The organism is Rhodococcus sp. RCBS9 (genome assembly GCF_029457415.1).
In the GTDB taxonomy this organism is placed as follows: Bacteria; Actinomycetota; Actinomycetes; order Mycobacteriales; family Mycobacteriaceae; genus Rhodococcus_F; species Rhodococcus_F qingshengii.
The window spans coordinates 1,316,815-1,429,946 of sequence record NZ_CP120422.1 but is presented as its reverse complement, the minus strand read 5'-3'; the positions used below and the strand labels follow the sequence as shown (position 1 = coordinate 1,429,946).

The window sequence follows — 113,132 nt, the reverse complement described above, 5'->3', positions numbered from 1 at the left end:
TTTTGTGTGTTAATGACTATGGAAATGTGCGGTTTGCTCTCTTCGGCGTGCTCGGGTGTGTAGGTGTGCTCCGAGCGGGTGCGTCCGGATGGTGCATCGGCATCGGTACCAGGCGGGTATCGATGCCGGCCGCGCACGATCCACGTGAGTACGTGGTCAGTCGAGCGAAGGTAGTGACATGGGCAGCAAAAAGGGTCGTCGGACGTCACGGGTTGCCGTGGCAATCGTCGGAGCAGTGGCCGCCGGCCTCGCTCTGGCCGGACCCTCCGCGGCTGTTCCGCTCTTTCCCGGTGGACCCGACATTCCGTTGCCCGTCATTCCCGGCGTTCCGTACCTCGATCCGGCAATTCCGGTTCCGGGCATCCCGGGTACGCCGATCCAGGCGCCCATCGGCGTCCCCAACTTCTCCGCGCCGTCGCTCAACCCGTCCGCGGGTGAGACCGTCGGTATCGCGCAGCCGATCATCATTCGTTTCAACGAGGCAGTCGGCGACCGTGCCACGGCCGAGCGCGCGATTCGCGTGACCACCGATCCTCCGGTCGAGGGCAGCTTCTACTGGATCAACGACAGTCAGGTCCGTTGGAAGCCGGCACAGTTCTGGCCGGCGAACATCTCCGTGACCGTCGACGCCGGTGATTCGCACTCCACGTTCAACATCGGTGACGCACTCGTCACCGTCGCGGACGACAACACCAAGCAGGTCACGGTCACCCGCAACGGCGAGGTCGTGCGCACCATGCCGACGTCGTTCGGCAAGCCGGGCCACGAAACACCGAACGGCACGTACATCGTCGGCGAGCAGTTGCGCGACATGTACATGGATTCGTCCACGTACGGCGTTCCGATCGATTCTCCCGAGGGGTACCGCACCTACGTCGAGTACGCGACGCGAATTTCCTACAGTGGCATCTTCGTCCATGCAGCTCCGTGGTCGGTTGCGCAACAGGGTTTCACCAACGTCAGCCACGGCTGCCTCAATGTCAGCACCGAGGATGCCAAGTGGTTCTTCGAGAACGCTGGCAAGGGCGACCCGGTGATCGTGCAGAACACCGCAGGTGGAGTCCTCAGCGGCGCCGACGGATTGGGTGACTGGAACCGCTAGACATCGACGAGGAAGGCCCTGCGCGAGAAGTATTCGCGCAGGGCCTTTTTCGTGTCGCGTTCAGCTCGAGTGTCTTGTACGTTCACCATTCATTCGTTGCGGGCGGTCAGACTGCCTCAGTGAGATCGAGTCCGGAAAGAACGCTGCCCACTTCAGGCAAGCCAGGTCTGTGGGGCAGACCATGGCGTGATTACGCGCTGTTCGCGCTCTTGGTAGGTCCCAATCTCGCGTTGCTGATCTTGTTCACCTATCGCCCGCTGGTGGACAACATCCGACTTTCGTTCTTCGACTGGAACATTGCGGACCCGAAGGCGACGTTCATCGGGCTGAGCAATTACCGCGAGTGGTTCGGACGAAGCGACACCTGGCAGATCGTCACCAACACAGTGGTATTCACATTGGTCACAGTGGTGGGTTCGATGGTCATCGGTTTGGCGTTGGCCATGCTGCTCGATCGCAAGCTCGTCGGGCGAAACCTGGTCCGGTCGGCCATCTTCGCTCCGTTTGTCATCTCCGGTGCAGCGATCGGTGTCGCGTTTCAGTTCGTCTTCGACCCCAACTTCGGTCTGATCCAGGATCTCCTGCACCGCGTCGGACTCCAATCGCCCGACTTCTATCAGGACCCCCACTGGGCGCTGTTCATGGTGACGGTGACATACATGTGGAAGAACCTCGGCTACACGTTTGTCATCTATCTCGCTGCGCTGCAAGGAGTTCGGCAAGAGTTGAACGAAGCCGCCGAAATCGACGGTGCCAAGCCGTGGACCAAGTTCCGCCGGGTTCTCCTACCTCAGTTGCGCCCGACGACGTTCTTCCTCTCCATCACCGTCATGCTCAACTCGCTCCAGGTCTTCGACATCATCAACGTCATGACCCGTGGTGGCCCGCTGGGTACGGGGACGACGACGATGGTCTACCAGGTGTACAACGAGACGTTCCGAAACTTCCGGGCGGGCTACGGTGCGACGGTTGCCACCATCATGTTCCTGATCCTGCTGATCATCACCGTCTACCAGGTTCGTGCCATGGATCGGGGAGAAGAGAAATGACAGCGGTAGAGGAAAAGAAAAGCGCTGCTCCGACTTCCGTCGTTCGGCCCGGCCCGGACCGCAAGAACGTGGACCGGCGTGAGGTCGGGGTGAAGATCCTCGGCTATGCGGCAATGGTGATCGCGTTGGTCATCATCGTCCTGCCGCTCTACTGGATCGTGATGACCTCGTTCAAGGAGCGCCCGGAGATCTACACGCAGCCGGCAACGTGGTGGCCGTCGTCGCTGCATCCCGAAAACTATTCGGAAGCAACCACATCGGTCCCGTTCTGGATGTTCTTGCGGAACTCGATAGTGATCACGACGATTCTGTCGGCGGCGAAGTTCGTTCTGGGGACTCTCAGCGCCTATGGGCTTGTTTTCCTGCGCTTCCCGGGGAAGAACTTCGTCTTTCTCGGAATCATCGCCGCATTGATGGTTCCGAACCAGATCACCGTGATCTCGAACTACGCGCTCGTGGCAGAGTGGGGCTGGCGTAACACGTTCCAGGGCATCATAGTTCCGCTCGCGGGTGTAGCCTTCGGTACGTTCCTCATGCGCAACCACTTCCTCTCGATCCCTTCGGAGATCGTCGAGGCGGCGCGGATGGACGGAGCCGGCCACTGGCGGTTGCTCTGGCGCGTGGTGCTCCCCGTTTCCGGACCCACGATGGTGGCGTTCGGCATCATCACGGTGGTCAACGAATGGAACGAGTACCTGTGGCCGTTCCTCATGTCCGACGATTCCTCGGTAGCACCGCTGCCGATCGGATTGACCCAACTGCAGAACAACGACGGACTTACCAACTGGGGTCCGGTCATGGCAGGAACGGTGCTGACGATGCTACCGATCCTGGTGATTTTCCTTCTGCTGCAACGACACATGATCAAGGGCCTCACCTCCGGTGCGGTCAAGGGCTGACAGCTTTCCCGTCACATTTCTTTCTCGAGGAGCAGTAATGGCAAACATGAACAGGCGCGGATTCTTGAGCCTCGGCGGTGCAATCGCCGCCGGCGCCGCACTGACCGCGTGCGCGGGATCCGGCGGGTCGAGCGCTGATGCTGCGGGAACATCCGGTGCGTCGGGTGATTCCAACACCATCACCTTCTGGTCGAACCATCCGGGTAAGTCCACCGACGTGGAGAAGGAACTGATCAACCGCTTCCAGACCAAGTACCCGGACCTGAAGGTCAACTTGGTGGACGGCGGCAAGAACTACGAAGAGGTGGCACAGAAGTTCAACGCTGCCCTCTCCGGTGGAGATGTGCCCGATGTGGTTGTGCTGTCGGATGTCTGGTGGTTCAACTATGCACTGGCCGGGGCAATCGAGCCGCTCGACGGACTCTTCTCCGAGGTGGGGGTCGACTCGGCCGACTACGTCGATTCACTGCTCGCCGACTACCTGTTCCAGGGCAAGCACTATGCGCTTCCCTACGCGCGGTCGACGCCGTTGTTCTACTACAACAAGGCGGTCTGGTCGCAGGCAGGTCTTCCCGACCGTGGGCCGGCGACATGGCAGGAGTTCGACGAGTGGGGACCCGAGCTGCAGACGGTCGTGGGCAACGGCAAGTTGGCACACGGGTGGGGCAACGCGAAGGATTACCTCGGCTGGACCTACGAAGGCCCAATCTGGACGTTCGGCGGCTCGTACTCCGACCAGTGGAATCTGCAGCTCGACAACGAGAAGACCATTGCCGCAGGGCAGTTCCTCTCCAGCATGATTCACGACAAGAAGTACGCCGCGGTCTCCACTGACATCGCGAACGAATTCGGTACCGGCATTCTGGCGTCGACCATCGCGTCGACGGGCGATCTGTCCGGCATCAAGAAGACTGCCAACTTCGACTTCGGCACCGCTTTCCTCCCGGCAGTGGACGGAACTCCCGGTTGCCCCACCGGCGGTGCCGGGCTTGCCATCCCGTCCAAGATCTCCGATCAGCGTAAGAAGAACGCGCTCAAGTTCATCGACTTCATCACCAATGGTGAGAACACGGCGTACTTCTCGCAGAACGTCGGCTACATGCCGGTCCGCAAGTCGGCAACCTCGGAGCCGAGCATGAAGGCGTTCCTCGACGCGAACCCCAACTCCCGTACCGCTGTGGATCAGCTCTCGCGTACGCGCTCGCAGGACTACGCACGCGTGTTCGTCCCGGGTGGGGATCAGATCATCGGCACCGGACTCGAGCAGATCGCTCTCCAGAAGGCCGACGTCGCATCGACATTCGCCGGCGTTGCCACGCAGTTGCAGCAGATCATCGACCGGCAGATCACCCCCAAGCTGCCGAAGTAGTAGGAGAGAACACTCATGGCCAACGTGCAATTCGCGGGAGTCACGCACCGCTACGAAGGAACTGATCGACCGGCAGTCGACCGTCTCGACCTCGACATCGCCGACGGTGAGTTCCTGGTACTCGTAGGACCTTCCGGTTGCGGTAAGTCCACCAGCCTGCGAATGCTCGCCGGTCTCGAGTCCGCGTCGGACGGTCGGATCGAGATCGGCGGCACGGACGTCACGCACCTCGCTCCGCGAGCACGTGACGTCGCCATGGTGTTTCAGAGTTACGCGCTGTACCCGAACATGACCGTCGAGCAGAACATGGGCTTCGCGCTCCAGAATGCCGGAGTGGGAAAGACGGAGCGCCGGGAGCGGGTACTCGAGGCCGCGCGGATGCTCGAACTCGAACCCTTGCTCGGACGGAAACCGGCAAAGCTGTCGGGCGGGCAACGTCAGCGAGTTGCCATGGGTAGAGCCATCGTTCGCCATCCCAAGGTGTTCTGCATGGACGAACCACTCAGTAATCTGGACGCCAAACTGCGCGTCAGCACACGGTCGCAGATCGCCGCCCTACAGCGTCGACTCGGCACCACGACGGTCTACGTCACCCACGATCAGGTCGAGGCGATGACGATGGGGGACCGAGTGGCGGTGATGCTGGACGGTCGCTTGCAGCAGGTGGCGAAGCCGCGCGAACTCTACGACAACCCCGTCAACACCTTTGTGGCCGCCTTCATCGGATCGCCCGGCATGAACCTGATCGAAGCGCCGGTCGAGGGAACCGTCGCAGTGCTCGGTGATCTGCGGATTCCGCTGCCCACCGGGGCGTCTGAGCGGGAGCGGGTCGTCGTGGGAGTGCGCCCGGAATCGTGGGATCTGGTGGGAGCGTGGCGAAAGGGCTCGCTGGCCGTGGATGCCGATCTGCTCGAAGAGTTGGGAGCCGAATCGTTCGTCTATGCAAAGGGTGCCCCGGATTCGCAGTGGCAGAGCCGATCCGGTCGAATCGTCATTCGCGTCGACCGGAAGATGTCGGTGGCACCGGGGGAGTCGCTTCATCTGCTGCCCAAGGCCGGCGAGGTGTACTTCTTTTCCGCGGAGACCGGAGTACGTCTGTAGCGATACTGTGTGCGGCATGACCGTCGCACGTTCGCTGTTGCTGTTCGTACTCGCCGCGCTGCTCGAAATCGGGGGCGCGTGGTTGGTGTGGCAGGGAATTCGCGAGCACAAGGGATGGATCTGGGTGGGGCTCGGCGTCATCTCGCTCGGCCTCTACGGTCTGGTCGCCACCATGCAACCCGATGCGAACTTCGGGCGCATCCTCGCCGCGTACGGCGGGATCTTCGTCGCAGGTTCACTGCTGTGGGCGGTGGTGATGGACGGATTCCGCCCGGATCGTTTCGACATCGCCGGTGCGCTGATCTGTCTGGTCGGCGTCGGGGTGATCATGTACGCCCGGTAGGCCTTCGGCCCCGTGCGCGCTCAGGGAGTCCAGGGGGTCCCTAAGCGCGCACAGGGGCTTGCCCCTGCTACCAGATCTTCACACGCTTCTCCGGCTCCAAATACAGTGCGTCACCGGGCTTGACGTCGAACTCCTCGTGGAACGTGTCGAGGTTGCGGACGACGCCGTTGCACCGGAACTCCGGCGGCGAGTGCGGGTCGACGGCCAGACGGCGAAGCGCTTCGGCCTCACGGGCCTTCGTGCGCCATACCTGCGCCCACCCGAAGAACACGCGCTGCAAGCCGGTGAGTCCGTCGATGACCGGAGGTTCGGTACCTTCGGTCGCGATCTTGTACGCCGCGATCGCGATCGACAGCCCGCCGAGGTCGCCGATGTTCTCGCCGATCGTGAACTCGCCGTTGACGTGGTGGCCCGGCAGTTCCTTGGGCTCGAACTCGTTGTACTGCTCGATGAGAGCCTTTGTGCGCTTGCCGAATTCGCTGCGGTCCTCGTCGGTCCACCAGTCGACCATGTTGCCGTCGCCGTCGTACTTGGCGCCCTGATCGTCGAATCCGTGACCGATCTCGTGGCCGATGACGGCGCCGATGCCGCCGTAGTTGGCAGCGTCGTCGGCTGCCGCGTCGAAGAACGGCGGCTGGAGAATGGCTGCGGGGAAGACGATTTCGTTCATGCCCGGGTTGTAGTAGGCGTTGACGGTCTGCGGCGTCATGAACCACTCGTCACGGTCGACGGGGCCGCCCAGCTTGGCCAGGTCACGGTCGTACTCGGCGGCGTATCCGCGACGGTAGTTGCCCACCAGGTCGGTTGCCGAGATCTCGAGTCCGGCGTAGTCGCGCCACTTGTCGGGGTAACCGATCTTCGGGGTGAACTTCTCGAGCTTGGCCAATGCAGCCTCACGAGTCTGCGGGCTCATCCACTCGAGGTCGGAGATGTTGCGGCGGTACGCCTCCTGCAGGTTTGCGACCAGTTCCAGCATGCGGGTCTTCGCCTCTGCGGGGAAGTGTCGATCGACGTAGAGCTTGCCGACGGCCTCGCCGAGCAGATCCTGGACCAGGCTTACCCCGCGCTTCCAGCGCTCACGGTTCTCTTCGGTCCCGGACAGTGTGGTGCCGTAGAAAGCGAAGGTCTCGTCGACCAGGGCCGAATGCAGGTAAGGGGAGCGGGCATGAAGCACCTTCCACGCCGCCCATGCCTTCCAGTCGTCCAGTGACTCCGACGCCCAGAGTGCGGTGAAGGTGTGCAGGAATTCGGGCTGGCGGACCACGATCTCGGCGAACTTCTCCGAATCGGCGCCGAGACCGGACAGCCATGCCGCCCAGTCCAAACCGGGGTTCTGCTCGGTCAGTTCCTCGAAGCCCACCAGGTTGTAACTCAGATCTGCGTCACGACGCTTGACGACGTCCCAATGCCCGGCCGCGATCTTCTTCTCGAGCTCGAACACACGCTGGGCGTCGTAGCCGACGCCGGCGAGGGTGAACATCTTGTCGATGTGCGCGACGTACTTCTCGCGGATCTCCGCGTAGTTGTCCTCGCGGTAGTACGACTCGTCGGGGAGGCTGATTCCCGACTGGCTGAAGTGGATCAGGTACCGCTCGGAGTTCTTGGCATCGGTGTCGACGTAATGCGAGATGGCACCGCCGACGCCGACGCGCTGGTGGCGTCCGATCACGGTGGCCAGCGACGACCGGTCCGGCGCATCGGCGACGGCGTCGAGCTCGTCGTCGATGGGGCCGAGGCCTGCGGCCTCCACGGCGTCGGCGTCCATGAAGCTCGAGTACAGGTCGCCGATGCGCTGTGCATCGGTACCGGCGGCCGAGTTGGACTCCGCGGCTTCGGTGATGATGGTCTGTACGTCTTCTTCGGCCTTGTCGTAGAGCGTCCGGAAGGCCCCGTCGACTGCGCGGTCTGCCGGAATCTCGTATTCGGCGAGCCATTTTCCGTTGACGTGGACGAACAGATCGTCCTGCGCCCGTGTGTCGCCGTCGAGGTGGGTGAGGTCGATGCCTGAGCGATGAGCCGTGGTCATTTCTCCATCCTTACACGATCATGACGAACTGCTCGGTGTGTGCGCGATCGCTCCACGCCGAGTTCATCTCTTGTGCTGGGCAACGTCGGTATGGCATGGCACGATCGAATACGTGACCAGCAGACCTGCCGCAGATCCGCACCTGCAGGACCTCGCGCGACTACGACGTGTGCGAGACCGTATCGACCGGGAGTACGCGCGGCCTCTGGACGTGGAGGCGCTCGCGCGGGGAGTGAACATGTCTGCGGGGCATCTCAGTCGCCAATTCCGTCAGGCATACGGAGAACCGCCGTACGCCTACCTGATGACCAGGCGAATCGAGCGAGCGATGGCGTTACTGCGGCGCGGAGACCTCAGTGTCACGGACGTCTGCTTCGAAGTCGGTTGCAGCTCTCTCGGCACTTTCAGCAGCAAGTTCACCGAATTGGTGGGGGTTCCGCCCAGTGTCTATCGGCGCGAGGCCGAGCAGTCGACGGCAGGAATGCCGTCCTGCGTGTCCAAACAAGTCACCAGACCGATCAGGAATCGAGAAGCGCAGACCGCGCAGCCGCAATTAACGTGATCGCCATGGACATCACCATTCACTCGAGTTTCCTTCCGCAGGACGACCCTGAAGCCGCCCTGAACTTCTATCGCGACACGCTCGGCTTCGAGGTTCGCAACGACGTCGGCTACGACGGGATGCGTTGGATCACGGTGGGGCCGCCCGGCCAGCCCGGCACCTCCATCGTGCTGCATCCGCCGGCCGTCGATCCCGGAATCACCGACGAGGAGCGCCGCACCATCATCGAGATGATGGCCAAGGGCACCTACGGCGGACTTCTCCTGGCCACCAAAGATCTGGACGACACGTTCGAGCGGCTTCAGGCCGGCGACATCGACGTCGTCCAGGAACCGACCGAGCAGCCGTACGGCGTTCGCGATTGCGCCGTCCGGGACCCAGCGGGAAACCTGATCCGTATTCAAGAACTGCGCTGAGCCCGTCAACTGCGCTGAGACCGTCGGCGATCGACTGACAGATGGAGACACGATGACTGCCTTGCACACCGCAGACAGCCACGATTTGATCCGCGTGCAAGGCGCGCGGGTGAACAACCTCGAAGACATCAGTGTCGAGATCCCGAAGCGGAGGCTGACGGTATTCACCGGCGTCTCCGGTTCGGGGAAGAGTTCGCTGGTGTTCAGTACGATCGCCGCGGAATCGCAGCGGATGATCAACGAGACCTACAGCGCTTTCGTTCAAGGATTCATGCCGACGCTCGCGCGGCCGGACGTCGATGTTCTCGACGGCCTGACCACCGCGATCATCGTCGATCAGCAGCGGATGGGAGTCGACCCGCGCTCGACCGTCGGAACCGCCACCGACGCCAACGCGATGCTCCGCATCCTGTTCAGCCGTCTCGGAAAGCCTCACATCGGTTCGCCTCAGGCGTTTTCGTTCAACGTGGCCTCGATCTCCGGAGCAGGCGCGGTCACGATGGAACGCGGCGGACGTCAGACGAAAGAGCGTCGCAGCTTCAAGATCACCGGCGGCATGTGTCCGCGGTGTGAGGGACGAGGGGCGGTCAACGATTTCGATCTGACCGCGTTGTACGACGACACCAAGTCGCTCAACGAGAGTGCGATCACGGTGCCCGGTTACAGCATGGAGGGTTGGTACGGCCGGATCTATCGCGGCTGCGGTTTCTTCGATCCCGACAAGCCGATCAAGAAGTACACCAAGAAGGAACTGAACGATCTGCTCTACAAAGAGCCGACCAAGATCAAGGTCGAAGGCATCAACCTGACGTACACGGGTCTGATTCCGCAGATTCAGAAGTCGTTCCTGGCCAAGGACGTCGACGCGATGCAGCCCCACATCCGGGCTTTCGTCGAGCGGGCGATCACGTTCACCACCTGCCCCGAATGCGACGGGACGCGACTGAGCGAGGGGGCGCGGTCGTCGAAGATCAAGGGCGTCAACATCGCCGACGCCTGCTCGATGCAGATCAGCGATCTCGCGGAATGGGTCAGCGGACTGAAGGAACCGTCGGTCGCGCCGTTGCTCACGACGCTCGGTGAAACGCTCGACTCGTTCGTGGAGATCGGACTCGGCTACCTCAGTCTCGATCGGCCGTCGGGAACCCTCTCCGGCGGTGAAGCTCAGCGCATCAAGATGATTCGTCACCTGGGTTCCTCGCTCACCGACATCACGTATGTTTTCGACGAGCCCACCACCGGCCTGCATCCGCACGACATCGCGAGGATGAACGACCTACTGCTGCGCCTGCGCGACAAGGGCAACACCGTGCTCGTGGTCGAGCACAAGCCGGAGACGATCGTGATCGCCGACCACATCGTCGACCTCGGTCCGGGTGCGGGTAGCGCCGGCGGAAACGTCTGCTTCGAGGGCACCGTCGAGGGCCTTCGTGCCAGCGACACCGTAACCGGCCGTCACTTCGACGATCGGGCCGCAATCAAAGAGACCGTGCGGGAGTCCACCGGAGCAATCGAGATTCGTGGAGCGAACTCACACAACCTCCAAGATGTAGACGTCGACGTACCGCTCGGCGTACTGGTCGTGGTGACCGGTGTGGCAGGGTCGGGCAAGAGTTCGCTGATCCACGGCTCACTCGCGAAACGCGAAGACGTGGTGTCGGTCGATCAGAGTGCGATCCGCGGCTCGCGTCGGAGCAACCCGGCGACGTACACGGGGCTGCTCGACCCGATCCGCAAGGCATTCGCGAAGGCCAACGGCGTGAAGCCGGCGCTGTTCAGTGCCAACTCCGAGGGCGCCTGCCCGACGTGCAACGGCAACGGCGTCATCTACAGCGACCTGGCGATGATGGCCGGCGTTGCCACTCTCTGCGAGGAGTGCGAGGGCAAGCGCTTCCAAGCCGAGGTACTCGAATACAAATTCGGTGGCAAGGACATCAACGAGGTTCTCACGATGTCGGTGGCCGAGGCCGAGGAGTTCTTCGGCGACGGTGAGGCCAAGACCCTCGCTGCGCACAAGATCCTCGTCCGACTGGTCGACGTGGGGCTCGGATACCTCACGATCGGCCAGCCATTGACGACGCTGTCGGGCGGTGAGCGTCAGCGCATCAAGCTGGCAACCCACCTGGGTGAGAAGGGCGGCGTGTACGTCCTCGACGAGCCGACCACCGGACTGCACCTGGCCGACGTCGAGCAGTTGCTCGGCCTGCTCGATCGACTCGTCGATTCCGGTAAGTCCGTTATCGTCATCGAGCACCACCAGGCCGTGATGGCGCACGCCGACTGGATCATCGACCTCGGCCCTGGAGCCGGTCACGACGGCGGTCGGATCGTCTTCGAAGGCACTCCCGAGGAGCTCGTCGCCGACGGCTCCACACTCACCGGAAAGCACCTCGCGGCATACGTCGGCAGCTGACCGGGCTCCTACCTCAGGCGTCGATACCCAGGTTGATGACGGCGAGGTAGGACCCGTCCGATTGCTTTTCGACGGTCATGAGGCCGGTGTCGTCGTAGATGCCGTCACTGGCGTTGTTCGTGTTGTTCTCACGACCGGTGTGCTCGCTGTACGGGGACTGCGAGTACACCTCGTCGAGAAGGGTCTCGTCGAAGAAGGTCTGCGACGTGAGGACCGTCTTCTTGTCGATGTGAACCTTGACGTGGATGTGGGTGGTGCGGCCCATGTACCAGCCGGGGAAGATCGTGGTGAACTGTGCGATGCCGTTTGCATCGGTGGTCTGCGCCCCGCGCAGATAGGTGCCGTCGTCGGTGGTGGTGGCTTCGGTGTCGCCGACGCTGTACGAACCGTCGGAGGTCTCACCGGACCCTCCCATGCCACCGCCCATTCCGCCGGGTGCGCCTGACGGTGGTTCGCCCATTCCGCCTCCGGGTGCACCTGACGGAGGTTCACCCATCCCGCCGGCCGGGGGAGTTCCGCCGCCACCGCCGCCGCCGCCGTTGGCGCTCAGCGAACCGGATTCGAAGCCGGAGTACACGCCGCCGGCGTCGCAGTGCCAGATCTCGACGACGGCGTTACCGACCGCGCCGATGCTGCCGTCGACGTTGCACTGGCTGTTGTCCTGCACGCGCATCGCAACCTGCAGCGTGGTGCCCGGACGGTCCTCGCGGATGTCGCCGCGAATGGAGTCGACGTCGAACCAGTAGGGACCCTGCGTCTCTTCCTTGCTCATGACACACTGCGGTGCTTTGGCCAGAAGTGCGGTGACAGCGTCGCCGGACGTGGCCGCGGCGGAAGTGCCGGAAGTGGTTGTCGTCGACGCAGCCGCAGCCGAAGTCGTCGTGGCGGTGCCACTGTTGCCGGAGCACGCTGCGATGAGCCCGCCGAGACTGATGGTTCCGCCGAGGGCGAGAGCCCGCCGACGGCTCACGCGCAGCCTGCTCGCTTCGATGTCTTTGTTCACGCCGCTGTACCTCCATTGTGTGGGCTGTTGTCTCAATGGTGGACGGGCGACCTGGTGCGGAACTGGTTATCCGCTGTGAACTTGCTGGGAGAGCATCTGAATGCTCGAAGTGGCCCGCACATAGACCTGTCCGCCGGCGTCGACGATGCGAGTTTCGATCAGCGCGAGCCTGCGCCCGGCACGAATCACGGAGGCCTCGGCGCGCAAGACCGGCCCGCCGATGTCGGGTGAGCGCAGGAAGTCGATCTTGTGGTCGAGGACGCGATAGTCCTGGTCGACGCGGGTCAGGGTCTGGGCAGACAGGCCAGTGATGGCGTCGACTGCCGAGATGAGGACACCGCCCTGAACGGCGCCCAACGGGTTGGCCATCCAGGCCACGGGTGCGAACTCACCGACGACGGAACCCGGGGTCACGTCGACGACAGCAAGATCGAGGAGACCGGCGAGTGGACCGCGTTCGAGTTTGCCGTCGCGGATTCCTTCGACGACGTCGGACCCGGACAACCCGCTCAGGTTGCTTGTCTTCTCCGGCGTCGGGACGGGCAGCGGCTCGCCCTCTACGTAGTCGTCGATTCCCACGACGGGGGGACGCGAGACCACCATGGCGCGACCAGCCATCACTGCCAGAAGGGTGCCGTTCTCGTCGCGAAGTTGCCCGGATGCGAGTCCGACGCCGTCGTCGAGATGCACGAGTGTTCCGGTGGCACCGACGTCCGCGATGTCGGGGATGTCGGCGCCCGCACTGACCGTGACCTGCGCGAGCACGGACTGATGGCCCGAGGTCAGTCCCGAGTACACCGCGCCACCCATGGCACCGTCGATCATGACTCCGATGGAACCGAGCACGGTCTTGCCACGGTGATCGTGGAATCGCTCGCCGACGGCCTGCGCGAAGGCCAGGTCCCCGGGCTCGACCGAAACGGCGCGCACACCCATCAATGTGTTGAGTGGGTCAAGCTTCTTGACGGGCGCGGCGGAGTTGTCGATGCTCATCCGTCGAGTATCTCCAGCGCGCCGAGTCCTGCCGAGACCGGGTCTCAACCACCGATACGTGAATGCATCTCCCAGACGAGGACTTCGGCCCCGGCGTCGGAGGTCAGCTGCTGGCCACCCGAATCGCTCAACCGGACAGCATCGCCCTCGTACAGTGTGCCGACGCCCTCCATCTCGGCAGTGCCCTGCGCGACGAAGACGTGCAGGAACCGTGCGCCCGGAAGATTCACGGAGGTGCCCGGCAGAATGCGTGCGACATGCATGGCGGCGTTCTTGTTGTTGATGCGAATCGCCGAATGATCCTTGTAGCGCTCCATCCCGGAGGCAACCGGGATCAGACCGCCGCGCAGCAGTTCGTCGTCGATCTCGAGCTGTTCGTAACCGGGGGTCAGTCCACCTTCGTCCGGTACCACCCACATCTGAATGAAATGCACGGGGTCGGAATGCTGTTCGCCGCCGATACGCCACGAATCGTTCTTCTCACTGTGCATGATTCCGGTACCGGCGCTCATGCGCTGGGCGAGTCCCGGATAGATGACGCCGGTGTGGCCGATGGAATCCTGGTGCACGAGCGAACCGCGAAGCACCCAGGTCACGATTTCCATGTCCTTGTGCGGATGGGTGTCGAAACCGGTTCCCGCCAGTACGGTGTCGTCGTTGTTGACGAGCAGCAATCCGTGATGAGTGTTGTCCGGATCGTAGTGCTGTCCGAACGAGAACGAATGTTTCGAATCCAGCCAGGAGACGCGGGATTTCAAGCGATCGCCGGAGCGGTGCACATCGATGTGCGGTGTCGTCCGTGGGGCCTGTGCTCGACCAGATGCCATGGCTCCTCCTTCTGTACCGCCGGGATCCACCACAATCGGGATCCGCCACTACCGGCATCCACCCTACGACGAACCTGCTGTGTAGTCCGAACATTGGGCGTACTCGGTGGTGTCGTCAGTTCGTCGACGCGTGCATCTCCCACACGAGTATCTCCGCATCGCCGATTCCCTCGACTCGTTGACCGCCAGTATCCTTGAGTCGCAACGAATCTCCCGGACCGAGCAATCCGACTCCCTCGACGTCGACAGTGCCACCGGCGATGAAGCCGTGCACGTACGGCGCATCCGGGAGAGATACCGACCCACCGGTCTCGAGGCGAGCAACATGCAGTGCCGCATGTTTGTTGTGCAAGCTGATCGCGCTGTGGTCGCGATGCGCGGGCATCCCCGACGCCAGGGTGATCAGGCCACCGCCGTCGAGTTCGGAGTTGATGTCGAGTTCCTGATAGCTCGGAGTCACTCCGGATTCGTCCGGGGGTATCCACATCTGGACGAGGTGAACGGGCTCGGTGACACGCGAGCCGTCGGCCCGGAAGCGATCGTTGCGCTCGGAGTGCAGGATTCCGGTACCGGCGCTCATTCTCTGCGCGAGTCCGCGATGGATGACCCCGGAGTGCCCAGCGGAATCCTGGTGAACCAGAGATCCGCTGAGCACCCACGTCACGATCTCGGTGTCGCGGTGCTGATGAGTGTCGAAACCGTAGTCGGCTTCGATGATGTCGTCGTTGTTCACCAACAGAAGTCCATGCGCGTACGCGGCGTGATCGAAGTTTCCAGCGAAGGGGAAACTGTGACGCGCCGTGAGCCAGCCGTAGTTGAGATGCGCACGTTCGTCAGCTCGCTGGACGACTACCGACGACATGTCAGCTCAGCGTCTCGTGTGCCGCCGGGATGGATCCCAGGCGTCCGGCCTGGAAGTCCTCGAAGGCCTGCATGACCTCGGACTTGGTGTTCATGACGAACGGCCCGGCCATCGCGATGGGCTCACGAATCGGTTTGCCGCCGAGGATGAATACCTCGAGAGATTCGGTCCGTGAATCCTGGCGATCGGAGGCGGCGACGGTGATGGAGTCACCGCGTCCGAAGACAGCTGTCTGTCCGACACGAATGGGCCGACGCTCTGCCCCGACCGTGCCTTCGCCGGCGAGCACGTAGACGATCGCGTTGAACTCGGGGTTCCACGGAAGCGTCAGGCTCGCACCCGGGGCCACAGTCGTGTGGGAGAGCGCGATCGGTGTGTACGTCGAACCAGGTCCGGCGTGGCCGGCGATGTCTCCGGCGATGACGCGTACCAAGGCTCCGCCGTCCGGCGAGGAAAGCAGGGCCACCTTGTTACCGGTGATGTCCTGGTACCGCGGAGATGCCATCTTGTTGTCGCGAGGCAGGTTGACCCACAGTTGGACGCCGTGGAAAAGGCCGCCGCTGAGGACGAGGTGCTCCGGCGGAGTTTCGATGTGGAGGATGCCGCCACCCGCGGTCATCCACTGGGTGTCGCCGCCGCCGATAATGCCACCGCCACCGTTGGAGTCCTGGTGCTCCATGATGCCGTCGATCATGTAGGTCACGGTTTCGAAGCCGCGGTGCGGGTGCCACGGTGTGCCTTTGGGTTCTCCGGGTGCGTAGTTGACCTCGCCCATCTGGTCCATGTGGATGAAGGGATCGAGGGCGGAGAGGTCGATGCCGGCGAAGGCGCGGTGAACGGGAAAGCCTTCACCTTCGTATCCGACCGGTGCGGTGGTGATGCTCTTGACGGGGCGGTCGACTGCTGACTCTGCCGGCTCGTCGAGACGGGGCAGGGCCAAGATGTTCTCGACTGTCACAGCAGGCATGTCGTACTCCTTGTATCCGTGAAGCTGATGTCAGGTAGTTGATTGTTCAACTATCTCATTCGGAGTCAACAAAGTCGAGCCCCGGGTATTCCCGGGGCTCGACTGGTGTTCGGATCAGCGCAACATGCTGCCGAGGGTTTTTGCCGCTGCCATGACCTCGGCGCCCAGCGCTGCTTGGTCCTCGGAGTCGAACACGGAAATTCCGAGGCTGGAGATGGCGTCGCGGCGTCTGCCGGGGATGACTGCCGAGATTCCGAGGACGGACGGGATGACCTCGCCGACGGTCACTGCGTAGCCGCGTGCGCGTGCCGCCGTCACTTCCTCTCGTTCCCCGCTCGTCGGCGGGAGTGAGGCAAGGATGGAAAGCCCGGCGGAGCCGCGGTCGATCGGATCGACCTGCCCTGGATGAAACGCGACGTGAACCTTGGCGCTGCGTGGTTCGACCACCATCAGCGCGCGCACTTCGGTATCGCTCTCGCGGACCACCAGGTGCGCTGTCGCCTCGGTGGCCTCGGCAAGTTCTTGAAGTATCGGGCGAGCGAGAGTGCGCAAATCTTGCTCCACCGGTTCGGCGAGGGTGACCAGGCCGGCGCCGAGAGTGACGCGCTTGAAGGAGTCCTTGCGGCACAGGTGATGAGCCTCGAGCGTGCGGATCAACCGATGTGCGACGGTTCGGTGGACTCCCACTCCGTCGGCGATGTCGGTGACCGACAAGCCGTGCGGATAAGACGTCAGGAGTTCCAGGATCTCGAGTCCGTGGTGCAGCGTTTTCGACATGCTGGAGTCCACTTGAACTGCACTTTTGCGCGGTCGGTGTTCCTCGCTCAGCTCTGACATCAAATCCCTTTCTTGACGTTTGTGAGGTATGCCACCTACGCTTTGAACATATCGCACAGTGTGTGCGATTATCGCACACTTTACGAAGCTGCACAACCTTCGGGTGGATGCAGCGCAGCGTGTTCGGAGAGAACCTTCATGAGCAACTACAGCGTCGTGGCAACGGAGGACGTTGCCGCAATCCACCAGCTGTACGGCCACCAGAGTCATTGCATAGACTCTGGGCGCCAGCAGGATTGGGCGCAGACATTCACCGATGGCGGTGAGTTTCATTCCCCCAGTTATCCGGAACCCGTGGTCGGTTTCGACGACCTTGCGGCTTTTGCTGCTCGCTTCTTCGCTGCGGCGGAAGCTGCCGACGAGGTGCATCGCCACGTTCTGACCAATCTCGTCGTCGAGGCGGTGGACGAGAGTGCTCTCACAGTGCACGGGTACCTGCAGATCGTTGCCACCGCTCGCGGCGGAGACTCGCGACTGGTGCGGATGACAACTGTCACAGATCACGTGGTTCGGGTCGGTGAGGAGTGGAAGATCGCCCGCCGCACCGTTTCTCGCGACGACGCGCCCCGAGCGTCCGAACAAGCTTGAAGTACCGAAATGTTTCTTGCACAACAATATTCAGTAGGAGAAGTACATCATGACCGAAAGCTCTGACCAGACGAACCCGGGCCGTACCGTTGTGACGCAGATGTCGGCGGTGTACCCGGAGTTGGCAGGCAAGGTCGCAGTGGTGACCGGCGCGGCTCAGGGTATGGGTGCGACGTTCGCCGAAGGACTGGCAACGCGCGGCGTACATGTCGTCGGCGCCGACATCAACGAAGAGCAGATGCTCGCCACGGCCGCACGAATCAACACGGACCTCGAATCGAATGCACTGGCGGACAAGCCGGGTCGCGTCGTCGGAGCTCGGGTCGACGTCACCAAGCCCGACGAGCATGAATTGCTTGCGCAGTTGGCGTTGAAGGAGTTCGGCCGGGTCGATTTCTGGATCAACAATGCGGGTATCTTCCCGTTCGCGCTGGCCGAGGAGATCACCCCGGAGCAGATCGGCGCAACGCTGAGTGTCAATGTCGAAGGAGTGCTCTACGGTGCTCAGGCGGCGGCACGTCACCTCGGCCCCGGCGGCGCCATCGTCAACATGTCTTCGGTGTCTGCGCTGCGTGTGCGGAAGGGGAGGGGCGCATACTGCACGTCGAAAGCTGCCGTTGCGCACCTCACGGAGTCTCTCGCAGTGGAGTTCGGCGACAAGGGTATTCGGGTCAACTCCATTGCACCCGGCTACATCGACACGGCGATGACGAAGTGGGTTCAGGAAGATCCGATCGCGCTCGCGAACGCACTCGACGCGGTACCGCTGCATCGTCTGGGCTCGCCCGAAGAGGTCTTCGGCCCGCTGCTGTTCCTGCTCTCGGACAGCGCGCGCTACGTCACCGGGCACAGCATTGCGGTGGACGGTGGTTCGCGGCATGTCTGAGTCCACGACATATCCCGGCGTCGTTCTCGTTACCGGCGGTGCTGCCGGGATGGGGGCGCATCACGCGCACACTCTCGCCGCGCGCGGTTCGCATGTCTGCATTGCCGATGTTTCGGATTCATCCGGCGTGGTCGACGACATCGTCGCCGCAGGCGGATCGGCATCCGCTCATATTCTCGACGTCACCGATGCCGAGGCCTGGGACCGGGTTGTCGACGAAATTCGCACCACCCGTGGGGAACTCGGCGGACTGGTCAACAATGCCGGTATCTCGCGTCGGCTCGAATTCATGGACACCCCGAACGACATCTGGGAGCTGACCATGAAGATCAACCTCTTCGGCCCGTTCTACGGTATGAAGGCGGTGGCGCCGATGATGCGCGAGAGTGGTGGCGGATCTATCGTCAACATCTCGTCCATCGCCGGTCAGATCGGATACTTCTCTCCGGCTTACTCGTCGAGCAAGTGGGGTCTGACCGGTCTGTCGAAGTCGGCCGCAGGCAACTTCGCGCAGTGGGGGATTCGCGTCAACTCGGTGCACCCGGGACTGGTCGGTACGGCGCTGCTCGGCGGCGCGAACGACTTCGTCGCCGCGTCACTGAAGTCGGTTCCCTTCGGACGCATGGGAACTCTCGACGAGATCACCGAAGCAGTGCTGTTCCTGCTCTCGAACAGTTCCACCTACACCACCGGTACGGAACTCACTGTCGACGGCGGGTTGGTGTCGAACGGTCTTTACCACCGCATCATCGCGGAGACTGGAGAACTTTCATGACCGAACACTGGGACGTCGTTGTCATCGGTGGCGGCGGAGCAGGTCTCGCCGCTGCGGTGTCGGCAGCTGAAGAAGGCGCATCCGTTCTGCTGTTCGAATCCGAAACCGAACTCGGTGGATCCACCGCGCTGTCGGCCGGTATCTTCACGGCCGCCGGAACGAGCGTGCAGGCCGGCCTCGGAGTCGACGACTCGGCAGAGAAGTTCTTCCAGCACTACATGGACCTCAACCAGTGGATGCTCTCACCCGGATTGATTCGTGCATTCTGCGAAAACGCCGGTCCGACACTGGAATGGCTCATCGGACTCGGCGTCGAGATTCCCGCGGCGATCTCAGGTAACGCTCACCAGCCGGGACTCGCCCAAGCCGGCGTCGAGGACGTCTGGCGCGGCCACGTGCCCAAGGATCAGGGATACGGACTGATTCAGGTGCTGGACAAGGCTCGTCGTAAGCACGGGATCGAGGTCATCTTCGGAACACGGGTGCAGAAGCTGATCGAGGAAGACGGTCGGGTTGTCGGTGTTGTCGCCGACGACATCGAGGTGCCTGCGGGCGCCGTCGTTGTTGCCTCCGGTGGATTCGCGCAAGATCCGGGTTTGGTGGAACGCCACTTCCCGGACGCGAACAAGGCCGGAGAGGCCTTGTTCGTCGTCGCAGCCGAGGGGAGCCGCGGAGACCATCTTCGTTTTGCCGAAGACCTCGGTGCTTCCCTGGCGGGCGACGGCTGGGGTCTGATGCTGCCCACCGTCTACTTCCAGCGATTCCACCACTGGCAGGCCGGCTTTCCGCCGAAGTCGCGGATCTACGTCAACCAGGACGGCCGTCGTTTCATGGACGAGGACAGCTCGTACGCGGTCTCGACCGGCATCATCGACCATCAGGGTGGATACGGTTGGATGATCTTCGACGAGGATGCTCGCGTGAATCTGGCTCCAGGATATGCGGATTGGAATCCCGAACGCATCGAGGAAGAAGTTGCCGCCGGTGGCACGATTCGTGCGGACACGATCGAAGACCTCGCAGTGGCTACGGGTGTTCCGGTTGCGACGTTGGCGCAAACCCTGCGTCGATGGAACGACCAACTGCCCAGCGGTCACGACGACGACTTCCTCCGCCATCGCACGTTGCGGAACAAGGGTGCCGTCGGCAATCCGGATCCTATTGCGACAGCTCCGTTCTATGCCGCGAAAATCCTTCCGGCAGAGCTCGTCTGTACGCATGCGGGAATGGAGATCAACACCGATGCGGCCGTCCTCGGCAGCACCGGAGTACCTATCGAGGGTCTGTACGCCGCAGGTGAGGCCGGCGCCGGAATCCTCGGACTGAGATACGTGGGCGGCGGCAATGCGGTTGCCAACGCTTTGACCATGGGCCGCGTAGCGGGACGTAATGCGGCGAATTACACCAGGACCAGCGCTGAGAGCGCACCGGTCCATTCCATCGCGCACTCCTGACGTCCGACGTCTGCGCGGCACCGAATCCAGTCAGTATCCAATCCAGGCAGGGAACAACATGTCAGAGAATGAGACCATGGCGAGAGCCGAATCCACCGAGGGCAGCAGCGTGGCAACCGAACGACAGTCGACGACGAAGGTAATTCGCGCGGCCATCGTCGGTACCGTCGTCGAGTACTACGACTTCGGTATCTACGGATACATGGCCACGACGATCGCCGCGCTGTTCTTCGTTTCCCATGACCCGAACGCAGCACTGCTCGGTACCTTTGCAGCATTCGCCGTGGCCTTCTTCCTACGCGTGCCCGGCGGCATCTTCTTCGGCCACATCGGCGACAAGTACGGCCGCAAGAACGCGCTGTCCTGGACCATCCTCCTGATGGTTCTCGCGACAGCCGGAATGGGCCTGCTGCCGACTTACGCCACGTTGGGTGTGTGGGCGACGTCCATCCTGGTTCTGGCTCGTTGCCTGCAGGGCTTCGCGGCCGGCGGTGAACTCGGCGGCGCCAACGCGTTCGTCTCCGAGTCCGCTCCCAAACGGTGGCGTGCGACGCAGACCTCGATGGTCAATACCGGCACCTACCTGGGTTCGCTGGCAGCTTCGCTCATGGCCCTCGGCTTGACGTCGGTGTTCTCGCAAGAGCAGATCCTCGAATGGGCTTGGCGTATCCCGTTCCTGCTCAGCCTGCTGATCGGTGGCATCGGTATCTGGATCCGCAGCCAGATGGAAGACACTCCTCAGTTCGAAGAACTGCAGGACAAGGGTGAGACCAAGAAGCTTCCCATCCGTGAGTTGCTCAGCACCTCCGGTGGCAGCGTCGTCAAGATCATCCTGCTGGGCGCACTCATCACCGGCGGTTACTACATCGCCTCGGTGTATGCCGCGACGTACCTGCAGACCACCGGCGGTCATTCGTCGCGCGTTGCTTTCCTTTCCACTTCTCTTGCACTGGTTCTCGGCGTCATCACGTTGCCGATCTCGGGATACATGGCAGACAAGTACGGGCGTCGGCCGGTGCTGTTCGCCGGTAGTGCCGCCGCAGTGGTTCTCGGAATCCCGATGTTCATGATGATGGCCGGTTCTGGCATCTGGCAGGCGGTTGTCGGTCAGTCAGTGCTCTTCATCTGCGTTTCCGTTGTCAACGGTGCTTCGTACGTGACCTATGTCGAAATGCTGAAAGCATCTGTGCGGTACAGCGGTCTGGCATTGGGTAACAACGTCACCAACATGTTCCTCGGTGGCACCGCGCCTTTCATCGCCACCTATCTCATCAGCTTGACCGGTAACTCTCTCGCTCCGGCTGGATACTTCGTCTTCTGTGCGGTGATCACCCTCGTCACGGTCTTCTTCATCAAGGAGACCAAGGGTGTTGAACTGCAGGTTGATTGATCATCGGGTAGAACAGGAGCCTGACCGTGTCCCTCGCTGACAAGCAAGAAATCACCGAAGTTCTGTATCGCTACGCTCGGGCCGTCGATCGGAAGGATTTCGACAGCGTGGCCCTCTGCTACTTCGACGACGCGATAGACAACCACGGCGGTTACATCGGAACCGTCGACGGGCTGATCGAAGACATGAAGCTCAGACACAAGACGATCGACTCGTCGATTCACTGCATTTCCAACATACTGATCGACGTCAACGGCGATGTCGCTCAGTGCGAGTCGTACTGTTTGTGCTTTCTGCGGCAAGAGCGTTCCGGTACGGATACGGTGCAGACGCTTGCGACGATCAAATGCCGTTACGTCGACAGGTTCGAAAGGCGCCACGGTGAATGGCGAATCGCCGATCGGATTGTCGTGTTCGACGAATCCCGTGAAGACGTGATCGAGAACATCCTGTCCACGGACTGGGTGACGCAACGTCGATCCTTCGACGATCCGGTGTACACCAGGACGCCTTGACCAGTAGTGCAGACGAAGGCCTTCACACACATCGTGTGTGAAGGCCTTTCGCCTGTTCACTTCTCGTGTCAGCTCACTGCGCCCGGTGCGGCGACCTCGGTCAAACGGCCGTCCGAGAGCCTGAGCCAGCGTTCGACTTTGACCTCGGCCAGGAATCTCTCGTCGTGGCTGACCACCACGAACGCCCCCTGATATGCATTCAGGGCACTTTCGAGTTGAGCAACGCTCACCAAGTCGAGGTTGTTGGTCGGCTCGTCGAGAAGAAGCAGCTGCGGGGCCGGATCGGCGAAGAGAACGCACGCCAATGTAGCCCGCAGTCGTTCACCGCCCGAGAGTGCAGCGACGGGAAGATGAGCACCCGCACCCCGAAAGAGGAAGCGCGCCAAGATGTTCATGCGTTCCGGTGCCGGTAGGCCTGGAGCAGACAAGGCAAAGTTCTCTGCGACGGTGCGTGCGGGGTCGAGTAGGTCGAGCCTCTGCGACAGGTATGCCACTCGACCGTCGGCTCGCGTGATCTCACCGGAAGTCGGCGCCACATCCCCGTTGACGATGCGTAGCAACGTCGACTTTCCGACGCCGTTCGGCCCGGTCAACGCGATACGCTCCGGTCCTCGAATGGCCAGGTCGATTCCGGAGTCGGCGAAGATCGCATGATCACCGAACGCGAATTGCATTCGCTCACCGAGGAACACCGTCCGGCCGGCGGGTACATGTGTGCCAGGCAATTCGAGTGAAATCGTCTGGTCGTCTCGAAGAGCGCGGCCCGCTTTGTCGAGTCGGTCCTTCGCCGCGTCGACCCGGGCGAGGTGTGTCTCGTTGGCCTTGCCTGCCGACTCCTGAGCATTGCGCTTCATGGTCCCCGCAAAGATCTTGGGCAAGCCCGCGTTCCCGAGATTGCGGGCAGCGTTACTTGCGCGTCGCGAAGCACGTTCTCGGGCCTGCTGCAGTTCGCGCTTCTCGCGCTTGACCTCTTGCTCGGCGTTGCGGATGTTCTTCTCCACCACTTCGCGAGCCGAGCGTGCCGCGGCTTCGTAGTCGGTGAAATTGCCACCGTAGAAGCTGATCTCGCCGCTGTGAAGTTCGGCGATGCGGTCCATGCGGTCGAGTAGTCCTCGATCGTGACTGACCACCAACAGACAACCACTCCAGTCGTCGAGAACGTCGTAAAGTCTGCGGCGCGCGTCCAGGTCGAGGTTGTTGGTGGGTTCGTCGAGGAGAAGGACATCGGGGCGTCGCAGGAGTTGCGCCGCCAGTCCGAGCGAGACGACCTGCCCGCCGCTCAGAGTGTCGAGGCGACGATCGAACGTCATGTCGGCCAAACCGAGTCGACCGAGTTGGGCTCGCGTTCGTTCCTCGATATCCCAGTCGGACCCGATTGTCGTGAAGTGTTCTTCTCGTGTGTCCCCGGATTCGACTGCGTCCAACGCAGCGAGCGTCGGGGCGATGCCCAAGACCTCGGCAATGGTCAGATCGGCTGTCAGTGGCAGGTCCTGCGGAAGGTATCCGAGAACGCCGTCGACGGACACACTGCCGGCGCGCGGCCGCAACTGGCCGGCGATCAATCTGAGCAGAGTGCTTTTCCCGACGCCGTTCTGGGCCACCAGCCCGGTTCGGCCGCCGGGCACGGTGAATGACAATTCGTCGAAGACCGGAGTGTCGTCCGGCCAGGCAAAAGACAGATTCGAGCAAACGATGTAGGTATCGGACATGAATAGACCTCAGGTGTTGTGCGGGCGCGGCAACGCTGCTCCGCGAAGAGTCGGGTAAGTGAACGACAACATGGCCACGACGGCAGCGCTCCGAGGCGTCTGCCGGTGGCCGTCATGCCCGGTTTTATCCGGAGATGTCGAGTTCACCAACCATGTCTGATCCTTTTTGGTCTGTGTTGTTTCATCCGACGATAACAGGAGCCGGTATCTACATACGAGCAATACCGGCGCAGAGAAGTTCGACCAGTCGTCGATACACCCGATCCGGGTCGGTGCCGGCCGGTTGTCCCTCTACCGATTCGAGGATGCAGAAGCCGTGCAGCGCACTGCGAAGAGACCACGCCGCCTGCTCCGAATCATCCGGGCTCAGACCGTATCCCGCGATCACCTTGTTGATGACGTCGACCACCTCGCCGACGGCGGAGACCAGATCGGGATGCGGAGCAGTGGGGTAGCGGTCGGTGATGGCGTAGAGCCCGGGGTGTACTCGGACGAACGCACGCCATGCGTCCGCGAGCGCCATGACGGCGTCGTCGCGCGAGAGACCGACCGCGGCGGCACGCAGTTGTTCGGCGAGAAGGCTGCGTGCGAGGAGGCTGAGTTGATGGTGGACGTCGTCGACCCCGTCGACGTGTTTGTACAGCGCTGACTGCCGGACGTCGAGGGTCTCGGCGAGTTGACTCAGTACCAGAGCGTCGGCGCCTTTGCTGTCGACCAGATCGGCTGCGGCAGCGATCACGCGTTCACGGGTAACCGGAGTTCTCATGCACGCATCTTCCCTGTATGACAGGCTTCACGTCGGTGATACATTATCACCATGAGTGATGAAGTATCGCCACGCGAGCTGTCCGGCGATCAACTACGCCGTCGTGACCTGCGCGTAGTCGTCACCGGTGCATGCATCCTCGGGTTGACCTCGGTGCTCTACGAACTCTCAGGAGTGTCTCCGTCGACGGGTGCATTCTTTCGGTGTCTCTATGCGCTCATCCCTCTCGGCATGCTCGTGCTCGTTCAGCGTCGTCGGTCACCCCGGCCTTCGGTCTCGGCGCCCTGGATCGTGAAGTCTCTACTTGCCGGCGCGTTCCTCGGAATCGATCTGGTGCTCTGGCACGAGTCGATTCATTCGATCGGGGCAGGTCTTTCGACTGTGATCCTGAATTTGCAGGTGCTGTTCGTCGCAATCCTCGGCTACGTTGTCCTGCGCCAACGGATCGGCCGGGAACTGGTCGCCAGCCTTCCGTTGCTCTTTGTCGGAGTTGCTCTGGTAGCCGGGACGAGCACAACGCTCACCGGGTCGAATCCTGCTGTCGGAGTGTCGTTTGCCGTGATCGCCGCAGGCGCGTACGCGGTCTACATCTTCCTCATGGGTCTGGCTACTCGGGCGGCGGGCAGAACGGCGTTGCCGATGTTCGTCTCGACGGGAGCCACTGCCCTCACGGCAGGTGCATACGGCCTCGTGAGTGGAACTTTGGATCTGACCCCTTCGCTCGTAGCTCAAGGCTGGCTTGTGCTGCTCGCGTTGGTATCTCAGGTGATCGGGTGGCTGCTGGTAGCCAGCGCCAGTCAGCGTCTGCCTGCAAGTGCAGTCGCCGCCAGCCTCGTGTTGCAATCGGCGTCAGCACTGTTGTTCGGCGCAGTGCTGCTTGCACAGACCCCAACTCTCGTCCAACTTGCAGGTGCCGGAATGATTTTGGCCGGAGTGGTTGTGGCGACGCGGATACCCGCGAAGAAATCCTCGACGACTGTTGTCGGAAAACGAATGGAGACAAGCGTATGACCACGGCGGCTGACCACATCTACATCAACGGCGACATCAGGGCCATGGACGGTGCGGTCGGCGATAACGCCACCGCTGTGGCAGTCAAGGACGGCAGATTTGTCGCCCTCGGAACTGACGCCGAGATCTCGGCGCTGACCGATTCCGAAACCTCCGTTGTCGATCTCGCCGGAGCGGTGGTTGTGCCGGGGTTCATCGAGACGCACCTTCATCCGATGATGTGGGGTTTGATGCTCAGTGGGGTCGACGCAACGACGAATACGTGCCCGACCATCGAGAAGTTGATCACGGCGTTGGCCGCGCGGGCCGCGATCACACCACTTGGCGAGCCCATCGAAGCGTGGGGCTTCGACGACAGCCTCGTGGCGGAAGATCGAGGCCTGACCGCGGTTGATCTGGACAAGGCTTCCACCGATCATCCGATTCTGGTGCGGCACTTGTCTGCTCACGGAATCTATGTCAACTCGGTCGCGCTGGAGAAGGCCGGGATCGATGCCACCACGGTCGATCCGGAGGGTGGTGTCATCGTTCGAGACAGCGACGGTGTACCCACCGGTGAACTGTGCGAGGTTCCGGCAATGTCTCTGGTGCACGGACTTGTTCCGGATATGAACCCGGATGCGTCCAAGATCGCGATGCTGCGGGCGCAGGAAGTCATGGCGTCGGTGGGCGTGACGAGTTTCCACGACATGTACGTCACGGCCGAGATGTACGAGGCGTACCGGCAACTCGACGCCGATGGTGACTTGAGGCTGCGTGCGCGCCTCTATCTCGGCCACGGGGTTCACGATCAGTTGGGTGAACTCGCCGATCCGACCGAGCGAGTTCGTGTGGGCGGCGTCAAACTCATTTCGGACGGGTCGATTCAGTTGCACACCGCTGCGCTGACCGCGCCGTACCACGATCTGGGCGGATGCCACTGCGGCGGAATGGCAATCCCGGCAGGTGCGCTCGGGGCACTCGTCGAGGAACATCACGCTGTCGGCCGACACGTTGCGATTCATACCAACGGTGATCAGGCCATCGATTTTGCATTGGACGCAATTGCAGCGGCACGGACGGCGCACCCGGACATCGAAGTTTCGCATCGACTCGAGCACGTTCAGACGTTGCGGGAAGATCAGATCGCGCGGATGGTCGAACTCGGGGTGGTGGCGTCGATCTTCGTGAACCACGTCTACTACTGGGGTGACCGGCACCGCGATCGTTTTCTCGGACCGGGTCGCGGCGAGCGGATCAGCCCCGTGGCGTCGGTCGTGGCGGCGGGGCTTGCCTACGCGCTGCATTGCGACTGCCCTGTCACTCCAGTGAACCCGCTCTTCACGATGAACACCGCCGTACATCGTGTGACGCGAGAAGGTCACGTTCTGGGTGCGGAGCAACGGGTTTCCGCGTCCGAGGCGCTGGCCGGCTACACAAGCGCAGCCGCTCGTCTCACCGGTGAGTCATCGGACAAAGGTCGGATAGCGGTGGGACTTTTGGCGGATTTTGTTGTGCTCGACGGAGATCCGCTGCGCAGCGATTCGACAGACTTGAATGAACTGTCGGTCCTGCGCACGGTTGTCGGCGGTGAGACCGTCTTCGAGGTGTAGGGCCTCCGCCTTAGTTTGTTGCTCGATTGTCGCTGCTTTCAAAGCGGAGGCAATCGAGCGATCCCCAAAACAAACCAAAAGTTTGTAGAACTTGTTTCAGTTGGACTTCCGACTGTATGGACCATCCGGGCGAAGGTTACTTCAGCAAACGGGTTGCAACAAAGTGCTGCGTCTTTTAAATGATCCAGGTGAGAGGCGATTCTGTAGTCAAGTTCAGGTTTCAACAAGGTTCTGGACATTCGACCAGCTTTTCGCCAAAAATTCCTGATACGTGTGGTAAAAATCTAAACGACGCAAGCGGACGTCGACAGCACGAGAGAGGAATGACCCGTTCGCGAGAACGGCTCGCAATCTTTCCGCAACATGCTCTCGCTCTGCACTTACCGCTACGACCCCTCACTGACCACGGATGAACGAAACCCTCTGCCCGTACCAGGGCGCACATGACTGGATCCGACCAGCTTTCTCACCCTGCAAGCTCCCCGCCACGGGGACCAGACGAAAAGAGTGTTCTCCATGAACAAGGCAACCAAGGGCGCAGTCGCGGCCGGTGCAGCAGCACTTCTCCTCGCCGGTGGCGCGGGAACCATGGCGGCGTGGAACGCAAACGCACCGATGACCGGCGGAACGATCAACTCAGGTCATTTGACGCTGACAGCGTCGGGAACTCCCACCTGGTCAGTGAATGGCACGGCCCTCGCGCCTGGCGCAATCGACACCTACAAGGTAGTTCCAGGCGACAAGGTTGTGTACTCGGGCAAGGTCACCATCGGCGCTGTGGGTAACAACCTGAGCGCGACGTTGAAGGCCGACCTGTCCTCAATCGGAGGAACCTCCACCTTGCCGACCGAGATGGCGCCTGTTGTGACCGCCAGCGTCGGTGCCGCCACCCTCCCGACCAACGGAACCGGTGTTGCGATCACGTCCGCTAACAACGGTGATCTCGTCGATGTGAATGTCTCGTTCGACTTCACCAAGGCTGCTGCAACCAATGGTTCGCAGGATGGTTCGATCAGCTTGGCGAACTTCAACGTCACTCTCGATCAGGCATAAGTCTTGCGTAAGCACTACCGTTGGTGGGCAACCGCCGCCGCGCTGGTCATCGGACTGATCTTCGTATCGGTGCAGCAGACCAGCGCGCGGTGGACGGCCGCTGAAACACTGTCCGGTGGCACGATCCAGTCCGGGATCCTCGACCTGACGGTGGGCAGTGCCGGGAGCGGCCAGAGCAGTTACGACTTCACTGCTCTGGGCGCCACCGGTATGTTCCCCAACGCATATGCACAGGCTCCGTTGACAGTTCACAACTCCGGTAGTGTTCCACTCAATTACCGGATCCAGAACGTCACGCAGTCTTCCGCTGATGTTCCGCTCGCGTTGGTAGTGACGCCAGTGGCTACCGAAGCCGGTTGCCCTGCCCAGGGCGCAGCTGCCGGCACCGCGATCTACGACGGTCCCATGGTCGGCGCTCAGGTACCGACAGCTTCGGGATGGCGCACGGTTGCTGCCGGCAGTACCGAAATCTTGTGCCTGCGTGGCACTGTCGGTCCTGACGTCGCATCGGGTGTTTCCACGAGCGTGCATTTCTCGTTCGAAGCGGAGTCGGTATGACGCACGCAGTGAAGGGTTCTGATCAGAGAACCGGCGCCTGGTGGTGGATCCGCAATATTGTCTCGTGGGCTCTGCTGCTGGGTGTTCTGGCGATTCTGTTGTCGACGGTCGTTGTTCCACGTTTGACGGGGTCGACGCCCTTCACTGTGTTGACCGGTTCGATGCAGCCCACCTATCCACCCGGCACCCTTATCGTGGTGAAACCGCAGGACGCTGCCCAATTGCAGGCAGGTGATGCGATCACCTACCAAATCGAGTCGGGGAAGCCCGATGTGGTTACGCACCGAATCACGATGGTGCGACTCAACTCCGCCGGTGATCTCACCTTCGTCACACAAGGCGATGCAAATCCGATAGCGGATCAGAATCCCGTTGTACCGGAGCAGATTCGCGGCAAGGTGTGGTACAGCGTGCCGTACATCGGGTACGTATACAACGCCATCACGGGGCAGATGCGCTCGGTGATGCTGACGGTTGTCGTCGGCGCACTGTCGATCTATGCCGTGTTCATGTTCGTCGGATCGGTCCGTGACCGTACCCGGCGACGTTCTGCGTCTGCAGACCCCCAACCTTCCGAACCGAGTGCGCCGGCGCCTCGAGTTGAGCAGCAAGAAAGGCACAGCCATGTCTAAGCACGAGGAGCAGCAGGCGCCCGCCTCGCTCGGTACACGTCTGGTCGGGGGCGCAACCAGCGGCCGCGCACGCGCGATCATGTCGGTGGGAATTGTTCTGGGCCTCGGTGCCGTTGGCACTCTTGCTGCGTGGACTGACAACGCTACAGCGACTTCCGGCGTATTCAGCACCGGTTCGATCGAGATGAAGCTCAACGGTGACCCGGGAGATCCGACTGCTTACGGCTTCACCGCGTTGACCAAGACGGGCATGATGCCCGGCGACAGTGTCACGGCAACTCTGCCTGTACAGAACACTGGCGCGGCACAGTTCAAATACACCATGGCAGCAACCGCAACAGGCGAGGCCGCGCTTGCCCCGTTTATGAAGGTGACTGTTCTCGATCAGAGTTGCACAACCCCGATTGCCGGCCCGGTCGGCTTGTCGACGACTGCCGCGACTCCGATCATCACAACAGGACGTCAGTTGGCTGCGAATACAGGTTCTGAGACGCTGTGCTTCAAGGTTGCGCTCGATACGGGAGTGCTTTCGGCACAACAGAACAAGTCGATCAATGTTTCATTCCAGTTCGCGGCGACGACAGCCTGAGGTGACCATGTCTGATCACACAACTCCCGGCAGTTCGAGATCGGCACGTGCCGGTCGCGAACTCGCGCTGACAATAGGGGCGGTGGCTGGACTCATCTGTGTTCTCGCCGCCGCGGCATCGATGCTGTTCGGCATCAAGCCGCTCGTCTTTCGCTCGGGTTCGATGTCTCCCGAAATCACCACTGGCTCCCTGGCATTGGCCCGAACCGTGCCCGCCACCGACCTCTCAGTGGGCGACATCGTAAGCGTCGTCAACGGACAGGGCACGCGCATCACACACCGCGTGTACGAACTTGACCAGCAGGCTGGTAACTCCGTCACGGTGACTCTCAAGGGTGACGCAAATGCCAAGCCAGACGTGGAGCCCTACTTCGTCACCGAAGCCGACCGCATTTTCTTCAGCGTCGGGGGCATGGGCTACGCAATTGCTTGGCTCTCCAGCCCACTCGCGATCTTCCTCGGCGGAGCGTTGGTCGGCGGATTGGTGATCATTGCCTTCCGGCCCAACTCTCGCCGCAAGGATTCGGATGACGGTCCGAGTGGAGGAGTTGGCAGTGTGGACACGGAAGCCGCTGCAACGACGGAGTTTCCGATGGTTTCTTCGAACAGCGGGACAGGCGGACATCGCTCGGCGTTCTCGCTCCGAAAGCTTGCGGTTCTCGGTGTTTCGGCATTTGCACTGATCGGTGTTACGCAGGTGAGCGGCACCGCAGCGGCCTTCACAGACACTGCCGTCGCAACGAGTGGTGCCATTACCGTGAGCGGGAAGATCAATCCCGCAACGAGCAGCGTCAGTTGCACGACAAACGGCATAGGTGGCTCTCAGTCGTCCACTGTTAAGTGGAGTCACATAGGTCCCCAATATCGCTACGAGGCGCGGTACTACAACGGAAACTCGTTGATGAAAACATGGGGATACGATCCCGGTGTTGGTGCCGCAGTAGGAACCCAGGTCTCATCCACTATCTACTACACAGATGCTGGTTACAGCGTTTTCAACTCATACACGTACACGCTTCGCATCTACACGATCAACCGAATCACGGGCGAATCGTCAACGGACTGGCGAGGGTGGAACCTACGCCAACCTGCGTCTCAGACAAGCATCTATTGCCAAGGTGAGGCAGGCTCGATCGCCGGCGCGGCTGTCGCTGAAACTGAGCAGCTTGCTCGCGGAGTTGCTCCGACAACCGCGACGGCTGCCGAGACCACCACGTCCAGTACACCGACAACGACAGGCACGTCGACGACGACTCCCACTACGGCTGACGTGACAACCACGACCGGTCCCACCACAACAACGGAGACCTCGACCAGCACTACGACTCAGTCGACAACTCCGACAACGACAACGGATGCAACGACGACAACGGATGCAACCACGACAACCAGCACGACCACGAGGGAAGCGCCGATGGCATTGGGTGCGGCCGAGACGTCGCTGACTGGCTACGACGCAACGTTGATGCAGGACGGTGCCAGCGTCGCGGTGGTGGTCACCGACAGTTCGGGTGCAGAAGTGTCGAGCATACCGGTGAGCGCCACTGCAACCGTGATGTGGCAGTCCGATGCAGACGAGCTGTGGATCGTGGACGGCGCCAACGTCTATCGCGTCAACGCCGAAACAGGGGTCTCGGAAAAGAACCCCTCCGGCGAAGCTCCCGCAGAGATCGCTGCCTGGATCGACGGGCAGAAGTGATGAATATAGAAGAGACGGAATTCGGGAACGGGAGAGTTCGAATGAATAATCGCATCGTTCCCGCAAGTCGATGGAATACGCGACGTACCAAAATGATCGGCACATCGCTGGTCATGCTCGGAGGGGCGGCATTCCTGACTGGCTGTGCTGATACCGGCTCATTGGGTTCGTCCGGCGGCGGTAAGCCCACCACGACCACGTCCGTTCCGGCCACAACTACGCCTGTGGTGACTACTCCGGTCGAATCCGGTTCGTTGGCGCTGAAAACCGTCACCGCACCTACCTGGACGGATCAGAACGGTCCGATCGATCTGTCGACGATGGTTGTCGTGCCGGGCGACGTTCTGACCTACCACGCCAGTTTCGCGTTGGAGATCAAGGGAACTGGAATGAAGGCAAAGCTGTCGACCAGTGATCTGGGTGTCTCCGGTGGAGCTGCGCTGGTTGCCCAGCTGAAGCCGGTCACCGAAGTCAAGCTCGACGGGGTGCCAGTGCCTGTCGGTGCCGACGGAACTGTGGTCAGTACGGCGAAGGACGGCAAGATAGTCGACGTGGCAATACGTTTCACCTTCGACAAGGATTCCGCGACAGCGTTGTCGATGGATCAGTCGTTGAACTTGGCGCGATTCGACGTGAATCTGGTGCAGATTCCCGCATGATGTCGGTGCGGACAACACGAGCGCTGTAGCTGTTCAGAAGTGAGGCCGGGTAGCAAATCTGCTATCCGGCCTCACTTTGTGAATTGTTGTAGGGGAGGCTATCCGATGAATGTGACCGGCTTGCCGAGCGATCCGACATCAAGCGATCCGGAGCTGGTAGATCCGGTCTTCACTGATCCGGTGTCGAGTGAACCGAAGCTCGCCGACCCCAAATTCAGGGAACCGAAATCGAGTGATCCGGTTCCGCCGGGCGTGACGGGTGTATCGGTGGAATCGAGTGTGAGGTCCACACTCCAGTTCGGCGTAATACTGCCGTTCTGCGAAGAATTCCCTGCCTCGACGGGCATTCCGATCACGAAGGCAACCTTGGCACTTTGGCCCGGTGCGAGGCGGACCGAGTTCAACTGGGTCCCTGGTGTGGCGGCATTGCCGGTGGCGGTGAGCGGATTGCCGGTGACGCCGTTTACGTCGACACGAAGGAAGGCTTCCATGCCGTCGCTGATTTCGTAGTCTCCGACGTAGAAGTGTGCCTCACCTGCGAGGTCCGATGCGTTTCGGACGTAGAATGTGGTTGTGTTGGTCCCACCCGGGATGAGTATGTCTGTGCTCCAGACGATTTTGGAAGTATCTCCCCAGGTCGAGTTGTCTGCGGAGTACTCGATGATTCCACTCTCACCGTCCGCTGCGTGAGCGAGCGACGGCATCAGTGCTCCGCCCACCAGTGCAAGTACGAGGGCCGTGAGTATCCCTATGACTGTGCTCCATAGCGCGCCAGGCTTTCGAGATGAGTAACTGGTAGTTTTCATAACCCGAATTCTAGTCGGACAAACGTCCAAGGGTGAGGAGTTGTGAGAGTTAACTGTCTGTTGTGCAACCATTTTCGGAAGTTTGATCAATAATCTGCGAGGGAGCTGAAAATGAACTGTAATCGGAGTGGATGCGACACGTAGATTGGGGCGCGGATAGCTGGACGATCGCTTGTCGAGTGGGTTTCGATGCCGACTATTCGGGGTAAAAGATTCTCATCTGCAATGGCTTCAGTCGCTGCAGAGATGTTGATTCGGAATTTGGATTTTCTCCCAGATTCAGTTATCTTACTGCAAAGTAGGTAGGATTCGGCAATCGATCGGGGCGGTGCCGACCTGAGTACAGGGATCGATATGCGGATGAACCTGGGGGCAGGTGTTCGGCGACGTCGTTGGGCGCGCGACGTATTCGCAGCCGCGACGGCATGCGCGCTGGCGATGTCCGCGTTGCTCTCGGTACAGATTTCAGCGTCGGCGTCCGAGCTGGACGAGTACGTGAATTTGCCTTTGGTGAATCGGAATGCCGAACACGGTCCGGGCGGTGTCCATCCCGCGTTGCCGACTGATCTCGGCACCTTGCAAGCCCTTGTGGAAGAAGCCCGCGCCAGTGGTCGCAGTCCGGAATCCTATGCGGCCTTGCTGTTTCAGTATCGATTGGTCGCTGCCACGGAAGCCGCCGGAATCGATCTCTCATCGTGGAATCCGCGCGCCGGAGTGTCGGCTAATCGCACGAACCTGGTGAAGTCGTACCGCTACTACGAGGATCTGCAACTCGGTCACCCGGAATTGCAGTGGGCGGGCATGGGTGGACAGGTTGGTGCGGACTTCGGCGGGGGACTGATCGACTTCGAACTGATGGCGGACATGTACTCGTTTCCGAATCTGCAATATGTTGCCAATTCGATAGTTTCTCAGGTCACGGATCAGGTTGGCGTGCAAGCGCTGAACCAATTGCCGGCAGGGCTGCGCGCACTCGCCGCGGTGGGCAGGAACGTCACAGCGGACGACTTGGATTATGTGCTGGGGATGATCCTGGTGATGCAGAAGAACATCTTCTCGGATCTGATGCCGATGCATCAGGCATACGTGGATGAAGGACTTCCCGCGCTGGAAGAAATGCAGAGTGCCGGAATGTTCGGTCAGGATGTCATGGACGCCTGGCGTGATGTAGCTTCCGGCGATTCGAATCGGATTGCACGTGGGAACGTAGCACTGCTCCAACGTGAGCAAGGGATGATCATCCGTGACCAGTGGGATACCGTGCGCGCCTACAAAGGTGATGTGGGAGAGGCGATCACTTACGCATCGACTGTCGCCGGTTCACCTTCGGTCGCCGGCGTCGTACCGCCTCGCTCGTTTCGGTCTCTCGAGTTCGCGACGACACTGGCGGACGGACGCACCGCGACAGTGACACTGCCCCTCCCGGATTGGAACTGGTCGGTGTACGAGGACCGCTGGGACTACATCACCTCACAGCTCTTGCCGAAGTACCGAGCGATGGTCGAAGAAGATTGGCCACGGCTCGTAGCCACATTGAGTGTTCCCTACGAAATTCAATTGGAGAGTCACCGCCCGATGGTGACCCTCCCACAAACTCTCGAATCGGCCCTCTCCAGTTTGAAAGTGACGGTTCAGTGATGTCGTCGGCGACATTCCGAAGGTTGGCGCCGCTGGTAGCGCTGACCGTTGCGCTGGTCCTGCCAGCAACGGCTGGAGCTGAGGTGCCGGACAGTGATGCCCCGAAAGACGTGCAAACTCCTGTATCCGAGGAGTTTCGAACCGACACCCCAACTCTGGGAGAGGTGTTCAACGGGTTCACCGTCGGTGCTCTCAGTTCGGGGGAGTTCGCATCCGAAGAGGAGATCTTCACTGCACTCACGCCCGATGATCCGTTTTACGACGAGCCGGTGTTGACCGGCGCCGAGCGTCCCGGTGATCTCCTGAAGTCGAAGAAGGTGGATGTACTGTTCACCGGATACAAACCGGGACAGCTCGACGCCTACAAGATCATGTACGTCACAACCGGAATCGACGGTTCGACGCCGGTGGTGAGCACCGGGATCATGATGATCCCGATCGACGGAACACCGGCATCGGAGAAGAAAGTCATCAGCTACCAGGAGGCCAACGACAGCGTCGGCGGCTACTGTCATCCGAGTTCACACTGGACCGGCGGCGATCCGCTGGACGGCGCCTCCTGGTCGGCCTTGGGTCCGCTGGCGCTGATGTTCGGAAAAGGCTATGCCGTAGTGATATCCGACGTCGGGAACAACGGAGACCGTGATCCTCACGGCGTCTTCGCGGGCAAGTTCGCGGGGCACGCGCAGTTGGATGCTGTGCGCGCAGCATTTCAGCTGCAGGATTCCGAGCTGAATCCGGATGCGGAGATTGCGTTGTTCGGAATCGCTGGTGGTGGAGTCGGTTCGGCATTCGCCGCAGAATCTGCGCAGTCCTACGCGCCGGAACTCGATATCGTCTCGACAGTCCTCGAGGGAATGGTGATCAAGCCCCGAACATTCATGGAGACAACAGATTCCTCGGTCGGTGCCGGCTTCGGATTTGCGACGCTCCTTGGCCTCGAACCCTGGTACCCCGAGATGAAGTTGAACGACAAGCTCAATCCCGTGGGCCGAGCGATTGCCGACGTGTACCGGGATGAGTGCCAGATGCCGGCGTACTTCACGCTTCCGTTCGTACCGCTGGCGAGCCTTTTCGAGCCGGGAATCGATCCGACCACAGAACCCAGCTTCCAGCGCGCGTACGACGACAACGTATTGGGTCACGGTGCTCCGGCGTCGAAGGTATTGATAGCTTCGTGCGCAAAGGACGACTCCCCGATGTCACTTGTGCCGGCAGCTGATGCGCGAGAACTGGCGGACACGTACAGAAGCCGAGGGACGGACGTGAGCTATCAGCCCACGGACTGCAGTATGGATCGCGCATTCACGGATCCATACGGTTGGGGAACTGATCTGTTCGGAATGCAGACGATCGACTGGATAGCCCACAATTTCGACAACTGAGTGAAACTATCCGGTGACAGCGAGACGCAAACTCTGATGGCGGCGTACGAACATGCTGGGGACCCAACGGGGTGGGGATTCGGAATCGATTGTGAAGTGCGCACTGTTTTCGAGAAGGACTGCGATCGCGATCTTTGCTTCCAGACGAGCCAGCGCGGCCCCGACACAGAAATGTGCTCCTTTGCCGAAGGCGAAATGTGCTCGGGGATTGACTCTGTCGAGGTTCATCACCTGTGGTTCGACGAACGACTCGGGGTCGCGGTTCGCCGAACCCCACAGCAGTATGAGATGACTGCCGGCGGGCAGTGTCATGCCACCGAGTGTCGTGTCCGCGTTGACATGTCGGTGATGTCCGCGAAAGGGTGACTCGAGCCTGAGCGTTTCTTCCAGGAACGCGCCCACGAGTAGAGGGTCCTCGCGCAGCTGCGTCTGAATCTCAGGGCGCTCGGCGAGCAACCGTGCAGAGTTGGCGATCAGTCCGGCGGTCGATTCGCCACCCGCACCGACGAGTTGCACCAACATCAGCACGGCCACGTCTTCGCTGAGTTCGCCTGCGTCACAGCAACGGACGAGGTCTCCGAGTAGATCATCCACCGGGTGAGCCCGTGCCTCACGAAACTTGCTGTAGAGGTACCCGGTGAGTTCGGCCGCCGAGGTGACGACGCCTGTCAACCGTTCAGCGGTCACGATGCCGCTGAGAAGTTCGGTGCTGTCGTACGACCACGCCAGCAATTGGGGGACGTCGTGTGCCGGCAAGCCGATCAGCGTGGCAACCATCTGCAGCGGCAGCGTGTCCGCTACCGACGTGACCCATTCGATCCGTCGACCGTCGAAGCCGTTGTCCCACAACTGCTGCGTGTACTCGGTCATCACCGGCTCGAGTGCTCGTATACGTTTGGCGACCAGTGTCGGCAAGACAAGTTTGCGCTGGTGTTGATGGTCGGGCTCGTCGGCAGTCGCGAGAACGTGAACAGCTTGGCCGCCGCCGTTCATGTCGAATGTCATTGCCGAACCGTCCGGTGTACGAACCAGCACGCCGGTGAGGTTGTTGGAGAAGTCGTCGGTACGGGAAACGGCTTCGGTGACCAATTCCCACGTGGACACCAGATAGAAGTCGGTATCAGGAATGCGGTACACGGGGTGCTCGCGCCGGAGTACGTCGTATAGCGGGTACGGGTCGTCGATGTTCGACGGCAGGAAAGGGTTGATGTCGAGCGTCGATGGTGTCACGAAGGGAAGATGTCACGGCCGTCGAGGAGAAGTCAACAGGTGGAAAATGCCTCTGAACTGGCATTTTGAGAAAATCTCACGCACTTCAACCCCCTCGTACTTCTCCCAGGTCAGAGGCTCGCGGCCTTCCGTAGCCTTGAGATTTCTGATTGAATCTGTCTCAGAGTGAGACGAGGTGACGGAGAGTGACCGGTGCAAACGAGCGCCGCGCCGCCGACTGGTTGGCCGGCGGTAACCGCCGTGAACTCGCAACCGAGCGCATCTTCGCGGCTGCGGCAGAGTTGATTCGAGAACAGGGATTCGATCGGTTCAACGCCGACGACGTCGCTGCCCGCGCAGGCTGTTCGAGGGCAACGCTCTACCGCTACGTAGGTGGCAAGTCCGCGATCCGCGAGGGGTTGTTGTCACGAGGCGCGGCATCCGTGGCGAGCAAGGTCGCGACTGCCGTCGAATCACTGCACGGCGACGAGCGCATCGTGGAGTCGATCCTCGTCGCCGTCGACGCGATCAGATCCGACGCTGCCATGAGCCACGGCCTTGCGGCAGCGCGGGCCAACGGAATCGACGAGTATCTCGTGTCCTCGCCGTTGCTCCCGCGTACTGCACTGGAACTTGCAGGATTGGATCCTGAAGGTCAAGAGTCGCAGTGGGTGGTTCGGATCGTGTTGATGCTGTTGGCATGGCCTCTTGCAGACAGGGCCGCCGAACGAGGGATGGTCGAGTCGTTCATCTACTCCTGAGCGGGATTCCGTGTTCGTGAACGGTGCATCGGATCGTCGCTGCTGTAGACGGTTCGGTTCATTGCTTCATTCCTCGGCTCGGTACTCTGAGCTTGTCCGCTGCCGCGAAGGAGAGAGTCACGATGGTCGTACGCAGGCCCCGCGACCGTAAGCAGCAGATTCTTGCGGCTGCAGGTGAGCTTTTCCGTGAGCACGGTTATCACAACGTGTCTGTCGCTCAGGTGGCTGCTGCAGTGGGAATCACGGCACCTGCGCTCTATCGGCACTTCAAGAACAAGCCGGATCTCCTTTACGCCGCAGTCAACGCAGGCATCGAATCGCTCTACGATCGGGTCGCAGGTGCCGAGGATCTGAAAACACTGATCACCGAACTTGCGGCATCGGTGTCCAAACGTCGGGGTCTGTCGCTCCTGTGGCAGCGAGAGGCACGCTATCTGCCTGACGAGCAACGCGAGGAAATGCGTTCGACCCTCAAGAGTGCAGCTTCGCGCGATGCAGTGCTGATCCGAATTGAGCGTCCCGACCTCGACGAGGAAGACAGCTATCTGCTCGCCTGGGCTGTCATCGCAGTCTTCAACAGTGTGTCTTCGCATCGAGTGTCCTTGCCGAGGCGTCAGATGGAACTGCTGCTTGTCGAGTTGGCAGACCGCGCTGCATACGCGGAACTGGGTCGCTCAGAAGTGAAAGTCGTGGCGGCAACGGGTCACCTGCCCGTTGTGATACCCAGACGTGAACTCTTGTTGACCGAAGCAATTCGGCTGTTCGACGAGCGTGGATATCAAGCAGTCAATACCGAGGACATCGGTGAGGCTGCAGGAACGACAGGCCCGAATGTGTACAACCACTTCGATGCCAAGATCGACCTGCTGATCTCCGCGGTCTCGAGGGGCGGCGAGCGTCGCCGGCTCGGCGTTGCACAGGCTCTCGGCGCCGCAACCGGCCCGGAGGACGCGCTGTCCGGATTGCTTGCCGCACATATCGATTTCGCGATCAACGAGCGTCATTTGATCGGGTTGTTGATCAGCGAACTCGACCAATTACCGGACAAGTTCCGCCGCACGTGTGAACAGAATCAACGTGAGTACGTCGCGCTATGGGTCAAGATGCTCGAAGAAGTCCGTCCGGGCCTCGAGTCCGCCACCGCCAGGATCACCGTCAATGCCACTTTGACAGTTGTGGAGAACGCCGTCCGAATCGGCCGGCTTCGCCGTCGCGACGACCTGTCGGACAGACTCTTCGAGATCGGCTGTGCCCTGCTGCTGGGCGCATGAAAAATTCGGGTAAGCGCCACGGGCGGCGGATCGACTCACGAAACTGATCGGAGACGTCATGCGTTTCGACGCAACAGAACTGACGATCGAGGAGCTTGCTCTTCAGGCTGAAGTGCGGGAGTACCTCGACAAGCGACTCACCCCCGGTACCTACTCGCTCGGACTCGGGATGGCCGGGGCGGTGGATCCGGTGTTCTCGCGAGATCTGGGTCGACGTGGGTGGCTCGGCATGTCGCTGCCGAAGGAATACGGCGGGGGCGGACGGTCAGCAGTGGATCGATTGGTCGTCGTCGAAGAACTTCTCGCGCGGGGAGCGCCGGTCGGCTATCACTGGATCGGAGACAGACAGTCGGGTCCGAGCATCGCCGCCAACGGCACGGAAGAACAGAAGCGGTACTTCCTTCCCGGTATCGCGAGCGGTGAGTTCTCGTTCTCGATCGGGATGAGTGAGCCCGACTCGGGTTCGGACCTGGCATCGGTGCGCACTCGCGCCGAACGTGTCGATGGTGGCTGGAAAGTCAACGGCACCAAGATCTGGACCACCGGCGCCTTCCATGCCACACACATACTCGCCCTGCTTCGAACCTCGGCAGACAAGCACAACGGACTCACTCAGCTGATCGTCGATCGCGACAGCGAGGGTCTGACCGTCTCACCCATTCCGTTCATCGACGGTAGTGAGGACTTCTGCGAGGTGTCGTTCCAGGATGTTTTCGTGCCGGATTCGCGTCGCCTCGGAGACGTCGGAGCGGGCTGGGGACAAAACACCGGTGAACTCGCACTCGAGCGAGGTGGCGTCGACCGTTGGATGTCGCTGATGCCGGTCCTCGAGAACTTCGCGGCCAACCAAGCAGCGCAAGGCGGTCCAGCTGCCCTCGCCGATCTGGGCTCGATTACCGCACGCTGCTGGGCTTTTCGCGGGATGTCGCTGTCCATCGCACGGATGGTCGACGCCGGTCGCTCGCCGGTCACGGAGGCCGCGCTGATCAAGGAGATGGCAACACGCTTCGAACAGGACTGTGTTGCGACCGTCGCGCGGCACCTCGGCCGGGCTCCGGACCTTGCATCCGACGATCCGTACGAGTCGCTGCTCGCCCGGGCCGTGCTGGTGGCGCCGTCGTGGTCGATTCGCGGCGGTACAAACGAAATTCTCCGCACCGTAATCATGAAAGGGTTGGACCGATGAATTCGGGGTCACAGATCAACGCGTACACATTCGACGCCGACCTCGAATCGATGGTCGAGCAATTTTTCGCCGAGAAGTCCGGCACCGAGGTGGTAGCGCAGGCGGAGATCGGCGGTCTGCCCGCCGGATTATGGAGCGCGGCAGTCGAACTAGGGTTACCTCTGGTCGGTCTTCCCGAATCGGTTGGTGGTTCCGGTGGCTCGCTCCTCGACGCCGTGACTGTCCAGCGCGCGGCGGCGAGGCACGCTGCGCCGCTGCCGCTCGCCGAGACGTACCTCGCGGGCAGGCTGGCAACAGCGGGCGGGTTACCCGTGCCCTCCGGAATCGCAACGGTCGCCCCGGGTTCGCCGCGCGACGATGTGCGCCGGACCGACGACGGTTTCCTGTCGGGAACCTTTCACGACGTGCCGTGGGGTAGTGCCGCATCAGTGCTGGCAGCAGTTCTCGGTGATCGCGTCGTACTCCTTGACATCTCCGACGCCGAGATCGGTGGCGGGACGGATCTTGCGGGGCAACCGCGTGAGAGCCTGACGTTCTCCGAAGCGCGGACCATTGACGGCGACAACCCGGTCGATGCCCGGATTCTCAGCAAGCTCGGCGCGTTCTTGCGCTCGGTGCAGATGTCGGGAGCGATGGAGTCGGCGTCGACGTTGACCCGGCGCTATGTGTCCGACCGGGTGCAATTCGGTAGGCCCGTCGCGCAGTTTCAAGCAGTCCAGCAGCATATCGTGACGCTTGCTCAGATGGCTTCGATGTCCACGCTGGCCGTCGATCGCACTGCACATGCACTCATCAGAGGCGACGCCGACTTCGAAGTGAGCGCAACCAAATTGGTGGTTTCGCAGAATGCGCTCGTGAGCGTCCGCGCCGCCCACCAGGCACACGGTGCAATCGGCATGACCCGCGAATACCGATTGCAACAACTGACGCGTCGACTGCACGCCTGGCGATCGGAGTTCGGCGACGAAATCGCGAGTGCGACGCAACTAGGAGAGGCCGTAGCGGCGTCGCCGTCACTGCACCGCTTGATCACCGACCCAGAACCGACATTGAAGCTGTAATCCTGACCGTCGTAAAGGATTACGTTGCGTTGCAACGAAGATCGCGCTTCAGCACCTTGCCTGCTGCCGACAGCGGCAATGCATCGACGAATTGGAAAGTGCGCGGAGATTTGTATCCGGCTATCAGCGTTTTCACGTGAGCGCGCAGTTCGTCGGCGTCGGCGTCGAAACCATGCCGAAGGACGACCACGGCATGGACACGCTCGCCCCACTGGGCATCGGGCAGACCGATCACGGAACAGGCCGCGACGGATTCGTGTTGTGCCAGAGCATTTTCGACCTCGGTGGAGTAGACGTTCTCGCCACCGGTGACGATCATGTCCTTGATGCGATCGACGATGAACAGGTAACCGCGGGCGTCGAGGTATCCGGCGTCGCCGGTATGCATCCACCCGTCGCGGAGCACTTCTGCGGTCTCCTTCGGTTTGTTCCAGTATCCGAGCATGACGTGGCTGCCGAACGTGACGATTTCGCCCACCTTGCCGGGTGGGAGTTCCGAGCCGGCCGGATCGACGATTTTCACCTCGCAATGAGGGAGCGCGCGACCAGCGCTGCGGAGGAGATCACCACCTTCGAGGTGATCGGCTGGACTCAGCATGCTGATGTGCGCGGTTTCAGTCATCCCATAGCCCTGAGCGAAGGAACTGTTGGGGAACATTTGCATGACCTGCCCGAGAAGCGTCGGAGATATGGGCGAGGCGCCGTATCTCAGGATCCTGACGCTGGACAGATCGTAGGTGGTTGCGTCTTCGCCCGTTTCGTTTTTGTGGGCGACCAACATCTGGAGCATTGTCGGCACCAGACCCACGGTTGTCGGGCGATAGCGGTCCACGGCCTCGAGGAACGTCCGTGGGCTGAAGTTCGCTACGAAGACCTGGGTTCCACCCATCAGCGACTGAGCCAACCATCCGACGATCCCGGCAATGTGAAACAGAGGGTTCACCGCGAGGTTCGTTCCGTTGCTGATTGCCACGCCGCCTGCCGCGAGAGTGCCCAGCGCCGAGGTCATCAGCGCTTGATGGCTGATCATCACGCCCTTCGGCACTCCGGTGGTCCCGCCGGTGTAGAGGAGTAGTGCAAGCGTGTCGCCGCCGACGCGCAGATCGTCGACCGGAATCGCCTCCGCGATCACCTGTTCGTAGTCGAGCATTCCGTCCGGAACTCGGTCGTTGCCGCAGTAGACGACAGTGGTCAGGCCTGGACACGCCTCGCGAAGGGTAGATCCGACGGAAGCAAAATTCTCGTCCACGAGTAATACCGTCGACCCTGAATCTTCCAGGGCGTACCTGATTTCCGCCGTGCTCCAGCGAGAATTGACCGGACTGGCCACTGCTCCGAACCACCAGCAGGCCAGGAGCGCCTCGTGGTAGTAGTCGGAGTTCGATGCCAAGATCGCGACTCTGTCACCGGTGTGCAGGCCTAACGTCTGCAGCCCGCCCGCGAGCCTCTTGATCCGGTCGACCGATTCGCGAGACGTGCGCACTCGGCCATCGGAGATCGTCATCACCGCTTCGGGCGACGCTCGTAGGGATCGGTGAACGAATTGAGTCAGCTGCATGCGATTCCTCCTGCGAGTGTGCGGCGAGTGCTCTGACTCGGATCAGTTCCGGCACTGATGCTATTGGCCTGACAATTGCCCTCACCCACCGCCTGAAATCATGCCCCACTCCGGTGCAATCTAGACGATTGTCCAGTTAACTCTGACGATTCCATCCTGCCGTGGGGTGATTTCTGCGAGAGTGTCGAACATGCGAGCAATCCTGGTAGCCGGTATGAGTGCGTTCGTGGCGGTCGTCTCGGCGCCCTCTGCCGGCGCCGAAACGACTACGAACCAAGTGCGCTCGTTTTCCGAGACCACGTCAGTCGGGGTCCACAATTCCTACGAGAAGGCGACGTTTCCGTACTTCGCCGACGCTTTGGATTCCGGGGCGTCGTTGCTCGAGCTGGACCTGTGGACCAACGGGGGCGGTCCGGACTGGCGTGTGTCGCACATGAATCCGGTGGCGAGCGAGAGCAACTGCGTCGGCGCTCAGGACGCATCCGGGTTGCGAAGCGGTCTACGAGATCAGGGATTCCGTGGATGCCTGGCAGATATGCGGGCGTGGCACGAGGCCAATCCCGAGCACCCGCCGGTGATGATCAAGTTGGAAATCAAGGACGGGTTCACTGCCGGGTACGGACGTGGGCCCGCGGATCTCGACGCCCTGATTCTCGGGACACTCGGAGACGCGGTTTTCACGCCGGCCGATTTGATGGGGGAGTCCTACTCCACCCCGGATGCCGCCGTCACCGAGCGTGGATGGCCGAGTAATTCCGAAATGACCGGGAAATTTCTGTTCGAGCTGATACCGGGAACGATCGAGGAGGGAAACCCTCTCGATACGGAGTGGACGGACCGGCAGTATGCGACGCACCTGCGAGATCTGTCCTCCGCCGGGCTCGTCGAACTCAGCGCCGCCTTTCCCGCTGTTCACCGTGCATCACCGGGAGACCCACGTCTCGACCGCTATACCGACCCGGGGATCCGTCCGTGGTTCGTGATTTTCGACGGCGACGCTCTCGACTACACCGCCGGAGTCGTGGATCCGAGTTGGTACCACGATCGCGGCTACCTGCTCGTCATGACCGACGCGCACAAGGTCGCTCCGCAGATCGACGGAACCCATGCCACCGAAACCGAGGCGAGCGAGCGTCTCGACCTGTTGGCCGGGCAGCACGCAAGTTACATCACCGCGGACTGGTCGAGGTTGCCGAACGTACTGTCCACCGTGGTGCCGCGTCGGTGATTTTCGAAAGGCCGGATCGTGAAGAGCGAGATCTGACGGGCGGCAATTCTCAGGAACAGGGTGCAGGATGGGTTCATGCGCACTGTCACGTGGAATCCCGAAGTCTACGGCCGCTATTCGGGTGAGCGGTCACGCCCGTTCGTGGACCTGGTGTCACGGGTGGCCACCGAAGACCCGACGCGGGTAGCCGACCTCGGCTGCGGATCAGGCACCCTGACCGCGATGCTCGGGGAAAGATGGCCGGACGCCTCGGTATCCGGATTCGACTCGTCTCCCGAAATGGTCGCGCAGGCCCCTACAGACCTACCGGGAAACGTCACCGTCGAGTTGGGGGACATCATGTCCTTCGACGCCACCGGTTACGACGTGGTCGTCAGTAACGCTGCATTGCAGTGGGTTCCGAGCCATCGCGAGCTGATCGACCAGTGGGCGGACACCCTGGAATCCGGATCGTGGCTGGCGTGGCAGGTGCCGGGTAACTTCGATGCTCCGTCCCATGCGCTCATGCGAGATCTCGCGGAATCAGCGGAATGGAGTGAGCGACTGGGTGGCGTCCTACGCGGCCCGGAAGGCGTCGACAGTCCAGTTCAGTACGCGCAGCGTCTCCAAGAACACGGATTCGACGTCGACGCCTGGGAGACGACGTACGTACACGTGCTGGCAGGTGCCGACCCGGTGCTCGGATGGGTACGGGGGACGGGGTTACGGCCCGTGCTCGACGTTCTCGGCGAAGCTGACGCTCCGGAGTTCGAGCGTCAGTATTCCGATCTGCTGCGGGAGGCCTACCCCGCAACAGCCGCCGGAACGCTCTTTCCGTTCCGGCGAGTGTTCTGCGTCGGACGCAAACGGTAACTACTCGGCTGGGTTGCGGTCAGCCGATCACTGCGCCGTGACAAAGCCTTCCGAGACCAGCCAGTCGCGGGCCACGTCCGCCGGCTCCTTGCCGTCGACGTCGACCTGCCGGTTGAGCTCGGTCATCACCTCGTTGGTCAGTCGCTCCGAGATCGGTGCCATGACTTCTGCTACCTGCGGATGTGCTTCCGCGAAGTCCTTTTTCATCACCAGTGCCGGATTGTATTTCGGGAAGAACTGGAGATCGTCGTCGAGCAGAACGAGATCGAGTGCGATGATGCGACCGTCGGTGGTGAACACCTCGCCGAACTTGCACTGATCGCCATCGGCTGTCGCCTGGTAGATGATGCCGGTCTGCAGGATCTGGCGTTGGGCACGAGAGGCGTCGAAACCGTATTTCGCTGCCAGGCCGGGATATCCGTCCTGGCGGACGTTGAACTCGGTCTCGACGCACGTCACCGCAGCTCCGGGATCGGATTCGACCAACTTCGCGTAGTCGGAAACGGTCTTGACACCGGTCTTCTCAGCGGTCTCCTTGCTCATCGCCAATGCATACGTATTGTTCATCGGCGCCGGATCGGTCCACACCATGTCGTTCGCAGCAAGGTCCGCGTCGCGGACGGCCTCGAACTGCGCCTGCGAATCGGGAAGCGGTGTCTCGTTGCCGAGGTAGTTGATCCAGCCGGTTCCGGTGTATTCGTACGCAAGATCGATCTGGCCGTTCAACTGTGCGTCACGGGTGCTGTTCGAGCCCTGGATGTTCGTGAGGTCTCGAACATCCGCGCCCGCAGCGGCCATCGCGAATTCGATGACGTACCCGAGCACGATCTGCTCGGTGAAGTCCTTGGAGCCGACGGTCATCTTCACACCCTCGAGCTCCGGAACCGGCGCGATGCTGCCGGGGCCGACGGCCAGGGGCAGTGCGCCACCGGACTCGAGACCACACGAAGCGACAAGTGTGAGGCCGATCGTGGCAACCGCGAGTTTCCAGCCCCACGTTCTGGTGATCGAAGTCTTGGTCATCGCAATCCCTTGGGCCCGAGATAAGTTTCGGCGAGCGCGCCGAGCCAGTCGATCAGCAAGGCCAGCGACACCGCCAGTACGGCACCGACAACGAGGGTGACGTTGTCGCGGAGCTTGTATCCGGTGTCGATCAGAATGCCGAGTCCGCCGGCACTGACCAGGAAGCACAGCGTCGCGGTACCGACGGCCAGAACGAGCGAAGTGCGCAGTCCTGCAAGGATGTACGGGACGGCCATCGGGAATTCGAGTTGACGCAGGACCGTGAGCGAAGACATTCCCTGCCCGCGCCCCGCATCGATCAAGGTCTTGTCCACTTGCTGGTAGCCGAGGATGGTGTTGCGCAGCACCGGGAGCAACGAATAGAACGCGATGGGAAATACGCCGATCCAGAAGCCGGTCGTTCTTGTCGCGAGATAGAACAGCACGAGCAGGCCGATGGCAGGCGCTGCGGCTCCGATGTTGGCTATTCCCACGAAGAACGGTGCCAGGCGGGTGAATTTCGGCCTGGTCAGCAGGGTTCCGAGCGGAACCGCGATGGCGACGACGATGATGACCACGGCGGCGGTGATCAGTACGTGCTGCCAGGTCAGAGTGACGATGTTGTCGAGGTTGATGCTCGCCTTCTGCGTCGCGTTGAGATCTCGGCTGAATGCCCAGATCAACACGCCCGCAACCAGGATCAGGACGATGACCGGCTGGACATACAGTCGCATCCGTTCCGCACGGCGCGTGGCGGCGTTCTCGGCCGCACCCAGATCGGGGGCGTCCGGTTCCATCTCAGGCGCGGAGACGCGCTCCTCTGTCGTGGCAGTCATGTTCAACCCTCGACGTTCTCGGTGTCTGGCTCTTCGTCGTGGTCGTGCGCATGCTCCTCGCGCATTTCGGAGAGATGGCTGACCAGTGTGTCGATGGTGATGAGACCGACGTACTCGCCACGCCGTCCGGTGACCACGGTGGACGCATTGCTCTCTGCGAGAAGAGCTTCCAAAGCATCCTGCAGGGTGGACTGGATGGACACGGCTTCGCCGATCTCGTTACCGACACCTCGAAGAGTCGACGCATGGGCGAGGTGGCCGGGAGAGACCCATCGAAGCGGCCGTCCGCGCTGATCGAGAATCAGGGCCCACTTCCACTTACGCGCTGCGAGTGCGGTTCTCAAATCATCGACCGAATCGGTTTCGCGGGCGGTGAGGCACTGCTTGAGTTTGATCTGGCGCACGCGAGTCAGGGTCAGCTGCTTGAGCGAGGCGTCCGCCCCGACAAATCCCGCGACCATGTCGTTTGCGGGATTGGCGAGAATCGCTTCCGGAGTGTCGTACTGCATGATGCTGGACTGATTGCCCAGCACGGCAATACGGTCACCGAGTTTGACTGCCTCGTTGAAATCGTGCGTGACGAAGACGATGGTCTTACCCAACTCCGACTGCAGACGCATCAGTTCGTCCTGGAGCAGGCCGCGGGTGATCGGATCGACGGCACCGAAAGGTTCGTCCATCAACAGCACCGGAGGATCGGCAGCCAGCGCCCGGGCCACGCCCACACGCTGTTGCTGCCCGCCGGACAATTGGCGAGGGTAGCGGTCGCGATAGGTATCGGGATCGAGGCCTACGAGGTCGAGCATCTCGTCGGTGCGCGCTGCGATACGTTTCTTGTCCCAACCGATCAGACCCGGGACAGTCGCGACGTTCTTCGCAATCGTGAAGTGCGGGAACAAGCCTGCCTGCTGGATCGAGTACCCGATGCCACGGCGGAGCTTGTCCGGGTCGATCGACAGCGCGTCCTTGCCGTCGATGGTGATCTTGCCGGAGGTAGGTTCGATCAGGCGGTTGATCATGCGCATCGTCGTTGTTTTGCCGCAACCCGAAGGTCCGACGAAGACCACGATTTCACCGGCCGGAACAGTCAGCGAAACATTGTCCACCGCTGCAGCTTTCTGGCCCGGGTACCGCTTGGTGACGGACTCCAGGACGATCTCGACCCCGGATACCTTCTGATCTGTGGATACGTCAGACGGAATGGTTTCAGTCATTGCAGCCCCTTCGAAGTAGTGAGACGACCGATGACGACGTAGATTCCGTCGAGAATCAGAGCGAGAATGACGATCAGTACGGTGCCGACCAGCGCTTGCGGAACAGCATTCGGGCTACCGACACGCGAGAGTCCGGAGAAGATCAGGTTTCCCAGACCAGGACCTTTGGCGTACGCCGCGATGGCGAGGATGCCCATGAGCATCTGTGTACTGACCCGCATGCCGGTGAGGATCGACGGCCACGCGATCGGTAGCTCGATTCGACTCAGTACGTGCATGCGATTCATTCCGACACCGCGGGCTGCGTCCGTGATCGCCGGGTTGACTGCATCCAGACCGATGATCGTGTTCCGAATGATCGGGAGCAGGGCATACAAGATCAACGCGGTGATCGTGGGAGCGACGCCGAGACCGAGAATCGGAATGAGCAGTCCGAGGAGGGCGAATGAAGGAACCGTCAGGATCGTGCTGGCCAACGCCGTAGCGATGGAGGATCCCGCCGGGCTCCGGTAGACGAGAATGCCGATGATCACGGCGGCAATCGTCGCGATGATCACGGACTGGATAACTGCTGAAACATGTAGGTACGAGTCGGTCATCAATTGTTGTCGTCGTGCAACGACAAAATCCCATAGGGCGCCCATATTTCCGAACCCACTTTCTTCGGACTTCTGCTCGCTCGAACGTCTTCCCTCGACACCGACCGGCGCACAAGGGCTTTCCCCGCAGCCTCCGTAGGCCGAGGGGTTTCCCTCGACTGTCGTCCAAAAACTGAGATACTGCAACTAATTCCGATTGCAGCGTGTCGGATGTTGTTCTGGACGTGAGATTTTGCGAGACGCGGGTATGTACCCACTGCGAGCAGAGTTGAAACGCGCTGGAGATGGCAAAGCGGGAGAGTTCCGCAGAACTCTCCCGCATTGCTTGATTTGTCCGAATTGGCCTCAGGCCCAGCTGAGCGCATCCTCATCGGAGAGGCGCGGCAGACGATCGAACCAGGGGTTCTCACCGGGATGGCCGATGTTCACCACGAGGATCGTCTTGAAACGTCCGTCTGCGAAGAATTCGCCGTCGATGCCGTCGGCGTTGAACCCGGCCATCGGGCCGGCGACCAGACCCTGTGCGCGAATCGCGAGGATCACATAGCCGGCCTGAAGTGCGGCATTGAACCGACTCGTCGAACTGGCGGCAGCCTCGTCGGATTCGAAGTAGTCCTTCATCTCCGGGCGAATGGGGAACAGGTTGGGGATGTGCTTGTAGAACTCGGTGTCCACCGCCAGTACGGCAACTGCAGGAGCGGCCTCGGTCTTGGCTTTGTTGCCGTCTGCCATGTGCTCGACGAGGCGTGCTTTGCCTTCCTCGGTACGGACGAACAGCACACGTAGCGGATTGGTGTTGGCCGCGGTCGGTGCCCACTTCGCGAGCTCCCAGATCGCAGTCAGTTCGTCGTCGGTCACAGGTTCGTTCGAGAAGGAGTTGGCGGTGCGAGCAGCAGTGAAGAGGAGCTCGCGGCCGGCTTCGTCGAGTTGCTGGGCGGTGAATGGGGTGGCTGCGTCGAGAGACATCGGGGGTTTCCGTTCCGTGGTAGCTCGACCGAGCATCACCCGGTAAAGCTAGTTGCTAGTAAAAAAATAGTGCCTACGGATACGTTAGCACTGTGGCTAGGATGGTGGGGTGGCAAGCAAGAGCGAAGCGGGACACGAGCCCCGCGCATGTGACGGGGCTCTGGCCCGCGCGTTCGGCTTCCTGGGCAAACGGTGGAACGGCGTCATTCTCGGCACGCTGCTGAACGGGCCGGCGGGATTCTCCGAACTCAAGCGCGCGGTGGGCGGGATCAGTGATTCGGTGCTCTCGGAACGCCTGACGGAGTTGGCAGGGGCAGGCCTGGTGACGAGGAGCGTCGATGCAGGTCCGCCCATCGCCGTGGAGTACGAACTCACAGCGTCGGGGCAGGCGCTGCTCCCCGCTCTCAGTGAACTGACAACGTGGGCCGCCGAAAATCTGCCACCCGAGAGTTGCTCGAACTGAGCGCTAGCTCGAACGGCAGTTCAGCGACTGCGCGGGTCCTGTTTCTGCCAGTTGTTATTTCCTTACCGTTTTTCCCGGGCGATACTGGCCGAACATTTGTCGGTTCGGGGCTGCCTGGGACGCCGGGTATGGCTCTTTTTGTGCTGCTGTTCACATGGCTGAAGGAGAACGGCCGCCCGGTGTTCTCGACGACTCGACCTATCAATCGCCTGACGGACTTCGAAAATTCGGCCGGACGAAGTCGGAAGTGTGGTTCCGGAACAAGAAGGCATACAACGCCTCTCGGATTGACGACGCCGCGGTCGAGGCCGCAAACGGGTAGTTGGTGCGGGTGGCTGGGCAGATGTCGCCGCCACGGGGTGGTGACGTGTCTGCGTTCGGAAGCGCAGACAGATTGGCCGGCATCTCAGGGTCTAGCGCCTGTGCCGCGAGATTCGGGCCGAGTCAGTGGAAATCTGCGCCGGCCGCGCAGGTACGACCGCAGGCTGTTGCGGGCCTTCTATCTGTCCGCGCAGCACAGTATCCGGCACAACGCTCAGTCGTAGGCTTTTTGTACCCGCAAACGGGCCGAGGGGCAGTGTCATACGCAGGCGGTTCTTGCGTTGGGAGGCGGAGACTGAACGTGTGGTGGGCGCTCCTCCGCGATAACGCGATCTATCAACTTGGACCGACTACCGCCGCGGCTGCGTGAGCGCCCTAGCGACTAACGCAGTGCGGTAGATGTATGTGCGCCGGGGGGAGTGTGGCTCGTAGCGCTGAGAATCCACGGTGTTGAGACATGTCCGAGCCCGCTATGGTTTCCGGTGATGGACCGGCCGTCGATGCTGCCTGCACCCGAGGCCACCGCCGGCTGAAGGAGACAATACTGTGCTGCATCTGCGTGTCATCTCGCCGAGTGAGCGGACCGGAGATGTGCTGAACATGTTGGCCGCCGAACCTGGGGCTACTCATGTGACACTCGCACTCAGAGCCGCTGTCGATCCGCCGGGAGATGTGATCGAGGCCGATGTAGCCCGCGCATGCGCGAACGACGTGCTTGCCGCGTTGACTGCTCTGGACCTGGTGAGGGCTGGCGGTATTTCGTTCGAGCCGGCGGGAACCATGCTGTCCTTCTCCGCAGAACGGGCGGACACTGCGGCCCCGAGAAGACCCGACGAGACAGTGGTGTGGGAGCAGTTGCTCGGTCAGGTGCGCGAAGGTGCCCGACTGACTCCGGCGTTCCTGGCCTTCCTGGTGATCGCGTTTTTGCTCTCGGCAGTCGGTGTTGCCACGGCGTCGCCGCTGACCCTGGTCGGTGCAATGGTGGTGGGGCCGGAGTTCCGGCCGCTGGCAGCGCTTTCAGTGGGTCTGGTACGTCGAGACAAAGATCTCGTGCGAAATTCGATTCGTACCCTCGCGATCTCGTTTCCGGCCGCGATGGCCCTCACCGGCCTGGCTACCATGCTGTGGATTCGTCTGGGCTGGGTCGGAATCGGCGATGTCGAGAACGCCCGCGCATTCGACTTCATCTACGAGGTGGGGCCGTTCTCACTGGTGGTAGCACTGCTGGCGGGAGCGGCTGGCATGCTGGCAACGGTCACCTCTACCTCTACGGTCCTGGTGGGGGTGTTCATCTCGGTGACGACGGTGCCAGCTGCGGGATTGGCGGTCGTTGCGGTCTTCGCAGGTAAGTGGAATGTCGTGCTGAGTTCGCTGGCTCAGCTCGGTGTCAATCTGATCGGTATCGTGCTCGCTGGAGTAGTTGTGCTGCTGCTGTTCTCATTGCCCCGATCCGGTCGCCAATGGAAATCAGTCACGCGCCGGGACGCCAGGCCTGGCACATCGCCGTAGGCGCCTGACCCACTGCCGGAACTGGACTTTCGAGGCTTCAGGCTGACAGCTGTCTTGCGGATCGGTGGGAATGTCTGCGCCGACAAACGTCGCGACAAACAGATCCGGCATGCGAACTGTCGGATCTGGGTACCGCTGTCTGTACCGATCATGGCTTCCAGGCTGGTTGCAGCGACTGGAAAAGGGGATCAATCGAGCCGCAACCGATTGGCAGCGTGACTTCACTCAGACCCTTCGGACCTGCAGCTCCGACGGCTCTGCCGGAGGAAACGGCCTGCCGCAGTGCTTGACAAGACCTGTCGAGATTCTCCTTGGTAGCGACGAAACATCTACGCAACGTAGATGCAACGTAACCAAAACTAGTGTTCTGGATCACACAGTGTTCGTGTGGTCGAGAGGCCTTTGGTCACGAATCTGTGGGCAGAACGGGTCCTGGTTCGCTACCGGTGGTGGATGAGGACAAGGTTCCGCGGGTTGAGCACACAGCTCGCGGAACCGCCCCACCACACGCCCCGACGAGGGCACCGGCCGACAGGAGTTCAGGTGTCCGTAGTTGCGGAAGTCCCGGCGATCGATTTCGCGGAGACCGAATTCGATTGGGCGCAGCGATCGACGCTGATTCGTGAAGTCGACCCACTTGTTCCGGGGCCACCATCCTTGGCGATGTGTCTGAGCGAGCCGACGCGCGGACTGGTCGACATCGCTTCACTGCTTCTCGCGGCTCCTTGGTTGCTTCGATCGCCGCGTGGGGACGGGCATCCGGTCCTCGTTCTCCCCGGATTGCTGACTTCGGACGTTTCGACTCTCGCCTTGAGGACATACTTGAGCTTTCTCGGATACCGGGTTCACGGTTGGAATCTGGGTCTCAACACCGGTCCGACGGCGACGGTGGTCGACGGACTGCCTGCCGCATTGGCCGAGGTAGCAGATCGATACGAGCAGAAGGTGTCGGTGATCGGCTGGAGTCTGGGCGGTATCTACGCTCGAAAGCTGGCGAGGGACCTGCCGGATTCGGTGCGTCAGGTAGTGACACTCGGAAGTCCTTTCGGTCTCACCAGTCTGGAGCAGACGAGAGTCGGATCTGTCTACGCTCGTTTGTCCGGCAATCACGCGATACTGCCTCCGGTAGACGGCATCGAATCCGAACAGGGATCGCCTATTTCTGTTCCCGCCACGTCGGTCTACTCCAGGCACGACGGTATCGTTCCATGGCAAGCGTGCTGTGAAACCTCGGCAGGCCTGTCGGAAAGCATTGCGGTGCAAGGCAGTCACATGGGGTTGACCCACAACCCGTCGGCGTTGTGGACCGTTGCCGATCGTCTGGCACAGGACGTCGACAACTGGCAACCTTTTGCGGCTCCGAAACGGCTTCGACGCATGTTTCCCTGCTGAGGTGCGAGGCTGAGGTCCGAGGCCGGGGTGTGGGGGAGAACCCTGAGTCCGACGCGGGGACAGACTCGTACCTGAGGACATACCGCGTCGGAAAAGATGGGTCCATGGCCTGATGCGCACAGGTGGATCGGCAGCGGATAGTGGAGGTCGACGCGGATGAACCGCGAGTTCCGTTGAAAGGAAACAACACATGACCTCCCCGATGAATACCCGCAAGCTCACCCGCGCCCGCTCGGGAGCAATGTTCGGTGGGGTGTGCGCCGGAATCGCTCGGTACTTCGGTTGGAAGTCGTCGACTGTCCGCTTGCTGTTCGTACTCTCGTGCCTGCTGCCCGGCCCGCAGTTTCTGATCTACATCGTGATGTGGATTTTCATTCCTCGTGAGCAGATCTGACCGAACCGCTCAACGGCGGCGGTCTTTCAGGCATTGCTTGGCCTCGTGCAATTCCTCCGAACTCAGTGGAGGAAGGGGCAGTGCGTCACGGTGCAAGCCCTCCGTGCGTAGGCCGTCGAGCATTACCGAGAGGTATCGACGCCACACGGTCGGGTTGACGGGCTGAGCAAATTCGGTGACTGCGCCCACCATGAAGATGAGGCCGAACAGGTCCGTCGGTACGGCGTCGGTGCGCAGCATCCCGGCCTCCTGGGCCCGGTAGAAGATCCTCTCGACCGACGGTTCGATGATGGATCGTTGGCATGCGACTTGCTCGCATCCCTCGTCGGTTCCGTTCAGGACGTCTTTGAGTCCGCGGTTGACCGACATACGGCTGCAGGCGAATTCGGCAAAGGTGACAAGTCCGTCCCACGGATCCGGATTGGCAAGTGACGCGTCCGCGGCCGCTGCCATGTCGGCGAAGTTCTGCTGGAAGACTCCGTCGATCAATTCTTCCTTGCTGGCGAACCGCCGATAGACCGTTCCGACGCCGACCCCCGCGCGCCGGGCGACGTCGTCGAGTGTGACGTCGATCCCTTCTTCGGCGAACAATTCACGTGCGGCGTCGATGATCAACTGCCGATTACGTGCAGCATCGGCGCGAAGGGGGCGCTCCATTGCGGTACTCATGTCCCCACTCTACCCGCCAAGTGGAGACAGCCTCTCCGTTTTCGTGTAGCGTTTTTGCTAACCGGAGAAGCCATCTCCGCATAGGTTGGGCGAGGGACTATGTCAGACATTGCTGAACGGACTGAATTCGAGCAGTCCTCAGCGCCTTCAGGGGACAACCACGCAAAGCGGTGGCTGGTTCTCGCGGTTCTGGGAATTGCGCAGCTGATGGTGGTCTTGGATGCCACCATCGTCAACATCGCGCTGCCTGCTGCGCAGCGCTCACTGGAGTTCGGTGATTCGGACCGCCAGTGGATCATCACGGCATACGCATTGGCGTTCGGCAGTTTGCTGCTACTCGGCGGTCGATTGAGCGACTTGTTCGGGCGCAGGCGAACTTTCATCGTCGGCCTGATCGGCTTCGCAGTCGCTTCCGCCATCGGTGGCGCAGCCGTCAACTTCGAAATGCTTGTTGCCGCTCGTGCCGGCCAAGGCGTATTCGGTGCGCTCCTTGCCCCGGCAGCCCTGTCGCTGCTGTCCGTGACATTCACGGATCCAGGTGAGCGTGCCAAGGCGTTCGGTATCTTCGGTGCCGTTGCCGGCGGTGGTGGCGCCATCGGACTGCTGCTCGGCGGCGCACTCACCGAGTGGGTCGACTGGCGCTGGTGCCTCTTCGTGAATCTCTTCTTCGCGGCGATCGCTCTGGTCGGAGCAGTCCTGTTGCTCGCGCCGCACACCAGTGACTCGCGACCCAAGCTCGACATCCCCGGAACGATCCTGGTGTCGATCAGCTTGTTCAGCATCGTCTTCGGATTCTCGAAGGCCGAGTCGGACGGGTGGAGTGCAACTCCCACTATCTCGTGGCTCGTTGCCGGCGTCGTGTTCATGGCGGCGTTCATCTACTGGCAGACCAAGTCCGAGCACCCACTTCTTCCGCTGCGGGTGGTCCTCGACCGAATCCGGGCTGGCTCGTACCTGGCGATCTTCCTTTCCGGCGCAGGCATGTTCGCAGTCTTCCTGTTCCTGACGTACTACATGCAGCTGATCCTCGGGTACAGCCCGATCATGACCGGCCTCGCATTCATGCCGATGGTGTTCGGAATCGTGACAGCGGCAACGCTTTCGACAGCGGTTTTGCTGCCGCGCGTCGGTCCGCGAGTGCTGATCGTGAGCGGAATGGTCATCGCGGCGATCGGAATGACTCTGCTGGCCCAGATCTCGGTGGACAGCACCTATGCAGTCCACATTCTGCCGGGGCTCGTCGTCACCGGACTCGGCATGGGCAGCATTTTCGCCCCGTCGATGCAGGGAGCAACTTCAGGCGTGCATCACGAAGATGCCGGCGTCGCATCTGCCACGGTCAACACGATGCAGCAGGTGGGCGGCTCGATCGGAACTGCACTGCTCAGCACGATTGCCGCCTCGGCTTCCACCAACTACCTGGTGGGCCGCGAGATGAATCCGCTGACTCAGGCGCAGGCCGCCGTCGAGAGTTACACCACGACGTTCTATTGGGCCGCAGGCATATTCGCGGTCGGTGCGGTCTTGACCGGACTGGTTCTTCGGAGTGGACTGCTTCCGGATTCGCCGGAAGGTGAACCGGTAATCGCCCACTGACAGCAAATTTCGGGGTCGACGCCGCAATGGCGTCGACCCCGAAATCGACTCAGCAGTTCTTCCCGGGCGTTGCCTGAAACCGATGAAGGACGTGATCGAGTTGCTCGGAGGACAGCGCCGGCACGGGCAGTTCCCGATGGTCGGTGCGGGACGCGCAGAGTCCGTCGATCATGAACCCGAGTGCGCGGCGGTAAGCCTGAGGGGCCTCGTCGCCACCGAACTTCTGGGCCATCTTGACGACCTGCATGAGAAGCGGAATGTCGTTGACTTCGAAGTCGCTGCGCAGGGTGCCCTGTTCCTTGGCTCGATTGACAAGTACCGCAGTGTGTCGAGCGATCCCGGCGCGCGCGCGAGCGAAGGTGTCGGACGTGAAGCGTCCGTCCATCAGGAGATCGCCGAATCCGCGGTTGTCTGCCATGCGCAGAGAGATCACGTCGAGAAAGTAGACAAGACCTTCCCAGGCGTCGGGCATCTCTCGGGCGGTGGCGGCGATCGTTTCGATCTCGGAACACCGCGTGTCGAACAGTGCCTGGATCAGTTCGTCCTTGCTGGCGAACCGGCGATAGACGGTGCCGACGCCGACGCCGGCGTGCTTCGCGACGTCCGCCAGCGTGGCGTCGAGTCCTTGGGCAGCGAACACCTCGCGAGCGGAGTTGAGGATGCGCTCGAGGTTGGCCTTGGCGTCGGACCGAAGGCGCGGCTGTGAGCAGTCGGCCGAGGTCCCCGCATGAGAAGCGTCGGGGTGTGTTGTCGGCATCCTCACAGTCTACGGCACTAAGCGGAATGATCGATTCCGTTAGTGCTATATTACTAAGCGGAACGTGTGGTTCCGATTGTCCGTATGAGAGAAGCCGATATGAGCACGTCTGACATCTGGGTCGGGAGCAATCCGATCTCGATGGTGGGTACGCGGAGTGCAGGTTTCGCGGCAACGAGGCTTCGCGCCCTTGCCGGCGACGGCGCCTTTGCTCAGCTCGTTCGTTTTGCCCTCGTCGGCGGAGCCAGCAACATCTTGTACTTTGCCGCTTTTCTGGCGCTGCGCGGTGACGGAGCGCTGGTCGCCAACGCAGTTGGTGCGGTCTTGAGCACCATTCTGGCCAATGAGCTGCATCGCCGGCTCACCTTCCACGCCGCGGATCGCGTCAACTGGTTCACCGCGCAGTGGGAAGGCGGTGGACTCGCACTGGTCGGGTTGATCGCCAGTTCTGCCGCCATCAGTGCGCTCGGCTTCCTTCTCCCAGGCGCCGACGGGCTTCTTCAAGCCGGGCTTGTGATCGCCGTGAGCGGAATTGTCGGTGGCCTGCGATTCGTCGCCCTTCGCGGTTGGGTGTTCTGAGCGGTTCTCGAATTCGGATCGGACTCGGCTCGTAGGGAACACTGAGACCCATGAGCCTTTCGATAGCCGACTCCGGCATCCGTCTGGCTGTGCTCTGCATCGTCATGGCACTTGTCGCCACGCTCGTCTACCGATTCACCTATCTCGGTAGCGTTCGGGTGGTCCCCGGTGCCCTCGCTCGTGGCGCTCTTCAACTGGCTGCGATTTCGTTGATCCTTGCCGCCGCCTTGGCCCACATCTGGTCGGCGCTCCTCGTGCTCGCCGGCATGTTCGTTGCGGCGTCTTTCACCGCGGCACGACGCTCGAACGCGGGGACGTCCGGAGTTTGGCTGACCATCGCGTTGGCGTCGGGAATCGGTGTGGTTCTGCCACTGATGCTGCTGTCCGGAGTGGTTCCGCTGCAAGGCGTCGCTCTGGTGCCGATCGGCGGCATTGTTCTGGGTGGCGCGATGACTGCAACATCGATGGCAGCCAAACGCGGACTCGACGCCGTCGACGACCGGTACGGGGAAGTGGAAGCAGCACTGAGCCTTGGATTTTCCCAACGCGATGCGCGGTGGGAGGTAGCCCGCACCGCTGCCTCCGATGCTCTGCTGCCTGGAGTCGACCAGACACGCACGGTCGGCCTCGTGACATTGCCCGGAGCCTTTGTCGGTGTGTTGCTCGCGACGGGATCGGCCGTTCAGGCCGGTGCTGTGCAAATTCTTGTATTGGCAGGGTTGTTGTTGGCACAAACCTGCTCGGTGGCCGTGGCGTTGGAACTCGTCGCCCGCGGTTTCGTCTTTCGAGGCCAAGCTGTCAGGCCTGCGCGAGTTCGTTGATCTTGTCGCTGCGAAGGACGCGCTCGGGAAGATCGGGGTGTTTGCCGCGAGGGTGGTCATTGCCCTACCGATGCTTTCACTGGTCACGCCGCTAGGCCATACCCTGCGTAAGAGTGGGTAGAGAGGCGCGGAGATTTGATACGACCGCGTCGATTCGTGAATCGTCCATGTATTCGACCAGCACTCTGTTGCCGACCATCACAACGGAACGGACTGGAGATCATCCGGCCGGAATAGCCAACTGAACGCTTGACCTGCAATTATGAGTCCATTTTGATCCGACTCGCGACTAAAGTCCCTACAAACCGGCTGGACGGTTGGCTGAAAATAGTTTTATGGACGAAGGAGTTGACGAAATACACGTTCTCGGATCGGAGTCCGCCGGTCGAATGGTAGAGGCGTCGGCGATCATCGTTCTCGGTGCGCTCTGTGCAGTAGTCGCAGGTTCGGGTGTGTTCTTTGTCGTCGGATCGATTGGTGGCTTCGCCCGATTGCTCTACCTGGTTGTTCGTGGTCCGCTCAACTCTTGCTCGGTACCGGCGTCGACTGTCGAGCTGGCGCCTTCGAGAACGTCATGTGGTCGTTGATGCTCCCGAACGTCGAGTGAAGACGATCAAGGATGTAGTTCTGACGCATGTTCCACGGTGACTTCGATCCCTGCTTCGGGAACTGTTCCACAGCACGCATGACGTACCCCGACGCCAGGTCCAGGATCGGCCGCTGGTCCATCTCTTCGCTCGCGTGTGGCACGCACTTCGAATAGCCGCGCTTGTCCATCTCCGTCAGCAGTCGGCAGACGTACATCGACGTGAGATCTGCTCGCAGAGTCCACGAGGCGTTGGTGTAGCCGACGCACATCGCGAAGTTCGGTACGTCGCTGATCATCATGCCCTTGTAGACGTAACGATCACCGAGGGTGACGGGTTCGCCGTCCACTTCGATCGACATCCCGCCGCACGCTTCCATCTTCAATCCTGTTGCAGTGACAATGATGTCAGCTTCGAGTTCGCGACCTGACGCGAGACGAATTCCGGTCTCGGTGAAAGTGTCGATGCGATCGGTCTCGATCGAGGCCTTGCCGGATCGGAGGGCTTTGAACAAATCGCCGTCCGGTACGACGCACAAGCGTTGATCCCAGGGATCGTAGGTGGGTGTGAAGTGAGGATCGAGTGGGATCTCTTCCGGGAGTTGGCGACTGATCGCGAGGTTCAGCAACCGCTTTGCACGCGCTGGACTGCGCCGGCACAGTTGATAGAAACTCAGGTTCACTACGATGCTCTTCCATCGAGCGATGCTGTGCGCGAGTTGATTCGGCAATACTGCGCGGATGGTGTCCGATACCTTGTCGCTGGACGGCAGAGCCAGAATGTATGTCGGTGATCGCTGGAGCATCGTGACGTGGCTTGCGTCCCGTGACATCGTGGGGACCAATGTGACTGCGGTGGCGCCGCTTCCGATCACAACGACCTTCTTGTCGGAGTAATCGAGTTCTTCGGGCCAGAACTGCGGGTGCACAACCTTGCCGGCAAACGATTCACGTCCGGGGAAGTCGGGGGTGTATCCGCCCTCGTAGCTGTAGTAACCGCTGCAGAGATAGAGGAAATTGCAGGTCAATGTTTCGTCTTCGTCGCCGGTCGTGACCGTGACTGACCACGTCGAGTCCGCCGACGACCATGATGCGGCCGTCACCTTCCGGTTGTACCGAATCTTCTTGTCGATCCCGTTCTCTCGCGCGGTGTCGCGCACGTACCGGAGGATCGAATCACCGTCGGCGATTGCTTTGGCATCTGTCCACGGCCGAAACGGGTAGCCGAGCGTGAACATGTCGGAATCCGACCGGATGCCAGGGTATTTGAAGAGGTCCCAGGTTCCGCCACTGTTCGCGCGGGCCTCGAGGATTGCGTACGACTTGCCGGGAAGCTCGGTCTGGAGTCGATACGCAGCACCGATGCCGGACAAGCCGGCGCCGACGATCAGGACATCGAGGTGTTCGGTGCTCATCAGTTCGGACTCCGTATCGATCGTGTGGGGCCACCGGGCAGGCTAAGTGTTCGATCTCCACACTACTGAACGATGCTCAGTAAGGCGAGGATGACCATGTGATCGTCGGCGGTCGGATAGCCGCACACAGTGGTTTACCTGCGGCGTCGGTGAGGCCGAGGTCTCCGTGGAGCATGCCGGAAGCGTCGGCCTCCTCGGCGATGTGCTCGGGGATCGCGTCGAGCATCAGCTTTGCGCGCCGAAACATCTCGAACGTCTGGTCATCGGATACCGTCACCCAGGACAGGTAGATGAAGCGTCCGCGAGGTGGACCCTGGATGTATGGACCGAGTAAGTCCCAGGCACCGGACTTTCGCTCCAGACTCGCTGTCAGTTCCCATCGCACTGTCTCGGTATCTCCCGGTACGAGGTCGAGGATTTCGTGTGGCTTGCCTCGGCGCTGAACGCCGACGTGGATGTTGCTGCGCTCTTCGAAGGTTGCGGTTTCGGAACACTCACGTCCGGGCAGGCTGTGACCGGTGATGATGATCTGCATATCGACATCATGCTCTGCATAGGTCGGGAGGGGTTGGCGTGGTGAGTCGTTCGGGTAGAACCTCTGTTGCGGCCGTGGTGGCGAGCATTCTGTTGTCGGGTCTCGGGTGGGGGTCAGGTGTTGCAGTGGCGACGGCGGACGAACCGGAAGTCGCGGGCGCGCTGGAGTCCTATGGCGAACTCTCGGCCGCAGTGTTTCCGGTCGGCGCCGGTGAGACGCAGCGGGTCGTCTATCGAACTCTGCGTACCGCTGACAGATGGGGAGAGTCGTCAGGGTCCGTGTTTCTGCCGGAAGGCGCCCCACCGGCGGGCGGTTGGCCCGTCATCTCCTATGCCCACGGAACTTTGGGCAGTGCGGATCAGTGTGCACCCTCGTCGACCGGATTCGGTCCGGGCGAGATCGAACCGATCGAACGCTGGTTGGAGCAGGGGTACGCGGTGGTCGCTACCGACTACTCGGGAGTTGGTACCGACGGGGTGCTGGCCTATCTCGACGGACATGCCGCCGGCGCGAATGCCGTCGACATCGTGCGGGCCGCGCACGAGTTGTACGGCAATGTGCTGAGTCCGCAGTGGATGGTCGCGGGTTTGTCCGAAGGTGGTCATGCGGCGTACTTCGCGGGACACGATGCCACCACTCGTGCACCGGAATTGGATTTCCGTGGCTCGGTTGTCGTCGCAGGCCCCACACACATGGAAGGGCTGTTTCCGTTGGGCGGCCCGCTGTTTCCCGACATCGGTATCACCGGGCTGGTGGGATATGCGCTGTACGTCCTGGCTGGGATCGACGATCAACGACCCGAAGAGAACATTCGCGAGGTTCTCTCGCCGCAGGGGATCGAGGGGGTGGAAAAGGCTCGGACACTGTGCGCCGGAGATCTCGGCCGACACATTCGAGCCGAACGAATCCAGTTGAGCTCGTTGTTTTCTCGGTCGGTATGGACGCCGCGCATGTACGACCTGTTCCGCGAGATGATGCAGGTGCCGGTTGACGGCTACGACCGTCCACTGCGCGTGGTGCAGAGCGTGTCGGACACAACGGTTCCTGTCGCCCTTACCTGGGCGCAACTGGCCGACATGCGTTCGCGGGGAACGCAGTTCGAGTATCAAGAACTCGCCGGAATCAGCCACGGTCAAACGACGGTCGCTTCGATGGACCAGACCATGGAGTTCATCGATCGATTGATGAGGTGATGTTCGGCGGTGTTGTTGTTGTTTCAGTGTGGTTGTTCAGCGCATACGTCGCGGCCCGTAATCGTGGCCACCGTTGGCGAACCACACGATTGCCGCAATCGCGTACAGGATGCAGACCAGGAGTAGTAGGCCGCCTGCGATCCACAGCGAGATCTGACCGAGCCGTTTCACTCGATCGGACGCATACCGCGACCCGGCCACATCGCCGTCAGCCCACAGCGGATACACGTTGAAGGCGTGCGTGAAAGCGGAGAAGGAAAGCGGCCAGAAGAACAGCAGCGAGACCACTGCCCAGCCCGCATTGACGGGTGGTCGAATCGGGTGCTGAGGAACGGATTGCTGGACAGTGGGTTGATCCGGGGTGGTCATGGGGGCTCCTGACATGAGGTGGCCCTTTCGACGCTACTGCGATGGAGCTGAAGAATCACTGAAAAACGGTGTTCGGTGATGCGATGTGGATCAGCGGCGTAAGTGTGCTGGATCAGCCGCATTGCCAGTCGTGACCGCTGGTGGTGGTTCCGGGTCATTGTTGTGCAGACGAGGGGCGTTCACGTCAGCGCAACTCGATGCCGCTCCGCGAGCATCCTCGCTACCGGCAGGACGTCCTTTGCTGCCATCTCGATACGTTCGAATACCTCGGGATTGAGGATGGTCGTTCCGTCGAAATCACCTGAGCTGAGATAGATTCCGACCGGAGCGGTCAGCGCTTGGAAGAAAGCGAACAGTGGCCGCAGGGCATGATCCAACACGAGAGCATCGCGGTCGCTACCACCTGTAGCGGCAAGAATCACCGGAGTGTTGGCAAGCGCGTACTGGTCGACGAGATCGAAAAAATGCTTGAACATTCCCGTGTACGAGCCGCGGAACACCGGTGACGCCGCGATGACGATATCGGCGGACTCGACTGCTGCCAGCGCTTCGGCGGTCACTGAGTCGACGTGATCGCGATCCAGAGCAGATGCAAGACCTGGAATCAGATCCACGATCTCGAAAACTCGTGTGTCGATCTGCTCGAAGTCTCCCAAGGTTTCGACGATCAGGTCGACGAGGGCACGAGTCTTGGAGGGTTTTTGAAGGTTGCCGACAACGGCAACAATTTTGAGCGGTGTGCTCATCGAAACTCCTATTTTTGGGACGACTTCAGTGATTCGATTTCCTTACGCACAACGGGGGCTACTTCGGTGCCGAGGATCTCGATCGCACGCAGCATGTCCTTCTGTGGCACGTTGCCGAACCCCATCTGGATCATGATGCGGTCATGATGGAACAGTTCGTACTGCGCCATCGTCTTGTCGATGATTTCCTGCGGGCCGCCGAGGAAGAACGCACCCGCGGTGGTCGCCTGCGCCTCGTATGCCCTGCGCGGCATGGGAACTCCGTTTCCCCGCTGATGATGATTCTGCATCCACCCGGCCTGGAAGTACGGGTACGACGTGTCGAGTGCTGTTTGCTTCGAGATATCGACAAATCCTGGCGAAGCAATCGAGACAGCGAGCTTCTTCGGATCGTGTCCGAACTCCGCTGCAGCCCTGCGGTACAGATCGACGAACGGTTCGAACTGTTGGTAGCTTCCACCGATGATGGCCAGTGAGAGGGGCAGGCCCAGTTTCGCGGCACGGACGACAGAGGCCGGAGTACCTCCGACTGCGATCCACACCGGAATCTGACGGTCCGGGCGGGGCGTCACGTCACCGTCGATCAGTGGTGCGCGAAGTTGTCCTTCCCAGTTGATCGGGTTCTCGTCGCGCAGTTTTAGTAGTAGATCGAGCTTTTCGGCGAAGAGTTCGTTGTACTGGGACAGGTCGTACCCGAAAAGCGGAAATGACTCCGTGTACGAACCTCGGCCGGCAATGATCTCGGCACGGCCTTCGGAAAGCAGGTCGACTGTCGCGAACTGTTGGAACACACGGACGGGATCGTCGGAACTGAGTACGGTTACGGCGCTGGACAGCTTGATGTTGTCGGTAGCCTGAGCCATTGCCGCGAGCACAACTGCCGGGGCTGAGACTGCGAAGTCGGTGCGATGGTGCTCGCCGACGCCGAAGACATCGAGTCCAACCTGATCGGCAACGGTTGCCTGCTCCACCAAATGGCGAAGGTGGACACCGGGATTCATCATCGCGCCGGTAGTGGGATCTGGGGTGAGTTCACCGAAATGGTAGACGCCCAATTCGAAAGCCATGTTGTTTCTCGCTATCTGTTCGTGGGGGTGATGGAAAGTTGTTCTACGTGCGCATCGCATGCGCCGCCTTGATTCGTGTGATGTGCGGCAAGTCGGGAGAAGAAGCGTTCGAGTACCGGAAGCTCCTCAGTTTCAATGAGATCGGAGAAGTATTCGGCGATCCCTCGCGTGTGTATGGCGGACGCTTTTCGAAGCGTCTTCTTGCCCGCAGGCGTCATTGACACCGTCACGACGCGTCGATCGTTTTCCGGGCGAACGCGCTCTGCCAGTCCTGCCTCGACCAATCGATCGACGACGCGCGTCACGCCACTGGTGGTGACCAGGACCAGTTCGGCCAGATCGCCCATTCGGATCGTGTTTCCCGGCGCTTCGTGCAGTCGGAGCAGAACGTCGTACTGGCCAAGGGTGAGCCCGGTGGTGGTTCGAAGGTCCGCCTCCATCTTGCCGAGGATGACGCTGTGGCTGACCACTAGGTCACGCCAGACGGAACCGCGTCGACGTTCGTCGGTAGTCATCGGTGACAGCCTCCATTTATTTGCGCTCGCAAGTATTGCTTACTCAAATAATACGCCTGGATCGATCGAACTATTCCCCGCTCTCATTTGTGCTGGTAGCAAGGTATTGACTCGAACACGTGTTCGAGTATTGTTAGGGGTGGGGATCGGGGGATTCAATGAGTGTTCTGTTGTCGGATGTGGTGTCTGGTTCTGCGGTGGGGTTGCGCGGACGCCTGTGGCAGTTGACGGCTTCTGAGTTGCGTGCTGCTGCTATCGACGCGAGTGCGGAGATTCTTCGTCTCGAGGCTGTGCGGGTGGCGGTGGTGGACGAGTTGTCGATGCGGCCGGATGATCAGGTGATTGCCAGCCGCGGGGTGGGTGCGTGGTTGGCGGGCAACACGATGCTGCAGGTTCGGGACGGGAAGAAGATCGCCGCGTTAGGTGCGGCTTTGCGGCCGTTTCCGGCGGTGGCGGCTCGGTTCGATGGCGGGGATTGCTCGTTCGATCATGCTGTGTTGATCGTGGCGTTCTGCGAGTCACCGCCGAAGGGGATGCCGGAGGAGGCGCTCCCTCGCTGTATCGACCTACTGTTGGCTGCTGCGTCGGGTGTGGAGGCGACGACGACGAAGGTGCGGAACGTGATCGCGACCTTGGAGCGAGTGTTCGAATCCGATGAGATTCCACCCGCCGAGGATACCGACCTCAACGAGCTCCGGATCGCGTCGACATTGAACGGTCGAGTGGTGGTGCGCGGCGATTTCGACGCCCTCACCGGCGAGATGTTGCTGTCGGCGTTGTCGAATCTGACGATGCCCACCCCGGCACCCGATGGAACCCCGGATTCTCGGTCGGCGGCCAAGCGGACGGCGGACGGGTTCACCGAACTGATCCGCCGCTATCTCGATTGCGCCAAGACTGGTACCGATGGTGGTCAGCGTCCACACGTGAACGTGCACCTCAATGCTCGTGATCTCGCTGAGCATCGGGATTGCGCCGCGTCGCCTTCTGATGTGGACGACGAAGGCTCACCCGATCTGGACTTGTCGGATCTTGATGTCGGGCACATGCCCTGGCTCGGGCCACTCTCGGTGTCGCAGACCCGACTTCTCGGGTGTGACTGCTTCCTCTCCACCGTTCTGCTCGACGATCACGGTGCGCCCTTGGATGCGCAACCAGGAAAGAGGTTGGTCACCGCCGAACAACGCGTCGCCCTCATCGCCCGAGACAAAGGCTGCGCCTTCCCGGGCTGCACATGCGTGCCCGCCTGGACTGATGCGCACCATATCCGGCACTGGGCCAACGGTGGCCAGACGGTGATGAACAACCTGGTCCTGCTGTGCCGTTCACACCACCGGCTGATGCACCGAAAATCAGGGTTCGTCGGGAAATGGGAAATCCGAATAGGAGTCGACAACAAACCCTGGTTCATCCCGCCGCCCTCGATCGACCCCGGACAGCAACCCAGGCCGGCGAACACCACCTTCAAAACCTGAGAGGTCAAACCTCTTTGGCGACAACAGACCACGGACCGAGCACCGCATCGAAGGGATCCTCCGATGCGGTGCCAACCGGCCGTGGAGGAGTCGAATCAGTGCTTCGAGCGCTTGTGGCGGTACATCTCCGCATCGGCCGTATCCCAAGTCTCGGAAAGGCTTTGGGTCATGGAAAAGTCGGCTCGACCGATCGAACAACAGACGTCGGCATTCCGGAACGCCTTCTCCAAACACTCGAGCAGGTAGTCGACGGCGCGCGGCTGTGTATCGGGCAGAGCGATTCCGAACTCGTCTCCGCCCAACCGTGAAACCACCGCACCAGGGTGCGCGCACGCTGCCAAGATCTTGCCGGCCCTTTGAACGTATTCGTCGCCCGCGGCGTGGCCGAGTTCGTCGTTGATGGTCTTCATGCCGTCCAGATCGACGATGATGATAGCTCCCGGATCGGCGAATTGGCGGTACCGAGTTTGCTCGGCCTCGAGGATGCGATTCCACCCGCGCCGATTGAGAAGACCTGTCAACGGGTCGGTCTCGGCATCGAGTTGCGCAGTTTCGGCCAGTCGGACTGACTGCGCGCGCTGATAGTCGACATCGAGAATGGTTCCGAGAAGTCGGCACAGGAGATTGAGGAGGGCTAGGTTGTCCTCGAGTGCGGAGTCGCCCGCACTCGGGTCGGCGCCACACAGAGTGCCGAAGAGACTGCCGTCGTTGTGGAGGATTGGGATGCTGACGTATGCGCCAATGCCTTCCCACCTGCCATCACGGGACAGTGCGCGCACGAGCGCGCGATTCGATGAGACTGGCGGCGCATTTCCGAGTACCACCTCGCTGCACATGGTGTTTGGCCAAGCCCGGGTCTCGCCGACTTCGATGTGAAGTGGGTTGGGTGAGACGGTGAGAAAGATTTGATTGGACCCGTCGAACCGCGTGATCGACCACAGTGCCAGCGGAAGATATTCGTCGAGGTAGGACACGACCGAGCGACTTGCGTCGTCGAAATTCGTCAGAGGTGGCAAGAGTGGCAACATCGGGATGGTGCGCGCCTGGCCGTGCGGCATTTTTGACCTCCTGATCGACCCTAGGATTCTGTCGATGTTCAGGCTCTTGGTCCCGCGTGCGACAAATCTTCCACGAACAGTCTGCCTCGAGAATCCTCGCGATTGCTGAAAGTGTGCTGTGATTCTTCCGACCGCGGGGCCGTGGATTCTTTGGTGGCCAGCTAATCTTCCGGTATGGAGCTGGCGCGTGGAGCGAACACAGTCATTGAGGGAACTTCGCTGAAGGTGGCGGTGAACGGTAGCGCCCCGGGCACGGTAGACCTGATGGTGTTCCAGCTCGGCGAACGGAACAAAGTACGGGACGACGCAGATTTTGTCTTCTTCAATCAGCCGGTCTCACCCGAAGGCGCGGTGCGCTTGGAGCCCGGCGGCGTCATCGAAATCGACATTGCGAGGTTGCCCGCTGACATCCATCAGCTGAGTGTTGCCGTGGCACTTGACGCGGCGGCAAACGGAACCCTGTCTGCTGTCGGGGGCCTTGGGGTCGTGGTGGAGCAGGTTGGTTCCACCGCCATCGTGGCTCAGGCTTTGGGGTTGACGAGTGAGAGAGCAGCGGTTCTCGTCGAGATCTATCGCCGCGGCACGGGCTGGAAGCTGCGAAACGTGTCAGCTGGCTGGGACAGCGGATTGGCGGACCTGGTAACAGCATTCGGCGTTTCGGTCGACGAGGAACCGCCGGCTCGACCCGCCGGCTCTGCTGAATCGACAGGCGGTATCCGGACCGTGCCCGACGAAGCCAAACTCTCCATGGTGAAGCGGGAGAAGCTGGACCTCCGAAAGCGCGAAGTGGCCAAGGTCCTGCTGACGAAGGGTGGCAACGGAATTCGGGCACGGGTGGTCCTGGTGATCGACAAAACCGGAAGTATGGCCAAGCAGTACCGCACCAGAGTGGTGCATCGTGTTGTCGAACGCATGATTCCCGTTGCGATCCAACTCGATGACGACGGCAAGCTGGAGCCGTACTTGTATGCAGTCAGCTTCGTCAAACTCCCCGAGATCTCTGTCCATGACGCGGAAGAGTGGTCGGATACCTACCTGCACTTGCGCGGCTCGCACGGCGGATTCAACTACGACAAGATCGGCGCCGCAAATCGTGAAGTGCCGATCATGACTGAGATTCTTTCCGGCCTGACACGTGGTTCGGCGCCGACGCTCGTCCTGTTCTTCACCGACGGTGGCTTCAGCGAGCGCAAGGAAATCACGAAATTGATGCGCGAAGCGTCTGGGCTCCCGGCCTTTTGGCAGTTCGTCGGAATCGGCAAGGCCAACTACGGAGTGCTGGAGAAGCTCGACGACCTCGACGGCAGGGTGGTCGACAATGCCGGATTCTTCGCGCTGGACGACATCGACACCGTCGACGACGCCCTGTTGTACACCCGTTTGCTGAGTGAATTCCCGGATTGGCACAAGGCAGCTGTAGCCGCGGGCATCACAACGCCGTGATTTAGCTGGTCGAAACCAACTGCGGTGCATTCTCTTTCAAGAATTCGTCGATGTGCGCCCAGGTGGAGTCTCTCGCGGTGGGGCCGGCAACGAGCCCGAGGTGACTTCCCGGCGCCTTCTCGAACCGGACCGACGGCGCTCCGGTGAGGACCGACGTGATCGCTTCCACCGAAGCGATGGGTGCAATCACGTCAGTGGTGCCGCCGACCGCGAGAACGGGAACGCTCAGAGCTGACAGTTTGATCTCGCGTCCGGCAAGCGTGACGGTGTCGTTGAAGAGATTGTTGCCCAGCATGAGTTGTTCGCAGATCTGCTGAAAAGCCTTGCCAGGGTATCCAGGCATGGCTGCCATGAACTTGTCTATCGATTCCATGCGAGCCAGTGTCTCGGTGTTGTGGAGGTTGCGCATGATGAACCATGGCTTGAGAACTTCGCGCTGCAACGCCGTCACCTTGTAACTCGCCTGAACGAGTGGAGCAGGTAGTCCGCCGACAAGATTGGTCGCGGACGTGAGTGGGGTGTCGCCCGTGTATTTGCCGATCAGCCTCAAGGGGCTGATAGCGGGAATCTTCGTGTAATCGATTGGCGTTCCGATTGCCGTGATCGATGCGATCGGCAGGTCGGAGTGAGCGGAGCCCGTGAGCAGAGACATGGTCCCGCCGAGGCTCCACCCGATCAGCGAAACCGGTGCGCCGTCATGTAGGTCCGAGATCGTACGGATCGCTTCCGGGATGATGTCGTCGACCCAGGCCTCGAAACCCATCCCGCGGTCGGAGTACCGCATGGTCCCGTAGTCGAGGAGGTAGGGCGTGTTCGCCCCATCCAGTAGGTGCGCGGCGAGGCTTTGGCCCGCACGAAGGTCGTAACAGTCGGCTGAAACCGCGAGGGGCGGTACGAGGAGAACCGGATTACCTCTTGGCCTCCACAATGCGCCGAAGCGATACAGATCGCGGTGTGGACCTTCGCTGATCAGTACGGACGGGGTGCGTTCGGTCTTCTCGACACCGTCGCCGAACGAGAGTCCCCATGCATTGCGTGCTGCGGTGTCCAGCGTCGGACGCCACGTCGCGATCAAACCACTGATATCGAGCACTGGTTCCCCTCGGAGTCGAATCGGCGGACGGCCGAGTCAGCCGCGCTCGGTGTATGTTACCTGCCTTCACATACATCGATCTCAGGGGTGTAAAAACCCAGCTCGGCAACGGAGCCACCGTGCCGAGCTGGGCTGATCGGGGTGATATGGCAGTGATCGGGTGGGGACGATCAGGCGGGGACGATCAAGCCGGTCGAGGCTGTGGCCGTCGCGTATCGCTGTGCAACGTCTTCCCAGTTGATGACGTTCCAGTAGGCCTTCACGTAGTCGGCCTTGACGTTCTTGTACTGCAGGTAGAAGGCGTGCTCCCACATGTCGAGCATGAGCAACGGAACGATACCGATGCTGATGTTGCCTTGCTGGTCGGTGAGCTGCTCGATGACCAGGCGCTGCCCGACCGTGTCGTAGGCCAGTACCGCCCAGCCGGACCCCTGCAAAGTGGTTGCTACAGCGGAGAAGTGGTTGACGAATGCGTCGAAGGTGCCGAAGTGCTCGTCGATTGCGGCTGCCAACTCGCCCTCTGGCCGCTCACCGCCGTTGGGGGAGAGGTTCTTCCAGAAGATGGAGTGATTGGTGTGGCCGCCGAGGTGGAAGGCGAGGTTCTTGCTGAGCAGCGGCGCCTTCGCGGTGATCGTGCCGTCTTCGCGCGCAGCAGCCAACTGCTCGATTGCGCTGTTGGCGCCCGCCACGTACGTGGCGTGGTGCTTGCTGTGGTGCAGTTCCATGATCTCGCCGGAGATGTGCGGTTCGAGAGCGGCGTAGTCGTAATCCAGTTCGGGGAGAACGTATTCAGTCATGTGACATGCCTTCCTTTGAGGAAATGTTGTGAGTCGAGAGATTCCGATAGGTTCGATTGTGATAGACGAGCGGCGCTGACATGTGCTGCGGATCGATGACGTCGACGACGCGTGCAGTGACGATCACTGCGGCGCCACATGTAGTGGCATTCAAGGGAACCGCACGCAGGGCGTGGCCTGTCCCATGTAGGAACGGTTCACCCGTCGAGAGAAACGACCAGGGCATATCGTCTCCGAAGCGCACAGCGCCGCGGGTTGCGAACGTGGAAGCCAGTCGTTCGTTCGCCGAATTTGCCAGGTGAACAACAAAACTGCGGGCGGAAGCGATGACGCTCGCAGAGCCTCGCAACGACTGCAGTGAAAACGCCAGAACTGCAGGATCGGCGCTGATCGAGATCACCGACGATGACGTGATGCCGGCCGGGCCGTCATCGCCCGTTGCGGTGATGATCGAGACGCCGGCGGGATGGTTCCGGAACGCCTCGACGAAGGAGTTTCGGATGGACGGCTCCGCATCAACAGAGTCGTCCGAAACAGATTGGGTGCCAACCAGTTTTGTGGTCACTCCTCGCCCCTCTTCTGTCTCGGGTTTTGCTGCCGTTGCACTGTCTTGTGCAATACCGACGTTAAAACCTCGAGTGCAGTTGAGGTCAAGATGCTGTGGCGGACCTCACCGTCCGAGCTTGGCTGCCAGACGTTCCATGTATCCGACAACCTCGTCGGGGCTCTTGTCCGGAGTGCCGAACATTGCTTCGGTGACACCGATGTCTTCCCAGTGGGCGAGCTTCTCCGAATCGGGTTTGCCTGCCAGGACGGTTATTTCAGGCTCGCCGACTCTACCTGCTTCGGCCCAGATCTTTCGGAGCAGTTCCACGTTTCCGTCGATCTCCTGCTCGATGGGTGTGGTGATCCACCCGTCGGCAGACTTTGCGATCCACTTGAAAGTCTTCTCGTTGCCGCCGCCGCCCAAGAGGATGGGAGGACGGGGCTTCTGAACTGGTTTGGGCCACGCCCAGCTGGGTCCGTACTTCACGAATTGGCCGTCGTACGACGCTTCTTCCTTCGACCACAGTTCGCCCATGGCTTCGAGATACTCGCGGAGTGCGGTCCGGCGTTTGTTGGGCGGTACGCCGTGGTCGGCGAGTTCCTCTGCATTCCAGCCGAATCCGACGCCGAAGACCACGCGTCCGCCGGAAAGATGGTCCAGCGATGCGATGGTTTTCGCGAGAGTGATCGGATCGTGTTCGAGGGGGAGGGCCACGGAGGTGCCCAATCGGATGGTGTTCGTGACCGACGCGGCGGTGCCGAGGGCAACCCAGGGGTCGAGTGTGCGCATGTAACGGTCGTCGGGCAATTCTGCCGACTGGGTTCCGGGGTGATCGGAATCCCTAGATACGGGGATGTGAGTGTGCTCCGGAACGTAGAAGGCGTCGAATCCATTCGCCTCCGCAGCCTTTGCTGCATCGGCAGGGCGGATGCCGCGATCACTGGTGAACAGGCTGAGTCCGTAGCGCACTGGTTCTCCTTCGATGGTCCGTCGAAAAACTGTAACCTGTTGCATCTTCGTTCGGATAGGTTTCCGGCCCAGTAAATCGATTGCCGACGTGACCGGGGACGTGGTGAACTCGGGCGGACTTGTTGTGGGTCGAGAAGTGGATGCAGTAGAGGTGGATGCAGTAGTGATGGATGCAGCGGAGATGAATCGGTTGTCGTGGAATGCGGCGACCGTCGCTCACAACAGTCACAAAGGAGACCAGGCACAGTTCTTTCGCAACGGCGGGTCGACCTTGTATCCGGAAGAACTGGCGCTGCTCGGCGAGATCGACGGCTCCTCGATTCTTCATCTGCAGTGCAATTCCGGTCAGGATTCGTTGAGTTTGGCCGCTCTCGGTGCCGCGGTGACCGGCGTCGACATCGCGGATTCCGCGATCGACTTCGCCCGAACCTTGTCCGCGGAATCCGATATTGCCGCCGATTTCGAGCGTGCCGATGTATCTGCGTGGCTCCGCGCTGCTGCCGCTGGCCAGAGAAAGTTCGACCGAGTCTTTTCTTCGTACGGAACGGTGATCTGGTTACCCGATCTCGACGAGTGGGCCGAGGGGATTGCCGGTGTTCTGGCGCCGAACGGTCGATTCGTTCTGGTGGAGTTTCATCCGTTTGCCATGTGTTTCGACGAGAAGTGGTCGCTGACATACCCGTACGGAGGCGGGACTCCCGTGACCGAACCCCGTGGCGTGGGCGACTACGTGGCAGACTCGGCCGATCTCGTCTTGCCAGGCGCTGAGGGAAACGGAGTCGAGAACTTCGAAAATCCTTTCCCCTCATGTGAATTCAACTGGTCCATTTCCGAGGTGCTAGGAGCTTTGCGGCGCGCCGGATTGACGCTCGAGTCTTTCGACGAGTACCCGTACGCCAACGGTTGGCAAGGATTCGAGGAGATGGCTGAACTCGGCGGCAAGCGTTGGGGAGTCCCGGCCGGACGACCCGAGATCCCGCTCATGTATTCGCTGTCGGTTCGCTTGGCCGACTGACGCCTATTTCCCCCGCATTTGCGGGTAATTGCAGACACAGGTAGTAATTACCCCCATGCCCTCGACGCCACTGACACGACGCATCGCCGTCGACCTGTGCCGTCTTGGTGCCAACTGCTGTTGCTGTTGATTCCCTCCGACTCTCCTGAGTGAGAATGGCGCCGCTCTGTGCGCCTTCGCCCCTGCATATGCGCCCGTTGCTGCATGTGTGCCGGAATTTTCCGTACGTCGAGGAAGAACAGCGATGTCGACTCCTGTCGAAGCAATAGAACCAACATCAGTCACGGAACCGAACCGTGAGCCGCGTCGGCCGTGGACTTCGAGTGTGACCACTGTCGGACTGCCGGTGCTTTCCGTGATCGCATTCTTGGCCCTGTGGCAGGTCGCTGCCGCGAGCGGCACCTGGAGTGAGACCTTCGTGCCGTTCCCGAGCACGGTCTGGCATGCCTTCGTCAACACGATGACCACGCACGACGGAGTGCGCGGCTACCAGGGCTACCTGCTCTGGGAGCACCTCTACATGACGCTGCGACGGGTGCTGGTCGGTGTGATCATCGGCGTCGGAGTGGGCGTGATCCTCGGTTTGGCCATGGGATCGGTGACATGGCTGCGGAGCCTGCTCGAACCGTGGTTGACGTTCCTGCGCGCACTGCCGCCCCTGGCGTATTTCTTCCTGCTGGTGATCTGGCTGGGAATCGACGAGGCGCCGAAGATTACATTGCTGGCGCTCGCTGCTCTTCCGCCGGCAGCGGTGGCCACCACAGCTGCTGTGGTCGCGGCGCCGGTCGGACTGGTCGAAGCGGCCAGGGCCCTGGGAGCCTCACGGGCGCAAGTGATCCGGGACGTCGTCGTCCCGTCGGCCTTACCGGAAACTTTCACGGGCATTCGGCTGTCGGTAGGTATGGCGTACTCGTCGGTGGTCGCGGCCGAACTGTTCAACGGCATCCCCGGAATCGGCGGAATGGTCAAGGATGCAAGCAATTACAACAACACACCGGTCGTGCTGGTGGGGATCTTTGCCATCGGATTCTCCGGCCTGATCATCGACGGACTGCTGCGGGCTGCAGAGCGCCGCGCCGTTCCCTGGAGGGGAAAAGTATGACTGACAATCAGAAACACGCCAGCAGCAATCTGAAGCGCAGCAGTAATTCGACGCCCAATGAAGGAAGGGCTGCCCGGACGGCGTTCACGGTGCTGATCGGCGTCCTTGCCCTTGTTCTCGGTGCGTGCTCGGTTGATCATTCGGGCCAGGATTCGTCCAAGGAAACGATCCGTATCGCTTACCAGTCGTTCCCGAGCGGCGACTTGATAGTCAAGAACAATCGCTGGCTCGAAGACGCACTGCCCGAGTACAACGTGAAGTGGACGAAGTTCGATTCGGGAGCCGACATCAACACCGCCTTCATCGCCGGTGAAATCGATTTCGGCGCAATCGGTTCGAGTCCGGTTGCTCGTGGACTCTCGGCACCGCTGAACATTCCGTATCAGGTCGCGTTTGTTCTGGACGTGGCCGGCGACAACGAAGCCCTGGTGGCGCGCAACGCAACCGGAATCAAGACCGTCGCAGATCTGCGCGGCAAGAAAGTGGCCACGGCATTCGCCTCGACCGCGCACTACAGTCTGCTGGCAGCGCTGAACCAGGCCGGACTCAGTGCCGACGACGTCCAATTGGTGGATCTCCAGCCGCAAGCATCCCTCGCAGCCTGGCAGCGCGGTGACATCGATGCCGTCTACACCTGGCTGCCCACGCTCGACGAACTCCGTAAGGACGGAACACAGTTGATCGCCAGCCGTGAGCTCGCGACAGCAGGAAAGCCGACACTCGATCTTGGTGTGGTGTCGACTGCGTTTGCCAAGAATCACCCCGAGATCGTCGACACCTGGCGCCAGGTTCAGGCCCGCGCGCTCACGACGATCGCCACTGATCCGAACGCGGCAGCGGAAGCTGTTGCCGCACAATTAGGCGCCTCGAAGGAAGACGCGGCAGCGCAGTTGAAACAGGGTGTGTTCCTCACTCCGGAGCAGATCTCCTCGCCGGAATGGTTGGGCACCGAGGGCGCTCCCGGGAATCTGGCAGTGAACCTGCAGAGTGCAGCGCAATTCCTGGCCGAGCAGAAGCAGATCGACAGTGTGCCTGACCTGACGGTCTTTCAGAGTGCTCTCTATGTGAAGGGGCTTCCCGATGTCCTTGACCAGTAGCGTGACCGCGCAGCAGGCCTCGGGTGGATTCGCCCCCGACCGCCCGGGCGCGATCCGAATCGACACCGTCTCACACAGGTACGGCCACGGTCGAGAGTCCGTCACGGCACTCGGGCCCGTATCGATCGACGTCACACCTGGTGAGTTTCTGGTTCTCGTCGGAGCGTCGGGTTGCGGCAAGAGCACATTGCTGCGGCTGATCGCGGGTTTCGAAAGTCCTTCCAGTGGAACGGTTCAGGTCTCCGGATCCGACCCGATTCCCGGGTCGAGTGCGGGAGTGGTGTTTCAGCAGCCACGGCTCTTTCCGTGGAAATCGGTGGGCGGCAACATCGATCTGGCACTCAAATACGCCGGCGTTGCGAAGAGCGAACGCGGGCAAAGGCGTGACGAGCTTCTCGACCGCGTCGGTCTGGTCGGCACTGCGGACCGGCGTATCTGGGAAATCTCCGGCGGGCAGCAGCAGCGGGTGGCAATTGCTCGTGCCTTGGCGGCCGAAACGTCGTTGCTCCTGTTGGACGAACCCTTTGCCGCGCTGGACGCCCTCACTCGCGAGCGTCTGCAGGAGGACCTGCGCAGTGTCAGTGCCGAATCGGGGCGAACAAGTGTCTTCGTCACTCACAGTGCCGACGAGGCGGCCTTTCTCGGCTCCCGCGTCGTAGTTCTGACAAGCCGACCGGGCAAGGTCGCGCTCGACCTGAAAATCGATCTGCCACGAACCGGCGTCGATCCCGACGATCTCCGAGGCTCACCCGAATACGCGGCATTCCGAGCCGAAGTCGGCCATGCGGTCAAGGTTGCAGCTGCAGCGTAGGTACCCTGCGCGTCGACTACCAGGTGGCCGCGTCGATAATGGGAAGGAGAACGTGCAGGACACGACGAACAAGGAGTGGTCATGGCAACTGAGGTGGAGTCCGGTGACCTCGTGCAGGCAGCCGGCCATGCGGGTCCGTGGACGGTAGTCGAAGTTCGCCAGGGGATGGCGCTGCTCGAACACAGTGACGGGCACAGGTTGTCGCGTCGAACGACGACGTTGACCGTCGTCCGCAAGGGCTCGGGCAAGAAGGCAACGGCCGTCGAAGACGGGAAGGACGAAAACGGATCGCCAACTCTGTTCGACTGAAACCGCAGCTCGACTGAAACCGCAGCTCGACTGATCTTCCGTCAGTTCGAGACGGCGTCAGCTGGAGAAAATGTCGTCTACGCGTTTGTCGAAGTATTCGGCGATTCGGAACGCCAGTGACAGACGCGGGTCGAAGTGTCCCTTCTCGATCGAGATGACGGTCTGGCGTGTGATGCCGAGCGCGTCGGCGCACGCTTGCTGTGACAATCCGGCTGCCGTACGAAGTTCTTGAAGGTTGTTGCGCATCAGATCTCGTCAGATCTCGAATGTGGGGTGCGGTCCCTCGACACTGCCCAGTACCGGATTCCGAAGTCGGCCAGACCGAGGGCTGTAAACATTACGAGCGGCAGTTCGGGAGCGCCGAAGACATTGTGCGCGATCAGCGCGATCCCCATGGCAGTGATCAAGTCGGTGAACGCGCCGAAGCCGGCCTTGCGACTCCATTCTGTTTCGACGGTGTCCTCGGGGTAGGCGGGGGCCTTGTCGTTCTCCGATGGAAAAAGGGCCCACGCCGACCCGATACAAGCCGGTGCCATGACGATTGCGAAGACGATGAAGGCCAACGTCTTCCGATCATCGGCGGTCAATGTTGCAAAAAAGCTGAAGGCTAGCGTTGCTGCGACGCCGATACCGATGATCAGGCTCCACCGTGCCGTGGTGCTCATGAAGCCTCCCAGGTGTAAGAGTTCTTTGACATGCCTGAGCGTAGGTCTACGTGCGCTGGATGTCAAAGAACTCTTACATCGCGCTGAGGGTCAAGCGACCCCGAACGGCGCTGCGTATGAAAACTTCCCCGTCTGATCGGGGCGGTGCGTGGTGAGGGTCCTGATCTGAAAGTGCTCGCCCCACTCGGCTTCCGGAGACTCGATCCCGGCGTCCGTGCTGGTGACGAACCCGAACTGCGGGTAGTACTCGGTGCTGCCCAGGAGGGCGAGCAGTGGCACGTCCAGAGCGTCGGACGCACCGATCACCGCGTGCATCAGCGCCGAACCGACGCCGCTGCGTTGGTTGTCCGGTGTGACTGCCAACGGGCCGAGGCCAACCGCCTCAACGGGACCGACCCATCCGCGTGTTCCGATCACGAAACCAACGATCTCATCACCGGCGACGGCGACAAGGGACAACTTCGGTAAGTAGTCGTTCGAGGCGAAGAGCTGACGTGTCAGTTCGATCTCGTAGGGAGACTCGCCGGGCGGCGCTTGGTCGGCAAACGCCGCCCCGAGCAGTGAATAGATTGCGTCACGGTCGGAAGAAGTTTCGCGGCGGATGTACATGGCCACGAAACTACCCGCTTCATCTCCGATCGTGCTCCTCGTTTTCGGCCTGACGTGCCACTCGCTTTTCGTAATCCGCACGCCCGTTCGGATCTACCGATGTCAGCGCGCGGCGATCGTCGATCACCCGGCGTCCGATGTTGATCATCCATTCGGGTACTACAGCGTCGATGAGGTCCCAGCCCGCAAGGTAACGCGGAACAGTAGTTTCGGCTCGCCGGTGCGCGACCGTGTCGACGACAGCTTCGGCCACGACCTCGGGTTCAACCGTCGGCATGCCCTTTCCGAGTGGCACACCGGAGGAGAGCCCGGTGCGCACCGCGCTGGGCAGGATGGCGCTGACGCTGACGCCGGAATCTGCGAATTCGACACGAGCAGAGGCGGAAAGGCCCACCGCACCGAACTTGCTTGCGTTGTACACGGCCATTCCTGGCACCGGTAGCTTGCCTGCCATGGATGCGATGTTGACGACATGGCCGCGTCGCCGATCCACCATGCCGGGCAGCACGGTGCGCATCCCGTGAATCGGGCCCCAGACATTGACGTCGAGGGTTACTCGACTGGTGGCGTCGGACTCGTCGAGGAAGCTGCCGAGCGGCATCACGCCCGCATTGTTGACCAGAATGTCGATGTGACCGAATTCGCCGATCACTGTGGAGACGAACACATCCCAGGATTCGCGTGAGGTGACGTCCAGAGCGTACCCGCGGGCCCGTGCGCCGATGGATGCGGCGGTGTCGACGGCCGTCTCCTCGTCGAGGTCGCCGACGCAGACGAGTGCGCCGCGAGCTGCGAACAACTCCGCTGTGGCCCGGCCGATTCCGCGGCCACCTCCGGAGATGACGACGACTGCTCCGTCGAGATCGATCGGCGGGTAGGTGGTGCCGAAAAGGCTCATGTGGTGTACTCCGGTTCGGGGGTGGTGGTGGGCTCAGCGGGGGTGTCGTCTGACGCAGGGTTGTCGGACAGCGTGTGGTTGTAGGCGTATGGATCGAAGGCCCGTAGCCGTCGACGCATGGCTCCTGACGACCACGGCCAGTTGAAGCTGTTGCGGCCGTTGACGTCGAAGAAATAGCTTTCGCAACCACCGGCGTTGTAGACCGTGGTACCCAATGCCTCCTGAACTTGAGAGTTGAAGGCTGCCTGTACTTCCGGGCGCACGTCGATGGTTCTCCAGCCGTGCCGACGAGCGTGGCCGATCGCCTGTGCCACATAGTTCAGTTGGGCTTCCAGAATCATGAAGGCCGACGTGTGCCCGGTGCCGAGGCTCGGGCCCAGCAGAATGAACGCGTTGGGGAATCCGCTGACGGCGGAACCGAAGTACGCCCGCGGGCTTCCCTGCCAATGATCGTCGAGTGATCGACCTTCTCCGTCGAATACCTTTGATGCGATGGGCATGTCGAGGATGTGGAAGCCGGTTCCGAAGATGATGGCGTCCACTTCCGATTCCACTCCGTCGGCGCCGATCACGGTGTTGCCGTGGATCTCTTCGACTGCGTTGGCATGGACGGTCACGTTGGGTCTGCCGAGGGCCGGGTAGTACGAGTTCGACATGAGTAGTCGCTTGCAACCGAGGGTGTAGTCGGGAGTCAGCGCCTTGCGTAGCTTCGGATCGCGCACCTGCAAGCGCAATTGGGCCGACCCGAGTTTCTGCACGATACGCAGGATCCACGGATTGCGGAACCCCAATCCAAGCGCTTCCATGATTCCGTATTCGATGCTGCGTAGAGCCTTGTGCGCTCCCGGTACGAATCGCATGACGGACCTTTCGATCCGCGGTACGTAGTGATCGGGTTTGGGAAGGACCCATTGAGCGGTGCGTTGGTAAAGGTGAAGGGCGGACACGTCGGAGACGATGCGCGGCACGAATTGGACTGCGGAAGCGCCGGTACCTACGACGGCGACGCGCTTTCCGGTCAAGTCGTAGTCGTGATTCCACTGCGAGGAATGAAACACCTCGCCCTCGAACGTTTCCAGCCCGGGGATCGCCGGCGTCAAGGGTTCGTTCCACGGGCCGGCGGCGGCTATCACGAAACGAGCAGTGAGTTCACCGCTGGAAGTTGTGATCTTCCAGAGTGATTGCGATGCGTCCCACTGTGCGGAGAGCATTTCTACCCCGAAGCGAACGTGCTTGTCGACCCCGTGGCGGACGGCCGTGTCCTCGATGTACTCGCGGATCTCCGGCTGCTCCGCGAACAGTCGGGCCCAATCCGGATTGGCGGCAAAGGAATACGAGTACAGGCCGGACGGGACGTCGCAGGCACAACCGGGATAGGTGTTGGCGCGCCAGGTGCCGCCGAGGGAGTCCGCTTTCTCGAGCAGGACAAAATTGTCGATCCCGAGGCGCTGCAGGTGAATTGCTGCACCGATCCCGGAGATCCCGCCACCGATGATCACGACCTCGAAGTGGTCAGTTCTGTTGTTCACTGAGTCTGCGCTTTCACTGGTGGGACGGGGTGGAGTGGAACGGGCGCGCATCGAGTTCGCGTTTCACGCTCGCACGTGTTGTACGTAGGGATGATTCGAAGGTGGCGAGCCGCCGTCGGCCGTCCATGAAGTTGGCGCCCATGACGGCGAGATCGTCGTCGGTGGCGTCTATGCGCAAGACCCTGGTTCCCGCAGCGCGCACCAGTTCGATTTCCCGGTCGAGGCCCTTGGACATGGAGTTCCGCAGGGCGCCGCGTTCGATACGGGCGGCGCCGCGCGCCGGCTTCAGTGTTCGAGATGCCATGGGCGCCAGTACAACCAGCTCGTCGAGTTCGAGGGGGAGCAGGAGGTCTACCGATGCCGTGGACGCCGCGCCGCCGTCGATGTACCTGACGCCGTCGATGGTGACAGGTGGGAACCAGCCGGGAATCGCCCAAGACGCTCGAAGCGCTTCACCGACTGTCGCTTTCGGAGCCCCCTGTGCCCCGAACGCGACCCGTCGCCCGGTTCTGTAGTCCATGGATACCATGTACGCGCACGGATGTGGGAGCCACGAATCGCCAGGGGCAAGAGATTCGGCGAGCGTGGTGAGCCAGGACGGGTCGCCGCCACCACGCGGTGCGATACCGCTCATCCGGCTCAGAACGGGAAGATCTCGACGCGTCACCAGTCGTGGATTGCCGATCCCCAAACTCGGAAGTGGCGGGATTCTTCCGGGCGCCGATGCTGTGTGGGCGAGGAGTTCGGGACGTGCGGCGGGCTCTCCGAGTTGCATGGCTACCAACTCGTCGACGCCGACTCCGCTGCCGAGCATTGTCACGAACTCGGCTCCGGCGGACGTGCCGATGATGGCGGTGGCTTCGCGGGGATCCCAGTCGAGGGCGTCCCGAACCGAGGCGAGGGCAGCAACGGTCCAGGCGAAGCCGAGGGTGCCGCCGCATCCGATTGCCAATCCCCGTCTAGGCGCGCTGTGTCGTCCGGACCCGGGCGCGGTGGTGCCGGTCACTTCTGAAGTCATATTTCGGAGACTATCAGTATCTGAATAACGTGGGTACCCCAAATTCGGGTTTCGGGAGTGCGCCTGCGGTGCGCTTCCGGTATTCGGCTACCGTTGGAATCTCGATACTCAGAACCGCGAGGAGGTTCCGATGGCGCGATTGACCAGGCAGGAAGCGCAGGCGATGACCCGCGAGACCTTGTTGGCGACGGCCGTCGAACATTTCCTCGATCGCGGGTACGCCGCCGCGTCGCTCGATCAGATCGCCGAGGATGCCGGTTATTCCAAAGGTGCGGTGTACTCGAACTTCAAGAACAAGGACGAGTTGTGCGCCGAGGTGCTCGGCCGAATCAGGTTGACCAAGGTCGGCGAGATCACCTCACAGCTCGGAGCCAATTCGACGCTCGACGACGCGGTGGCCGAGTTCGCGCGATGGGCCGAGCGAACCATCGGGGACAAGAGATGGACGTTGCTCGAAGTCGAGTTCTCGGTGCGATCGCGGCACAGCGAAGAGATCCGCGAAAAGATCGCGACGGGTGCCGATCAGGTGCGCGGACTGATTGCCGGAGTGGTGCAACATCTTGCCGAGTCCAACGGCGTGACGCCGACACTGGACCCGAACGCCGCGGCACTGCGCATACTCAGCGTCGGAATCGGTTTGGGGCTACAGCGTGCGATCAGCCCTGAGCTGCCTGTTGATCCGCTGGTGGATACGTTGCGGGAGATTTTGCTGGGTGGGTGAGTAGAACGCGGAGCATTCCGCCGATCTCGGCGACGGCGGTGCGCGAACCGGCGCTCGGTCCCAGAACGTTGACGAAGCCGTGGATGAACCCGCGATAGCGTCGATCGGTCACGTGAACACCGTTGTCGCGCAATCGAGCTGCGTAGGCTTCGCCTTCGTCCCGGAGTGGATCGAATCCCGCCGTGATCACGATGGCCGGCGGCAGTCCGGTCGCGTCGGGGGCGCGTAGCGGCGACACCATCGGATCGAGTCGATCGGCATTGCTGCCGAGGAAGCTGGACTCGTAGAAGTTCATGTTGGCCTCGGTCAGGAAGAAACCTTCACCGAACGTCGTTCGCGAGGGGGCCTTCTCGTGAAAGTCGGTCGCGGGGTAGATCAACAGCTGCGCCGCCGGTGGGGTCTTGCCGTCGTCGCGGGCACGCAGCGCGACCGTTGCGGAAAGATGCCCGCCCGCGCTGTCGCCCCCGACAGCGATGCGCGTCGGGTCTGCGCAGAACTCGTCGGCGCGGTCGACGATATCGAGGTAGGCGGCATAGGCATCGTGTACCGGTGTGGGGAAAGCGAATTCGGGTGAGAGCCGGTAGTCGACCGAGATGACCCGTGCGCCGGAGGTTTCGGCCAACAGGCGGCACGGGGCATCGTGGGATTCGATGCTGCCCTGTACCCACCCTCCGCCGTGAAAATAGACGAGCAGAGCGCCGGTGTCGGCTGTCGGGACGTAGAGCCGGGCGCGAAGCGGGCCGTCGGCACCCGAAACGGAGATCTCCTCGGTGTGGACGGGCGTGGGCCTGCCGCCCATCATGATCGCGGTTCGGGTGAGATTGGCGCGAGCAGCGGCGAGTGACTGGGGATCGGTTGAATGCGAGGGGAGTGGCCGCGTCTTCGCGAGCGTGAGCAGAAGGTGTGCGTCGGCGTCGAGCGTGTTGCCCTCGATGACGACGGGTGGTCCGGTGATTCGACGTTTCACCGCGCTGGGCAGTGCGAATGCGGCTGCCACCAAGGATGCTTCGGCGCGATCTCGAATGCTGCGGCTGCTGGCCTGCTTCACGGATTCCGACACGTGGCGCAGACTACCAAGCATGACTACTGCGGCACTGTCGATCACGCAGATCGAGAACACACATCTGGTTCGGTGCGGTCACGCCAATTGGGTCCTGGTCGAAGAAGGGTCCGATCTGACCTTGATCGACGGCGGATATCCGGCCAACGGCACCGACGTCGAACGCTCGATCGAACAGATCGGTCACCAGCTCGGGGATGTTCGGGCAATTCTCGTCACTCACGCGCACATCGATCACATCGGTGGGATCGCGGACATCGTGACTCGGCTCGAGGTTCCGGTCCTGATGGATCCGTTGGAAGTGCCTCATGCGAAGCGGGAGTATCTGCAACAGTTGTCGCCGGTCGGAGTTCCGTTGCTGTTGTGGCGGCGAGGTGCTCCGAAATGGCTTCGCGACGTGATCGGAGTCGGCGCGTTGAAAGGTGCGGAACTGCCTCGGGCACAGTCCTTTGCGTCCGGTGGTGCGCTGGACGTTCCCGGTCGGATCGTGCCGATTCCCACTCATGGGCATACCGACGGCCACAGCGCTTACCTTGTTCCCGACGCAGGAGTGATCGCGTCGGGTGACGCTCTGGTGACCGGACACGCGACGTCGAGTGTCGCCGGACCACAATTTCTGGTGTGCCCCTTCAATCATGACCGTGAAGCGACGGACCAGGCGTTGGACAATATCGCCGCTGTACCTGCCGGCGTGCTGTTTCCCGGACACGGTCCGGTTTACGAGGGCAGCATGACTGCCGCGGTCGAACAGGCCCGAGCGGGCCGGACGAGGATGCGTCCATGACTACTGTCGAAACGGTCGACGAAGGTGCGGTGCACGGTTTCCTTCATCGACCTGCATCTGTGTCCTTCGCGTCGCCCGTCGCCACGCTTGCACTGACTCACGGCGCGGGAAGTAACTGCGACACCGTGCTGTTGCGTGCTGTTGCCGACGGCTTTGCTGCGGCAGGAGTGCAAGTTCTGCGCTTCGATCTCGCGTTTCGGGTGCGTCGAGCTTCGGGCCCTCCGCATCCGTCGCGTGCTGCAGAGGATCGCGCGGGCATTGCCGAGGTGATTGCTGCTCTTCGCAAGGACTACTCGGTGCCCGGACCCGTTCTGCTCGGCGGACATTCGTACGGCGGTCGGCAGGCGTCGATGCTTGCGGCGGAGAACCCGGGACTTGTCGACGGCCTGGTCCTTCTCTCCTATCCACTGCATCCACCGAAGAAGCCCGAAAAGCTCAGAACCGAACACCTGCCCGAACTGAACACACCGACCGTTGTCGTCCACGGTTCGAAGGACGAGTTCGCGACAACGGAGGAGATGCGGGCAGCACTCGCCTTGATTCCCGCCGCGACGCGTCTGGTGGAGTTCGAAGGAGCTCGACACGACTTGTCCGTGGTCAAATTTCCGGTGGTGGAGGAGACAGTCGCGGCCGCATCGGCGGTGTTTGCGTTCTGAACGCCGAGCGGGCGGTTGCCCGTGTCGGTGGTTCCTGGTGAGATCGAACCATGAGTGCCCAGCCGTATCAGCCCAGTGCCCTGTCCGACGTCACGGTGAGCGTCGACGGTGACGACACAGTCGTCAGCTTTCCTCGGGTGCTGCCGTATTCCGTCGAGAAGGTGTGGGAGGCGATCACCGACCCGGAGATGTTGGCGCAATGGACGCCGTACACCGCCGATCGGAACCTGAGCCGTACCGGTGATGCGGTGATCACCATGCTCACCGAGGACGGCGCCCCCGAAATGTCGCTGCCGGTCACCGTTCACGTCGTGGAGACCACTCGGCGGCTCGAACACGAGTGGGGCCCGGACGAATTGGTGTGGGACCTGACCCCGATCGAAGGCGGTACCCGCGTCGTGCTGACGCAGAGGTCGCGCGCCGAGGGGATGGCGTCGGCGCTCGCTGCGGGGTGGCATCTGTGCTTCGACGTACTCGATGCCCTTCTGGCAGGCGAGCCCTTCGGACCGATTGTGGGTGAACGGGCGCGCGAGTACGGCTGGGACGCACTCAACTCCGGTTACGCGCGACAGTTGGGCATCGACGAATCTCAGGTCTGGTAGCTGCTCAGAGTTTGCGACTGGCAGGCTTTCTGGTGGAGGCTCGCGCGATCAGTTCGACGGGAAGCTTCACGGATTCGACGCTCTTGCCGGAGATCAGTGCCAGTAGGTGCTCGAGCCCGGTCGCACCGATCTTTCGAGCGGGGGACCTGACCGTCGTCAGGGGCACCGGGAGTTGGGAGACAACCGGAATGTCGTTGTAGCCGACCAACGCAAGATCGTCGGGAATGCTCAACCCGAGATCACGGGCCACACCGAGTACGCCGATCGCGATGGTGTCGCTCACCGTGAAAACGGCGTCAGGGCGCGTGTTCCCGCTGAGCAGTGTGGCCGCCGCATCGACACCCCCTTGAACTTCGAACTCGGACGCCACTATTCGGTGCGGCGGCAGTTCCAGACCGGCTTCGGCCAGGGCATCGCGGAAACCCGCGACGCGTTCCCGCGACGTGCTGGCGTGATCCGGCCCCGCGATCACTCCGAGATCGCGATAGCCGCAGTCCAGTAGATGCTTCCCCGCGAGGTAGCCGCCGAGGCGGTCGTCGCCGCTGACAAAGGGAAGGCTTCGGTTGACGGATGACGTCGCCGAGTCGATGTGCCGGTTCAGCAGCAGGATCGGCAGTGAGCGCAGGGGGAGCGAGTCGACGAAATCGGTACCCGGCAGGTGGATGCTGCTCAGCATGAGACCGTCGACCTGTCGGCTCACCAGGAACTCGACCGCTTTGCGTTGCGCTTCCAGATCGTCGGGCGGGCTGGAGAGCAAGACGGAGTACCCGGCTGCGGTGGCGGCTTCCTCGATGCCTTGGAACATGGTGGCCACTACAACGTCTGTCAGTCTCGGCATCACGACGCCGATGGTGGTGGTCTTGCGGGTACGAAGGCTGGCCGCCCACAGGTTCGGTTGGTAACCGAGTTCCTCGGCAACCTGACGAACTCGGAGTGCGGAGTCGGACCAACCGTCGGCGGGCTCGGGCTGACGGAGGACCCGCGACGCCGTCGAGATGTGGACCCCGGCCTGGTCGGCGATTTCGCGCAGCGTCGGCGGACGGCCGTTGCTGCGGTTCGACGGATCGGGCGTCATCTGCGTCGTGGCTCCTGGTGTGCGTCGGTTCTGAGTTGGTTCGGTGTCGGTCGGCAGTTCGGGGATTGACGGGTGCGCAACCGGGCTCTACTCTAGGCGATGCAAACGATTGCGCAATCGTTCTCGCAAAGGATTGCGCCCGAGAACACTGGAGGCCCCGTGACCACGCCGCAGTCCCTGTCCGAGCTTTTTGCCATCGACACCCTGCTGGACGCCGAGGAGATCGCGATCCGCGACACGGTCCGCAAGATGGTCGACGATCGCATTCGCCCGCACGTAGGTGAATGGTTCGAAGCGGCAGCACTGCCGGCTCGTGAGCTGGCCAAGGAACTGGGCGCGCTCGGCGTACTGGGCATGCACCTCGAGGGCTACGGCTGTGCCGGGATGAGCGCCACGGCGTACGGGTTGGCCTGCCAGGAACTCGAAGCTGTCGATTCGGGCATTCGCAGCCTCGTCTCGGTCCAGGGCTCGCTCGCCATGTTCGCGATCCACCACAACGGAAGTGAAGAGCAGAAGGAAGAATGGCTCCCGCGAATGGCGGCGGGTGAAGCCATCGGCTGCTTCGGTCTCACGGAACCCGATTTCGGATCCAACCCCGGCGGTATGCGAACCAACGCCAAGCGCGACGGCGACGACTGGATCCTCAACGGCACCAAGATGTGGATCACCAACGGCTCCATCGCGGACGTCGCCGTGGTCTGGGCTCGAACCGACGACGGCGTGCGCGGATTTGTCGTTCCCACCGACACTCCGGGATTCTCCGCCCCCGAGATCAAGAACAAGATGTCGCTCCGGGCGTCGGTCACCTCGGAACTGGTGCTCGAGGACGTGCGTCTGCCTGCCTCGGCGATGCTGCCCAAGGCTCGCGGACTGTCCGGCCCGCTCGGCTGCCTCAACGAGGCACGCTTCGGCATCATCTTCGGGGCAATGGGTGCAGCACGTGACTGCCTCGAGACTGCGATCTCATATGCACGTGATCGCAAGGTCTTCGACAAGTCGCTCGCCGCGTATCAGATCACCCAGGCCAAGATCGCCGACATGGCAGTCGAATTGGGCAAGGGGCAGTTGCTCGCCATCCACCTCGGGCGCCTCAAGGACGCCGGGACGGTTCGCCCCGAGCAGGTCAGCACCGGCAAGCTCAACAATGTCCGCGAGGCCATCAAGATCGCCCGTGAATGCCGAACCATTCTGGGCGCCAACGGCATCACGCTCGAGTACCCCGTGATCCGGCACGCCAACAACCTCGAATCCGTTCTCACCTACGAGGGCACGTCCGAGGTTCACCAGCTCGTGATCGGCCGCGCTCTCACCGGTGAAGAAGCTTTCCGGTGACGGCAGACGCTGTCGGAGCGCTCGACGGGTTGGTGATCGCTGATTTCGGCCGCGTCCTCGCCGGTCCGTACGCCACGATGATTCTCGCCGACCTGGGTGCCGAGGTCGTCAAGATCGAGCGGCCGGGTGTCGGGGACGACACTCGCAGCTGGGGCCCACCGTGGGTGGGGGACGAGTCGAGCTACTTTCTGTCGGTGAACCGTAACAAGAAGTCGGTCACTCTGGACCTGCGCGAGCGCGAGGATCTGGAGAGTGCACGCGAGCTGGTTCGCAATGCGGACGTCGTGGTGCAGAACTTCCTGCCGGGAACGATGGACCGTCTGGGGCTGGGCTACGACGCTGTCCGAGAAATGAATCCGCGTGCGGTCTACTGCTCGATCAGCGGCTTCGGTGGCAACAACTCTCTGCCGGGATACGACCTGTTGATTCAGGCGGTCGGCGGATTGATGAGTATCACCGGACCCGATCCCAAGACTCCCACCAAGGTCGGTGTCGCGGTGGTCGACGTCATCACCGGCCTGCATGCCAGCGTGGGAATCCTTGCAGCGCTGCGCCATCGCGATCGCACAGGCGAAGGGCAGCACGTCGAGGTCAATCTGTTGTCCTCGTTGCTGTCCGCACTGGCCAACCAGTCGTCCGGCTACGTGGCCGCGGGCGTGGTGCCGCAGGCAATGGGCAACCGGCATCCGAGCATCGCACCATACGAGGTATTCGACACCGCGGACCGTCCGCTGGTCCTCGCGGTCGGCAATGATCGGCAATTCAGTTCGTTGACAGAGGTTCTCGGAGTTTCCGAACTTGCCGCTGATGCGCGTTTCGCGTCCAACAGCGACAGGGTTGCGCATCGAGAAGAGCTGTTCGACGCCGTCACTGCTGCATTGGCCAAGGGCTCTGCGGACTCGTGGTTCGAGGCACTGACCGAGCGAGGTGTTCCGTGTGGGCCTCTCAACGACATCGCCGACGCGATAGCGCTGGCGGAACGGCTGAATCTCGATCCGGTGGTGTCCATCGACGACCCGCGTCGCGATGCACCGACTCGGCAGGTAGCCAATCCGATTCGGATGAGCGGCACGCCGGCAACCTATCGGTCGGCCCCGCCGCGGTTGGGGGAGGACAGCGTTCCCACTCCGTCCGGAGTCAGTTGACCCAAGCGAATCGGCCACCGGAATACCGGTGGCCGATCTGCGTGTGTGGCCGACTCAGCTGACCTTCAAGACCAGCTTTCCGGTGTTCGCTCCGGCGAAGAGAAGATTGAGGCTGTCGCCGAACGCGTCGATACCGCCGTCGACGACGTGCTCGCGAGCAGTCAATTCGCCACTCTTGATCCACTTTCCGATCTGCTCTTGTGCTTCTGCGTAGCGATCGAGGTAGTCGAAGACCACGAAGCCGGCCATCGTGGCGCGGTTGACGAGAAGTGACAGGTAGTGAGCAGGGCCTGGCTGAGGTTCGGTGGCGTTGTAGCCCGCGATGGCGCCGCAGATGACCACCCGAGCGCCGAGGCGCAGACGGGAGAGAGCGGCGTCGAGAATTTCTCCGCCGACGTTGTCGAAGTACACGTCGATACCGTCGGGAGCGTTGGACTTGAGCGCCTTGTATACGGATTCGTTCTTGTAGTCGATGGCGACATCGAAGCCGAGGTCCTCGGTGAGCCACGCGCACTTCTCCGGACCGCCGGCGATGCCGATGACCTTGCACCCGTGGAGCTTTGCGATCTGGCCGACCAGACTGCCGACCGCACCCGCGGCACCGGACACGACGACGGTGTCACCGTCTTTCAGCTTTCCGACGTCGAGTAATCCGAAATACGCAGTGACGCCGGGGAAACCGAGAGCGCCGAGCCAGGTCGGTAGGGGAGCGATCGATTCGTCGACCCGAGTGACGTCTGTACCGTCGGAAACGCCGTACTCGGAAGCGCCGAAGGATCCGGCCACGATGTCCCCGACCTGGTAATCGGGGTGCTGTGATTCGGTGATGCGTCCGACGCCGTGGGCGCGCATGACGGAACCGAGCTTGACCGGCGGAACGTACGACTTGACGTCGTTGAGCCAACCGCGCATCGCGGGGTCGAGGGAGAGGTATTCGACCTTGACGACAAACTCGCCCGGTCCGGCGGACGGGATCTCGGCATCGACGTATTCCCAGGTGGAAGCGTCGGGAAGTCCTGTCGGGCGGGCGGCGAGGCGTACTTGGCGGTTGGTCATCTCTCCCCTTCGGCGAAACGAATTGAACTTGAGGCCGGATTCAATATAGGTGATGGATCACGAACTGGGAAGAGTTGGATGAACCGATTGACGACTATGTATGTTCGATCGATGAGCAATGTGGTCGAAGACGCGCCTGGTTGGTTCACTCGGGCGTTGGCAGCGCCGGTCGAGACGGGCTCGGTGGAGGTCGAGGGCGCCTCGGTGCACTTTCGGGCTTGGGGGCCGGCGGGGCAGGGAATCGTGCTGATTCACGGCGGCGCCGCCCACAGTCGCTGGTGGGATCACATTGCGCCGCAGTTCGCCGAGGGGCGCCGCGTCGTCGCTCTCGACTTGACGGGCCACGGCGACAGTGACACTCGCGACGCCTACGCGATGTCCCAGTGGGCTCGCGAGGTGCTGGCGGCGGCCGAGGCCGGGGGAATCGACGGCAAGCCGATTCTGGTGGGGCACAGTATGGGTGGGATTGTTTCTTTCGTGGCCTCGCATCTGCATGGCGAACTGTTGGACGGGGTTGTCATCATCGATTCTCCGCTCAAGGCGCGTACGCCCGAAGAGGAGGCGGCTCGACGCCAGAATGCGTTCGGCCCCAAGAAGGTTTATCCCACCAGGGAAGACGCGATGGGCCGTTTCCGCTTCGTTCCGCCGCAGGATTCGGGTCTGCCTGCGGTGCGTGACCATGTGGCGGCCACGTCGATGGAGGAAGTCGAGGGCGGTTGGTCGTGGAAGTTCGATCCGAATTTCTTTCTCCGAGTAGGCGCCGAAGATGTCCTCGACAGCGAACCACGTTGCCGCGTAGCCTATTTCCGAGCCGAGAACGGCATCGTGTCCGATCGACTCATGGAGCACATGCGCGGATTGTTCGGAACGGAGGCCATCGTGGCGGAGATTCCCGAAGCCGGACATCACGTCATGATCGATCAGCCGTTGCAACTCGTGACCGGGGTGCGAACTGTGTTGAGTGCGTGGTCCGTCGCAAGTCAAGTGCCGGTAGATCAAGCGGCAGGAAACGTCGAGGGAAGGGTAGAAGCATGAGCACGGAATGGACGCTCGAACCGAAAGTCGAAGCTGCACTGAAGTTGTGGCACACCATGATCGAAACCGGCGATCTGTCGGCGCTACCGACGATCGTCGCGCCCGACGCGCAGTTCCGATCGCCCACGGGATTCAAGCCGTACCAGTCCGCGGATGCCGTTGTGCTCATTCTCAATACGGTGATCCAGGTGTTCGAGAACTTCGAGTACCACCGTCAGTTCGCCGGAGCCAACGGTCGACAGGTCGTGCTCGAATTCAGTGCGAACATCGGCGACAAGAGTCTCAAGGGAATCGACATGGTCGAATTCGACGAGGACGGCAAGATCGTCGATTTCGAGGTCATGGTGCGTCCGGCCAGCGGGCTCGCGGCTTTGGCTGCCGAAATGGGTAAGAGGCTCGGGCAGACGCTACCGACCTACAAAGCCTGAACTGAGTCCGGCCAAGGCTCAGTTCGTACTGAATCCGCCGTTGGAGTGAAGGAGTTGTCCCGTAATCCAGCCTCCGGCGTCGGACATCAGAAACCGGACGAGGTTTGCAGTGTCGCCGGGAGTACCCAGCCGGCCGGCAGGAGTCTGGAGGGTTGTGGCCTGTCTGATCTCGGGTGTCATCCATCCTGTGTCGATAGGTCCTGGGTTGACGACGTTGGCTCGTATGCCGCGTGATCCAAGTTCGACTGCGGCGGCGATGACGATGCGGTCGAGAGCGCCCTTGCTGGCCCCGTACGGAAGATTGTGGGCCGCATGGTCGCTGGTGAGTGCGATGATCCGCCCGGCCACCTGACTGACGTCGCGCTGTTCCGGAAGCCGTTCAGCGAACGCTTTGATCAGCAGCCAGGAGGCGCGAGCGTTGACGGCGAAATGTCGTTCCCAGCTCTCGACTGTGGTATCGAGGATCGAGCTGTCGACGCTTTCGCAATGTGAGAGCACCAGCCCACGGAGGTCGTTCCGCGCTGCGGCAGCGTCAACGAGATGATCGGCCACGTCGGGCGAGGCCAGATCTCCGGGAACCAGGTCGACACGGCTTCCGAGTGCGCGACACTTCTCGGCAATGTCTTGCGGATCGTGCGCTCCGCGCCCGAACCCGACGCGTTCGTCGTAAGGCTCCCAGTAGCCGATAGCCAGATCCCAACCATCCTCGGCAAGGCCCAATGCGAGGCTCGCTCCGATCGACTTGCTCCGACCGACACCGGTGATCAATACGGTCCCGCGCTTGTCAGACACTGCTCGCCTCCAGAGATGTCCTGCAATTCAAATGGGGTGAGGTCACTTCAGATGGAAGCATCACTGTAGCGGGCGAGCTGTCGCCTGTATCGAGCGAGCTGTCGCCGTGCCTCGACCTGACCTGTGTCTTGACACGGCGCTGGTCACAGCGTTTGACTGAGATGCAAGCTCGAGTTGATTCGCCGGACTGTGTCCCGGGAGGTTGACCTATGCGCGGCAATGGAATTGCAGGCAAGGCTTTCTCAAACGAGGGCTGTAGACGTGGAGCACGGTCTCATCGCGGGACCGTCTCGGTTCTGGCTTTGGTTGGGGTGTGCGTACTTTCGTTTGCCACCACTCAGATGGCCGGCGCGCAACCGGTTGCAGAGAATGTCGATACCGGGTTCGTGATCCCTTTTGCCGGGGCACCGGTCTACGAGAGCGTCGCGCCCACGCAGATGACTACTCCGGATCAACTCAACCAGCCGCTCGGTCAGCAGACTGCGGAAGAGATTGCCGCGCAGATCGGACTCGAGCCCGCTGACGCTTTGACCGAGGAGCAGTATCGCGACCTCATGGCCGGCGGTGGGGTCGGCGGAAATCGCGAGGACGCCGCGGTGATCGACGAATGCGCTCGGATTCTCACCAATACGAACGGGCGGCCCCTCTATTCCGGCACTACGCCGTCGGTTCTGGCCAGTTACGGGTTGTACGTGAATCCCGACGGATTGCTGGAGAGTCCGGCCAACGCGGATGCGCCGACGCGACAGGTGAATACGCTGATCGCCCCTGGCGGTTTCGTGGGCACCTGGTTGCGCAACAACGGTGCGACGCACACTCTGATTGCGCTCTATCAGTCGGCATACACGGTGCAGGCAGTCTACGGATTTGCAGCGCAACAGATTTCGGGAGCAGCGCAGCTGGTGACCAACACCAAAGGCAATGTGAGTTCGGAAGTCGGCATGTCGATGGCGCCGCCGCTCTGGATAGTGAACTTCGCACTGCTCTACATCTTGAAGCCGTCACTGGCGGCGGCCATGCCTGCGAACTGGGCTCCCATTCCGCCGGCCGTTGCCGACGCCGTGAAGGCGAGTCCCACCGGTCAAGTCGCTTTCAGTGACTACGCGTCCTATTTCGAGTGATCGGTCTGCCGGACAGCGCTGACGAACTTCTCGATCAACGTGTGGTCCTTGACGCCGCGGGAGGATTCGACGCCGCTGGAGACGTCGACGCCCCAGGCGCCGGTGGCATCGAGTGCGTCGCGAACGTTGTCCGGGGACAGTCCGCCCGCCAGGATCCACTGGCCTTGCGGGCGCGATTGCTGTTGGGCCCAGTTCCACGGCACCCCTGATCCGGCGTCTGCGCCGTCGATCAGGAGTTCGTCCTCGCCGAGGTCGAGATTGTAACCGTCGCGGACGTTGCTGGAGACGACCGCGCGGATGACGGTGAGGCCGGCATCGTGCAGCCGCTGCACTTGCTCGGCGTCGACAAGATCGTGAACCTGTACGGTGCGAAGCCCGGTGATCTTCGCGATCTCGAGGATCTGTCCGATCGGGTTGCCGAGAAAGACTCCGATTGCACGGATGTGATCGGGAACTCGCGCGAGCAGAGCGACTGCGAGTGTGGGGTCGACTTTGCGGACGCTCTCGGCGAAGACGAAACCGATGGCGTCGACGCCCAGGCCCACCGTGAGGTCGACCGTGTCAACGTCGCGTAGGCCACAGACCTTGATGAATGTCACCTGATACAGAGTACTAGCGTCGTCGTCTAGCCTCGTGCGTGCGACATTTCTACGCGCGAGAGGCTTGACGTGGACTGGCTCTACCGAATCAGTTTGATCTCGGGACCGCTGCCGGTGATCCTGACTGTCCTTGGGGTCCTGGGTGGTGTGTGGCTGCTCGGTTCGAACGTGCGCTGGTACTACCGCAGAGCGGTGCCGATCGCGGGGCTGATTGCACTGGTGATCATGATCGCCGTGTGGATCACCGTCGAAAAGGTGATCGTGCCGTTCCCCGATCCCATCGAGATGTCGATCTACGTGTGGATCGGAATCGGTATCTACGCGTTGCTACTTCTCGGGCCGCGAATCAAGGCGGGCGGAACCGTCGCGAAAGCGCTCCTGTCCGTGATCGCGACGGTTCTGGTCGTCATCACTGCCGCGACGCAGATCAATCTGGTTTTCGCCGCGTATCCGACTGTGGGAATTGCGTTCGGACACGACGATTTCGACCGCATCTCACTCAGTGAAGTTCCCGGTCCGACCGATCCTGTTGTCACCGGCGATCCCACCGACACTGTGTGGAAAGCGCCGGAGGGCATGCCGATTCGCGGACGGGTCACGACTTTGCCTGTCCCCGGGACGATTTCAGGATTCTCCGCGCGCGACGCGCAGGTGTATCTGCCGCCGTCGTACTTCACCAATCCGCGTCCGCTTCTTCCCGTGCTCGTGCTCATGGCAGGTCAGCCTGGCAAGCCCGAGGACTGGCTCCAGGGCGGAAAGCTGACCGCGACAATGGACGCTTTTGCACGGGATCACGAGGGGTTGGCTCCAGTCGTCGTGATAGCCGATGGAACAGGGTCGCAGATGGCCAATCCGCTGTGCACCGATTCGTCACAGGGCAAGGTCGGCACGTATCTGGCAAAGGACTTGCCCGCTGCGGTGGCGAATGCGTTCCAGATCGACACGAATCCGCGAGCGTGGGCAATCGGCGGGCTCTCCTACGGTGGCACCTGCTCACTGCAGATGGCGACCAATTACCCCGAGGTGTACCCGACATTCCTCGATCTGTCCGGTCAATTGGAGCCTTCGCTCGGTGACCGACAGCGAACCGTCGACGAGATATTCGGCGGCGACGAAGCGGCGTTCGTGAAGGTGAATCCGATGGACCTGCTGGCGACTCGGAAGTTCCCGAACTCGGGCGGAGTGTTCGTCGTCGGAACAGATGACAATGAGTTCAAGCCCGGTCAGCAAAAGGTGTACGAAGCGGCCAAAGCGGCCGGAATGGACGCCAGGTATCTCGAGCTTCCCGGTGGTCACAGCTTTTCGGTGTGGTCGGCCGGCGTCGAGCAGGAGCTGACGTGGATCTCGCAGCGAATGGGACTGATCAGCTGAATCCTGTTCCGGTTTTGGAACGTGTTCTATATTCGGTGTGTGGCTGTCGTTCGGCAGTCTCTCGATCGTTCACCGACTGGAGTTCAGGCACATGTACGAGTGGTCCGACACCGACCTGATGTTCCGCGACGCCTTGCGGGGCTTTATCGACAAAGAGGTGCGACCTCACGTCGACGAGCTCGAAAGCGGTGCGCTGCCGCCGTTCGACATCATTCGCAAGCTGTACTCGACCTTCGGTCTGGCCGACATGGCACGCGAGGGCCTCGAGAAGTCGCTGGCACGCGAGCGCGGCGATGCGCCCTCCGGTGACGGTGAGAAGTCGAGCGCCTTCAGCGGCGCCGGCAGCATGGGCGTCGTGCTCAACAGCGAATTGGCCGGAGTCAGCCTCGGCCTGGTCGCATCGTTGGGTGTCAGCCTCGGATTGGCCGCCGGAACTATCCGCAGCCGCGGCACACTCGCGCAGAAGGAACGCTGGCTCCCCGGCCTGGTGACATTCGAGACCGTCGGCGCCTGGGCGATCACCGAACCGGACTCCGGCTCGGATGCCTTCGGCGGCATGAAGTCCTACGTACGCCGCGACGGCGACGACTACATTCTCAACGGCAACAAGACCTTCATCACCAACGGTCCGTACGCCGACGTGATGATCGTGTACGCAAAGCTCGACGAGGGCGATGCGTCGGTTGATCGTCGCGATCGCAAGGTGCTCGCCTTCATCCTCGACAAGGGCATGGAGGGTCTCACCCAGAGCCCGCCGTTCAAGAAGATGGGCATGAACTCCTCACCCACAGGTGAGCTGTTCTTCGACAACGTCCGCATCACCAAGGACCGTCTGCTCGGCGAGACCGAGGACAGCGGAAAGTCGGACGGCAAATCCAGCGCCAAGGAGAGCTTCGCCGCCGAACGCATCGGCATCGCGTCGCTCTCACTGGGCATCATCAACGAATGCCACCGTCTGAGCATCGAATACGCGAAGTCCCGCAAACTGTGGGGACGTGAGATCGGGCAGTTCCAGCTCATCCAGCTCAAGCTCGCCGAGATGGAGGTCGCTCGAATCAACGTGCAGAACATGGTCTTCAATGCGATCGAGCGCACCGCAGCCGGAGACAAAGTGAGCCTGGCGGAGGCGTCGGCGATGAAGCTGTACTCCTCGCGCGCAGCGACCGAGGTAGCAATGGAAGCCGTGCAGCTGTTCGGTGGAAACGGCTACATGGCCGAGTACCGAGTCGAGCAGTTGGCGCGTGATGCCAAGTCGCTCATGATCTATGCGGGCAGCAACGAAATTCAGGTCACCCATATCGCCAAGGGTCTCTTGGGCTGACACCGGTACGTTTTCGCTTGTCGGTCGATCGCAGCAGGAACCAGATAGTCTTGCTGCGGTCGGCGACACCGCGCCGACGGATCGGAGTAAGCAGTGAACGCGTCAGATCCCATTGCGTCAGATTTCACTGCGCCGGATCCCACCAATGTTCATCCGATGGCCGGGCAACCGCGAGTGGTGTTGCTGAGGCCGTTGATCGACAACCCGTTGATCGAGGTAGGGGAGTACACCTACTACGACGATCCGGAGTTCGCCGAAGAGTTCGAGACTCGAAACGTGTTGCATCACTACGGTCCCGACAAACTGGTGATCGGAAAGTTCTGCGCCCTGGCCACCGGTGTCACCTTCATCATGAACGGCGCGAACCATCGTATGAACGGTGTCTCCACCTACCCGTTTCCGATCATGGGCGGTGATTGGGCCAGGCACATGGATTTGGTGCAGGATTTGCCGTCGCGCGGTGACACCGTCGTGGGGAACGACGTGTGGTTCGGCGGGAACGTGACAGTCATGCCCGGTGTCCGGATCGGTCACGGGTCGATCGTGTCCACTGGCGCCGTCGTAACGCGCGACGTCCCGGACTACGCAATTGTCGGCGGCAACCCGGCAACGGAGATCAAGCGCCGCTTCAGTGCCGAAGACATCGAGAAGTTGGTGCGAATTGCGTGGTGGGACTGGCCGATCGAGAAGATCACCCGCCACGTCCGGGTGATCTCGGACGGGAGTGTCACGGAACTCGAAGCGGTCGAGTGATCTACCGATCTGCTAGTTCGATCGAGTGAGCGAGTAGTTCCGGACATAAAGCAGGGCGGCCGCGAGAAGGCCGACGGCAAGACCTGTTGCGGTGAAGGTGATCAGGTTCGGCTCGAGGTCGAAGTGGATGATGGTCGATTCGGGGTAGGGCTTCCGCGGGTCACGAGGTTCGGGAAGGACCACCGAATAGAAGGTGGGCGGCCAGATTTTTCCGACAACGGCGACCGCAAGTCCGTAGGCCGCTCCGAAGATCGAAAGTGCAAGCGGAAGAACAAATCTTCGCCCACCTGCGTCGCGGGACAGGTGCCATCCCGTCGCGTTCAGTATCGCCGACACGGCAATGGCGACAGCCGTTCCGACAATCAGGAACCACGCAGTTGCGGGGAACCAATGAGGGGCGTCGACGTAGCTGTAGCCTTCGACAACCCACATGTATCCGGTCTTGCCGTCCTCCGCCGGCGGCGGTGGCGGAGGTTGGATGCCGATATGTTCTGTTCGCATAGATGGCGTGGCGAATCGCCAGGCGAGCACTCCGAGGTAGCTCAACAGCAATCCGGTCGCTATGAAAACGGCGAAGAGTGGTTCTGAAGCGCGGTTGCGAAGCGTCGTGAGTCGCATTCGAGGATCGTCTCATCTCGGCCCGAGATTACGAGTCTTTTGTCGGTGGCTTGCATTAGCTTGTGCGCATGACTCTCACACTCGGCATGATCACCTTCGACAGTCTCGATCCCGGTCCGCTCGCAACGTGGTGGGCAGCGCAGTTGGGCGGAAACATCGTCGAGGAGAACGACGGTTGGTTCTACATCGTCTCGGTCCCGGACAGCGCCACAAATTTCGCTTTCCAGAAGGTCCCGGATCCCACGGCCGGGAAGAACCGTATCCACCTCGATCTGGGGAGTCCGGATCTCGACGCCGAGGTGGCGCGACTCGTCGAGGCCGGGGCAACTGAGCACCACCGCGAGAACATGGACGGTTTCCGCTGGGTGACGCTCCTCGATCCTGATGGGAACCAGTTCTGCGTGTCCGGTCCGCACGCCTGAGCTGACCAGTCCTGTGCCCGCTTGATTCGCGCCCACTGAATTCGCGCCCGCTGATATCGCGGACACCTGTTCGGGCATGATGAGGGGCATGACTTCTCAGACTTCTCGGACGTCTCAGGCCGGGGCGGCTTCTCTGACCGGGGCCGACGCAGACGGCTTGTGCAGCTTCGTCGATTCGTCACCGTCGCCGTTCCATGTGTGCGCGACGGTGGCGACCGAGCTGACGGCCGGCGGGTTCGTCGAAGTCCACGAAACGCAGTCGTGGCCAGCCGAGCCCGGACGGTACTTCCTCGTGCGAGGCGGTTCGCTGATCGCCTGGAGCACCGAGGGTGTGGGAAGTACCGCTCCGTTCCGGATTGTCGGAGGTCATACCGACAGCCCGAACCTGCGGGTCAAACAGCATCCCGACCTCACTTCGGCCGGGTGGCAGATGGTAGGCCTCGAACCGTACGGCGGTGCGTGGCTGAACTCGTGGCTCGACCGCGATCTCGGTATCTCCGGACGATTGAGTGTCCGGGTGGGAAACACTGTGGAGCAGAAGCTGGTTCGCATTGACGACCCGATTCTTCGTGTTCCGCAGCTGGCTATCCACCTGTCCGAAGATCGCAAGGGCGTGACGCTGGATCCGCAGCGGCACGTCAACGGAATCTGGGGAGTGGGTTCGAAGCCCAAGTCTTTCATCCGTTTTGTCGCCGAGCGTGCGGGTGTGGCCGCGTCGTCGGTTCTCGGCTGGGAGTTGATGACACACGACCTCGCGCCCAGCGCAGTGGTGGGGGTGGACAAGGAATTGGTCAGCGCCCCTCGGCTCGACAATCAGGGCACGTGTTATGCAGGGACACAAGCACTTCTGGCAGCGGCTGAGTCGCCGGGTCAGCAGGTCCCGGTGCTCGCACTCTTCGATCATGAAGAGGTCGGCAGCATGTCCGATCGCGGAGCTTTCTCGGACCTGCTGAACACCGTGCTCGAGCGGATCGTGTTGGGACGCGGTGGTGGCCGCGAAGAATTCCTGCAGGCGATGGCCGGCTCGGTATGCGCGTCGGGCGACATGGCACACGCGACGCACCCCAATTACCCGGACCGCCACGAGCCCGCTCATCGGATCGAGATCAACGGTGGGCCGGTACTCAAGGTGAACCAGAATCTGCGCTACGCCACCGATGCGGCCGGTGCCGGCGAATTCGCGCTCGCGTGCGATCAGGCGGGAGTGCCGATGCAGCGCTACGTCCACCGCGCAGATTTGCCGTGCGGCTCCACCATCGGACCGATCACGGCATCACGCACCGGACTGTCCACCGTCGACGTCGGCGCGCCTCAGCTCGCGATGCACTCTGCCCGCGAGCTGATGGGCGCGGCAGATGTCCGCATGTATGCCGACGCGCTCGGAGCGTTCCTCACGCCGCGTAGTTAGAGGGCGCGTAGTCAAAGTGCAGGGAGCCCAGTGGGCGTAGAGGGCGCAGTCGGTAGATCCTCGAAGAAGTCGGCGCTCGGTGTGAAGAACATCGAGCCCGTCACGGCCGTCGAGAAATCGAGCAGACGGTCGTAATTGCCGCGAGGGTTGCCGAGAAACATGTTCTCGAGCATCCGTTCGGTGATCGCCGGCGTGCGGCAGTAGCCGATGAAGAAGGTGCCGATCTCGTCATCACCGAGGCGCCCGTACGGCATGTTGGCACGCAGGATCTCGAGAGCCTTGCCGTTCTCGTCCTTGATTGCGTTGAGGGCTACGTGCGAGTTGGACGGCTTCACGTCGGACGTCATTTCGATGTCCTCGAGCTTGCTGCGTCCGATCACACGTTCCTGCTCGTCGACGGTGATTGCTTCCCAGTCCCGCATCTTGTGGACGTAGCGCTGGATATGGACGTAGCTTCCTCCGGTGAACGCAGGATCTTCGTCTCCGACAGTCACGGCGGCGACGGCGTCGCGGCCCACCGGATTTTCGGTGCCGTCGACGAAGCCGATGAGGTCTCGGTTCTCGAAGTACTGGAAGCCGTGAACCTCGTCGACCACCGTGGCTGCTCCGTGCAGTCGCTTCGTGATCTGCCGAGCCACCTCGAAACACGCATCCATGCTCATCGCGCGGATGTGGAAGAGCAGATCGCCGGGAGTCGACGGCGCCGAGTGAACGTCACCCTGTAGAGCGGCGAACGGGTGCAGTAGCGCGGGGCGCGGACCGGCGAACAGTCGATCCCAAACCGACGAACCGATGCTTGTCACCACATCCAAACCTGATCCGGGGACGCGCAGCCCCACAGCGCGCTGCAGGCCGGCGACGTCGGCGAGTAGTTCTCGTGTGGTGTTCTCACCACCCGGATTTACGGTCGCGACCAGGAAAATTGCAGCCGGAGTGAGGGGAGTGATCACCGACTGGGACTGTGCCGTGAGGTCGGACTGACGAACATCCTGGGGCATGCGAGGCCTTTCGAGGGAGAGAGTGGGCCGGCCCTGACTTTAAGAAAACCGACCGGATCACCCAAACCGGGGCGGGTGTGACGGGCGATACTTCGCAGGCCCGGAGGTGTTGCGGGTGCTGCCGTCTGCGGAAGTCGTCGGCCCACACCGATAGACTGTCCCCCGGCACGTTCTTTCGTTGGGCACATTCGTGGTGTCCCGCTCCGCGCCGGCTTGCCTCTTGACTCCCGTAGGGAAGGGACCACTCTCCAGTGTCTGCTCACCAGGTCGATACCGTCACGCACGCATCGGCTGATCCCGATGCCGCTCAGCCGTTCAAGGAGCTCGGTCTCAAGGACGACGAATACGCACGCATCAAGGAGATCCTGGGCCGCCGTCCCACGGACGCCGAACTGGCGATGTACTCGGTGATGTGGAGCGAGCACTGCTCGTACAAGTCCTCGAAGGTCCACCTCGGATACTTCGGCAAGACCACCACCGACGAGATGCGCGCCAACATGCTGGCCGGTATCGGTGAGAACGCCGGCGTCGTCGACATCGGTGACGGCTGGGCAGTCACGTTCAAGGTCGAGAGCCACAACCACCCGTCGTACGTCGAGCCCTACCAGGGTGCGGCGACCGGTGTCGGCGGCATCGTCCGCGACATCATGGCCATGGGTGCTCGTCCGATCGCCGTCATGGATCAGCTTCGGTTCGGTGCTGCTGACGCCCCCGATACCCGTCGCGTCGTCGACGGTGTCGTGCGCGGTGTCGGTGGATACGGAAACTCCCTCGGCCTGCCGAACATCGGCGGCGAGACGGTCTTCGACGAGTCCTATGCAGGTAACCCGCTGGTCAACGCCCTCGCTGCCGGCGTCATGCGCGTCGAGGATCTGCATCTGGCCTTCGCTTCGGGCGCGGGCAACAAGATCATCCTGTTCGGCGCACGCACCGGTCTCGACGGAATCGGCGGCGTCTCGGTCCTCGCGTCGGCGACGTTCGACGACGAGGGTGGAGACACCGGCGGACGTAAGAAGCTGCCCGCGGTTCAGGTCGGCGACCCGTTCACCGAGAAGGTGCTCATCGAGTGCTGTCTCGACCTTTACAAGGCCGGCCTCGTCGTCGGCATCCAGGACCTCGGCGGCGCCGGGCTGTCCTGCGCCACCTCCGAGCTGGCCGCGGCCGGCGACGGCGGCATGCACATCAACCTCGAGAAGGTTCCGATGCGCGCCACCGGCATGACCCCGGCCGAGGTGCTCTCGAGCGAATCGCAGGAGCGCATGTGCGCCGTGGTCACGCCCGAGAACGTCGATGCGTTCATGGAGGTCTGCAAGAAGTGGGACGTCCTGGCCACCGACATCGGCGAGGTCACCGACGGTGAGCACCTCACCATCTCCTGGCACGGCGAGACCGTCGTCGACGTTCCCCCGCGCACCGTCGCGCACGAGGGTCCGGTTTACCACCGCCCCGTCGAGCGTCCGGCAACGCAGGATGCCTTGATCGCGAATACGACCGCCGGACTGAAGCGTCCCGAAACCGACGCCGAGCTCGAAGCGACCCTGCTGAAGATGATCGCCTCGCCTGCCCTGTGCAGCCGCAAGTGGATCACCGAGCAGTACGACCGCTACGTCCGCGGAAACACCGTCCTGGCCGAGAACGCCGACGGCGGTGTCATCCGCATCGACGAGAAGACCGGACGCGGGATCGCACTGTCCACCGACGCTTCGGGCCGCTACACCGCGCTCGACCCGTACACCGGTGCGCAGCTCGCGTTGGCCGAGGCTTTCCGCAACGTGGCAGTCACGGGCGCAACGCCCAAGGCCGTCTCCAACTGCCTGAACTTCGGTTCTCCCGAGGACCCGGGTGTCATGTGGCAGTTCCAGCAGGCCGTTCGCGGCCTTGCCGACGGCTGCGCCACCCTCGGCATCCCCGTCACCGGCGGCAACGTCAGCTTCTACAACCAGACCGGATCCACGGCAATCCTGCCGACGCCGGTGGTTGCCGTCCTCGGTGTGATCGACGACGTTCACCGCCGCATCCCGACGGGCCTCGGACTCGAGCCCGGCGAGACGCTGATCCTGCTCGGCGACACCCACGACGAGTTCGACGGCTCCATCTGGTCGCAGGTCGAGCACGGTCACCTCGGTGGCGTGCCGCCCAAGGTCGACCTCGCCCGTGAGCAACTGCTCGCCGACATTCTGCTCGCCTCTTCGCGTGACGGTCTCGTCACCGCAGCCCACGACCTCTCCGAGGGTGGACTGGCCCAGGCTGTCGTCGAAGCCGCGCTGGCCGGCGAAACCGGTTGCCGCATCCTGATTCCCGAGGGCGCAGATCCGTTCGTGACCTTGTTCTCGGAATCGTCGGGACGTGTCCTCGTTGCAGTTCCGCGTACCGAGGAGACTCGCTTCACCGGTATGTGCACCGCCCGCGGCTTGCCGTGGACGCGTATCGGGGTCGTCGACGAGGGCAGCGACTCCGTCGAGGTCCAGGGACACTTCTCCGTCACGATGGCCAAGCTCCGTGAGGCCTTCGAGGGAACGCTGCCCGCACTGTTCGGGTGATAGATGGTCGATTCCGGAGAACTGACTTCTTCTGACAGCCAGCCGCAGGAACACCACCTGCGGCTGGCTGTTCCCGCACCCCTCGAGAAGCTCGACAACCGCTTCACCGAGTGGGCGTGGGGGCTCCTCAAACTCGACTTCACCGGCATCGCGTTTGCCGCGTTCTTCTTCTGCTGGTCGTTGACCCCTTCGCTGTTGCCGCGCGATTGGCTTTTCCAAGGTCTGATCGGCGGAATCAACTCGGCCATCGGCTACGGCGTCGGTACTGCGATCGGCTGGGCTGTCGAGCGATACCTGCTCAGCGGTCGACGGTGGTGGCCACTGCCCGAGCCGGTGCCTTCCGCGATCAAGGTCTTCGTTCCGGTCGCGTCCATCGTCGCGGCGATCATCATGCTGGTCTACGCGGCCGGGTGGCAACGTGAAATCGCGGCACTGACCGATGCCGAAGGCACGACCACTTCCGGCTACATCCGAACCCTCGGACTGAGCCTGCTCGTCGGTGGCCTGCTCATCTCGATCTGGCGGGTCCTCCACGATCTGGTGAAACTGATTGCCCGACAGCTGATGCGGCGGTTCCACTGGTCACGGTCGGTGGCCAATGGCGTCGGTGTCCTGGTTGTCACCGTCCTGTTCTTCATGCTGGTCGACGGCGTCCTGGTCCGCGGAATCTATGCAGCGACCAACTCGATCTTCAGTCTGCAGAACTCGACCACTCGCGACGGCGTCGTCGAACCGCAGGATCCGATGAAATCGGGTAGCCCCGAATCAGCCGCTCCCTGGGACACATTGGGGTTCGAGGGACGAAACTTCGTCTCGCGCGGACTCGACGCGCAGGAACTCGAAGCGGCAACCGGTAAGCCTGCGATGGATCCGATTCGCGTATATGCCGGACTTGAAAGCGCCGAAGATCCCGAAGAGCGTATGGATCTGGTCATCAAGGAGCTGGAGCGAACCGGCGCCTTCCAACGCAAGGTCCTCGTGGTCATTCCGACGACGGGTACGGGGTGGGTCAATCCCACTGCGGCACAGGCAATCGAACTTGTGCATGACGGCGACACTGCTCTTGTCGCCAGCCAGTACTCGTACCTGCCGAGTTGGATCTCGTTCCTCGCCGACCAGGAGAAGGCGCAAGCTGCCGGACGCCTGTTGATCGAGCGGGTACACGAAAGATGGCTCCAGGAACCGGAAGCCACCAGGCCGAAGTTCATGGTCTACGGCGAGAGCCTCGGCGTCATGGCCGGCGCCGGAGCCTTCGACACACTGCAGGCGGCACGCGATACCGCCGACGGAATTCTGTGGGTGGGCCCGCCGAACGCGACGCAGTTGTGGCGTTCGATCGAGAAGAGGCGCGATCCAGGCACTCCCGAAGTAGCTCCTGTCTACGCGGACGGCTTGGCCGGTGTGCGGTTCGCGGATCGCTCCGAAGACATTCCGACCGACGGGATGACGTGGCCGCAGCCGCGGGTTCTGTTTGTCCAGCACCCTTCCGATCCAGTGGTGTGGTGGTCACCCGACCTCATGTTCAATCGGCCCGAGTGGCTCAAGGAAGTACCCGGTTTCGACCGCTCGCCGTCGATGAAATGGTTCCCGGTCGTGACGTTCTGGCAGGTGTCTGCAGACCTCGGTAACGCCGCGGGAGTTCCCGACGGTCACGGTCACAATTACGGAACCTCCGTTCTGGACGCCTGGATCAGCGTCGCCCAGCCCGAGGGATGGACGGCCGCAGAAACCGAGCGAGTGCGGTCGGCATTGGTTGTCGCCGTGAAATCAGAGGGCCCCGAGAAGTGAGGGGAGTCGCCTCGATCGCGCTCTCCGCTACCGCGATCACCTGGAGCAACGTCGTGCTTCCGGCATTCGGTCTTTCGCCCCGAGCCCGCGCCGTGGTCAACACTGCGGCCGGTCTGTCGGCCATCGGAGTCCTACTCGCACGTGGTTACACCCGCGAGGAACTCGGCTTGGCGCACACCGGCATTCGTGGTGGTGCTCAGTTCGGCGGAGCCGCGGCGGGGGCGGTCCTCACCGGCTACAGCGTCGCTTTGGCCGTTCCGTCCTTGCGCGCGACTCTCGCTGCCGACGAGCGAGCAGACGGCCGCGAAGACTTCCTCGAATGGATCATCCTGCACATCCCGTTCGGGACGGTGCTCTCCGAGGAACTGTTGTTCCGTAGCGCGATGTCGGCCGTCTGGAGCCGCGAACTGAACAGGCCGACCGCGCAGGCTGTTCACGCACTGACCTTCGGGCTGTGGCACGTCGCTCCCGCTCGCGGTGCCGGCGACAACGTTCCCGCAGCAGTGGCGTTCACCGGCGCTTCGGCATTGCTGTTCGAGTGGCTGCACCGCCGTGGCGGCAGCGTACTTGCCCCCGCCCTGCTGCACCTGGCCACGAATGCCGGTGGCGCACTTGCCGTTCGTATCGCTACTCGCAGACAGGGAGTGAACTGATGCCGCCCCGCCGCGCCGTCGACCCCGCCGAATTCCGTGCCGCCGTCCTGGCCGTCGGCCCGTGGCTTCGAGATCCGGAACTGCCGAAGCCTTCGCGCAGTGAACTCGGTGCGGCAGTGAAGATGAGTGCGCGCACTCTCGAACAGATCGCCCCCGGATCGAGCGTCGAGGTGCGGGTCCCACCGTTTGTTGCGGTGCAATGCATCGAAGGTCCGCGTCACACCCGCGGAACCCCGCCCAACGTCGTCGAGACGGACGCTCGGACGTGGTTGCAGATGGTCACCGGATTGCTCGAGTTCTCCGAGGCCTCAGGTGACGGAAGAGTCGACGCCTCAGGTAGCCGCGCTCCCGAAATTGCGCACTGGCTCCCACTGCTGCGGTTGACCTAGCAACAGAGGGGTTGGCGCAGCAACAGAGTGGTTGACGCAGTAACAGTGAGAGACCATCCGGTTCGCTTCGGCGTGATCTGAGAGCCAAGGCAGCCCTCAGGGGAAGTGAGTCCCAAAATGGCCGTAGACTGTGGATGCCCCCCAACCCCTGCCCACAAAGGGAGCGCCCGGTGACTCGTGCCGATCTGTCGGTCAACAGTCCAAATCTCCTCGCTTCGAACCCGTCCGACGAGGACGAGAACGAGCCCCGCGAAGAATGCGGTGTATTCGGCGTCTGGGCGCCGGGAGAGGATGTGGCGAAGCTCACTTATTACGGCCTGTACGCACTTCAGCACCGTGGTCAAGAAGCTGCCGGCATTGCGGTAGCCGACGGCTCCCAGGTGCTGGTGTTCAAGGATCTCGGCCTGGTCAGCCAGGTATTCGACGAGCAGACCCTCGCAGCGATGCCAGGTCACGTCGCCGTCGGACATTGCCGTTACTCCACCACCGGTTCCACGACGTGGGAGAACGCGCAGCCCATCTTCCGTACGACCACTGCCGGCACCGGCATCGCGCTCGGCCACAACGGCAACCTGGTCAACACCGCTGAACTCGCGAGCCGCACCCGTGCAGCCGGCCTGGTCAACGACAAGCGCCCCAATGCCGCGACTTCCGACTCCGACCTCATCGGTGGTCTCCTGGCACACGCTGCCGGCGACAGCACCATCGAACAGGCCGCAATGGAATTGCTTCCCACGTTGGAGGGCGCGTTCTGCCTCACCTTCATGGACGAGCACACGCTGTATGCAGCGCGCGATCCGCACGGCATCCGCCCGCTCTGCCTCGGTCGACTCGACCGCGGTTGGGTAGTCGCCAGCGAGACGGCAGCCCTCGACATCGTCGGTGCGTCGTTCGTTCGCGACATCGAACCCGGTGAGCTGCTTGCGATCGACGCCGACGGCGTTCGCTCCTCACGTTTCGCGAATCCGACGCCCAAGGGATGTGTCTTCGAGTACGTCTACCTTGCCCGTCCCGACAGCGTCATCGGTGGCCGTTCGGTCCACTCGACCCGCGTCGAGATCGGCCGTCTGCTCGCCAGCGAGCATCCCGCCGAAGGTGACTTGGTCATCCCCGTTCCCGAGTCCGGCACCCCCGCAGCAGTCGGGTACGCACAGGGCTCAGGCATTCCTTACGGCCAGGGTTTGATGAAGAACGCCTACGTGGGCCGTACCTTCATCCAGCCGTCGCAGACGATCCGTCAGCTCGGTATCAGGCTCAAGCTCAACCCGCTCAAGGAAGTCATCCGCGGCAAGCGCCTTGTGGTGGTGGACGATTCGATCGTCCGCGGTAACACCCAGCGTGCGCTCATCCGGATGCTCCGCGAAGCCGGCGCCCTTGAAATTCACGTCCGTATCGCCTCGCCGCCGGTCAAGTGGCCCTGCTTCTACGGCATCGACTTCGCCTCACCGGCCGAATTGATCGCCAACGGCGCGGGCGGACAGGATGCGACGTTCGAGGAGATGCTCGACGGTGTGCGTCGTTCCATCGGAGCGGACACCCTCGGATACATCTCCACCGAGGGCATGATCGCCGCCACCGAGCAGCCGGCCAGCCGTCTGTGCGCCGCGTGCTTCGACGGGACCTACCCGATCGCGCTTCCCAAGGAAACGTCGATCGGCAAGAACGTCCTCGAGGGGATGCTCGAGAGCACCGCAGGTTCGACGGCCACTCGCGACAACGACAATGCGAGCGCGCTCAGCCGCCCCTGAACATCAGAATCGTTGAAATTCGACAGCCGAGAATCTGCCGTCCACAGCATGTGGGCGGCAGATTTTCTGTTCACGACTTTCTGTTCCACGACACGGCATACGTCGTGAGCATCTGGCATAGTGCCCTCCGTGGCGCAACTGAGAATGGATGGGCACCGGGTTCTGGTCGCAGACCTGGTGGGGGACACCATCAAAGCGATCAACGGCTCGATGGTGGCGTACGAGGGTGCGATCACCTTCAAGAACGCCGGAATGGGCGGTGGCGGTGGGTTACGTGCCGCGCTGAAACAGAAGGCGGCAGGTGAATCACTGTCCCTGATGGAAGTCAGCGGTCAAGGCACCGTCTACTTCGCGGTCGACGCCCAGGACATCACGATCATCGAGCTCAACAACGACGCTTTGCACGTCGAAGCCTCGCAATTGCTCGCATTGGTCGGCCAACTGCGAACCGACGTGAAATTTGCCGGTCTCCGCGGCGCAGGTTCCGGACAGGGCTTGTTCACGACGGTCGTCAGCGGCACCGGTCTGGTGGCGGTGCTGTCGAAGGGCGGACCGATCATCGCGCTCGAAGTCAGCCCGCAGTATCCGCTGGTTGCCGATCCCGACGCATTCGTCGCTCACCGTGGCCAGCTGAACCAGAGCTTCGTCACCGACGTCACCTGGCGCTCTGCGATCGGCGGTGGCAGCGGTGAAGCGTTCTCGCTGCGATTCGACGGATCCGGAGTCGTCTACATCCAGCCCGAGGAGCGCTGAACCATGCCGTTGGAATTGGTGAACAGCAAGGTCGTCAAGTCGACCCTCGCGCCGGGCCAGAACGTGCTCGCCCGCACCGGGTCGATGCTCTACTACACCGGTGACGTCCGCTTCATCCCGCACAGCATGGGCGGTGGGCCCGGCGCCATGCCGAACATGGGCGGTATCGCCGGGATGGCCGGCCGCATGATGTCCGGCGAGCATGCACGCATGATGGCGGCCGAGGGAAACGGTGAGGTCTTCTACGGGCATGCCGGCTTGTACGTCGAGGTCATCCACCTCGACGGTTCGTCGATGCTCACGGTCGAAGCCGACCGACTCCTCGCACACGACGGTTACCTCCAGAGTTCGATAGTCGCTCTCACGTCGCAGGGCGGTGTGCGCGGAGCAGTACGCGGCGCCATGACCGGTCAAGGGCTGTTCACGACGCAGTTGCACGGACAGGGAAGCGTCGCGGTCCTCTCGCACGGGGGCGCGATTCCGTTGCAGGTCGGTCCGAACAATCCTCAGGTCGTCGTCGACCCGCAGGCATACGTGTGCCACATCGGTCAGATCAACGTCGACATCTCCGCGAACGTCGGCTGGCGCGAGGCCGTCGGCAAGGGCTCGGGGGAGTCCATCCAGCTGAAGATGACCGGCGCCGGCACCGTTTGGGTCCAGGCGTCCGAGCAGAAGTTCTGAGAGGGCACAGAGCATGGGTATCGAAATTCACAATCCGGCAACTCTGCCCGCCAACGACAACGTCCCGGGCAACGACTACGCCTTCTGCGTCGAGATGGCCGGGCAGCCGTGGTTCACGTCCAAGGGCGCGATGATCGCGTACTACGGAAACATCAACTTCGAGCCGCTCGGGCGCACGAGTATGACGGCGATCGTCGCGGCCAGGTTCTCTTCGCCGCTCTACGCCGACGACTGGGTGCTCGCTCAGGGGCAAGGCAAGTTGATCCTCGGGGACCGCGGATTCAACATCAATTCCTACGACCTCGACGACGGCAACCTCACGATTCGCGCGGCCAATCTCCTCGCCTTCGAGACCAGCCTGGACCTCAAACAATCCATCGTCCCAGGCTTTTTGACGCTACTGGGGACAGGCAAGTTCCTGGCGTCGTCCAATGGCCCGGTCATGTTCGCGGAGCCGCCGCTGCGCATCGACCCGCAGGCGTTGGTGGGTTGGGCCGACTGCCCGTCGCCGTCCCACCACTTCGATGCCGACTGGATGCAGAGCTTCCTGGGCGCGGTTCGCGGAAGCATGTTCGGCGCGAACACCGGCGAAGAACGCCAGTTCGATTTCACCGGAGCCGGGACGGTACTGATCCAGTCGAGCGAGAAGGTCGTCCACGACGGACACCTCCTCAAACACATCGAATCCGAGACCGTCGCACTCGGGCAGAACAGTCTGCGCGCACTGCACGCCTCGATCGGTGCGCGGCTGCAGAACTGACGTCTCGGGGTACGCGAGGTCTCACCGAGGGGGCAGGTCCGGTAGCGTATGGGCGTAATCGTCGGTATTTGTGTGCGCGCTCTGGGTCTCGAGTCGAACGATCCATCTCGCGTCACGAGGATTGCAAACACTTCACATTGCAAGACCACTTACCTGTGCACGAGCAATACGTGCTCGCGAGAAATACAAGGCTGGAGTAGTAACCCGATGACCGAGGACAGTCACCGCACCGCAGGCGCCTCCTACGCGGCAGCAGGAGTCGATATCGCCGCAGGCGACCGGGCGGTGGAACTCTTCGCCCCTCTGGCCAAGAAGGCCAGCCGCCCCGAGGTCATGGGTGGCCTCGGTGGTTTCGCCGGCTTGTTCTCCCTCAAGGGTGACTACAAGGAGCCGTTGCTCGCCGCATCGACCGACGGCGTCGGAACCAAGCTCGCTGTCGCGCAGGCGATGGACAAGCACGACACGGTCGGACTCGACCTCGTCGCCATGGTTGTCGACGACCTCGTCGTCTGTGGCGCCGAGCCGCTGTTCCTCCAGGACTACATCGCCGTCGGCCGGGTCATCCCCGAGCGCGTCGCGGAATTGGTCAGCGGAATCGCCGAGGGCTGCATCCAGGCCGGCTGCGCTCTCCTCGGCGGCGAGACCGCCGAGCACCCCGGCATCATGGCCGACGGTGACTACGACCTCTCCGCCACCGGTGTCGGCGTCGTGGAGGCAGAGAAGCTGCTCGGACCGGATCGCGTTCGCCCCGGCGACGTCGTCATCGCGATGGGTTCTTCGGGACTGCACTCCAACGGTTACTCACTGGCCCGCAAGGTCCTGCTCGAGATCGACCGCATGAACCTGAGCGCACACGTCGACGAGTTCGGCCGCACGCTCGGTGAGGAGCTGCTCGAGCCCACCAAGATCTACGCCAAGGACTGCCTGGCACTCGCTGCCGAGACCGACGTGCGCACGTTCTGCCACGTCACCGGTGGCGGCCTCGCCAACAACCTCGCGCGCGTCATGCCCAAGGGCTTGGTCGCCGAACTCGATCGCGGAACCTGGAGCCCCGCTCCGGTCTTCGCCATGATCGCGCAACGCGGACGCGTCGAGCGCGCCGAGATGGAGCAGACGTTCAACATGGGCGTCGGCATGGTCGCCGTCGTCGCACCCGAGGACGTCGACCGCGCACTTGCCGTCCTCACCGCACGCCACATCGACTGCTGGACGCTCGGTAGCGTCAAGAAGGCGTCGGACGCCGCTGCAGAGCGTGCGTTCCTGGCCGGAGACCACCCGCGCTTCTAGACCGCAACGCCAGCTGCCCCATCGGAGAGATCCGGTGGGGCAGTTTTGTGTGTCCGTACAAGTAGGCGCGAGGCGGAAAATCGAACGCAAAAATGAGGAAGAGCGATCAGCTCTTCCTCATTTCACGGTCTGCGCGGTGGCAGTGCGCGGTCAACGCCGCCAGTCGTCGTAGTCGTCCTCTCGCGCATGCCCTTCCCTATCGGAAGTCTGGTCCGATCGGACACTGCTCCGATGCGAGTTGGTCGATCCACCTGCGAGCTCTCTTTGCAGGCTGTCGAAATCCGTGGTCGGTACGCTGTATTTCAATTCGCGTGCAACCTTGGTCTGCTTTGCCTTAGCCCGGCCGCGGCCCATGGCTGACCCCCTCGCGCTTTCGCGGGGCGGCCTGGGGAATTTGGCGGCCCCGTTTGAGTGTGTAAGTTTCCTGACACACACTCTAGCGTGGAAAAGTCGCTTCCGCTTCCACGAAGGCCTCACCGCCGTGTCTGATTGCTCTCACTATGGCCGCGAGCTGCCAGGATGCTGAAAGAACTCGTCAGAACTTTGTGAGAACTGCTCAGAAGTTTCCGGGAATTGCGCGAATCGTCCCCACTCGGGCGTCGCCGCCGAAGACCGGAGCGGATGCGAGAGCCGCCAACTCCTCGGTCCACTCGGTGTTCATCCGCTTGAGCAGAGCTGCCGCCAAGGGCAGGAGCGCCCGCTCGTGACCGTCGTCGATCTTGAGGGCGAAAGCGGAACCGTCGGGAAGCGCTCCGGCGTAGATGCCGTCGTATCCGGTCTTGGAGAACAGACCCGGCACGGCGGACATCAGGCGCTGATCGTTGCGGCCGGTGCCCGAGACGAGGAAGGGGTTCTCGCGGACCGCGTCGGCCACAGCTCGTTCGGGTGAGTCGGGCTCAGCCGAGGGCAGGCGTCCGAATGCCCGAGCCAGGTTCGTGAGCGAGAGCGGCACGATCGGGAGACCACAACCGTCGATGCCGAGTTCCTGCTCTTCCTCGCCGCTGAGATCGAAGATCGTCTCCTGGATCGCGAGTTGGAGGGGATGAGTCGGCTCCATGTACGTCTCGAGCGGCCAGTCGTTCACGACGCACGTGGCGAGCATCGCGGAGTGCTTGCCCGAGCAGGTCATGTAGATCGGGCTGGGAAGCTCGCCCGCTGCGATCAGTTCGGCTCGGGCCAGTTCGTTGCCCGGCAGATCGGAGGGGCACTGCAACTGGTCGACACCGAGTTGGTAGCGAGCGAGAAGCGCTGCGACCAGTTCGATGTGATCGGCCTCGCCCGCATGTGAGGACGACGCGACGGCCAGCTCTTCCGGACTGGTGGGTGCAAAGCCGTTTCGAAGCGCAGCGACGGCTTGCAGCGGCTTGTTCGCCGAGCGCGGGTAAATGGGTGTGTGAATTTCCCCGAGTCCGACAACGACCTCGCCGTCGGCGCCGAGAATGACGGCCGATCCGCGATGCACGCATTCGCGGAATCCGGAGCGGACCACTTCCACCAATTCGATACTCACGAGTGCACCTGCGCTTCTGCTTGTTCGATGAACCTCTGGACGCGCGCGGTGACGTTCGGTGCAAGGTCGGTGTGTTCTGCGAGCAGCCGTCGAAGCCGCTCAGGGTCCGTTCCGGCGAAGACCTCTCGAACAGTCACTCCGTGATCC

116 protein-coding genes and 1 pseudogene (1 of these 117 running past the window's edge) are annotated in these 113,132 nt (G+C 62.0%); 71 read left to right on the top strand and 46 right to left on the bottom strand.

Features of this window, described 5'->3' with window-relative positions; genetic code table 11:
• The first annotated feature begins 178 nt into the window (after positions 1-178).
• The 6 genes from P0M12_RS06795 (at position 179) to P0M12_RS06770 (ending at position 5,863) form a co-directional block, all read left to right on the top strand.
• Positions 179-1,102, top strand: a complete 924-nt coding sequence (locus P0M12_RS06795) for a L,D-transpeptidase (protein WP_064687686.1) — start codon at positions 179-181, stop codon at positions 1,100-1,102.
• Positions 1,103-1,176: 74 nt separating this feature from the next.
• Positions 1,177-2,151, top strand: coding sequence for a sugar ABC transporter permease (locus P0M12_RS06790; RefSeq protein WP_003940557.1), 975 nt, complete (start codon positions 1,177-1,179; stop codon positions 2,149-2,151).
• Positions 2,148-3,050: a carbohydrate ABC transporter permease gene (locus P0M12_RS06785; protein ID WP_003939837.1), complete on the top strand. Its 903-nt coding sequence runs from the start codon at positions 2,148-2,150 to the stop codon at positions 3,048-3,050. Before P0M12_RS06790 ends, P0M12_RS06785 begins: the two co-directional genes overlap by 4 nt.
• A gap of 37 nt (positions 3,051-3,087) precedes the next feature.
• Complete coding sequence (locus tag P0M12_RS06780; RefSeq protein ID WP_277377541.1) at positions 3,088-4,419, top strand: ABC transporter substrate-binding protein; 1,332 nt, start codon at positions 3,088-3,090, stop codon at positions 4,417-4,419.
• A gap of 15 nt (positions 4,420-4,434) precedes the next feature.
• Entirely contained in the window at positions 4,435-5,520 is a 1,086-nt protein-coding gene (ugpC, locus tag P0M12_RS06775) for a sn-glycerol-3-phosphate ABC transporter ATP-binding protein UgpC (protein WP_007731405.1), read from the top strand.
• Between the two features lie 16 nt (positions 5,521-5,536).
• Positions 5,537-5,863: a YnfA family protein gene (locus tag P0M12_RS06770; RefSeq protein ID WP_003940244.1), complete on the top strand. Its 327-nt coding sequence runs from the start codon at positions 5,537-5,539 to the stop codon at positions 5,861-5,863.
• A gap of 67 nt (positions 5,864-5,930) precedes the next feature.
• Here P0M12_RS06770 and P0M12_RS06765 read toward each other — a convergent pair whose 3' ends face one another.
• Positions 5,931-7,889 carry a M13 family metallopeptidase gene (locus tag P0M12_RS06765; RefSeq protein ID WP_007731407.1) on the bottom strand — a complete coding sequence of 653 codons (1,959 nt, stop codon included), beginning with the start codon at positions 7,887-7,889 and terminating at the stop codon, positions 5,931-5,933.
• A gap of 112 nt (positions 7,890-8,001) precedes the next feature.
• On the opposite strand from P0M12_RS06765, the gene P0M12_RS06760 reads away from it, so the two are divergent.
• Genes P0M12_RS06760 through P0M12_RS06750 form a run of 3 tightly spaced genes read left to right on the top strand, consistent with a single transcriptional unit; the run spans position 8,002 to position 11,280 of the window.
• Positions 8,002-8,451, top strand: coding sequence for a helix-turn-helix transcriptional regulator (locus P0M12_RS06760; RefSeq protein ID WP_030535180.1), 450 nt, complete (start codon positions 8,002-8,004; stop codon positions 8,449-8,451).
• Positions 8,452-8,456: 5 nt separating this feature from the next.
• Positions 8,457-8,867, top strand: coding sequence for a VOC family protein (locus P0M12_RS06755; protein ID WP_003940539.1), 411 nt, complete (start codon positions 8,457-8,459; stop codon positions 8,865-8,867).
• 52 nt (positions 8,868-8,919) lie between these two features.
• On the top strand, positions 8,920-11,280 hold the full coding sequence (locus P0M12_RS06750; protein ID WP_277377540.1) for an excinuclease ABC subunit UvrA: 2,361 nt from the start codon (positions 8,920-8,922) through the stop codon (positions 11,278-11,280).
• Positions 11,281-11,293: 13 nt separating this feature from the next.
• Here P0M12_RS06750 and P0M12_RS06745 read toward each other — a convergent pair whose 3' ends face one another.
• The 6 genes from P0M12_RS06745 to P0M12_RS06720 form a co-directional block, all read right to left on the bottom strand.
• Positions 11,294-12,283, bottom strand: a complete 990-nt coding sequence (locus P0M12_RS06745; protein WP_277377539.1) for a protocatechuate dioxygenase — start codon at positions 12,281-12,283, stop codon at positions 11,294-11,296.
• Between the two features lie 66 nt (positions 12,284-12,349).
• Positions 12,350-13,276 carry a hotdog fold thioesterase gene (locus P0M12_RS06740; RefSeq protein WP_064443751.1) on the bottom strand — a complete coding sequence of 309 codons (927 nt, stop codon included), beginning with the start codon at positions 13,274-13,276 and terminating at the stop codon, positions 12,350-12,352.
• Between the two features lie 44 nt (positions 13,277-13,320).
• On the bottom strand, positions 13,321-14,103 hold the full coding sequence (locus P0M12_RS06735; RefSeq protein ID WP_003940511.1) for a pirin-like bicupin family protein: 783 nt from the start codon (positions 14,101-14,103) through the stop codon (positions 13,321-13,323).
• Between the two features lie 115 nt (positions 14,104-14,218).
• Entirely contained in the window at positions 14,219-14,965 is a 747-nt protein-coding gene (locus P0M12_RS06730; RefSeq protein ID WP_003939960.1) for a pirin family protein, read from the bottom strand.
• 1 nt (position 14,966) lies between these two features.
• Positions 14,967-15,932 (bottom strand): pirin family protein, encoded by a 966-nt coding sequence (locus P0M12_RS06725; protein ID WP_007731415.1) that lies wholly within the window; start codon positions 15,930-15,932, stop codon positions 14,967-14,969.
• A 114-nt stretch (positions 15,933-16,046) separates the two neighbouring features.
• Complete coding sequence (locus tag P0M12_RS06720) at positions 16,047-16,769, bottom strand: helix-turn-helix domain-containing protein (RefSeq protein WP_003939719.1); 723 nt, start codon at positions 16,767-16,769, stop codon at positions 16,047-16,049.
• A 138-nt stretch (positions 16,770-16,907) separates the two neighbouring features.
• Here P0M12_RS06720 and P0M12_RS06715 point away from each other — a divergent pair, with 138 nt between their 5' ends.
• The 6 genes from P0M12_RS06715 to P0M12_RS06690 all read left to right on the top strand — a co-directional run bounded on the left by P0M12_RS06715 (position 16,908) and on the right by P0M12_RS06690 (position 22,377).
• Positions 16,908-17,357: a nuclear transport factor 2 family protein gene (locus tag P0M12_RS06715; protein ID WP_007731417.1), complete on the top strand. Its 450-nt coding sequence runs from the start codon at positions 16,908-16,910 to the stop codon at positions 17,355-17,357.
• Positions 17,358-17,406: 49 nt separating this feature from the next.
• Entirely contained in the window at positions 17,407-18,243 is an 837-nt protein-coding gene (locus P0M12_RS06710) for an SDR family oxidoreductase (protein WP_007731420.1), read from the top strand.
• The gene (locus tag P0M12_RS06705) at positions 18,236-19,018 is read left to right on the top strand and encodes an SDR family oxidoreductase (protein WP_256519861.1); all 783 of its coding nucleotides are present in this window, start codon (positions 18,236-18,238) and stop codon (positions 19,016-19,018) included. Before P0M12_RS06710 ends, P0M12_RS06705 begins: the two co-directional genes overlap by 8 nt.
• Positions 19,015-20,472: an FAD-dependent oxidoreductase gene (locus P0M12_RS06700; RefSeq protein ID WP_261254998.1), complete on the top strand. Its 1,458-nt coding sequence runs from the start codon at positions 19,015-19,017 to the stop codon at positions 20,470-20,472. The genes P0M12_RS06705 and P0M12_RS06700 overlap by 4 nt, the downstream gene beginning before the upstream one ends.
• 76 nt (positions 20,473-20,548) lie before the next feature.
• Positions 20,549-21,862: an MFS transporter gene (locus P0M12_RS06695; protein WP_007731424.1), complete on the top strand. Its 1,314-nt coding sequence runs from the start codon at positions 20,549-20,551 to the stop codon at positions 21,860-21,862.
• A gap of 26 nt (positions 21,863-21,888) precedes the next feature.
• The gene (locus P0M12_RS06690) at positions 21,889-22,377 is read left to right on the top strand and encodes a nuclear transport factor 2 family protein (protein WP_030535188.1); all 489 of its coding nucleotides are present in this window, start codon (positions 21,889-21,891) and stop codon (positions 22,375-22,377) included.
• A gap of 68 nt (positions 22,378-22,445) precedes the next feature.
• Here P0M12_RS06690 and P0M12_RS06685 read toward each other — a convergent pair whose 3' ends face one another.
• Positions 22,446-24,086, bottom strand: coding sequence for an ABC-F family ATP-binding cassette domain-containing protein (locus tag P0M12_RS06685; RefSeq protein WP_277377538.1), 1,641 nt, complete (start codon positions 24,084-24,086; stop codon positions 22,446-22,448).
• A gap of 208 nt (positions 24,087-24,294) precedes the next feature.
• Complete coding sequence (locus tag P0M12_RS06680; protein ID WP_021332048.1) at positions 24,295-24,852, bottom strand: TetR-like C-terminal domain-containing protein; 558 nt, start codon at positions 24,850-24,852, stop codon at positions 24,295-24,297.
• A gap of 51 nt (positions 24,853-24,903) precedes the next feature.
• On the opposite strand from P0M12_RS06680, the gene P0M12_RS06675 reads away from it, so the two are divergent.
• From P0M12_RS06675 to P0M12_RS06640, 8 genes are all read left to right on the top strand, one after another.
• Positions 24,904-25,863, top strand: a complete 960-nt coding sequence (locus tag P0M12_RS06675) for a DMT family transporter (protein ID WP_064113427.1) — start codon at positions 24,904-24,906, stop codon at positions 25,861-25,863.
• Positions 25,860-27,455 (top strand): amidohydrolase, encoded by a 1,596-nt coding sequence (locus P0M12_RS06670; protein ID WP_208690258.1) that lies wholly within the window; start codon positions 25,860-25,862, stop codon positions 27,453-27,455. Before P0M12_RS06675 ends, P0M12_RS06670 begins: the two co-directional genes overlap by 4 nt.
• A gap of 516 nt (positions 27,456-27,971) precedes the next feature.
• The gene (locus tag P0M12_RS06665; RefSeq protein ID WP_050654815.1) at positions 27,972-28,508 is read left to right on the top strand and encodes an alternate-type signal peptide domain-containing protein; all 537 of its coding nucleotides are present in this window, start codon (positions 27,972-27,974) and stop codon (positions 28,506-28,508) included.
• 3 nt (positions 28,509-28,511) lie between these two features.
• Positions 28,512-29,066, top strand: a complete 555-nt coding sequence (locus tag P0M12_RS06660) for a hypothetical protein (protein WP_083056749.1) — start codon at positions 28,512-28,514, stop codon at positions 29,064-29,066.
• Complete coding sequence (locus P0M12_RS06655) at positions 29,063-29,698, top strand: signal peptidase I (protein WP_024488237.1); 636 nt, start codon at positions 29,063-29,065, stop codon at positions 29,696-29,698. The genes P0M12_RS06660 and P0M12_RS06655 overlap by 4 nt, the downstream gene beginning before the upstream one ends.
• Positions 29,691-30,287 (top strand): SipW-dependent-type signal peptide-containing protein, encoded by a 597-nt coding sequence (locus tag P0M12_RS06650; protein ID WP_030535194.1) that lies wholly within the window; start codon positions 29,691-29,693, stop codon positions 30,285-30,287. The genes P0M12_RS06655 and P0M12_RS06650 overlap by 8 nt, the downstream gene beginning before the upstream one ends.
• 7 nt (positions 30,288-30,294) lie before the next feature.
• A complete protein-coding gene (locus P0M12_RS06645; protein ID WP_208690259.1) occupies positions 30,295-31,986 on the top strand; it encodes a signal peptidase I in 1,692 nt (563 codons plus the stop codon).
• Positions 31,987-32,027: 41 nt separating this feature from the next.
• Positions 32,028-32,645, top strand: coding sequence for an alternate-type signal peptide domain-containing protein (locus P0M12_RS06640; protein ID WP_158170642.1), 618 nt, complete (start codon positions 32,028-32,030; stop codon positions 32,643-32,645).
• 98 nt (positions 32,646-32,743) lie between these two features.
• Here the strand turns inward: P0M12_RS06640 and P0M12_RS06635 are convergent, their stop codons facing one another.
• Entirely contained in the window at positions 32,744-33,451 is a 708-nt protein-coding gene (locus tag P0M12_RS06635; protein ID WP_277377537.1) for a hypothetical protein, read from the bottom strand.
• A 354-nt stretch (positions 33,452-33,805) separates the two neighbouring features.
• On the opposite strand from P0M12_RS06635, the gene P0M12_RS06630 reads away from it, so the two are divergent.
• Positions 33,806-35,089, top strand: a complete 1,284-nt coding sequence (locus P0M12_RS06630) for a hypothetical protein (protein WP_277377536.1) — start codon at positions 33,806-33,808, stop codon at positions 35,087-35,089.
• Complete coding sequence (locus P0M12_RS06625; protein WP_277377535.1) at positions 35,086-36,474, top strand: lipase family protein; 1,389 nt, start codon at positions 35,086-35,088, stop codon at positions 36,472-36,474. Before P0M12_RS06630 ends, P0M12_RS06625 begins: the two co-directional genes overlap by 4 nt.
• A 6-nt stretch (positions 36,475-36,480) precedes the next feature.
• Here the strand turns inward: P0M12_RS06625 and P0M12_RS06620 are convergent, their stop codons facing one another.
• Positions 36,481-37,704, bottom strand: coding sequence for a cytochrome P450 (locus P0M12_RS06620; protein WP_064073457.1), 1,224 nt, complete (start codon positions 37,702-37,704; stop codon positions 36,481-36,483).
• A 185-nt stretch (positions 37,705-37,889) separates the two neighbouring features.
• Here P0M12_RS06620 and P0M12_RS06615 point away from each other — a divergent pair, with 185 nt between their 5' ends.
• From P0M12_RS06615 to P0M12_RS06600, 4 genes are all read left to right on the top strand, one after another.
• A complete protein-coding gene (locus P0M12_RS06615) occupies positions 37,890-38,444 on the top strand; it encodes a helix-turn-helix domain-containing protein (protein WP_021332060.1) in 555 nt (184 codons plus the stop codon).
• Between the two features lie 122 nt (positions 38,445-38,566).
• Positions 38,567-39,715 (top strand): TetR/AcrR family transcriptional regulator, encoded by a 1,149-nt coding sequence (locus tag P0M12_RS06610; RefSeq protein ID WP_031330833.1) that lies wholly within the window; start codon positions 38,567-38,569, stop codon positions 39,713-39,715.
• A 58-nt stretch (positions 39,716-39,773) separates the two neighbouring features.
• Positions 39,774-40,901: an acyl-CoA dehydrogenase family protein gene (locus P0M12_RS06605; RefSeq protein WP_021332062.1), complete on the top strand. Its 1,128-nt coding sequence runs from the start codon at positions 39,774-39,776 to the stop codon at positions 40,899-40,901.
• Positions 40,898-41,962, top strand: a complete 1,065-nt coding sequence (locus P0M12_RS06600) for an acyl-CoA dehydrogenase family protein (RefSeq protein ID WP_030535203.1) — start codon at positions 40,898-40,900, stop codon at positions 41,960-41,962. Before P0M12_RS06605 ends, P0M12_RS06600 begins: the two co-directional genes overlap by 4 nt.
• A gap of 19 nt (positions 41,963-41,981) precedes the next feature.
• Here the strand turns inward: P0M12_RS06600 and P0M12_RS06595 are convergent, their stop codons facing one another.
• Positions 41,982-43,520, bottom strand: a complete 1,539-nt coding sequence (locus tag P0M12_RS06595; RefSeq protein WP_042922333.1) for a long-chain fatty acid--CoA ligase — start codon at positions 43,518-43,520, stop codon at positions 41,982-41,984.
• A gap of 190 nt (positions 43,521-43,710) precedes the next feature.
• Here P0M12_RS06595 and P0M12_RS06590 point away from each other — a divergent pair, with 190 nt between their 5' ends.
• Entirely contained in the window at positions 43,711-44,748 is a 1,038-nt protein-coding gene (locus P0M12_RS06590; RefSeq protein WP_073513616.1) for a phosphatidylinositol-specific phospholipase C domain-containing protein, read from the top strand.
• A gap of 75 nt (positions 44,749-44,823) precedes the next feature.
• Positions 44,824-45,600 carry a trans-aconitate 2-methyltransferase gene (locus P0M12_RS06585; protein WP_030535206.1) on the top strand — a complete coding sequence of 259 codons (777 nt, stop codon included), beginning with the start codon at positions 44,824-44,826 and terminating at the stop codon, positions 45,598-45,600.
• A 27-nt stretch (positions 45,601-45,627) separates the two neighbouring features.
• On the opposite strand, the gene P0M12_RS06580 is transcribed toward P0M12_RS06585, so the two are convergent.
• The 5 genes from P0M12_RS06580 to P0M12_RS06560 all read right to left on the bottom strand — a co-directional run bounded on the left by P0M12_RS06580 (position 45,628) and on the right by P0M12_RS06560 (position 50,217).
• Entirely contained in the window at positions 45,628-46,623 is a 996-nt protein-coding gene (locus tag P0M12_RS06580) for a glycine betaine ABC transporter substrate-binding protein (RefSeq protein ID WP_065455243.1), read from the bottom strand.
• Positions 46,620-47,399, bottom strand: coding sequence for an ABC transporter permease (locus P0M12_RS06575; protein WP_007731455.1), 780 nt, complete (start codon positions 47,397-47,399; stop codon positions 46,620-46,622). The genes P0M12_RS06580 and P0M12_RS06575 overlap by 4 nt, the downstream gene beginning before the upstream one ends.
• Before the next feature lie 41 nt (positions 47,400-47,440).
• The gene (locus P0M12_RS06570; RefSeq protein WP_007731456.1) at positions 47,441-48,652 is read right to left on the bottom strand and encodes an ATP-binding cassette domain-containing protein; all 1,212 of its coding nucleotides are present in this window, start codon (positions 48,650-48,652) and stop codon (positions 47,441-47,443) included.
• On the bottom strand, positions 48,649-49,296 hold the full coding sequence (locus P0M12_RS06565; protein ID WP_019745160.1) for an ABC transporter permease subunit: 648 nt from the start codon (positions 49,294-49,296) through the stop codon (positions 48,649-48,651). The genes P0M12_RS06570 and P0M12_RS06565 overlap by 4 nt, the downstream gene beginning before the upstream one ends.
• Positions 49,297-49,596: 300 nt before the next feature.
• Positions 49,597-50,217 carry a malonic semialdehyde reductase gene (locus P0M12_RS06560; protein ID WP_209909779.1) on the bottom strand — a complete coding sequence of 207 codons (621 nt, stop codon included), beginning with the start codon at positions 50,215-50,217 and terminating at the stop codon, positions 49,597-49,599.
• A gap of 109 nt (positions 50,218-50,326) precedes the next feature.
• On the opposite strand from P0M12_RS06560, the gene P0M12_RS06555 reads away from it, so the two are divergent.
• From P0M12_RS06555 to P0M12_RS06530, 6 genes and pseudogenes are all read left to right on the top strand, one after another.
• Positions 50,327-50,680: a helix-turn-helix domain-containing protein gene (locus P0M12_RS06555; RefSeq protein ID WP_007731459.1), complete on the top strand. Its 354-nt coding sequence runs from the start codon at positions 50,327-50,329 to the stop codon at positions 50,678-50,680.
• A 154-nt stretch (positions 50,681-50,834) separates the two neighbouring features.
• The gene (locus P0M12_RS06550) at positions 50,835-51,002 is read left to right on the top strand and encodes a hypothetical protein (protein ID WP_155277909.1); all 168 of its coding nucleotides are present in this window, start codon (positions 50,835-50,837) and stop codon (positions 51,000-51,002) included.
• 36 nt (positions 51,003-51,038) lie between these two features.
• A pseudogene (locus P0M12_RS06545) lies at positions 51,039-51,371 on the top strand (transposase); the annotation flags it as partial.
• Between the two features lie 176 nt (positions 51,372-51,547).
• On the top strand, positions 51,548-52,510 hold the full coding sequence (locus tag P0M12_RS06540; protein WP_007731461.1) for a DUF389 domain-containing protein: 963 nt from the start codon (positions 51,548-51,550) through the stop codon (positions 52,508-52,510).
• Between the two features lie 543 nt (positions 52,511-53,053).
• On the top strand, positions 53,054-53,902 hold the full coding sequence (locus P0M12_RS06535) for an alpha/beta hydrolase (protein ID WP_209909776.1): 849 nt from the start codon (positions 53,054-53,056) through the stop codon (positions 53,900-53,902).
• Between the two features lie 190 nt (positions 53,903-54,092).
• Positions 54,093-54,296 carry a PspC domain-containing protein gene (locus P0M12_RS06530; protein ID WP_003939828.1) on the top strand — a complete coding sequence of 68 codons (204 nt, stop codon included), beginning with the start codon at positions 54,093-54,095 and terminating at the stop codon, positions 54,294-54,296.
• A gap of 9 nt (positions 54,297-54,305) precedes the next feature.
• Here the strand turns inward: P0M12_RS06530 and P0M12_RS06525 are convergent, their stop codons facing one another.
• Positions 54,306-54,965: a TetR/AcrR family transcriptional regulator gene (locus P0M12_RS06525; RefSeq protein WP_080712681.1), complete on the bottom strand. Its 660-nt coding sequence runs from the start codon at positions 54,963-54,965 to the stop codon at positions 54,306-54,308.
• 99 nt (positions 54,966-55,064) lie between these two features.
• Here P0M12_RS06525 and P0M12_RS06520 point away from each other — a divergent pair, with 99 nt between their 5' ends.
• Entirely contained in the window at positions 55,065-56,561 is a 1,497-nt protein-coding gene (locus P0M12_RS06520) for an MFS transporter (RefSeq protein ID WP_003940566.1), read from the top strand.
• 49 nt (positions 56,562-56,610) lie between these two features.
• Here P0M12_RS06520 and P0M12_RS06515 read toward each other — a convergent pair whose 3' ends face one another.
• On the bottom strand, positions 56,611-57,318 hold the full coding sequence (locus tag P0M12_RS06515) for a TetR/AcrR family transcriptional regulator (RefSeq protein WP_007731468.1): 708 nt from the start codon (positions 57,316-57,318) through the stop codon (positions 56,611-56,613).
• A 141-nt stretch (positions 57,319-57,459) separates the two neighbouring features.
• Between P0M12_RS06515 and P0M12_RS06510 the strand changes: the two genes are divergently transcribed.
• Both P0M12_RS06510 and P0M12_RS06505 read left to right on the top strand, forming a co-directional pair.
• Positions 57,460-57,897, top strand: a complete 438-nt coding sequence (locus tag P0M12_RS06510; protein ID WP_020908979.1) for a GtrA family protein — start codon at positions 57,460-57,462, stop codon at positions 57,895-57,897.
• Between the two features lie 50 nt (positions 57,898-57,947).
• On the top strand, positions 57,948-58,718 hold the full coding sequence (locus tag P0M12_RS06505) for an ABC transporter permease (RefSeq protein WP_007731470.1): 771 nt from the start codon (positions 57,948-57,950) through the stop codon (positions 58,716-58,718).
• Between the two features lie 519 nt (positions 58,719-59,237).
• Here P0M12_RS06505 and P0M12_RS06500 read toward each other — a convergent pair.
• Entirely contained in the window at positions 59,238-60,719 is a 1,482-nt protein-coding gene (locus P0M12_RS06500; RefSeq protein ID WP_277377534.1) for an NAD(P)/FAD-dependent oxidoreductase, read from the bottom strand.
• A gap of 76 nt (positions 60,720-60,795) precedes the next feature.
• Positions 60,796-61,254, bottom strand: coding sequence for a DUF5990 family protein (locus P0M12_RS06495; protein ID WP_042452701.1), 459 nt, complete (start codon positions 61,252-61,254; stop codon positions 60,796-60,798).
• Positions 61,255-61,292: 38 nt separating this feature from the next.
• Here P0M12_RS06495 and P0M12_RS06490 point away from each other — a divergent pair, with 38 nt between their 5' ends.
• Positions 61,293-62,447 carry a lipase family protein gene (locus tag P0M12_RS06490; RefSeq protein ID WP_277377533.1) on the top strand — a complete coding sequence of 385 codons (1,155 nt, stop codon included), beginning with the start codon at positions 61,293-61,295 and terminating at the stop codon, positions 62,445-62,447.
• A gap of 36 nt (positions 62,448-62,483) precedes the next feature.
• On the opposite strand, the gene P0M12_RS06485 is transcribed toward P0M12_RS06490, so the two are convergent.
• From P0M12_RS06485 to P0M12_RS06470, 4 genes are all read right to left on the bottom strand, one after another.
• On the bottom strand, positions 62,484-62,816 hold the full coding sequence (locus P0M12_RS06485; RefSeq protein ID WP_007731480.1) for a CD225/dispanin family protein: 333 nt from the start codon (positions 62,814-62,816) through the stop codon (positions 62,484-62,486).
• A 179-nt stretch (positions 62,817-62,995) separates the two neighbouring features.
• Positions 62,996-63,562 carry an FMN reductase gene (gene msuE / locus P0M12_RS06480; protein ID WP_277377532.1) on the bottom strand — a complete coding sequence of 189 codons (567 nt, stop codon included), beginning with the start codon at positions 63,560-63,562 and terminating at the stop codon, positions 62,996-62,998.
• An 8-nt stretch (positions 63,563-63,570) separates the two neighbouring features.
• Positions 63,571-64,629: an LLM class flavin-dependent oxidoreductase gene (locus P0M12_RS06475; RefSeq protein WP_277377531.1), complete on the bottom strand. Its 1,059-nt coding sequence runs from the start codon at positions 64,627-64,629 to the stop codon at positions 63,571-63,573.
• Positions 64,630-64,640: 11 nt separating this feature from the next.
• The gene (locus P0M12_RS06470) at positions 64,641-65,144 is read right to left on the bottom strand and encodes a MarR family transcriptional regulator (protein ID WP_020908970.1); all 504 of its coding nucleotides are present in this window, start codon (positions 65,142-65,144) and stop codon (positions 64,641-64,643) included.
• 158 nt (positions 65,145-65,302) lie between these two features.
• Between P0M12_RS06470 and P0M12_RS06465 the strand changes: the two genes are divergently transcribed.
• Complete coding sequence (locus P0M12_RS06465) at positions 65,303-66,619, top strand: HNH endonuclease signature motif containing protein (RefSeq protein ID WP_277377530.1); 1,317 nt, start codon at positions 65,303-65,305, stop codon at positions 66,617-66,619.
• A gap of 95 nt (positions 66,620-66,714) precedes the next feature.
• On the opposite strand, the gene P0M12_RS06460 is transcribed toward P0M12_RS06465, so the two are convergent.
• The gene (locus P0M12_RS06460; RefSeq protein ID WP_030535217.1) at positions 66,715-67,677 is read right to left on the bottom strand and encodes a sensor domain-containing diguanylate cyclase; all 963 of its coding nucleotides are present in this window, start codon (positions 67,675-67,677) and stop codon (positions 66,715-66,717) included.
• A 174-nt stretch (positions 67,678-67,851) separates the two neighbouring features.
• Here P0M12_RS06460 and P0M12_RS06455 point away from each other — a divergent pair, with 174 nt between their 5' ends.
• On the top strand, positions 67,852-69,120 hold the full coding sequence (locus P0M12_RS06455; protein ID WP_277377529.1) for a VWA domain-containing protein: 1,269 nt from the start codon (positions 67,852-67,854) through the stop codon (positions 69,118-69,120).
• Between the two features lies 1 nt (position 69,121).
• Here P0M12_RS06455 and P0M12_RS06450 read toward each other — a convergent pair whose 3' ends face one another.
• From P0M12_RS06450 to P0M12_RS06435, 4 genes are all read right to left on the bottom strand, one after another.
• Positions 69,122-70,213 (bottom strand): alpha/beta fold hydrolase, encoded by a 1,092-nt coding sequence (locus tag P0M12_RS06450; protein ID WP_058226197.1) that lies wholly within the window; start codon positions 70,211-70,213, stop codon positions 69,122-69,124.
• Between the two features lie 170 nt (positions 70,214-70,383).
• The gene (locus P0M12_RS06445; protein WP_003940303.1) at positions 70,384-71,010 is read right to left on the bottom strand and encodes a superoxide dismutase; all 627 of its coding nucleotides are present in this window, start codon (positions 71,008-71,010) and stop codon (positions 70,384-70,386) included.
• Positions 71,003-71,575, bottom strand: coding sequence for a flavin reductase family protein (locus P0M12_RS06440; RefSeq protein WP_042451450.1), 573 nt, complete (start codon positions 71,573-71,575; stop codon positions 71,003-71,005). The genes P0M12_RS06445 and P0M12_RS06440 overlap by 8 nt, the downstream gene beginning before the upstream one ends.
• Positions 71,576-71,680: 105 nt before the next feature.
• A complete protein-coding gene (locus P0M12_RS06435; protein WP_050654799.1) occupies positions 71,681-72,526 on the bottom strand; it encodes an LLM class F420-dependent oxidoreductase in 846 nt (281 codons plus the stop codon).
• A gap of 88 nt (positions 72,527-72,614) precedes the next feature.
• On the opposite strand from P0M12_RS06435, the gene P0M12_RS06430 reads away from it, so the two are divergent.
• The 5 genes from P0M12_RS06430 to P0M12_RS06410 all read left to right on the top strand — a co-directional run bounded on the left by P0M12_RS06430 (position 72,615) and on the right by P0M12_RS06410 (position 76,860).
• Positions 72,615-73,541 (top strand): class I SAM-dependent methyltransferase, encoded by a 927-nt coding sequence (locus P0M12_RS06430; RefSeq protein ID WP_058226195.1) that lies wholly within the window; start codon positions 72,615-72,617, stop codon positions 73,539-73,541.
• A 244-nt stretch (positions 73,542-73,785) separates the two neighbouring features.
• Complete coding sequence (locus tag P0M12_RS06425; RefSeq protein WP_277377528.1) at positions 73,786-74,643, top strand: ABC transporter permease; 858 nt, start codon at positions 73,786-73,788, stop codon at positions 74,641-74,643.
• Positions 74,640-75,740 (top strand): aliphatic sulfonate ABC transporter substrate-binding protein, encoded by a 1,101-nt coding sequence (locus P0M12_RS06420; protein ID WP_231782504.1) that lies wholly within the window; start codon positions 74,640-74,642, stop codon positions 75,738-75,740. Before P0M12_RS06425 ends, P0M12_RS06420 begins: the two co-directional genes overlap by 4 nt.
• On the top strand, positions 75,724-76,551 hold the full coding sequence (locus P0M12_RS06415; protein ID WP_007733784.1) for an ABC transporter ATP-binding protein: 828 nt from the start codon (positions 75,724-75,726) through the stop codon (positions 76,549-76,551). Before P0M12_RS06420 ends, P0M12_RS06415 begins: the two co-directional genes overlap by 17 nt.
• An 81-nt stretch (positions 76,552-76,632) precedes the next feature.
• Positions 76,633-76,860: a hypothetical protein gene (locus P0M12_RS06410; protein WP_030535223.1), complete on the top strand. Its 228-nt coding sequence runs from the start codon at positions 76,633-76,635 to the stop codon at positions 76,858-76,860.
• Between the two features lie 57 nt (positions 76,861-76,917).
• On the opposite strand, the gene P0M12_RS06405 is transcribed toward P0M12_RS06410, so the two are convergent.
• The 6 genes from P0M12_RS06405 to P0M12_RS06380 all read right to left on the bottom strand — a co-directional run bounded on the left by P0M12_RS06405 (position 76,918) and on the right by P0M12_RS06380 (position 81,579).
• Positions 76,918-77,106: a helix-turn-helix transcriptional regulator gene (locus P0M12_RS06405; RefSeq protein ID WP_003940277.1), complete on the bottom strand. Its 189-nt coding sequence runs from the start codon at positions 77,104-77,106 to the stop codon at positions 76,918-76,920.
• Positions 77,106-77,525: a hypothetical protein gene (locus P0M12_RS06400; RefSeq protein WP_218695843.1), complete on the bottom strand. Its 420-nt coding sequence runs from the start codon at positions 77,523-77,525 to the stop codon at positions 77,106-77,108. The genes P0M12_RS06405 and P0M12_RS06400 overlap by 1 nt, the downstream gene beginning before the upstream one ends.
• A 90-nt stretch (positions 77,526-77,615) precedes the next feature.
• Complete coding sequence (locus tag P0M12_RS06395; RefSeq protein WP_003940356.1) at positions 77,616-78,134, bottom strand: N-acetyltransferase; 519 nt, start codon at positions 78,132-78,134, stop codon at positions 77,616-77,618.
• A 19-nt stretch (positions 78,135-78,153) separates the two neighbouring features.
• Positions 78,154-79,032 (bottom strand): SDR family oxidoreductase, encoded by an 879-nt coding sequence (locus P0M12_RS06390; protein WP_065455251.1) that lies wholly within the window; start codon positions 79,030-79,032, stop codon positions 78,154-78,156.
• Positions 79,029-80,561, bottom strand: coding sequence for an NAD(P)/FAD-dependent oxidoreductase (locus P0M12_RS06385; protein WP_277377527.1), 1,533 nt, complete (start codon positions 80,559-80,561; stop codon positions 79,029-79,031). The genes P0M12_RS06390 and P0M12_RS06385 overlap by 4 nt, the downstream gene beginning before the upstream one ends.
• 13 nt (positions 80,562-80,574) lie before the next feature.
• Positions 80,575-81,579: a patatin-like phospholipase family protein gene (locus P0M12_RS06380; protein ID WP_042451435.1), complete on the bottom strand. Its 1,005-nt coding sequence runs from the start codon at positions 81,577-81,579 to the stop codon at positions 80,575-80,577.
• A gap of 130 nt (positions 81,580-81,709) precedes the next feature.
• Between P0M12_RS06380 and P0M12_RS06375 the strand changes: the two genes are divergently transcribed.
• Positions 81,710-82,300 carry a TetR/AcrR family transcriptional regulator gene (locus tag P0M12_RS06375; protein ID WP_007733795.1) on the top strand — a complete coding sequence of 197 codons (591 nt, stop codon included), beginning with the start codon at positions 81,710-81,712 and terminating at the stop codon, positions 82,298-82,300.
• Here the strand turns inward: P0M12_RS06375 and P0M12_RS06370 are convergent.
• On the bottom strand, positions 82,236-83,360 hold the full coding sequence (locus tag P0M12_RS06370) for an alpha/beta hydrolase (protein WP_003940350.1): 1,125 nt from the start codon (positions 83,358-83,360) through the stop codon (positions 82,236-82,238). The two genes, P0M12_RS06375 and P0M12_RS06370, sit on opposite strands and share 65 nt — an antisense overlap.
• A gap of 19 nt (positions 83,361-83,379) precedes the next feature.
• On the opposite strand from P0M12_RS06370, the gene P0M12_RS06365 reads away from it, so the two are divergent.
• Genes P0M12_RS06365 through P0M12_RS06355 form a run of 3 tightly spaced genes read left to right on the top strand, consistent with a single transcriptional unit; the run spans position 83,380 to position 85,402 of the window.
• A complete protein-coding gene (locus tag P0M12_RS06365) occupies positions 83,380-84,144 on the top strand; it encodes an MBL fold metallo-hydrolase (RefSeq protein ID WP_042451433.1) in 765 nt (254 codons plus the stop codon).
• Entirely contained in the window at positions 84,141-84,800 is a 660-nt protein-coding gene (locus P0M12_RS06360) for an alpha/beta fold hydrolase (protein ID WP_054827120.1), read from the top strand. Before P0M12_RS06365 ends, P0M12_RS06360 begins: the two co-directional genes overlap by 4 nt.
• A gap of 50 nt (positions 84,801-84,850) precedes the next feature.
• Complete coding sequence (locus P0M12_RS06355) at positions 84,851-85,402, top strand: SRPBCC family protein (RefSeq protein WP_003940599.1); 552 nt, start codon at positions 84,851-84,853, stop codon at positions 85,400-85,402.
• 4 nt (positions 85,403-85,406) lie between these two features.
• Here P0M12_RS06355 and P0M12_RS06350 read toward each other — a convergent pair whose 3' ends face one another.
• Positions 85,407-86,477, bottom strand: a complete 1,071-nt coding sequence (locus tag P0M12_RS06350) for a LacI family DNA-binding transcriptional regulator (RefSeq protein WP_054827119.1) — start codon at positions 86,475-86,477, stop codon at positions 85,407-85,409.
• A 159-nt stretch (positions 86,478-86,636) separates the two neighbouring features.
• Here P0M12_RS06350 and P0M12_RS06345 point away from each other — a divergent pair, with 159 nt between their 5' ends.
• Positions 86,637-87,809, top strand: a complete 1,173-nt coding sequence (locus tag P0M12_RS06345) for an acyl-CoA dehydrogenase family protein (protein ID WP_003939770.1) — start codon at positions 86,637-86,639, stop codon at positions 87,807-87,809.
• Entirely contained in the window at positions 87,806-88,954 is a 1,149-nt protein-coding gene (locus P0M12_RS06340; protein ID WP_003939934.1) for a CoA transferase, read from the top strand. Before P0M12_RS06345 ends, P0M12_RS06340 begins: the two co-directional genes overlap by 4 nt.
• A 54-nt stretch (positions 88,955-89,008) precedes the next feature.
• Here P0M12_RS06340 and P0M12_RS06335 read toward each other — a convergent pair whose 3' ends face one another.
• The gene (locus P0M12_RS06335; protein ID WP_003939765.1) at positions 89,009-90,010 is read right to left on the bottom strand and encodes an NADP-dependent oxidoreductase; all 1,002 of its coding nucleotides are present in this window, start codon (positions 90,008-90,010) and stop codon (positions 89,009-89,011) included.
• Between the two features lie 111 nt (positions 90,011-90,121).
• Here P0M12_RS06335 and P0M12_RS06330 point away from each other — a divergent pair, with 111 nt between their 5' ends.
• On the top strand, positions 90,122-91,045 hold the full coding sequence (locus tag P0M12_RS06330; RefSeq protein WP_158170927.1) for an alpha/beta hydrolase: 924 nt from the start codon (positions 90,122-90,124) through the stop codon (positions 91,043-91,045).
• Positions 91,042-91,473, top strand: coding sequence for a nuclear transport factor 2 family protein (locus P0M12_RS06325; protein ID WP_054827117.1), 432 nt, complete (start codon positions 91,042-91,044; stop codon positions 91,471-91,473). The genes P0M12_RS06330 and P0M12_RS06325 overlap by 4 nt, the downstream gene beginning before the upstream one ends.
• An 18-nt stretch (positions 91,474-91,491) precedes the next feature.
• On the opposite strand, the gene P0M12_RS06320 is transcribed toward P0M12_RS06325, so the two are convergent.
• On the bottom strand, positions 91,492-92,265 hold the full coding sequence (locus P0M12_RS06320) for an SDR family oxidoreductase (RefSeq protein WP_064443775.1): 774 nt from the start codon (positions 92,263-92,265) through the stop codon (positions 91,492-91,494).
• Between the two features lie 209 nt (positions 92,266-92,474).
• On the opposite strand from P0M12_RS06320, the gene P0M12_RS06315 reads away from it, so the two are divergent.
• Complete coding sequence (locus tag P0M12_RS06315; protein WP_158170928.1) at positions 92,475-93,386, top strand: hypothetical protein; 912 nt, start codon at positions 92,475-92,477, stop codon at positions 93,384-93,386.
• Here the strand turns inward: P0M12_RS06315 and P0M12_RS06310 are convergent.
• Positions 93,374-93,985, bottom strand: a complete 612-nt coding sequence (locus tag P0M12_RS06310) for a phosphoribosylanthranilate isomerase (protein ID WP_042451422.1) — start codon at positions 93,983-93,985, stop codon at positions 93,374-93,376. The two genes, P0M12_RS06315 and P0M12_RS06310, sit on opposite strands and share 13 nt — an antisense overlap.
• Positions 93,986-94,054: 69 nt before the next feature.
• Here P0M12_RS06310 and P0M12_RS06305 point away from each other — a divergent pair, with 69 nt between their 5' ends.
• The 3 genes from P0M12_RS06305 to P0M12_RS06295 all read left to right on the top strand — a co-directional run bounded on the left by P0M12_RS06305 (position 94,055) and on the right by P0M12_RS06295 (position 97,430).
• Positions 94,055-95,356 (top strand): alpha/beta hydrolase-fold protein, encoded by a 1,302-nt coding sequence (locus P0M12_RS06305; protein ID WP_047271090.1) that lies wholly within the window; start codon positions 94,055-94,057, stop codon positions 95,354-95,356.
• Positions 95,357-95,447: 91 nt separating this feature from the next.
• Entirely contained in the window at positions 95,448-96,677 is a 1,230-nt protein-coding gene (locus P0M12_RS06300) for an acyl-CoA dehydrogenase family protein (protein WP_007733810.1), read from the top strand.
• Between the two features lie 156 nt (positions 96,678-96,833).
• Positions 96,834-97,430, top strand: a complete 597-nt coding sequence (locus P0M12_RS06295; RefSeq protein ID WP_158170956.1) for a CatB-related O-acetyltransferase — start codon at positions 96,834-96,836, stop codon at positions 97,428-97,430.
• A 12-nt stretch (positions 97,431-97,442) separates the two neighbouring features.
• On the opposite strand, the gene P0M12_RS06290 is transcribed toward P0M12_RS06295, so the two are convergent.
• On the bottom strand, positions 97,443-98,048 hold the full coding sequence (locus tag P0M12_RS06290) for a hypothetical protein (RefSeq protein ID WP_158170929.1): 606 nt from the start codon (positions 98,046-98,048) through the stop codon (positions 97,443-97,445).
• A 68-nt stretch (positions 98,049-98,116) separates the two neighbouring features.
• Between P0M12_RS06290 and P0M12_RS06285 the strand changes: the two genes are divergently transcribed.
• Both P0M12_RS06285 and P0M12_RS06280 read left to right on the top strand, forming a co-directional pair.
• Positions 98,117-98,470, top strand: coding sequence for a VOC family protein (locus P0M12_RS06285; protein ID WP_003939907.1), 354 nt, complete (start codon positions 98,117-98,119; stop codon positions 98,468-98,470).
• Between the two features lie 88 nt (positions 98,471-98,558).
• Positions 98,559-99,878: a M18 family aminopeptidase gene (locus tag P0M12_RS06280; RefSeq protein ID WP_158170930.1), complete on the top strand. Its 1,320-nt coding sequence runs from the start codon at positions 98,559-98,561 to the stop codon at positions 99,876-99,878.
• Positions 99,879-99,889: 11 nt separating this feature from the next.
• Here the strand turns inward: P0M12_RS06280 and P0M12_RS06275 are convergent, their stop codons facing one another.
• Positions 99,890-100,876 (bottom strand): Dyp-type peroxidase, encoded by a 987-nt coding sequence (locus P0M12_RS06275; RefSeq protein WP_158170931.1) that lies wholly within the window; start codon positions 100,874-100,876, stop codon positions 99,890-99,892.
• 251 nt (positions 100,877-101,127) lie between these two features.
• Here P0M12_RS06275 and purL point away from each other — a divergent pair, with 251 nt between their 5' ends.
• From purL to purM, 9 genes are all read left to right on the top strand, one after another.
• Positions 101,128-103,416: a phosphoribosylformylglycinamidine synthase subunit PurL gene (gene purL, locus P0M12_RS06270; RefSeq protein ID WP_003940379.1), complete on the top strand. Its 2,289-nt coding sequence runs from the start codon at positions 101,128-101,130 to the stop codon at positions 103,414-103,416.
• A 3-nt stretch (positions 103,417-103,419) separates the two neighbouring features.
• Positions 103,420-105,204 (top strand): alpha/beta-hydrolase family protein, encoded by a 1,785-nt coding sequence (locus tag P0M12_RS06265; RefSeq protein WP_042922291.1) that lies wholly within the window; start codon positions 103,420-103,422, stop codon positions 105,202-105,204.
• Entirely contained in the window at positions 105,201-105,857 is a 657-nt protein-coding gene (locus tag P0M12_RS06260; RefSeq protein ID WP_007733821.1) for a CPBP family intramembrane glutamic endopeptidase, read from the top strand. Before P0M12_RS06265 ends, P0M12_RS06260 begins: the two co-directional genes overlap by 4 nt.
• A complete protein-coding gene (locus P0M12_RS06255; protein ID WP_007733822.1) occupies positions 105,857-106,246 on the top strand; it encodes a sterol carrier family protein in 390 nt (129 codons plus the stop codon). Before P0M12_RS06260 ends, P0M12_RS06255 begins: the two co-directional genes overlap by 1 nt.
• Before the next feature lie 170 nt (positions 106,247-106,416).
• On the top strand, positions 106,417-107,994 hold the full coding sequence (purF, locus tag P0M12_RS06250; RefSeq protein ID WP_003940541.1) for an amidophosphoribosyltransferase: 1,578 nt from the start codon (positions 106,417-106,419) through the stop codon (positions 107,992-107,994).
• Positions 107,995-108,138: 144 nt separating this feature from the next.
• A complete protein-coding gene (locus tag P0M12_RS06245) occupies positions 108,139-108,747 on the top strand; it encodes an AIM24 family protein (RefSeq protein WP_003940441.1) in 609 nt (202 codons plus the stop codon).
• Between the two features lie 3 nt (positions 108,748-108,750).
• Positions 108,751-109,428: an AIM24 family protein gene (locus tag P0M12_RS06240; protein ID WP_003939918.1), complete on the top strand. Its 678-nt coding sequence runs from the start codon at positions 108,751-108,753 to the stop codon at positions 109,426-109,428.
• Between the two features lie 13 nt (positions 109,429-109,441).
• On the top strand, positions 109,442-110,188 hold the full coding sequence (locus P0M12_RS06235; RefSeq protein ID WP_003939813.1) for an AIM24 family protein: 747 nt from the start codon (positions 109,442-109,444) through the stop codon (positions 110,186-110,188).
• 207 nt (positions 110,189-110,395) lie between these two features.
• A complete protein-coding gene (gene purM, locus P0M12_RS06230) occupies positions 110,396-111,475 on the top strand; it encodes a phosphoribosylformylglycinamidine cyclo-ligase (protein WP_003940225.1) in 1,080 nt (359 codons plus the stop codon).
• 150 nt (positions 111,476-111,625) lie between these two features.
• Here the strand turns inward: purM and P0M12_RS06225 are convergent, their stop codons facing one another.
• The 3 genes from P0M12_RS06225 to P0M12_RS06215 form a co-directional block, all read right to left on the bottom strand.
• A complete protein-coding gene (locus tag P0M12_RS06225) occupies positions 111,626-111,829 on the bottom strand; it encodes a DUF3073 domain-containing protein (protein ID WP_003940337.1) in 204 nt (67 codons plus the stop codon).
• A 202-nt stretch (positions 111,830-112,031) separates the two neighbouring features.
• Complete coding sequence (locus P0M12_RS06220) at positions 112,032-112,985, bottom strand: asparaginase (protein ID WP_003940365.1); 954 nt, start codon at positions 112,983-112,985, stop codon at positions 112,032-112,034.
• A protein-coding gene (locus P0M12_RS06215; RefSeq protein WP_228401286.1) for an MOSC domain-containing protein crosses the window boundary here: on the bottom strand, positions 112,982-113,132 show its end. 509 nt of this gene lie beyond the right edge of the window; the window shows 151 of its 660 coding nt (coding positions 510-660); its start codon lies off the right edge, out of view; the stop codon is at positions 112,982-112,984. Before P0M12_RS06215 ends, P0M12_RS06220 begins: the two co-directional genes overlap by 4 nt.

Bases quoted from the DNA above. Each gene is read 5' to 3' on its own strand.
- P0M12_RS06795 (WP_064687686.1), top strand. From the start codon at position 179: ATGGGCAGCAAAAAGGGTCGTCGGACGTCACGGGTTGCCGTGGCAATC.
- P0M12_RS06785 (WP_003939837.1), top strand. From the start codon at position 2,148: ATGACAGCGGTAGAGGAAAAGAAAAGCGCTGCTCCGACTTCCGTCGTT.
- P0M12_RS06780 (WP_277377541.1), top strand. From the start codon at position 3,088: ATGGCAAACATGAACAGGCGCGGATTCTTGAGCCTCGGCGGTGCAATC.
- ugpC (WP_007731405.1), top strand. From the start codon at position 4,435: ATGGCCAACGTGCAATTCGCGGGAGTCACGCACCGCTACGAAGGAACT.
- P0M12_RS06770 (WP_003940244.1), top strand. From the start codon at position 5,537: ATGACCGTCGCACGTTCGCTGTTGCTGTTCGTACTCGCCGCGCTGCTC.
- P0M12_RS06765 (WP_007731407.1), bottom strand. From the start codon at position 7,889: ATGACCACGGCTCATCGCTCAGGCATCGACCTCACCCACCTCGACGGC.
- P0M12_RS06755 (WP_003940539.1), top strand. From the start codon at position 8,457: ATGGACATCACCATTCACTCGAGTTTCCTTCCGCAGGACGACCCTGAA.
- P0M12_RS06750 (WP_277377540.1), top strand. From the start codon at position 8,920: ATGACTGCCTTGCACACCGCAGACAGCCACGATTTGATCCGCGTGCAA.
- P0M12_RS06740 (WP_064443751.1), bottom strand. From the start codon at position 13,276: ATGAGCATCGACAACTCCGCCGCGCCCGTCAAGAAGCTTGACCCACTC.
- P0M12_RS06735 (WP_003940511.1), bottom strand. From the start codon at position 14,103: ATGGCATCTGGTCGAGCACAGGCCCCACGGACGACACCGCACATCGAT.
- P0M12_RS06730 (WP_003939960.1), bottom strand. From the start codon at position 14,965: ATGTCGTCGGTAGTCGTCCAGCGAGCTGACGAACGTGCGCATCTCAAC.
- P0M12_RS06725 (WP_007731415.1), bottom strand. From the start codon at position 15,932: ATGCCTGCTGTGACAGTCGAGAACATCTTGGCCCTGCCCCGTCTCGAC.
- P0M12_RS06720 (WP_003939719.1), bottom strand. From the start codon at position 16,769: ATGTCAGAGCTGAGCGAGGAACACCGACCGCGCAAAAGTGCAGTTCAA.
- P0M12_RS06715 (WP_007731417.1), top strand. From the start codon at position 16,908: ATGAGCAACTACAGCGTCGTGGCAACGGAGGACGTTGCCGCAATCCAC.
- P0M12_RS06710 (WP_007731420.1), top strand. From the start codon at position 17,407: ATGACCGAAAGCTCTGACCAGACGAACCCGGGCCGTACCGTTGTGACG.
- P0M12_RS06705 (WP_256519861.1), top strand. From the start codon at position 18,236: ATGTCTGAGTCCACGACATATCCCGGCGTCGTTCTCGTTACCGGCGGT.
- P0M12_RS06700 (WP_261254998.1), top strand. From the start codon at position 19,015: ATGACCGAACACTGGGACGTCGTTGTCATCGGTGGCGGCGGAGCAGGT.
- P0M12_RS06695 (WP_007731424.1), top strand. From the start codon at position 20,549: ATGGCGAGAGCCGAATCCACCGAGGGCAGCAGCGTGGCAACCGAACGA.
- P0M12_RS06685 (WP_277377538.1), bottom strand. From the start codon at position 24,086: ATGTCCGATACCTACATCGTTTGCTCGAATCTGTCTTTTGCCTGGCCG.
- P0M12_RS06680 (WP_021332048.1), bottom strand. From the start codon at position 24,852: ATGAGAACTCCGGTTACCCGTGAACGCGTGATCGCTGCCGCAGCCGAT.
- P0M12_RS06675 (WP_064113427.1), top strand. From the start codon at position 24,904: ATGAGTGATGAAGTATCGCCACGCGAGCTGTCCGGCGATCAACTACGC.
- P0M12_RS06670 (WP_208690258.1), top strand. From the start codon at position 25,860: ATGACCACGGCGGCTGACCACATCTACATCAACGGCGACATCAGGGCC.
- P0M12_RS06665 (WP_050654815.1), top strand. From the start codon at position 27,972: ATGAACAAGGCAACCAAGGGCGCAGTCGCGGCCGGTGCAGCAGCACTT.
- P0M12_RS06655 (WP_024488237.1), top strand. From the start codon at position 29,063: ATGACGCACGCAGTGAAGGGTTCTGATCAGAGAACCGGCGCCTGGTGG.
- P0M12_RS06650 (WP_030535194.1), top strand. From the start codon at position 29,691: ATGTCTAAGCACGAGGAGCAGCAGGCGCCCGCCTCGCTCGGTACACGT.
- P0M12_RS06645 (WP_208690259.1), top strand. From the start codon at position 30,295: ATGTCTGATCACACAACTCCCGGCAGTTCGAGATCGGCACGTGCCGGT.
- P0M12_RS06640 (WP_158170642.1), top strand. From the start codon at position 32,028: ATGAATAATCGCATCGTTCCCGCAAGTCGATGGAATACGCGACGTACC.
- P0M12_RS06635 (WP_277377537.1), bottom strand. From the start codon at position 33,451: ATGAAAACTACCAGTTACTCATCTCGAAAGCCTGGCGCGCTATGGAGC.
- P0M12_RS06630 (WP_277377536.1), top strand. From the start codon at position 33,806: ATGCGGATGAACCTGGGGGCAGGTGTTCGGCGACGTCGTTGGGCGCGC.
- P0M12_RS06610 (WP_031330833.1), top strand. From the start codon at position 38,567: ATGGTCGTACGCAGGCCCCGCGACCGTAAGCAGCAGATTCTTGCGGCT.
- P0M12_RS06605 (WP_021332062.1), top strand. From the start codon at position 39,774: ATGCGTTTCGACGCAACAGAACTGACGATCGAGGAGCTTGCTCTTCAG.
- P0M12_RS06600 (WP_030535203.1), top strand. From the start codon at position 40,898: ATGAATTCGGGGTCACAGATCAACGCGTACACATTCGACGCCGACCTC.
- P0M12_RS06595 (WP_042922333.1), bottom strand. From the start codon at position 43,520: ATGCAGCTGACTCAATTCGTTCACCGATCCCTACGAGCGTCGCCCGAA.
- P0M12_RS06590 (WP_073513616.1), top strand. From the start codon at position 43,711: ATGCGAGCAATCCTGGTAGCCGGTATGAGTGCGTTCGTGGCGGTCGTC.
- P0M12_RS06585 (WP_030535206.1), top strand. From the start codon at position 44,824: ATGCGCACTGTCACGTGGAATCCCGAAGTCTACGGCCGCTATTCGGGT.
- P0M12_RS06580 (WP_065455243.1), bottom strand. From the start codon at position 46,623: ATGACCAAGACTTCGATCACCAGAACGTGGGGCTGGAAACTCGCGGTT.
- P0M12_RS06575 (WP_007731455.1), bottom strand. From the start codon at position 47,399: ATGGAACCGGACGCCCCCGATCTGGGTGCGGCCGAGAACGCCGCCACG.
- P0M12_RS06570 (WP_007731456.1), bottom strand. From the start codon at position 48,652: ATGACTGAAACCATTCCGTCTGACGTATCCACAGATCAGAAGGTATCC.
- P0M12_RS06565 (WP_019745160.1), bottom strand. From the start codon at position 49,296: ATGGGCGCCCTATGGGATTTTGTCGTTGCACGACGACAACAATTGATG.
- P0M12_RS06560 (WP_209909779.1), bottom strand. From the start codon at position 50,217: ATGTCTCTCGACGCAGCCACCCCATTCACCGCCCAGCAACTCGACGAA.
- P0M12_RS06550 (WP_155277909.1), top strand. From the start codon at position 50,835: ATGGCTGAAGGAGAACGGCCGCCCGGTGTTCTCGACGACTCGACCTAT.
- P0M12_RS06530 (WP_003939828.1), top strand. From the start codon at position 54,093: ATGACCTCCCCGATGAATACCCGCAAGCTCACCCGCGCCCGCTCGGGA.
- P0M12_RS06525 (WP_080712681.1), bottom strand. From the start codon at position 54,965: ATGAGTACCGCAATGGAGCGCCCCCTTCGCGCCGATGCTGCACGTAAT.
- P0M12_RS06520 (WP_003940566.1), top strand. From the start codon at position 55,065: ATGTCAGACATTGCTGAACGGACTGAATTCGAGCAGTCCTCAGCGCCT.
- P0M12_RS06515 (WP_007731468.1), bottom strand. From the start codon at position 57,318: ATGCCGACAACACACCCCGACGCTTCTCATGCGGGGACCTCGGCCGAC.
- P0M12_RS06510 (WP_020908979.1), top strand. From the start codon at position 57,460: ATGGTGGGTACGCGGAGTGCAGGTTTCGCGGCAACGAGGCTTCGCGCC.
- P0M12_RS06505 (WP_007731470.1), top strand. From the start codon at position 57,948: ATGAGCCTTTCGATAGCCGACTCCGGCATCCGTCTGGCTGTGCTCTGC.
- P0M12_RS06500 (WP_277377534.1), bottom strand. From the start codon at position 60,719: ATGAGCACCGAACACCTCGATGTCCTGATCGTCGGCGCCGGCTTGTCC.
- P0M12_RS06495 (WP_042452701.1), bottom strand. From the start codon at position 61,254: ATGCAGATCATCATCACCGGTCACAGCCTGCCCGGACGTGAGTGTTCC.
- P0M12_RS06485 (WP_007731480.1), bottom strand. From the start codon at position 62,816: ATGACCACCCCGGATCAACCCACTGTCCAGCAATCCGTTCCTCAGCAC.
- msuE (WP_277377532.1), bottom strand. From the start codon at position 63,562: ATGAGCACACCGCTCAAAATTGTTGCCGTTGTCGGCAACCTTCAAAAA.
- P0M12_RS06475 (WP_277377531.1), bottom strand. From the start codon at position 64,629: ATGGCTTTCGAATTGGGCGTCTACCATTTCGGTGAACTCACCCCAGAT.
- P0M12_RS06470 (WP_020908970.1), bottom strand. From the start codon at position 65,144: ATGACTACCGACGAACGTCGACGCGGTTCCGTCTGGCGTGACCTAGTG.
- P0M12_RS06465 (WP_277377530.1), top strand. From the start codon at position 65,303: ATGAGTGTTCTGTTGTCGGATGTGGTGTCTGGTTCTGCGGTGGGGTTG.
- P0M12_RS06460 (WP_030535217.1), bottom strand. From the start codon at position 67,677: ATGCCGCACGGCCAGGCGCGCACCATCCCGATGTTGCCACTCTTGCCA.
- P0M12_RS06455 (WP_277377529.1), top strand. From the start codon at position 67,852: ATGGAGCTGGCGCGTGGAGCGAACACAGTCATTGAGGGAACTTCGCTG.
- P0M12_RS06445 (WP_003940303.1), bottom strand. From the start codon at position 71,010: ATGACTGAATACGTTCTCCCCGAACTGGATTACGACTACGCCGCTCTC.
- P0M12_RS06425 (WP_277377528.1), top strand. From the start codon at position 73,786: ATGTCGACTCCTGTCGAAGCAATAGAACCAACATCAGTCACGGAACCG.
- P0M12_RS06420 (WP_231782504.1), top strand. From the start codon at position 74,640: ATGACTGACAATCAGAAACACGCCAGCAGCAATCTGAAGCGCAGCAGT.
- P0M12_RS06415 (WP_007733784.1), top strand. From the start codon at position 75,724: ATGTCCTTGACCAGTAGCGTGACCGCGCAGCAGGCCTCGGGTGGATTC.
- P0M12_RS06410 (WP_030535223.1), top strand. From the start codon at position 76,633: ATGGCAACTGAGGTGGAGTCCGGTGACCTCGTGCAGGCAGCCGGCCAT.
- P0M12_RS06405 (WP_003940277.1), bottom strand. From the start codon at position 77,106: ATGCGCAACAACCTTCAAGAACTTCGTACGGCAGCCGGATTGTCACAG.
- P0M12_RS06400 (WP_218695843.1), bottom strand. From the start codon at position 77,525: ATGAGCACCACGGCACGGTGGAGCCTGATCATCGGTATCGGCGTCGCA.
- P0M12_RS06395 (WP_003940356.1), bottom strand. From the start codon at position 78,134: ATGTACATCCGCCGCGAAACTTCTTCCGACCGTGACGCAATCTATTCA.
- P0M12_RS06390 (WP_065455251.1), bottom strand. From the start codon at position 79,032: ATGAGCCTTTTCGGCACCACCTACCCGCCGATCGATCTCGACGGAGCA.
- P0M12_RS06380 (WP_042451435.1), bottom strand. From the start codon at position 81,579: ATGACTTCAGAAGTGACCGGCACCACCGCGCCCGGGTCCGGACGACAC.
- P0M12_RS06375 (WP_007733795.1), top strand. From the start codon at position 81,710: ATGGCGCGATTGACCAGGCAGGAAGCGCAGGCGATGACCCGCGAGACC.
- P0M12_RS06365 (WP_042451433.1), top strand. From the start codon at position 83,380: ATGACTACTGCGGCACTGTCGATCACGCAGATCGAGAACACACATCTG.
- P0M12_RS06360 (WP_054827120.1), top strand. From the start codon at position 84,141: ATGACTACTGTCGAAACGGTCGACGAAGGTGCGGTGCACGGTTTCCTT.
- P0M12_RS06355 (WP_003940599.1), top strand. From the start codon at position 84,851: ATGAGTGCCCAGCCGTATCAGCCCAGTGCCCTGTCCGACGTCACGGTG.
- P0M12_RS06350 (WP_054827119.1), bottom strand. From the start codon at position 86,477: ATGACGCCCGATCCGTCGAACCGCAGCAACGGCCGTCCGCCGACGCTG.
- P0M12_RS06335 (WP_003939765.1), bottom strand. From the start codon at position 90,010: ATGACCAACCGCCAAGTACGCCTCGCCGCCCGCCCGACAGGACTTCCC.
- P0M12_RS06330 (WP_158170927.1), top strand. From the start codon at position 90,122: ATGAGCAATGTGGTCGAAGACGCGCCTGGTTGGTTCACTCGGGCGTTG.
- P0M12_RS06325 (WP_054827117.1), top strand. From the start codon at position 91,042: ATGAGCACGGAATGGACGCTCGAACCGAAAGTCGAAGCTGCACTGAAG.
- P0M12_RS06315 (WP_158170928.1), top strand. From the start codon at position 92,475: ATGCGCGGCAATGGAATTGCAGGCAAGGCTTTCTCAAACGAGGGCTGT.
- P0M12_RS06300 (WP_007733810.1), top strand. From the start codon at position 95,448: ATGTACGAGTGGTCCGACACCGACCTGATGTTCCGCGACGCCTTGCGG.
- P0M12_RS06295 (WP_158170956.1), top strand. From the start codon at position 96,834: ATGGCCGGGCAACCGCGAGTGGTGTTGCTGAGGCCGTTGATCGACAAC.
- P0M12_RS06290 (WP_158170929.1), bottom strand. From the start codon at position 98,048: ATGCGACTCACGACGCTTCGCAACCGCGCTTCAGAACCACTCTTCGCC.
- P0M12_RS06285 (WP_003939907.1), top strand. From the start codon at position 98,117: ATGACTCTCACACTCGGCATGATCACCTTCGACAGTCTCGATCCCGGT.
- P0M12_RS06280 (WP_158170930.1), top strand. From the start codon at position 98,559: ATGACTTCTCAGACTTCTCGGACGTCTCAGGCCGGGGCGGCTTCTCTG.
- P0M12_RS06275 (WP_158170931.1), bottom strand. From the start codon at position 100,876: ATGCCCCAGGATGTTCGTCAGTCCGACCTCACGGCACAGTCCCAGTCG.
- P0M12_RS06265 (WP_042922291.1), top strand. From the start codon at position 103,420: ATGGTCGATTCCGGAGAACTGACTTCTTCTGACAGCCAGCCGCAGGAA.
- P0M12_RS06255 (WP_007733822.1), top strand. From the start codon at position 105,857: ATGCCGCCCCGCCGCGCCGTCGACCCCGCCGAATTCCGTGCCGCCGTC.
- P0M12_RS06245 (WP_003940441.1), top strand. From the start codon at position 108,139: ATGGATGGGCACCGGGTTCTGGTCGCAGACCTGGTGGGGGACACCATC.
- P0M12_RS06240 (WP_003939918.1), top strand. From the start codon at position 108,751: ATGCCGTTGGAATTGGTGAACAGCAAGGTCGTCAAGTCGACCCTCGCG.
- P0M12_RS06235 (WP_003939813.1), top strand. From the start codon at position 109,442: ATGGGTATCGAAATTCACAATCCGGCAACTCTGCCCGCCAACGACAAC.
- purM (WP_003940225.1), top strand. From the start codon at position 110,396: ATGACCGAGGACAGTCACCGCACCGCAGGCGCCTCCTACGCGGCAGCA.
- P0M12_RS06225 (WP_003940337.1), bottom strand. From the start codon at position 111,829: ATGGGCCGCGGCCGGGCTAAGGCAAAGCAGACCAAGGTTGCACGCGAA.